Origin of the sequence: Agitococcus lubricus (assembly GCF_003051055.1) — a bacterium.
Classification (GTDB): Bacteria; Pseudomonadota; Gammaproteobacteria; order Pseudomonadales; family Moraxellaceae; genus Agitococcus; species Agitococcus lubricus.
Map to the genome: position 1 here is coordinate 461,372 of NZ_QAON01000001.1, position 115,343 is coordinate 576,714.

The 115,343-nt window shown below is 43.4% G+C and carries 85 protein-coding genes (2 of these 85 running past the window's edge); 54 read left to right on the forward strand and 31 right to left on the reverse strand.

Annotated features, from left to right (window positions below; genetic code table 11):
• From C8N29_RS01990 to C8N29_RS02100, 23 genes are all read left to right on the forward strand, one after another.
• Positions 1-100 carry the end of an Ig-like domain-containing protein gene (locus tag C8N29_RS01990; protein ID WP_107864341.1) on the forward strand. Its footprint begins 11,327 nt before the window's first position, so the window shows 100 of its 11,427 coding nt (coding positions 11,328-11,427); its start codon lies off the left edge, out of view; it ends in the stop codon at positions 98-100.
• A gap of 713 nt (positions 101-813) precedes the next feature.
• Entirely contained in the window at positions 814-1,278 is a 465-nt protein-coding gene (locus tag C8N29_RS01995) for a hypothetical protein (RefSeq protein ID WP_107864342.1), read from the forward strand.
• 62 nt (positions 1,279-1,340) lie between these two features.
• Positions 1,341-1,766, forward strand: a complete 426-nt coding sequence (locus C8N29_RS02000) for a hypothetical protein (protein WP_107864343.1) — start codon at positions 1,341-1,343, stop codon at positions 1,764-1,766.
• A gap of 176 nt (positions 1,767-1,942) precedes the next feature.
• A complete protein-coding gene (locus tag C8N29_RS02005) occupies positions 1,943-4,495 on the forward strand; it encodes a hypothetical protein (protein WP_107864344.1) in 2,553 nt (850 codons plus the stop codon).
• Positions 4,486-5,199 carry a fimbrial biogenesis chaperone gene (locus tag C8N29_RS02010; RefSeq protein WP_107864345.1) on the forward strand — a complete coding sequence of 238 codons (714 nt, stop codon included), beginning with the start codon at positions 4,486-4,488 and terminating at the stop codon, positions 5,197-5,199. The genes C8N29_RS02005 and C8N29_RS02010 overlap by 10 nt, the downstream gene beginning before the upstream one ends.
• Positions 5,200-6,166: 967 nt before the next feature.
• Positions 6,167-18,196 carry an Ig-like domain-containing protein gene (locus C8N29_RS02015; RefSeq protein WP_107864346.1) on the forward strand — a complete coding sequence of 4,010 codons (12,030 nt, stop codon included), beginning with the start codon at positions 6,167-6,169 and terminating at the stop codon, positions 18,194-18,196.
• Positions 18,197-18,442: 246 nt separating this feature from the next.
• Positions 18,443-20,479 (forward strand): VIT and vWA domain-containing protein, encoded by a 2,037-nt coding sequence (locus C8N29_RS02020; protein ID WP_107864347.1) that lies wholly within the window; start codon positions 18,443-18,445, stop codon positions 20,477-20,479.
• 326 nt (positions 20,480-20,805) lie between these two features.
• Positions 20,806-22,164 carry an exosortase Q gene (xrtQ, locus tag C8N29_RS02025; RefSeq protein WP_107864348.1) on the forward strand — a complete coding sequence of 453 codons (1,359 nt, stop codon included), beginning with the start codon at positions 20,806-20,808 and terminating at the stop codon, positions 22,162-22,164.
• A gap of 43 nt (positions 22,165-22,207) precedes the next feature.
• Complete coding sequence (locus C8N29_RS02030) at positions 22,208-23,197, forward strand: tRNA dihydrouridine synthase (RefSeq protein ID WP_107864349.1); 990 nt, start codon at positions 22,208-22,210, stop codon at positions 23,195-23,197.
• A 354-nt stretch (positions 23,198-23,551) separates the two neighbouring features.
• On the forward strand, positions 23,552-23,968 hold the full coding sequence (locus C8N29_RS02035) for an NADH-quinone oxidoreductase subunit A (RefSeq protein ID WP_107864350.1): 417 nt from the start codon (positions 23,552-23,554) through the stop codon (positions 23,966-23,968).
• Between the two features lie 10 nt (positions 23,969-23,978).
• Positions 23,979-24,650 (forward strand): NuoB/complex I 20 kDa subunit family protein, encoded by a 672-nt coding sequence (locus C8N29_RS02040; protein ID WP_107864351.1) that lies wholly within the window; start codon positions 23,979-23,981, stop codon positions 24,648-24,650.
• Between the two features lie 87 nt (positions 24,651-24,737).
• Entirely contained in the window at positions 24,738-26,501 is a 1,764-nt protein-coding gene (nuoC, locus tag C8N29_RS02045) for an NADH-quinone oxidoreductase subunit C/D (protein WP_107864352.1), read from the forward strand.
• A 97-nt stretch (positions 26,502-26,598) separates the two neighbouring features.
• Positions 26,599-27,108, forward strand: a complete 510-nt coding sequence (gene nuoE / locus C8N29_RS02050) for an NADH-quinone oxidoreductase subunit NuoE (RefSeq protein WP_107864353.1) — start codon at positions 26,599-26,601, stop codon at positions 27,106-27,108.
• The gene (gene nuoF / locus C8N29_RS02055; protein WP_107864354.1) at positions 27,105-28,400 is read left to right on the forward strand and encodes an NADH-quinone oxidoreductase subunit NuoF; all 1,296 of its coding nucleotides are present in this window, start codon (positions 27,105-27,107) and stop codon (positions 28,398-28,400) included. The genes nuoE and nuoF overlap by 4 nt, the downstream gene beginning before the upstream one ends.
• Positions 28,401-28,406: 6 nt before the next feature.
• Positions 28,407-31,130: an NADH-quinone oxidoreductase subunit NuoG gene (gene nuoG / locus C8N29_RS02060; RefSeq protein ID WP_107864355.1), complete on the forward strand. Its 2,724-nt coding sequence runs from the start codon at positions 28,407-28,409 to the stop codon at positions 31,128-31,130.
• Positions 31,130-32,122 (forward strand): NADH-quinone oxidoreductase subunit NuoH, encoded by a 993-nt coding sequence (gene nuoH, locus C8N29_RS02065; protein WP_107864356.1) that lies wholly within the window; start codon positions 31,130-31,132, stop codon positions 32,120-32,122. Before nuoG ends, nuoH begins: the two co-directional genes overlap by 1 nt.
• Before the next feature lie 5 nt (positions 32,123-32,127).
• Positions 32,128-32,676 carry an NADH-quinone oxidoreductase subunit NuoI gene (gene nuoI, locus C8N29_RS02070; RefSeq protein ID WP_107864357.1) on the forward strand — a complete coding sequence of 183 codons (549 nt, stop codon included), beginning with the start codon at positions 32,128-32,130 and terminating at the stop codon, positions 32,674-32,676.
• A 13-nt stretch (positions 32,677-32,689) separates the two neighbouring features.
• Positions 32,690-33,184 (forward strand): NADH-quinone oxidoreductase subunit J, encoded by a 495-nt coding sequence (gene nuoJ / locus C8N29_RS02075; protein WP_107864358.1) that lies wholly within the window; start codon positions 32,690-32,692, stop codon positions 33,182-33,184.
• Between the two features lie 194 nt (positions 33,185-33,378).
• Positions 33,379-33,687 (forward strand): NADH-quinone oxidoreductase subunit NuoK, encoded by a 309-nt coding sequence (gene nuoK / locus C8N29_RS02080; RefSeq protein WP_107864359.1) that lies wholly within the window; start codon positions 33,379-33,381, stop codon positions 33,685-33,687.
• Entirely contained in the window at positions 33,684-35,546 is a 1,863-nt protein-coding gene (nuoL, locus tag C8N29_RS02085) for an NADH-quinone oxidoreductase subunit L (protein ID WP_107864360.1), read from the forward strand. The genes nuoK and nuoL overlap by 4 nt, the downstream gene beginning before the upstream one ends.
• Positions 35,543-37,099 carry an NADH-quinone oxidoreductase subunit M gene (gene nuoM, locus C8N29_RS02090; protein ID WP_239986943.1) on the forward strand — a complete coding sequence of 519 codons (1,557 nt, stop codon included), beginning with the start codon at positions 35,543-35,545 and terminating at the stop codon, positions 37,097-37,099. Before nuoL ends, nuoM begins: the two co-directional genes overlap by 4 nt.
• Positions 37,100-37,106: 7 nt before the next feature.
• Entirely contained in the window at positions 37,107-38,615 is a 1,509-nt protein-coding gene (nuoN, locus tag C8N29_RS02095) for an NADH-quinone oxidoreductase subunit NuoN (RefSeq protein ID WP_107864362.1), read from the forward strand.
• A 335-nt stretch (positions 38,616-38,950) separates the two neighbouring features.
• Positions 38,951-39,562: an OmpW/AlkL family protein gene (locus tag C8N29_RS02100; protein WP_107864363.1), complete on the forward strand. Its 612-nt coding sequence runs from the start codon at positions 38,951-38,953 to the stop codon at positions 39,560-39,562.
• A gap of 181 nt (positions 39,563-39,743) precedes the next feature.
• Here C8N29_RS02100 and C8N29_RS02105 read toward each other — a convergent pair whose 3' ends face one another.
• The 4 genes from C8N29_RS02105 to C8N29_RS02120 all read right to left on the reverse strand — a co-directional run bounded on the left by C8N29_RS02105 (position 39,744) and on the right by C8N29_RS02120 (position 42,092).
• Positions 39,744-40,217 carry a nuclear transport factor 2 family protein gene (locus C8N29_RS02105; protein ID WP_107864364.1) on the reverse strand — a complete coding sequence of 158 codons (474 nt, stop codon included), beginning with the start codon at positions 40,215-40,217 and terminating at the stop codon, positions 39,744-39,746.
• Positions 40,218-40,339: 122 nt separating this feature from the next.
• On the reverse strand, positions 40,340-40,984 hold the full coding sequence (locus C8N29_RS02110) for a pyridoxamine 5'-phosphate oxidase family protein (RefSeq protein WP_107864365.1): 645 nt from the start codon (positions 40,982-40,984) through the stop codon (positions 40,340-40,342).
• 157 nt (positions 40,985-41,141) lie between these two features.
• Positions 41,142-41,420: a glutaredoxin 3 gene (gene grxC, locus C8N29_RS02115; RefSeq protein ID WP_107864366.1), complete on the reverse strand. Its 279-nt coding sequence runs from the start codon at positions 41,418-41,420 to the stop codon at positions 41,142-41,144.
• Positions 41,421-41,552: 132 nt separating this feature from the next.
• Positions 41,553-42,092 carry a carboxymuconolactone decarboxylase family protein gene (locus C8N29_RS02120; RefSeq protein WP_107864367.1) on the reverse strand — a complete coding sequence of 180 codons (540 nt, stop codon included), beginning with the start codon at positions 42,090-42,092 and terminating at the stop codon, positions 41,553-41,555.
• A gap of 136 nt (positions 42,093-42,228) precedes the next feature.
• On the opposite strand from C8N29_RS02120, the gene C8N29_RS02125 reads away from it, so the two are divergent.
• From C8N29_RS02125 to C8N29_RS02140, 4 genes are all read left to right on the forward strand, one after another.
• On the forward strand, positions 42,229-43,128 hold the full coding sequence (locus C8N29_RS02125; RefSeq protein WP_107864368.1) for a LysR family transcriptional regulator: 900 nt from the start codon (positions 42,229-42,231) through the stop codon (positions 43,126-43,128).
• A gap of 125 nt (positions 43,129-43,253) precedes the next feature.
• On the forward strand, positions 43,254-43,667 hold the full coding sequence (locus C8N29_RS02130) for a hypothetical protein (protein ID WP_107864369.1): 414 nt from the start codon (positions 43,254-43,256) through the stop codon (positions 43,665-43,667).
• 45 nt (positions 43,668-43,712) lie between these two features.
• The gene (locus tag C8N29_RS02135; protein WP_107864370.1) at positions 43,713-44,282 is read left to right on the forward strand and encodes a hypothetical protein; all 570 of its coding nucleotides are present in this window, start codon (positions 43,713-43,715) and stop codon (positions 44,280-44,282) included.
• A gap of 119 nt (positions 44,283-44,401) precedes the next feature.
• Complete coding sequence (locus C8N29_RS02140; RefSeq protein ID WP_107864371.1) at positions 44,402-47,884, forward strand: leucine-rich repeat domain-containing protein; 3,483 nt, start codon at positions 44,402-44,404, stop codon at positions 47,882-47,884.
• Here C8N29_RS02140 and C8N29_RS02145 read toward each other — a convergent pair.
• Positions 47,873-48,673: a cobalamin-binding protein gene (locus C8N29_RS02145; protein WP_204509254.1), complete on the reverse strand. Its 801-nt coding sequence runs from the start codon at positions 48,671-48,673 to the stop codon at positions 47,873-47,875. The two genes, C8N29_RS02140 and C8N29_RS02145, sit on opposite strands and share 12 nt — an antisense overlap.
• A gap of 594 nt (positions 48,674-49,267) precedes the next feature.
• Between C8N29_RS02145 and C8N29_RS02150 the strand changes: the two genes are divergently transcribed.
• From C8N29_RS02150 to C8N29_RS02170, 5 genes are all read left to right on the forward strand, one after another.
• Positions 49,268-53,971 carry a PAS domain S-box protein gene (locus C8N29_RS02150; RefSeq protein WP_107864373.1) on the forward strand — a complete coding sequence of 1,568 codons (4,704 nt, stop codon included), beginning with the start codon at positions 49,268-49,270 and terminating at the stop codon, positions 53,969-53,971.
• A 13-nt stretch (positions 53,972-53,984) separates the two neighbouring features.
• Entirely contained in the window at positions 53,985-55,496 is a 1,512-nt protein-coding gene (locus C8N29_RS02155; RefSeq protein ID WP_107864374.1) for a response regulator, read from the forward strand.
• Between the two features lie 86 nt (positions 55,497-55,582).
• Entirely contained in the window at positions 55,583-57,904 is a 2,322-nt protein-coding gene (locus C8N29_RS02160) for an ATP-binding protein (protein WP_107864375.1), read from the forward strand.
• Complete coding sequence (locus C8N29_RS02165) at positions 57,897-58,283, forward strand: response regulator (RefSeq protein ID WP_107864376.1); 387 nt, start codon at positions 57,897-57,899, stop codon at positions 58,281-58,283. Before C8N29_RS02160 ends, C8N29_RS02165 begins: the two co-directional genes overlap by 8 nt.
• Positions 58,280-60,694, forward strand: a complete 2,415-nt coding sequence (locus C8N29_RS02170; RefSeq protein WP_107864377.1) for a response regulator — start codon at positions 58,280-58,282, stop codon at positions 60,692-60,694. The genes C8N29_RS02165 and C8N29_RS02170 overlap by 4 nt, the downstream gene beginning before the upstream one ends.
• 42 nt (positions 60,695-60,736) lie before the next feature.
• Here the strand turns inward: C8N29_RS02170 and C8N29_RS02175 are convergent, their stop codons facing one another.
• The 4 genes from C8N29_RS02175 to C8N29_RS02190 all read right to left on the reverse strand — a co-directional run bounded on the left by C8N29_RS02175 (position 60,737) and on the right by C8N29_RS02190 (position 66,336).
• Positions 60,737-61,906 (reverse strand): hydroxymethylglutaryl-CoA reductase, encoded by a 1,170-nt coding sequence (locus C8N29_RS02175; protein WP_107864378.1) that lies wholly within the window; start codon positions 61,904-61,906, stop codon positions 60,737-60,739.
• A 477-nt stretch (positions 61,907-62,383) separates the two neighbouring features.
• Entirely contained in the window at positions 62,384-63,088 is a 705-nt protein-coding gene (locus C8N29_RS02180) for an START domain-containing protein (protein ID WP_107864379.1), read from the reverse strand.
• Between the two features lie 285 nt (positions 63,089-63,373).
• A complete protein-coding gene (locus tag C8N29_RS02185; RefSeq protein ID WP_107864380.1) occupies positions 63,374-65,704 on the reverse strand; it encodes a putative bifunctional diguanylate cyclase/phosphodiesterase in 2,331 nt (776 codons plus the stop codon).
• Between the two features lie 8 nt (positions 65,705-65,712).
• The gene (locus tag C8N29_RS02190; protein ID WP_107864381.1) at positions 65,713-66,336 is read right to left on the reverse strand and encodes a methylamine utilization protein; all 624 of its coding nucleotides are present in this window, start codon (positions 66,334-66,336) and stop codon (positions 65,713-65,715) included.
• Positions 66,337-66,913: 577 nt separating this feature from the next.
• Between C8N29_RS02190 and C8N29_RS02195 the strand changes: the two genes are divergently transcribed.
• Positions 66,914-67,606 carry an START domain-containing protein gene (locus tag C8N29_RS02195; protein WP_107864382.1) on the forward strand — a complete coding sequence of 231 codons (693 nt, stop codon included), beginning with the start codon at positions 66,914-66,916 and terminating at the stop codon, positions 67,604-67,606.
• A 40-nt stretch (positions 67,607-67,646) separates the two neighbouring features.
• Here C8N29_RS02195 and fadI read toward each other — a convergent pair whose 3' ends face one another.
• Complete coding sequence (fadI, locus tag C8N29_RS02200) at positions 67,647-68,945, reverse strand: acetyl-CoA C-acyltransferase FadI (protein WP_107864383.1); 1,299 nt, start codon at positions 68,943-68,945, stop codon at positions 67,647-67,649.
• Between the two features lie 537 nt (positions 68,946-69,482).
• On the opposite strand from fadI, the gene C8N29_RS02205 reads away from it, so the two are divergent.
• Complete coding sequence (locus C8N29_RS02205) at positions 69,483-70,223, forward strand: hypothetical protein (RefSeq protein ID WP_107864384.1); 741 nt, start codon at positions 69,483-69,485, stop codon at positions 70,221-70,223.
• 62 nt (positions 70,224-70,285) lie between these two features.
• On the opposite strand, the gene polA is transcribed toward C8N29_RS02205, so the two are convergent.
• From polA to C8N29_RS02225, 4 genes are all read right to left on the reverse strand, one after another.
• On the reverse strand, positions 70,286-72,988 hold the full coding sequence (gene polA, locus C8N29_RS02210) for a DNA polymerase I (protein WP_107864385.1): 2,703 nt from the start codon (positions 72,986-72,988) through the stop codon (positions 70,286-70,288).
• 209 nt (positions 72,989-73,197) lie between these two features.
• On the reverse strand, positions 73,198-74,745 hold the full coding sequence (gene ahpF, locus C8N29_RS02215; RefSeq protein ID WP_107864386.1) for an alkyl hydroperoxide reductase subunit F: 1,548 nt from the start codon (positions 74,743-74,745) through the stop codon (positions 73,198-73,200).
• Between the two features lie 200 nt (positions 74,746-74,945).
• Complete coding sequence (gene ahpC / locus C8N29_RS02220) at positions 74,946-75,512, reverse strand: alkyl hydroperoxide reductase subunit C (RefSeq protein WP_107864387.1); 567 nt, start codon at positions 75,510-75,512, stop codon at positions 74,946-74,948.
• A gap of 145 nt (positions 75,513-75,657) precedes the next feature.
• On the reverse strand, positions 75,658-76,203 hold the full coding sequence (locus C8N29_RS02225; RefSeq protein WP_107864388.1) for a YaeQ family protein: 546 nt from the start codon (positions 76,201-76,203) through the stop codon (positions 75,658-75,660).
• 90 nt (positions 76,204-76,293) lie between these two features.
• Here C8N29_RS02225 and C8N29_RS02230 point away from each other — a divergent pair, with 90 nt between their 5' ends.
• Both C8N29_RS02230 and C8N29_RS02235 read left to right on the forward strand, forming a co-directional pair.
• On the forward strand, positions 76,294-77,439 hold the full coding sequence (locus C8N29_RS02230; protein WP_107864389.1) for a DEAD/DEAH box helicase: 1,146 nt from the start codon (positions 76,294-76,296) through the stop codon (positions 77,437-77,439).
• Between the two features lie 108 nt (positions 77,440-77,547).
• Positions 77,548-78,168 (forward strand): Uma2 family endonuclease, encoded by a 621-nt coding sequence (locus C8N29_RS02235; RefSeq protein WP_107864390.1) that lies wholly within the window; start codon positions 77,548-77,550, stop codon positions 78,166-78,168.
• A gap of 26 nt (positions 78,169-78,194) precedes the next feature.
• Here C8N29_RS02235 and C8N29_RS02240 read toward each other — a convergent pair whose 3' ends face one another.
• Positions 78,195-78,377 carry a hypothetical protein gene (locus C8N29_RS02240; RefSeq protein WP_107864391.1) on the reverse strand — a complete coding sequence of 61 codons (183 nt, stop codon included), beginning with the start codon at positions 78,375-78,377 and terminating at the stop codon, positions 78,195-78,197.
• Between the two features lie 119 nt (positions 78,378-78,496).
• The gene (locus tag C8N29_RS02245; RefSeq protein ID WP_107864392.1) at positions 78,497-79,306 is read right to left on the reverse strand and encodes a hypothetical protein; all 810 of its coding nucleotides are present in this window, start codon (positions 79,304-79,306) and stop codon (positions 78,497-78,499) included.
• 228 nt (positions 79,307-79,534) lie between these two features.
• Here C8N29_RS02245 and C8N29_RS02250 point away from each other — a divergent pair, with 228 nt between their 5' ends.
• Positions 79,535-80,479, forward strand: coding sequence for a homoserine kinase (locus tag C8N29_RS02250; protein WP_107864393.1), 945 nt, complete (start codon positions 79,535-79,537; stop codon positions 80,477-80,479).
• Here the strand turns inward: C8N29_RS02250 and C8N29_RS02255 are convergent.
• Both C8N29_RS02255 and C8N29_RS02260 read right to left on the reverse strand, forming a co-directional pair.
• Entirely contained in the window at positions 80,476-81,588 is a 1,113-nt protein-coding gene (locus C8N29_RS02255) for a GGDEF domain-containing protein (protein WP_170106852.1), read from the reverse strand. The two genes, C8N29_RS02250 and C8N29_RS02255, sit on opposite strands and share 4 nt — an antisense overlap.
• Before the next feature lie 291 nt (positions 81,589-81,879).
• Positions 81,880-82,722, reverse strand: a complete 843-nt coding sequence (locus C8N29_RS02260) for a metal ABC transporter solute-binding protein, Zn/Mn family (protein WP_107864395.1) — start codon at positions 82,720-82,722, stop codon at positions 81,880-81,882.
• Between the two features lie 63 nt (positions 82,723-82,785).
• Here C8N29_RS02260 and C8N29_RS02265 point away from each other — a divergent pair, with 63 nt between their 5' ends.
• The 5 genes from C8N29_RS02265 (at position 82,786) to C8N29_RS02285 (ending at position 86,872) form a co-directional block, all read left to right on the forward strand.
• Positions 82,786-83,328 (forward strand): transcriptional repressor, encoded by a 543-nt coding sequence (locus tag C8N29_RS02265; RefSeq protein WP_275656192.1) that lies wholly within the window; start codon positions 82,786-82,788, stop codon positions 83,326-83,328.
• The gene (gene znuC / locus C8N29_RS02270) at positions 83,325-84,107 is read left to right on the forward strand and encodes a zinc ABC transporter ATP-binding protein ZnuC (RefSeq protein ID WP_107864396.1); all 783 of its coding nucleotides are present in this window, start codon (positions 83,325-83,327) and stop codon (positions 84,105-84,107) included. Before C8N29_RS02265 ends, znuC begins: the two co-directional genes overlap by 4 nt.
• A gap of 12 nt (positions 84,108-84,119) precedes the next feature.
• Entirely contained in the window at positions 84,120-84,911 is a 792-nt protein-coding gene (locus C8N29_RS02275; protein WP_107864397.1) for an iron chelate uptake ABC transporter family permease subunit, read from the forward strand.
• 16 nt (positions 84,912-84,927) lie between these two features.
• Positions 84,928-85,620 carry a YebC/PmpR family DNA-binding transcriptional regulator gene (locus C8N29_RS02280; protein ID WP_107864398.1) on the forward strand — a complete coding sequence of 231 codons (693 nt, stop codon included), beginning with the start codon at positions 84,928-84,930 and terminating at the stop codon, positions 85,618-85,620.
• A 310-nt stretch (positions 85,621-85,930) separates the two neighbouring features.
• Positions 85,931-86,872, forward strand: a complete 942-nt coding sequence (locus C8N29_RS02285) for a DMT family transporter (protein WP_107864399.1) — start codon at positions 85,931-85,933, stop codon at positions 86,870-86,872.
• A 301-nt stretch (positions 86,873-87,173) separates the two neighbouring features.
• Here the strand turns inward: C8N29_RS02285 and C8N29_RS02290 are convergent, their stop codons facing one another.
• From C8N29_RS02290 to C8N29_RS02305, 4 genes are all read right to left on the reverse strand, one after another.
• A complete protein-coding gene (locus C8N29_RS02290; protein ID WP_146164408.1) occupies positions 87,174-87,548 on the reverse strand; it encodes a hypothetical protein in 375 nt (124 codons plus the stop codon).
• A 123-nt stretch (positions 87,549-87,671) separates the two neighbouring features.
• Entirely contained in the window at positions 87,672-88,463 is a 792-nt protein-coding gene (locus tag C8N29_RS02295) for an intradiol ring-cleavage dioxygenase (RefSeq protein WP_107864401.1), read from the reverse strand.
• A 217-nt stretch (positions 88,464-88,680) separates the two neighbouring features.
• The gene (locus C8N29_RS02300; protein WP_239986937.1) at positions 88,681-89,367 is read right to left on the reverse strand and encodes a response regulator; all 687 of its coding nucleotides are present in this window, start codon (positions 89,365-89,367) and stop codon (positions 88,681-88,683) included.
• Positions 89,368-89,374: 7 nt separating this feature from the next.
• On the reverse strand, positions 89,375-90,793 hold the full coding sequence (locus C8N29_RS02305; RefSeq protein ID WP_107864403.1) for an ATP-binding protein: 1,419 nt from the start codon (positions 90,791-90,793) through the stop codon (positions 89,375-89,377).
• Positions 90,794-91,120: 327 nt separating this feature from the next.
• Between C8N29_RS02305 and C8N29_RS02310 the strand changes: the two genes are divergently transcribed.
• On the forward strand, positions 91,121-92,875 hold the full coding sequence (locus C8N29_RS02310; RefSeq protein WP_107864404.1) for a hypothetical protein: 1,755 nt from the start codon (positions 91,121-91,123) through the stop codon (positions 92,873-92,875).
• A 46-nt stretch (positions 92,876-92,921) separates the two neighbouring features.
• On the opposite strand, the gene C8N29_RS02315 is transcribed toward C8N29_RS02310, so the two are convergent.
• The 3 genes from C8N29_RS02315 to C8N29_RS02325 all read right to left on the reverse strand — a co-directional run bounded on the left by C8N29_RS02315 (position 92,922) and on the right by C8N29_RS02325 (position 96,473).
• Entirely contained in the window at positions 92,922-93,938 is a 1,017-nt protein-coding gene (locus C8N29_RS02315; RefSeq protein ID WP_170106854.1) for an AraC family transcriptional regulator, read from the reverse strand.
• A gap of 93 nt (positions 93,939-94,031) precedes the next feature.
• The gene (locus C8N29_RS02320) at positions 94,032-94,238 is read right to left on the reverse strand and encodes a YheV family putative zinc ribbon protein (protein WP_239986938.1); all 207 of its coding nucleotides are present in this window, start codon (positions 94,236-94,238) and stop codon (positions 94,032-94,034) included.
• Positions 94,239-94,448: 210 nt separating this feature from the next.
• Positions 94,449-96,473, reverse strand: a complete 2,025-nt coding sequence (locus C8N29_RS02325; protein ID WP_107864407.1) for a M3 family metallopeptidase — start codon at positions 96,471-96,473, stop codon at positions 94,449-94,451.
• A 573-nt stretch (positions 96,474-97,046) separates the two neighbouring features.
• Here C8N29_RS02325 and C8N29_RS02330 point away from each other — a divergent pair.
• The 3 genes from C8N29_RS02330 to C8N29_RS02340 all read left to right on the forward strand — a co-directional run bounded on the left by C8N29_RS02330 (position 97,047) and on the right by C8N29_RS02340 (position 100,124).
• Entirely contained in the window at positions 97,047-98,507 is a 1,461-nt protein-coding gene (locus C8N29_RS02330; RefSeq protein ID WP_107864408.1) for a circularly permuted type 2 ATP-grasp protein, read from the forward strand.
• 3 nt (positions 98,508-98,510) lie between these two features.
• Positions 98,511-99,254 (forward strand): alpha-E domain-containing protein, encoded by a 744-nt coding sequence (locus C8N29_RS02335; protein ID WP_107864409.1) that lies wholly within the window; start codon positions 98,511-98,513, stop codon positions 99,252-99,254.
• Between the two features lie 144 nt (positions 99,255-99,398).
• On the forward strand, positions 99,399-100,124 hold the full coding sequence (locus tag C8N29_RS02340; RefSeq protein WP_107864410.1) for a proteasome-type protease: 726 nt from the start codon (positions 99,399-99,401) through the stop codon (positions 100,122-100,124).
• A 113-nt stretch (positions 100,125-100,237) separates the two neighbouring features.
• On the opposite strand, the gene C8N29_RS02345 is transcribed toward C8N29_RS02340, so the two are convergent.
• Both C8N29_RS02345 and C8N29_RS02350 read right to left on the reverse strand, forming a co-directional pair.
• Positions 100,238-101,110 (reverse strand): Dyp-type peroxidase, encoded by an 873-nt coding sequence (locus C8N29_RS02345; protein WP_107864411.1) that lies wholly within the window; start codon positions 101,108-101,110, stop codon positions 100,238-100,240.
• A 10-nt stretch (positions 101,111-101,120) separates the two neighbouring features.
• A complete protein-coding gene (locus tag C8N29_RS02350) occupies positions 101,121-101,498 on the reverse strand; it encodes a MerR family transcriptional regulator (RefSeq protein ID WP_107864412.1) in 378 nt (125 codons plus the stop codon).
• A gap of 86 nt (positions 101,499-101,584) precedes the next feature.
• On the opposite strand from C8N29_RS02350, the gene C8N29_RS02355 reads away from it, so the two are divergent.
• Complete coding sequence (locus C8N29_RS02355; protein ID WP_107864413.1) at positions 101,585-102,667, forward strand: SDR family oxidoreductase; 1,083 nt, start codon at positions 101,585-101,587, stop codon at positions 102,665-102,667.
• 191 nt (positions 102,668-102,858) lie between these two features.
• Here the strand turns inward: C8N29_RS02355 and C8N29_RS02360 are convergent, their stop codons facing one another.
• A complete protein-coding gene (locus tag C8N29_RS02360; RefSeq protein ID WP_107864414.1) occupies positions 102,859-105,174 on the reverse strand; it encodes a Tex family protein in 2,316 nt (771 codons plus the stop codon).
• Positions 105,175-105,642: 468 nt separating this feature from the next.
• Between C8N29_RS02360 and C8N29_RS02365 the strand changes: the two genes are divergently transcribed.
• The 3 genes from C8N29_RS02365 to C8N29_RS02375 all read left to right on the forward strand — a co-directional run bounded on the left by C8N29_RS02365 (position 105,643) and on the right by C8N29_RS02375 (position 108,463).
• Positions 105,643-106,749: an S-(hydroxymethyl)glutathione dehydrogenase/class III alcohol dehydrogenase gene (locus tag C8N29_RS02365; protein WP_107864415.1), complete on the forward strand. Its 1,107-nt coding sequence runs from the start codon at positions 105,643-105,645 to the stop codon at positions 106,747-106,749.
• Positions 106,749-107,597 carry an S-formylglutathione hydrolase gene (fghA, locus tag C8N29_RS02370; protein ID WP_275656193.1) on the forward strand — a complete coding sequence of 283 codons (849 nt, stop codon included), beginning with the start codon at positions 106,749-106,751 and terminating at the stop codon, positions 107,595-107,597. Before C8N29_RS02365 ends, fghA begins: the two co-directional genes overlap by 1 nt.
• A gap of 227 nt (positions 107,598-107,824) precedes the next feature.
• A complete protein-coding gene (locus tag C8N29_RS02375; RefSeq protein WP_107864417.1) occupies positions 107,825-108,463 on the forward strand; it encodes a hypothetical protein in 639 nt (212 codons plus the stop codon).
• 224 nt (positions 108,464-108,687) lie between these two features.
• On the opposite strand, the gene C8N29_RS02380 is transcribed toward C8N29_RS02375, so the two are convergent.
• Together C8N29_RS02380 and C8N29_RS02385 are read right to left on the reverse strand one after the other, a co-directional pair.
• Positions 108,688-108,975, reverse strand: a complete 288-nt coding sequence (locus tag C8N29_RS02380) for a type II toxin-antitoxin system RelE family toxin (protein WP_107864418.1) — start codon at positions 108,973-108,975, stop codon at positions 108,688-108,690.
• Positions 108,965-109,213: a type II toxin-antitoxin system Phd/YefM family antitoxin gene (locus C8N29_RS02385; RefSeq protein WP_107864419.1), complete on the reverse strand. Its 249-nt coding sequence runs from the start codon at positions 109,211-109,213 to the stop codon at positions 108,965-108,967. The genes C8N29_RS02380 and C8N29_RS02385 overlap by 11 nt, the downstream gene beginning before the upstream one ends.
• A gap of 225 nt (positions 109,214-109,438) precedes the next feature.
• On the opposite strand from C8N29_RS02385, the gene chrA reads away from it, so the two are divergent.
• From chrA to C8N29_RS02400, 3 genes are all read left to right on the forward strand, one after another.
• The gene (gene chrA, locus C8N29_RS02390; RefSeq protein ID WP_107864420.1) at positions 109,439-110,749 is read left to right on the forward strand and encodes a chromate efflux transporter; all 1,311 of its coding nucleotides are present in this window, start codon (positions 109,439-109,441) and stop codon (positions 110,747-110,749) included.
• A 303-nt stretch (positions 110,750-111,052) separates the two neighbouring features.
• Complete coding sequence (gene ompR / locus C8N29_RS02395; RefSeq protein ID WP_107864421.1) at positions 111,053-111,796, forward strand: osmolarity response regulator transcription factor OmpR; 744 nt, start codon at positions 111,053-111,055, stop codon at positions 111,794-111,796.
• A complete protein-coding gene (locus C8N29_RS02400) occupies positions 111,796-113,157 on the forward strand; it encodes an ATP-binding protein (protein WP_107864422.1) in 1,362 nt (453 codons plus the stop codon). The genes ompR and C8N29_RS02400 overlap by 1 nt, the downstream gene beginning before the upstream one ends.
• Before the next feature lie 2 nt (positions 113,158-113,159).
• On the opposite strand, the gene hslO is transcribed toward C8N29_RS02400, so the two are convergent.
• A complete protein-coding gene (gene hslO, locus C8N29_RS02405) occupies positions 113,160-114,017 on the reverse strand; it encodes an Hsp33 family molecular chaperone HslO (RefSeq protein WP_107864423.1) in 858 nt (285 codons plus the stop codon).
• A 674-nt stretch (positions 114,018-114,691) separates the two neighbouring features.
• Here hslO and C8N29_RS02410 point away from each other — a divergent pair.
• A protein-coding gene (locus C8N29_RS02410) for an OmpA family protein (RefSeq protein WP_107864424.1) crosses the window boundary here: on the forward strand, positions 114,692-115,343 show its 5' portion. The gene runs 614 nt beyond the window's last position; only the first 652 of its 1,266 coding nucleotides appear in the window; its start codon is at positions 114,692-114,694; its stop codon lies off the right edge, out of view.

Sequence of the window (115,343 nt, forward strand, 5' to 3'; positions counted from 1 at the left end):
GGTACGCGATAGCAACGGCGAGTTATACAGTGTTTATAATGGTCAAGGTGCAGCCGCACAGTTGTTGATTGATAAAGATATGATTATCTCGATTATCTGATAAGCACAGAGGGATATTGCGCAAACAGGTCCTATGGTGACTGAGCAAAGTCGACGTATTATAGACTTTGACAGCGCTCACTCACCATGACCTGACTTTCTAAGTAAGGTCGAAGCGCGAACAGATGCAAAAAATACAGAGGAATTATCTAGGACTTACGCAGTTATCGTTTATTTGTTCGTATTTCATACGTTTTTAACGCTTTTATACTCACAAAACGCGCTAATTTGGATGAAGTGCGTCAGTCCTATGATGGTCTGACAGGTGTTACCCCCAGCGTTCATGTTAAGTCGCTGCCACGACTTAGCATGAGCGCTACCTTAAACGCGATGGATGCTTAACATACACGCGTCATCACTCAAAATACCCCCCGCTAAACTACATGACACAATAAAATGCCATCTTTAATTTGTGTGTTTTTTTTACATTAAAAAATTATAATGATTTTATCATTGGATTAACATTAAAAATATTACAAAAGCGTTGCTCCTCATAAATAGATATTTATATCGGTATAATGCTACATTTTGTCGTGATTTACCCTGTTTTTGTGTGATTTACGTTGCATTTATTTCGCTGACTGTTATATTTCCAGCCATTACGGTAAAAAGTAAAAAGCTGCCTTTTAACCAATATTATGTGTGAATTCATTTTTTAGTGTGATTTTTGCACATAAAAATACCTAAACGCCCGTCTCATGTATGGAGAGAATCATGAAAAACTTAATCCAATCTGTATTAGCCGCTACCGTTTTGATGGCCGGTGCTGCTCAAGCTGCTACCACCGACACCACCACTTTTTCGGTCACTGTACCGTTTGTGGCGGATATTTTAACGTCTAAAGATTTAACCGCAGGTCAAGCTAATACTGTTCCTGTCTGTTATACCGCCAATGCCCCTGCACAAATTACCATTGACCGACAAACCACGGCGGGTGCTGCGGATGTTTATCCTGTTGCATTAACGCCTACAGCTGCGATGGGTACAGTAGTCGATGCTAATACAGTGAATGTACCTGCCAATACTACGACGTTTGGCGTTATTTGTGATGGGACGGTGGCAAGCTCTGTCGCTTTTAACTTTATCTTTAATGCGCCTACAGGCGAAGACCTAGCGGCCTCTGGCACCTTAGCAGGCACGTATTCTACTGACGTGACCGTGTCTATTGCTGCTTTATAAGTGCAATATGCTCTCTGTCGTTGGGCAGAGGGCAGTTTTTAATTGTGATAAGTACGATTGCCATGAAAACACTGACGTGTACGCTATGGGTGCTTGCGGTGGTCGGTTCTAGCCAAGCTCAGGCTTTTGTAGCTGATGTTCTAATGGCCAAAGACTTAAGCGCAGGTGTATTTAATTCGATTCCTGTGTGTTATACCGCAGATGCGCCAGCCCAAATTAGCATTAACAAACAAATAGCGGCAGGGGCAGTGGCTGCCTATCCCGTAGTGTTTACACCCTTACCTGTTATGGGGAGTGTGTTAGATGCTTCTACGGTCAATGTGCCCGTCAATACCACGCCATTTGGTACAATATGTGATGGCAGTGTGCCGAATGCGGTGGCATTTCGTTTTGAGTTTAACGCACCTACGGGAGCCGACTTAGCAACGGCAGGTTATTTGGCAGGGGATTATGGTACGGACATTGTTATCTCAATCGCCGCTTTATAGATGCTCAAGTACGTCATCAATAATGAAGGCATAATAATGCAGCCTCTTTATGTCTATAAGTCAGCCCTATACCTATATTAACGACTGATGGGGTTTAACGTATCTCTCAACTCGCCATCACGTGGCTTGTATTGCTGACAACCTATATTTATTAATAATCACTGAGGAATGCAGAATTGTCTAAAACCGCGTATACACACATTATTCAAAAAATGTATATCGCCAGTATTGCTGTTTTAGTCAGTAGCGTATCGCTGAGTGCATTGGCGCAAAATACGAGTAATTTACAATTAGCGCGCCTAAATACCGCCAAAACGCCGCCTAATTTTGAACAATTAAACCAAACTTTTTATGCACAATTTCAAGCACCGCTCACCAACAGTATTTATTTGTATTATGAGGGAAAGTTTTTAGAAACGGCCAAAGTCACCCTCAACCAACAGCAGTTACAGTTAACAGTAAATGACTTAGCGATTAGCCAATTACCGCTGATGGCAACACTAAAAACGGAGATGATAGCGGCACTCAAACAGCCCTTAGCACTTGCTAGCCAAAACGAGAGTCAGGAGAAATATTATTGTATTTTATTGTGTGACCAAATAGAGAGCCAACAACTGGGTTTACGTTATCGGCCACATAAACTGGATGCTACCTTCGTATTACCGACTAACAGCGTCAAAGACTACTATCAGTATCAAAAACAACACGAAAAAACCGATTTCACGTTTAGCCCCCAATCGGCGGTACTAAATTTGGATGCAGGCAGTCGAGGGAGTATTCAAGAAGGTAATCATCAGCAAGAACAATACTTAAATTATTTATTTAACGGCTTATATCAGCAATATTCGTTGACTAACTCGCGTAACAGTGCGGGTAAAAAAGAAAGTTTTGCCAGTTATGCTTTGGCCAACGGTAACTTATTAAGTGCAGGCCGTATTAATGCTCAGTTAGCCATTCCGTTTGCACAAGAATTTTACGGTGTAGAGCTAAGCAGTGAAAACTTACGTTATCCTGTTCAAAGAACGCAAGAATACATTTATGAAGATTATTTTCCCACCAGTACCCAATTAGATGTGTATATCAATGACAAATTGGTGATGCAGCAAAATATTAGCCAAGGCTATCAACAAATTGGCGGGGGTAATTTACCTGCGGGTGATTACGATGCACGTTTAGTATTTACCGATATTTATGGTCAAAGACGCGAAGTGATGCATCGGATTCATCGGAGTGACTTTCCGAGCTTATTTAGACGTGCACCTCAATGGTTGGTGCAAGTGGGTAGCATGAATACGCCGCCTGAAGTTGCGCGCAAAGACTTTGCCTCATTAATGTATGGTCGTCAATTTACCGATAAATTTGCTGCCCGAGCGCAACTGAGTACGTATAACGGTGCAACCTTAGCTAAATTACAAACTGTCTATGAACATAATCGTTTATTAAGTGACTTAAGCGTATCCAGTGTTGATAGCCATTTTTACCGCGCTACCCTAACCGAAACCTTACGCAGAAATTGGGGAAACCTGAAGTATCAGTGGGACTATGCCAAAGCCAATCAACAGTCCACATTGGTTGATAACGATAATCAACGCAATTTAACCGACATCTTAGATGAAAATGTGGCCAATAATGCCCATTATCTCAGTGCTGACTATCGTCTCACAGAGAGTTGGTGGTTGGGGGCAGGGGTCTCTATTGCCGAGCAAGAAAACCAAGACCCAGACCTCGTGCAAGGTTATGTGCATAGCTCCAAATACCTTAAAACAGGCTTATTTAAACGTCCTGCACAATTATTTGTCGAGTTTAATCACCGTAAACCCACCTCCAACACCAACAAACAAGGACAAAATGTATTTCGTTTGAGTATTAGCCAATCGTTTGAGTTGGGGCGTCGTACACAATTATATGGCCGTGTTGCGTCTAAACAATTTGTTGAAGCAGGGCAAGACAGTGTAGACACTAACGTGACACTCACCAGTCAAGCTATTAATAAGTTAGAGCAAAGTTATAGCCTCAATAACCAATGGCAGCATGACCAACATAGTTTTAATACTAGCCAACGCTACAAACATGAGTTTGCCGAGTTGTCTGGCCAATATCAGGTTGACCAAAGCTGTGCTGATTGTGCAAGTACACAGCGTTACGGTGCAAGCCTACGTACCACACTCAGCTATAATCAACAGGATGTCACGGCATTCCGTAACGAACGTGGTAGTGCGGGGGTGATGGTAGACAACCAAACTGATGCCCCTGTCAAATTTGATGTGTCGGGTATCGCGATTACTGTCCCACCACATACCACACGCGGGTTGTCTATGCAGCCTTATGTGATGCAAGCTATTCGTTATCAGACTTTAAGTGATAGCAATCAATATAATTACCTCATGCAGCCTGCCAATACTGCGATTAAAATACGTCCCAATGAAGTGGCCAAATTTACCTTGACTCAGTATCAGCAATACTATGTGGCTGTAAGTTTGCGCGATAAACAAAACCAAGCCATTGCTGCCGAACGCGTTATCATCAAGCCCATCAATAGTGAGCTGATGACGGATGAGCAAGGGGGCATTATTATTCCGCTGAATTCGGCTCAAGCCCTGACTCAGTTAGAGATTGAAGTGAAGCAACAGCAGTTGACCGACAAGAGCAGTGCCGAGCGTTGTTTAGTGACTATCCCGATGCCATTAGACAAAACTTATCGTTATTTGGGAGACATTACATGCGAGTAAGCGGGGTAGCGGTATATGGTTTGTTGATAGCCAGTCTTAGCTCTGTGACTTTTGCGGCTAACGTCAGCAGCTTGTATGTAGACGATGTAACGGCACAAATGGATCGCTCGTTTGAAGTCAGTAACGATTCTGATACCACGGAATATATCAGTTTAGTGGTCGAAAAACGGGTAGATACGGCCGATGGCAAAGTGACAACCAACGCCATGACGGATTTGGCACAGCAAGAGGTATTGGTATCGCCAGCGTATTTTGTGTTGCCACCCAAATCTAAACAAGTGGTAAGAATTACCCCTTTAGTCGATAAAGGCGACGAAGAAAAATTGTACTATGTTGCGGTAAAGCCTAAATTGCCACCTGTCAAATCGGAAGAGATGAAATTGGCAGTTAGAATGATTTCGGCTTATAAAGTATTGTATTTATTACGTCCCAAAAATCCTGTTGTCGACTATCAATTAACTGCCCATAAACAAGAGGGTATTAAATTAGTCAATAAAGGCAATACCAGTATCTTGTTAAACTCTATTTATGCCTGCCCCGCTAAAGACACACCAACCAAAGACTGTACGCCACTACAAGGCCAACGTGTATCCCCCCAAAGTACGAGACTTATCAAGCATCAACAGCCAAGTACACAAGGTTTTTCTATTGAGTTACAGTTGGCAGGTAGTATAAAACGCTTGTGGCTGCCGTTAGAAAATTAACTACTGTGCTAGCGTCGGGTAAAGTCGTGTGCCTCACACAGCTTATCTGCGTTTCATATCGTTCAGGCCTTCGGTGGATACACCATATGTTGTAGCTAGAATGTCCTGCTTCACACAAGGTTCAAGCAATCACATTCTCATCATATCTTAGGGTCTGTTGACGTTTTGATTGTGGTTGCCAAAGACACTATTTTTTAGAGGATACGAGGCGTGAATCACGTGATTTGGTGATTCCAACTAAGCGATGAACAACAACGTAGCCTCAAAAAATCGTTCTTTCCCTGTGGGTTGCGTTAAAAATAGCCTCATACTGTGTGACAAAACTTGCCAATAGAACGACTATTAACTGCGTTTTGTATCTTGCCTGAGTCAATTTTTATCAGCAACGCGGCTCACACGCCAAACGTCAACAGACCCTATATAACTTTTAAGAATTTAACACTTTTTTATCCCGAACTCAGGTTAAGGTACTCACAGTGCAGTACCGCTGACTTAGCAACAGCTTGATTTTAGTTAGAAAATTCACTGTTTATCCCAAACTATTTATTGGAAAGTTAATAGTCTCTGCTTAGCCCAGTTTGACTAAACCATTGCATGTACTCATGCTAAAAATGTGCTTTTTTTATTTTTAGGATAAAAAGAAAATCTAAAAAAACCTAACATAGATGGTTATTGAAAAAATAATAGTTGAAAAGCATCACAAATTTTTAATTTGGTAGGTGTTTTATATGAATACAAAAAAAACAGCTATTTATGTATTTTTGTCGGTAAATTAGTACCGATCATCGTCAATGATTAACAGAAAAACTAGGCTTTGGTAACAATAATTGGACAAAATGTACTTTTTTGTGGCACATATAAAATATGTGCAATAATCACATTAAATGCGTTATTTGGATTGATTCTTTTTTTGTTTTGAGAAGAATTGACCAAGAAATTTTGCTGTTATGGAATCAAGGTGCCCGCCATGCCACAGTCATTACCCAGCTTACAAGTCAGTTTATTAAACGATACAGGTGTTTCGGCAACTGACCGTCTGACACAAGATTCACGTCTGAAGTTTACTGGCCTTGTAGAGGGCGGGACGGTGCAATACAGCACCAATGGACAAGTGTGGACAGCGACCGCGCCTGATGCAAAGCAAGGGCTGAACACAGTTTATGTACGTCAAATAGACGCGGTAGGCGACTACTCGGCACACAGCATCATACAGTACACCTTTGATAACATTGCCCCGACAGCCAGTTTAGTGATTAACCTACGTAATGACACGGGGGTTTCGGGCGACCTCGTGACCCGAGAAGGTGCTTTAGTTGTGACCAATGTTGGGTCTGGCAACCGCGTAGAATATAGCAACAACAACCTGACATGGACAACGAGCCAGCCTACGGTGGTCGAAGGCATGAACACCGTCTATATCCGCCAAGTAGATAATGCGGGTAATGGTTCGCCAGTACAAACGTATGACTTTGTGTTTGACAGTAAAGCGATACCACCAATCGTTGCCTTAATCCATGACACAGGCAGTTCAGCGAGCGACCGCGTGACGAATGATGCCCGTTTAAGCGTCACAGGCACAGAATCTGGCGCCACGATTCAATACAGCAAAGACGGCGTGACATGGGGCACAACCGCACCGACAGCAACCGAAGGCTTGAATGTTGTCTATGTGCGTCAGCTTGACGTGACAGGCAACACCTCCTCTGCCAACAAATTCAGTTTTTACTTTGACAGCAGCGCCCCGCAGGCGTTGAGCGTCAGCTTACTCAATGATGATGGTATTTCAAACACAGACAGCATCACCACCGACGCCCGTTTAAGACTCACAGGCACCGAGAGTGGGGCTAAAGTGCAATACAGCGCCAATGGCCAAGACTGGCAAGACAGCGCCCCTGTTGCAGTGGAAGGCGCAAACACCGTCTATGTACGTCAGACAGATGTCGCTGGGAATATCTCGCCCGTTGCCTCTATTAATTTTACCTTGGGTGCAGTGACCCCACCACCGCCACCTCCACCCGTGATTCCGCCAGCAGACTTAGTGATAGGTTTAGTACGAGACACTGGCGTTGCGGGTGACCTATTAACCCGTGATGGCAGTATCGCCGTCAGCAATGTTGGCCAAGGTAACCGACTAGAATACAGCAGCAACGGCACAGACTGGTCAGTCAATAAACCTGCGCTGGTTGAAGGCAGCAACACGGTGTATGTACGCCAAGTGAACAGTGCGGGCAATGCGTCGACAGGTCAAAGTATGAGCTTTGTCTTAGATAGAACAGTCTCTGCACCCATCGTCAGCTTATTAGAAGATACAGGCTCCTCAGCGAGCGATAGACGGACATCAAAAGGCCAGTTAGTCGTATCGGGTGTAGAAGCAGATGCGACGGTACAGTACAGTGTGAACGGTACGACATGGAGCACCACACAACCTGTGGCGGTTGAAGGATTGAATCGCGTATTAGTCCGTCAAGTAGACAAAGCGGGGAATACAAGCCAACACGTTGTGTTTCAGTTTACGTTAGATACCACGGCACCTGATGTGGCGTTGAACCTGAGTTTACGAAATGACACGGGGGTCGACGGCGACCTGATTAGTCGCAGTGGCGCTGTTTTGGTCAGAGGAGCGACAGCAGGGAATCGGATTGAATACAGTGCGGATGGTATGGATTGGAGCATCAAACAACCGACCGCGCAAGAGGGAGCGAATACGGTTTGGGTGAGATTGGTCGATGTGGCGGGCAATGCCTCGTCGGGTCAGAAGCTAGACTTTATCATTGACACCAAAGCGGCAGTGCCTGAAGCGAAGTTGCTCAATGACAGTGGTGTCTTGGCAACGGACTTATTGACCAATGATGACCGTTTGTTAGTGAGTGGTTTAGAGTTGGGAGCTAAGGCGCAATACAGTACGAACAATAAAGACTGGAGTGATACGCCTGCTGTCAGTAGAGAGGGGTTAAATATTGTCTATGTACGTCAGATGGACATTGCGGGCAATATCTCCTCGGTAAAGAAGCTCAGTTATGTGTATGACAGTCAAATTAGTGCTTTGCAATTAGCGCTTGTTGAAGACACAGGCTTGAGTAGCAGTGACCAAATTACCCGTCGCCCGATGGTGAGTGTGAGTGGCTTAGAGTCGGGAGCGAGTTGGCAGTATCAGGTCGATGGAGCAGGTAGTTGGATAACGGGCACAGGCAGCAGTTTTAACTTGGTCAGTGGTAGTCACCGCTATGTGGTACGTCACACCGACAAAGCGGGGAATGTAGTAGAAAGCAGTTTAACAGCGACCTTGGATACAACGGTTGATGCGGTACAGGTTGTTTTAACGGAAGACACGGGGATATCTGCGACGGATGGTATTAGCCAAGTAACGGAGTTAACGGTATCGAATATCGAAGACGGTGCGTTAGTAGAATACAGCACTGATGGCACGACATGGAGTCGCACTGCGCCAACGGCACAAGAGGGCAGTAATACCGTTTGGGTACGTCAGACGGACAAGGCGGGCAATGTGTCTGCGGCACAACAACTACAGTTTGTCAAAGATACGCAGATACAAACCCCGAGCTTGAGCTTTACCGATACAGGCGCGAGTGACAGTGATGGCATTACGCGAGAACCCACCGTGACGGTGAATGGTTTAGAAGCAGGGGCGAGTTGGCAGTATCAGGTTGACGGTGGTGTATGGCAAGATGGGGTTGGTAATAGCTTTAACTTAGTTGATGGTGTCCATAGTTATATCGTTCGTCAAACGGATAAAGCAGGCAATGTCGCTACCAGTGCAGTGCTCAATGTAGAGTTTGTCGAAAATCCCGACATTATTAGTAGCATGATTATTGATAGCACGGGTCAAGCGATTGACGGGGGTTTTACTTCGGATACCAACGCCGTCTTACGTTTAACGGGTGAAGCGACTGACCAATGGCAGTATCGTTATTACAATGACCCGAATAAAGAAATATATAGTTTTTCGGGCAGCAGTGATGTGGTGCTTGGCGAAGGTACGCACAATGTACAAATTCAACGTATCGACATTGCAGGCCATGTGGTCTCAACCTCAGCACGAGTGATTGTTGACAACAGTGCCGCCACACCCACCATGACGTTAATTGAAGATACAGAGACCTTAGCAGACGGTATTACCACCAATCCTTTAGTAAAAATTGGTGACGTAGAAAAAATGGCGGTATGGGAAGTCAAAGTAGACGATTCTCCCTACTGGAATACATGGCCAGTTAGCCCAGATACACCAAATCAATTCAAGTTATTAGTCGGTACACATACCTACTATATTCGTCAAACTGATAAGTCAGGTAATGTCTCAGAAATAGGTGAATATACCTTTACCTATCAATCGGCAGTGCCTGAACCAACATTTATCTTGGATGATACGGGCGCTAATGCCTATGATTTAGTGACTAATAATCAAGTTGTACAAATTGGTAACTTATTACCTGACGCTATTTGGCAATATCAAATTGATAATGGCGAATGGATAACGGGCACAGGCACAAGTTTTACTATGTTGGCCGATGGTCAAGGCCATGATTATGCCATTCGTCAGCAATCGGGTGGTAAGTGGAGCGAGCCACAAACCTTATTACAGGTACGCGTTGATAATTCAACACCAAATAATAGCTTTAGTATTGATTTAGCCAGTGACAGCGGTATCTCCAGCAGCGATGGCATTACCAATCAGTCAACAGTAGTCTTTAATAACTTAGAGACAGGTGCACGTTTAGAATATCGTATTGATGGTGGTAGTTGGCAAGGTGTTGAAATTAGCAATAGCTCGATGAGTCTATTCGTGTTGGATGTTGGTACGCATGATTATGACTTTAGACAAACCGATGCCGCAGGCAATAGCTCAGGTCTGATTAGTCGTAGTTATACCTACATCAATACCGATGTTGCTGCACCCAGTTTAAGTATTGCTAACGATACAGGGCAGACAAGTGCGGATGCACTGACTAAAGATAGCACCATCAATGTTGCACTGTCTGTCGTTGGTGAGGGCGTTTATTGGCAATATGAAATTGATGGTAATGGTACTTGGCTAGACGGTGTTGGCAGTAGTTTTAATGCACAGGCTGGTTTGCATAGCTATAAAGTTCGTCAGTTAGATGCAGCAGGCAATATCTCGCCTGCAAGTGAGCCGTTAACTGTGCAGTTAGATACCACTGCACCCACATTTAGCACAGGTTTAAGTGCGCGGGTAACGGATGCCGATAGTGAACGCTCGCAACTGATTAGTACCAATCAGGTGTTGTATACCGCCAGTGCCAGTGACGCAAATGGTGTTAGCTTAAGTATGGTAGAAAACGATATTTTTACCTTTAATGAGCAAACAGGCGCGCTAAGTTTTAAAAATGCCGTAGGTTATCAACTCAATGCCAGCAATGCCTACAGTGCTGTATTAGTCGCTACCGACAATGCAGGTAATCAGACACAACAAACCGTGACCATTCACGTTGACCGTACCAATACTGCCACACCAGAAATTAATCTCAATGAGATTAAAAAAGGTTCTGTGACACTCAATGGGACGTTTAAATTATCTAAAGTCTTAGCAGATGGCTCCATGCTGGCGATGACAGATAATGGTGTGGGGCTGTCTAAAGTGTTTAACCGTTATTTGGCAGACGGTAGTTTAGACCAGAGCTTTAATAGCATTCAAATAGCAGGAACAAATGCCAAAGGTAATGTCGATATTCAAGATTTTGAACTAGATAGCCAAGGTGGTATCTATATTTTTACCATTGGTGCGGCAACCAGTGCTTTTGAATATGTTGCGCGTAAATTTAATAGTAATGGTTTGGCAAATTCTACGTGGGGGACAAACGGTGCAATCACGACGACGATTGCTACAGGTGTAACCGATAGAAATGAGGGGACGATTTTAAGCGATGGTTCGGTTTTGGTGGCTAGAGCCTCAGTGAGTACAGGGTCAACACCCAATGCCACGATGTTTATCAAGTTTAATGCTAATGGTCAGGTAACAACCAACGAGTTAAGATTAACACCGCTAACAGCAAATACCACTCAAGACTCCAGTTGGAAAGTCATTGCAGGCTCAAATGCACAATCGGCTTATGTGGCAGTCACACGTAATAGTGGTGATAATCTGACCATTGCCAAATATAATGTCACAAACAACACTTTAGATACTAGCTTTGGCACGAGTGGTAAACTAACCTTAATTAATAGTGCTATCACACCCGATTATATGGAGTTAGATAGTCAAGGGCGTTTATTAGTAAGCTATTTTAATAGCTCAGACTCTAAATTATATATCCACCGTTTATTAAGTGATGGTACAGCAGATAGCACGTTTGGTACATCAGGCGTGTTTTCTGTGGCCTCAACCAATAGCTCTGTTGTCAATAGAGCGATTGATTTAGATACCGACAATTCGATGTATGTGTTAGCTGCAAACAAACTCATGCACGTTTTGGCTAATGGGACACTAGACCCTAATTTTGGTACGGCAGGTCAAGTCACGATTGCCGATATTCAAAATACAGGGGCATATGCCATCAATCGTGTAGGCAACAGTATTGAAATTGTCGCTCCCAGTTTAGATGCGCTTAATAATAATCAAGTCAGCCAAATTATTGGCAAATATAGCTTAACAGGGCAACCAGTCACTACGTTTGGAGATGTTGCCCTCACCTTGACCGAAGGTAACCGTCCCATTGGTTTACTCACTACGCAAGCAACGATTATTGATGCCGATGCAGCGAATAGTCACTATAACGGTGTTTCTATTAGTATTGAGCGTCAAGGGGGAGCAAATTCCACAGACGTGTTTAGTAGTCGGGGCAAACTCAGTTTTAGCTATGGCAAAATTGTATGGGATGGGCTGGAAGTTGGTAGCGTCACTAACGAAAATGGCCGTTTAGAACTCACTTTTAATAGTGCGGCTACTCACACGATTGTTGATGGCGTGGCGCGTGCCATTACGTATACCAATAGTAGTCAACAACCTACGGCTAAAGTCAAATTATTATGGACAATCAATGACCACGACGTGACTGGCGAACGTAGTGCAAGTGCTGTACAAACGATTAATATGTTAAATGATAATCGTGATGCAGGTGACCCCCAAATTATTCAGACCAATAATAGTACCACCTTAACTTTTAATAATTTTATTAATGTTAATGGTAAATATTATTATATGGCTGAAGTAGCTAATCATAATATTCTAGATAGCTTTTTTAACAATAATCAAGATACAACCATTAGCGCACGTAGTTATACACAAGCGAATGGCATGGTGTTTAAGTTACTAAGTGCTACAGAAATTACCGCGTTAATTACGAATCCAACGGTAACAGCCAATAGTACATGGTTAACGCAGCTATTTCAGAGTAGTGGTAGTAAGCGTGGGGTGTGGGCAGCAGACTTAGGCACGGCAGCAAACCAACACTTGGCGTTAACCACCGTAAATGGCACATTCCAAAATACAACTGACACCAGCCCTTTTAGCGGCCCACGTTTTGGCCTAATTGAAGTGAGTCCAGCAACGATTCAAGATGATATTAATTTACAGCCACAAGTCCAGCTTGCTAAAGATGACGGCTATAGTGCCACAGATTTTATTACCACAAATGGCTTGTTAAATATTATAGGTTTGGAAGGCTCAGTCGCTTTTCGCTATAGTACCAATGCAGGCCAAACATGGGTCAATCAAGCCGCAGGTTCGCCACTGACGATTAACTTGGCTCAAGGCACTTATTTACAAGGTAGTATTATCGTTGAGCAAACCGATTTAAGCGGTTTTGTCAGCCAAATTGTCAATAATAACGCTTATAAAATTGATGCAAGTCCTGAAGCCTTAAATTTATACAACGACCAAGGCTTGAGTAAAACAGACTTAATCTCTGCCGATGGACGAGTAGTCCTGAGTGAATTTGATACATCACGTCCCTATGAGTACAGTGTCAATGGCGGTGCAACATGGCAAACAGGTGGCATGCTTAATGGTACAGATTATGGCTTTAATTTGGCTACAGGTAGTTATGCCGTGGGGCAGGTATTAGCACGACAAACCGATGCGAATAACTTTACCGCCTACGCTAAAAATGTAGTTGCCTATACTATCAGTCCAACCGTTGCACAAGGTGTGATTAGTTTGACTGTAGATAACGGTGCCAGTTCCAGCGACCGTATTTCTTCGGAAGCTAATTTTACTGTGACAGGTTTGGACGCAAGTTTGGCATGGCAATACAGTGTGAATGGTGGAGCAACTTGGCAGACAGGCACCAGCAGTTTTGGCAAAAATAGTTTTGATGCCCCTGAAGGCTCTTACGCGGCAGGTCAAATCCGCGTGCGTCAAACTGACAGCAAAGGGTTTGAACTGAGTCTGCAAACGGATAACACCTATAGAATTGATAAAACGGTTAAAAGTCTGGCCTTATTTAATGACCAAGGTCTGAATTCTAAAGATTTTGTCACTGCCGATGGACGGGTAGTGGTGACGGGTTTTGATACCACAAGACCTTATGAGTACAGCATTAATGGCGGTAGCCAATGGCAAACAGGCGGAATGCTTAATGCCACCACCTATGGTTTTAACTTGGCCAATGGTAGCTATAGCACCAATCAAATCCAAGTGCGTCAAACCGATGCGAATAACTTTGTGACTACCGTTGCCAATGATGTGACTTACACGATTAGTCCAACCCAACAACAAGGTGTTATTGCCCTCGCGCTTGACGATGGTTACAGTGCGACTGACCGTGTGACCTCAAAAGGTACGTTTACCGTCACTGGTTTAGCGACAGGCGCATCATGGGAATTTAGTACCAATGGCGGTAGTACGTGGACAACCCGAACCGATGTTGAAGCACAAAACAGCTTTGAGGTTGCCGAAGGCTCGTATGCCGTAGGTCAAATTCGGGTACGTCAAACCGACAGCAAAGGCTTTAGTATCAATCTACAAAGTAGTCAAGGCTATCGTATTGATAAAACGCCTAAAAATATCGCCTTATTTAATGACCAAGGCTTAAGTAACACTGACTCGGTCACCGCAGATGGTCGAGTAGTAGTGACTGGCTTAGATACCAGTCGAACCTACGAATATACCCTAAATGGTGGTACAACATGGCAAACAGGCGGCACACTCAGTGCCAACACCTATGGTTTTAGCTTAGCCAACGGCACATATGGCAAAGACCAAGTGGGTATTCGTCAAACCGATGCCAATGGTTTTATCACCTACGCCTATAACACCGCTGATTACACGATTAGCTCTACACTCAAACAAGGTGCAATTAGCTTAAATGCCGATACAGGCACGAGTTTTAGTGATGGGTTAACCAACGATGCGAAGTTTAATGTTACAGGTTTAGACCCCACACAGCCTTGGCAATACAGTCTCAATAGTGGCTCAACGTGGTTAACAGGCACAACGGTGGGCGGGCGTGCCGCCTTTGATGTGCCTGAAGGTTCGTATGCCGCAGGCCAAATTCGTGTGCAGCAAACTGACAGTAAAGGCTTTGCTATTAATTTCCAAACTAGCGCAGCAACACAGGTTGATAAGACGATTGCAACGGCTAGTATCAGTTTGGTAAATGACAGTGGCTTCAGTAATACCGACTTGTTAACCGCCGATGGTCGGGTAATGATGAGTATTACAGGCAGCTTAAACACTGGCGATACATGGCAATACTCTTTAGACGCAGGCAAAACATGGACACAAGGCACAGGCACTAGCCAAACCATTACCTTAGCCAATGGTAGCTATAATGCCCAACAAATTCGTGTACAAGTCTTTGATCAAGCAGGTAACAGCTCCACGGCCAGCTTTGATAAACGTGTTGTTGTCGATAATACCGATACAACAGCGCCCGTCTTTACCAATCTGAGCAGTCGTGCATTTACCGACCAAGATGGCACAGCCAGTGGACAAAAGATTGCAGCAGGTACTGTAGCCATGACGCTACAAACCACAGATGCGAATACGGTTTACTATAGTTTAAGTGGTGCTGCCGCTAATTTGTTTAATCTTAATCAAGCAACAGGGCAAATTAGCTTCAAAAACGATATGAACTTAATCAGTTCATCAGGTGATAACTATGCCCTCACCGTCACTGCCAAAGACGCATTCAATAACACAAGCACTCAAAATATCACTATTAGAATCACAGATGGCTTTAAGCTAATTGATAAGTCGGTTAGCAATAAAGATGTGGTAATTGATGCTGCGCAAGACTTGATACTAACCTTTAACCAAAATGTTGCCTTAAATCCATCTGGCAGAGTCATTATGTATGAACCCTTTGCAGGGGGACGCATTTTGGATATCAATGACCCTGACCAAATAAAAGTGATTGGTAATCAAGTCATTATTCAAACCGATAGATTGTCTTTACAAGGCGCACACCGTGTTGTGGTGGCATTTGGTGGTATCACTTCTGCCGATACAGGCGAAAAATGGAGTAATACGTGGGCAGATGCCTTAGGCTTTACACTATCCAAAGAATTAAACTATGCAAATGGCGTTCTCAGCCCTAAAGATAGTTTTAAAGTCACCAGTATTGACGGCACCAATGGCGGTAATGGTACGGTGGCTGTATTAGGGGATGTGAATGGTGACGGTATTAGCGATTGGGCGGTATCTTATGCCGATGGCGACAGTCTTGGCCGTACCGATAACGGTAAAGTCTACGTCGTTTATGGCCGTACCGATGGTGTTGTGCCTAATTTAAGCAATATAGCCAATGGACAAGGCGGTTATTTAATTTCAGGACGTGCAAGTAATGACCTTGCTGGGACGAATGTTTCTGCGGCAGGCGATGTGAATGGCGATGGCTTACAAGATATTCTCATTCATGCCAAAGGTGCAAACAACAATTTAGGTAAGGGCTATGTGGTTTATGGTCGTAGCAGTGCCAGCAATTTAGACCTTGCGACACTGGAGTCCAACACCGTCTTAGGTCGAGTGTATAACAATAATGTGCTAACTTCGATTGATGCGATTGGTGACGTCAATGGTGATGGTTTTGATGATATTGCCCACAGCCGTCATGACTTTACCTATACCAAAACATGGCAAGAAGTGAAGAAAACAGTCAGTACCTATCAAGTTAAATCGAGCTTTACGATTATTGACCCTTCACAGCCTGCCGAAGATAAAAAAGGTAGTTTTTTTGATTTTGATGAAGATAGCATGTTTGATGCAGGCGAAAAAATTGGCGGGTTTATTTCTGACCCATGGGAAGCAGGTATCGAATTAGGTATTGAGTCTTTAGCAGATAACTTTCCTCCACCAGGTAGTGATACAGGCGGCGGCGGAGGTAGTGGTGGTGGTGTGAATACCAACAGCTTTCAATATCAAATGTCCAAACAAGTTGAGCATATTGTCAATCAAGTTAAGTCCTTGTCTGGACAGGAGTTAATTGGTTACAGTCATACCAGTGAAAAAGTGGGTGGTACAACGACCTATTACCTCACCTTTAATATTCAAAGAACGGATACTCAGACTATCGATAACACTTTAACGCATACCGCAGGTGGTGTAGTGGATATAGAACTGAGTAATAATGCGGGGACACGGACTATTATTGGTGACCCATACCAATTGTTAGGCATCCAGACCGCGGCTTTAGGCGATATTAATGGTGATGGTTATGCCGACTATGCCATGTTGGGTGATTCTAAAGCGGCAAACATTAAAACGCGTATTGATGTCATGTTAGGCACTAGTAAACTCAATGCCAAAACTGACCAAATATTGACGAAGGATATTGATGCAAGCCCCCAACAAGGCTTTAAAATTGTCGATAGTACACGTTCCTCCGAATACGTTGGTGTGGGTAATGTGACGGGTTTAGGTGACATTAACGGTGATGGTTTTAGTGACTTTGCCCTAACTTTTGACTCGGTATATGCCGCCACCTATGTGGTCTACGGCAAAAACCTGATGAACAGTGTTGATATAGCACAAATTGCCATAGGCAATGGTGGTTTTGTCTTACGTGGTGAATCACGCCGCTCTAACGCCCGTGTTGACGCTATTGGCGACTTTAACGGTGACGGTTTAGACGATTTTGCTTACTACGAGTCAAACAACAGTAATGGCTTTAGCGACCGCCTATCAATTGTTTATGGCTTTAGAGGCAGTTTTAATCCTGATGACCGAGGCTTATTGTTTGGCTCTAAAGGCTTTACCGTGGAAACTGTCTACGGCGGTAGCGAACAATTTGCGCAAGTGGATACCGTTTCCACAGGTGATGTCAATGGTGACGGCCTAAATGACATGTTAATTCGTGCTAAAAATGGCGATACCTTATTATTAATGGGGTCAGGTAAGAGTGGTAAATATTCCCAATCTTTTGTCGACCAAATTGGCACAACAGGCAATGATACGCTTACTTCTACAGGTAAAGAGTTAATTGTTGCAGGCTTAGGTAACGATACCATTACAGCAAACGGCGCAGATGTGATTTTGGCTGGTGCAGGTAATGACCGTGTGATTATCAACAGTACAACACTGACAGCCCTACAATCTACCATGGGTAATGGCGGTAATACCGACCAATTGGCTCGGGTTGATGGGGGGGCAGGTTTTGACGTATTGGAAGTGCGCGGTAATATCAGCTTAGATTTTAGTCGTATTAGTAATAAAGCCATCGACCAAAATGGCATTCGTGAGCGTATTGATGGTTTTGAGAAAATTGACTTGGCGACTGATAGCAGTGCAAACAATATCAAATTATTATTAGCCGATGTGTTAGATATAGCAGATAGTAATGTTATTAACACAACGAATGGTTGGAGTAATGTGACAGGCTCAAGCCTATCGAGTTTGGTGGCTAAACATCAATTGGTGATTGCAGGGACAAATGCCGATACTGCAACCATTACAGGCAGTGAGTGGACAAATACAGGCACAACCGTCCGTGATAGCAGTGGTGAAATATACAATGTCTATGATGCAAAAGATGCGGCTGCTCAGTTGTTGATTGATAAGGATATGATTGTCTCGGTGCTATAATCATCTTAATGAGCAATACCAACGCATGTGTTGGTATTGCTTAATATCTAAATGAATGCAGTATTTGCTAGCTTCTGTTGTCCATACGCAACATGTCAGTAGCCCCTAGATTGAACCCTTAGCCAAAAAACACAATACTTGCTTTAGTCTTCACTCAATCTTCACAATGTATTCACCACCTATCCACAACGTCTTCAAGTCATCTTTATAAACTCAGGCAAGCTAAGTCTTAACAGGGAGCTTGTCATGTTTGCGCGTCTCAATTATCGCTACACCATCATCCGTGATGTGATGGTGGTTTATGTTTTTTTAATGTTGGTTTTAATATCTTGTGCCGCTTGGGTTCATGCCGATGATTCCGAAGCCGTTCAAACAGAAAGCCCTTATTTTTTTATTAAGAGTAACGACCCTTCAACCGATAAATTACCCCTAAAATCAACCAACGTTGATGTGCATATTGTTGGCATGATTGCCGATGTCACCATTAAACAGGTGTATCGTAACGAAGGCAAACGCACCATTGAAGCCCGTTATGTGTTTCCCAGTTCAAGCCAATCAGCCGTTTATGCAATGGTGGTACGTTTGCAAGACAGGGTCATTCATGCGCGTATCCGTGAAAAACAACAAGCTAAACAAGCATATGAAACGGCTAAAGCCGAAGGAAAAACAGCGGCATTATTAGAACAACAGCGTCCAAATGTCTTTGAGATGAATGTCGCTAATATTTTGCCTAATGATGAAGTTGTCGTTGAGTTACGTTATACCGAATTGTTAAGCCCTCGTGATATGTTGTATAGCTTTGTTTTTCCAACCGTGGTTGGCCCGCGTTATAACAGTCCACAAAGCCCAGCGGCTGCCGAAAAATGGGTAAAAAATCCCACCTTGCCAAAAGGCATTGCCTCAGAAAGTCGCTTTAATATTAAAGTGACCATGGATAGTCCTATTCCTGTACAAATGGTGTCATCACCCTCGCATTCTTTACGCAGTGAGGGTCTGGGCAGCAAACACGTTGATGTGATGTTGGGTGATAATCAAATCGCTAATAATAGAGATTTTGTGTTGCGCTATCGTTTGGCAGGTGAAAAGATTCAGTCAGGATTGTTGTTATACCGTGGCAAGGATGAAAACTTTTTTTTAGGCATGGTAGAGCCGCCAAAACAAGTCGCTACTGCCCAAATTCAGCCCCGTGATTATATTTTTGTTGTTGATGTCTCGGGGTCAATGCAAGGTCATCCACTGGATATTACCAAACAATTATTACGCAACCTAATTGGCGGATTACGTTCAACAGATACCTTCAATGTGATGTTGTTTTCGGGCAATAGCTCAATGTTAGCGCCACAATCTTTACCTGCTACTGCAAGCAATATTCAACAAGCCATAGATACTATTGATCAACAGCAGGGTGGCGGTAGCACCGAAATTGTGCCTGCTTTGCGTAAAATCACCGAATTACCCAAATCGCCTGATGTGTCACGTAGTGTGATTGTGGTGACGGATGGTTATGTAACAGTTGAAGATGAAGTATTTAAATTAATTCGTCAGCAATTACATCAAGCCAATGTCTTTGCCTTTGGTATTGGTAGCAGTGTTAATCGGGTGTTGATTGAAGGTATGGCGCGTGCAGGTCAGGGTGAACCCTTTATTGTCACTAAACCTGAAGAAGCCGACGAACAAGCCGAACATTTACGCAAAATGATTCAAGCCCCTGTATTAACCCAAGTCACCGCTAAGCTCACAGGTGTTGAAGCTTATGATATTCAACCCACCGTGTTAGCTGATGTGTTATCTGGCCGTCCTGTCATTGTCATGGGAAAATGGCGTAGTCGTCGTGATAAAGAGGCTGAAGCAACCTTAGTGGTTACAGGTCGTAGTACTGAGGGTGAATATCAACAACAAGTGTCTGCAAAAAGTGACAATAGCGAAGATAACAGTGCCTTACGTTTATTATGGGCAAGACAAAAAATAGCCGAATTGTCCGATCAAGAAGCCTTAGAAGGTAATGGTTCTTATAAACAAGCGATTACTGATGTGGCGTTAAAGTATGGTTTGTTATCTGCCTACACCAGTTTTGTGGCTGTTGATGAAGTGGTACGCAATGTTAACCCAGAAGATAGCAGCACCGTCACCCAGCCTGTTCCACTACCAGAAGGCGTCAGTAATTTGGCGGTTGGTTCAGGCATTCCTTCAACACCTGAACCCAATATATGGTTGGCTTTAGCCTTAGTCTTCTTGATGTTAGTCATCATGAAAAAGACTTATCGTAGAAAAAATGCTGTTTAATCAAATATTAACAGAGTAACGATGAAGTTCCCCTCTTAGGAGTAATACTGGTCAGTTAAGAAAAATTGGCACTTAAAAACTGCCCTTCGACTCCGCTCAGGGCGCATTTTTGCGTTGACTGAGCAAAGTCGAAGTCAGCAAAAATGGTTTAACTGACAGGCATTACCTCTTAGGAGGGGCTAGGGGTGGGTTAAAACAGACAAGAAAGCACGGTTTTTAGCCTTAACACACCCCTAAATCCCCTCTCGAGAGGGGGGACGGACGCTCGTTCTTATAATCTTTTTGAATCGAAATGATTTACTCAGTCCCCAACAAAGAAGTTCATCATGTTTAATAATCGCCTATCCATAACCGCTTGTTTATGGCTGTGTTTGATTAGTCAATTGCTGGCTTTATGGCCGCAAGGCCAATGGATAGCGGCCAGAATGCAAGATGGTTCTGACCAACCGTTGGGAGTTATTGCCGTGCTGAGTTTGGCTGCGTTACTCATCACTCAGCAATCCGCATGGCAAGCACCAAAAACACGATTTTTGCTGATGGCGGTTGTTTTGCAATTGGCAGCTTGTGGCGCATGGTTAATGTTGCCACCACTGTTGTCTTCTTTATTAGCAGTTTTAGCAATTTCGATGCTAATAGCGGCTTTTTTGCCACAAAATAGCCCTTATTTACCGATTTTTGGCTTGGCAGTGTTAAGTCTACCCTTATTATCATCGTTACAGTTTTATGCAGGCTTTCCATTAAGAGTCATTACTGCTCAATGTAGCGCATGGATTTTACAATTATGGGGTAATCACGTTGAGAGAATAGGGACAAATCTACACATTAATGGCCAATTGGTGATGGTTGATGCCCCTTGTTCGGGCGTACAACTGGCATGGATGGTGTATTTTTTTGCCTGTGTCATCGCCCTATATCGACAAATAGCCGATAAGCATTTTTTGCGTTGTTGGCCGTTATTAGGGGTATTGGTGTTGTTGGGCAATATTATTCGCAATACGTGTTTGGTGGTTTTAGAAACACGGCCACAAGGATTAAGCGATTCGTTGCATCAAAGTATGGGTTTAGTCATTTTGGTCATGGTTTGTAGTGTGGTGGCATGGTTGTTAAGCAAACAGCCGACTCCCGAAAAACAAGAAAAATCAATGGTCTTGGCCAGTCCAGCATGGCTATTCCCTTTGGTCATGCTGTGTATGATGTTGTCGGGTGCGGTGTCTTGGTCAAAACAATCAGCAACAACACAAGCCAAGCCTAAATATATCGAATGGCCACAGCAATGGGATGGCAAGCCCTTACAACCCTTAGCCTTATCGGTGGTAGAAAATCGTTTTGCCGCCAATTTTGCAGGGCATATTGGTCGTTTTAGTGATGGTCAACGACAAATTGTGTTGCGTTATGTCGAGCAACCGACACGAATGCTGCATCCTGCCAGTGATTGTTATAAAGGCTTGGGTTATTACATTCAGCACGAACAATTAGAATATGATGATCAACAACGGGTATGGCGGTGTTTTTATGCGACTAAACAAGGCCAAATAGTCCGAGTCTGTGAACGAATTGTCGATAAACAAGGCAAGGTTTTTACTGATACCTCAAGTTGGTATTGGCAAGCAGAATTAGGCCATAGCCAAGGGGTATGGTGGGCAATAACGACTGCTGAAGGCGTTAATATGGTCGCCAAACAATAAATGCTGCTACACTGCGCGGGTTTTAATCCAGATTGGTCGCTACATGAAAATCATCCTTGCACCCATGGAGGGATTAACCGACGTTCACATGCGCCATATTTTAACGCAAATGGCAGGTCAAACAGGCTTTGATTGGTGTGTGACAGAGTTTATTCGCATTACGCAGCAACTGTTATTACCTAAAGCTTTTTACCATTATTGCCCCGAGTTATTAACAGGTGGCAAAACCGCCAGTGGTACACCTGTCCATATTCAACTATTAGGCAGTGACCCACAACTCTTAGCCGAAAATGCCCAACGCGTCGTGGAATTGGGTGCTCCTGCAATCGACTTAAATTTTGGTTGTCCTGCCAAGTCAGTGAATCAACATCGCGGCGGGGCGGTGTTATTAGAAGAGCCTGATTTAGTCCATCAGATTGTGTTGGCGGTACGCAAGGCTGTGCCTAAACAGATTCCTGTCAGTGCCAAAATGCGTTTGGGTGTCAATGACCGTTCAAAAATGGTGGATAACGCCTTAGCGATTGAGAGTGCAGGGGCTAGTTGGCTAACGATTCATGCCCGTACCAAAGCTGACGGCTATCGCCCTCCCGCCCATTGGCATGAATTAGCTACCATTCGCCAACACGTTAAACTGCCCATGATTGCTAATGGTGATATTGATTCGGTAACGAATGCTCAGCGATGCCAACAACAATCACAATGTACTGATATGATGATTGGCCGAGCCGCAGTAATCCAGCCTTATTTAATTCGCGCCTTGCGCGGTGAATCATCTCAGTTAACGTGGGCAGAGCTGGTCGATTGGCAAAGACAATTTTTACAACACATGCAGCACGCGATACTTAATCCCCTCGGGTTGGATAGTTTACACAAATGGACAGAAGTAGGTGCCGTAGGCCGTTATAAACAATGGTTGGGGATGTTATTGCAAGCATGGCCAGAAGCACAAACGCTCTTTCAGCAAGTTAAAAAAGAGCGGTCTTATAGTGCGTTGTATCGGCTCTTGCAGGCATCAGGCTGCCCAGCGACTTAAACAAAGTATATGGCTGTCATAGACAAAACAGTTAAACGTACCATCTAGTACAAAGAATCATAACTGTAGTAGAATATATGTAATTGTATGTAACAGAACCGAGAGACTAGACAAGTTAAATGGCTATAAGTCTAGGGTAGCTGGCTGAAAAAAGTATAGCCCGCGCCTGTCATTAAACAGTCATCAGACGTTTTGACAGATATAGCGCACTTTTTGGGTGTCGTAAAGGTGCAGTCTCCGTCCAAGTTGTTACAGACAGATTCAGGATATGCCGCCTGTGAGTCAAATGACATTAAACAGTCTGCATAGCCTATGAATATTGAATCCCCGCTTTGAGTGCTAGGAGTTCCCTGCATGTCCCCTGTTGATGCAATGGCGCATAACTGGTCTTTTGCCATTTTTATCTTTGGTATTGTCTTTATCTGTGCCTTTATGTTGGCGATTCCTGTGTGGTTGGGTGGACGTGCAAAAGGCCGTGCCACTAACGAACCATTTGAATCAGGTATTGTGCCAGCAGGCGGTGCGCGTCTGCGTTTCTCTGCCAAATTCTATTTAATCGCCATGTTTTTCGTCATTTTTGATATTGAAGCCCTGTTTTTGTATGCGTGGGCGGTATCGGTACGTGAAAGTGGTTGGGCTGGATTAATTGAAGTTTCTATCTTTATCTTTGTTTTGTTAGCTGGCTTGGTTTATATCTGGAAATTAGGTGCATTAGATTGGACTGCCGAAGCACGTCGCCGTAAAGCTAAACCCAGTAAACAACTCTCCTGAGGCTTAAGCGATGGATTATACCTTAACGCGTATTGACCCAAACAATCCGCAACAGCGTTACCCTGGCACCAAAGAAATTGTCCGTGACCCACTCGAAGAGCATGTGCATAAAAACATTTTTATGGGCAAACTCGAAGACATGCTACACGGTGCCGTCAACTGGGGTCGTAAAAACTCCTTATGGCCGTATAACTTCGGTTTGTCTTGTTGTTATGTCGAAATGGCAACTGCCTTCACCGCACCCCATGACTTAGCCCGTTTTGGTGCCGAAGTGATTCGTGCGTCACCGCGTCAAGCTGACTTAATGGTGGTTGCAGGTACGTGTTTTGTCAAAATGGCACCAGTTGTACAGCGTTTATATGAGCAAATGTTAGAGCCGAAATGGGTCATTTCGATGGGCGCTTGTGCTAACTCGGGTGGTATGTACGATATTTATTCGGTGGTACAAGGTGTCGACAAGTTTTTGCCCGTCGATTTGTATATTCCAGGTTGTCCACCACGTCCTGAAGCCTTTTTACAAGGCTTGATGTTATTGCAAGAGTCTATTGGCAAAGAACGTCGTCCCTTAACGTGGGTAGGCGGAGACCAAGGCGTATATCGTCCTGTCATGCCTGCTGAACGTGATGTCAAACAAGCGGAGCGTATCCAAGTCACCAACTTGCGTACGCCAGATCAAGTTTAATCTATACCTTCATGTCAACCCTCTCCCAAAGGGCGAGGGGGTGTTGGGCTGAAGGCAAAAAATTTAATTTTAGTGATGATTTGATAGATGGCCGAACATACTGCTGATACCCAGTTGCCTGAAGTGGTGCGTGAGTTATACGCCCAATTTGGTGCCGAAACTTTTGTGCTGCAAGCGACTAAAGATGATGTGCCAACCTTATGGGTGGGGCGTGATAAATTAGTCGAAGTCTTGCGTTTTTTACGTCACGTTTCTCGTCCATACAGTATGTTGTATGACTTGAGTGCGATGGACGAGCGTTTGCGTCAACATCGTTATGGTTTGCCTGCGGCTGACTTTAGCGTGTTTTATCATTTACTCTCTATTGAGCGTAATAGTGATGTGCGCATTAAAGTCGCATTATCTGCTGATAGCTTACATGTACCGTCCGTCATTAATATTTGGCCAAATGCCAATTGGTATGAGCGTGAAGTTTGGGACTTATTTGGTATTGAGTTTGATGGCCATCCGCTGTTAGTACGTATTATGTTGCCACGTACATGGACAGGTCATCCTTTACGCAAAGATTATCCAGCACGTGCGACCGAATTTGACCCGTTCATGCTTGATGCCGCCAAACAAGATGCTGAGCAAGAAGCCTTACGTTTTAACCCTGAAGAGTGGGGCATGAAACGTGGCACCAAAGATGAGGACTTTATGTTCCTCAACTTAGGTCCTAACCATCCTTCTGCGCATGGTGCGTTTCGTATCGTCTTGCAATTAGACGGTGAAGAAATCGTTGATTGTGTACCAGATATTGGTTATCACCATCGCGGTGCAGAAAAAATGGCCGAACGCCAGTCATGGCATAGTTTTATTCCTTATACCGACCGTATCGACTACCTCGGTGGGGTAATGAACAACTTGCCCTATGTCTTGGCCGTTGAAAAGTTGGCAGGGATTAAAGTGCCTGCACGCGTACAAACTATTCGCGTGATGATGGCGGAATTTTTCCGTATTACCAGTCATTTATTGTTCTTGGGTACATATATTCAAGACGTTGGTGGTATGACGCCCATCTTCTTTATGTTCACCGACCGTATGAAGGCTTACGATGTTATCGAAGCGATTACGGGTGGTCGTATGCACCCTGCATGGTTCCGTATTGGTGGTGTTGCCCACGATTTACCGCAAGGTTGGGACAGATTGGTGCGTGAATTTGTCGAGTGGTTGCCGAAGCGTTTGGATGAATACGTCAAAGCTGCGATTAAAAACGGTATTTTGCGTGCCCGTACCATTGGCACTGCCCAATACAACAGCGAACAAGCGATTGCATGGGGTGTGACAGGCGCAGGTTTACGTGCCACAGGGATTGATTACGATTTGCGTAAAGCACGTCCATACTCTGGTTATGAAAACTTTGACTTTGAAGTGCCGATTGCCCATAACGGTGATGCCTACGACCGTTGTTTGGTGCGTATCGAAGAAATGCGTCAAAGTATTCGTATTATCAAGCAGTGTTTAGAAAATATGCCTGCGGGTGATTATAAGGCTGACCATCCGTTAACCTGTCCACCACCCAAAGAAAAAACCTTACAACACATTGAAACCTTGATTACCCACTTCTTGAGTGTGTCATGGGGGCCAGTCATGCCCGCAGGTGAAGCCTGCCAATTGATTGAGGCCACTAAAGGTATCAATAGTTATTATTTGACCAGTGATAACGCCACCATGAGTTATCGTACGCGGATTCGTACACCCAGTTTTGCCCATTTACAGCAAATTCCATCGGTCATTAATGGCAGCATGATTCCAGACTTGATTGCTTATTTAGCCAGTATCGACTTTGTCATGGCTGACGTTGACCGTTAAGAGCTGAACTTGCGTATCGTACCCCCCTCAGTCCCTCCTTATTAAGGGGGGATGCCAAAGGCAGGGGGGTATGTAAGTTCTTAGAGAGGCTTGAAAAATGATTATTTGTACTAGTCGCCGTCCCAAATTTACTGACGGTTATGTGATGTCCGAACAAGAGCGTCACGATATTGAACACGCGCTAGAGCATTATGAAGATTCTCGTGCGGCGTCGATTGATGCGCTAAAAATTGTGCAAAAAAAGCATGGTTGGGTACCTGACAGTGCCATTTATGCCATTGCCGATATTATTAAAATCCCTGCTGCCGATGTCGATGGCGTTGCCACGTTTTATAACAAGATTTTCCGTAAACCAGTCGGCAGAAACGTGATTATGGTTTGCGACAGTATCGGTTGTTTTTTAACAGGTTATGAAGATTTAATTGCCGAAATTAAACAGCAATTAAACATCGACTATGGCCAAACCACGCCAGATAACCGTTTTACCTTATTACCGATTTGCTGTTTAGGTAACTGTGACAAAGGGCCAACGTTAATGATTAACGAAGACACCCACGGGCCAGTCAGCATTGAACAAGTTTCTTCTTTATTGGAGCAGTACCAATGACAGTGGTTTCTGCCGACACTCGGCCATTAACATGGCGACTCCAGCATGGCGAGGCCATTACCGATATTAAGACTTACGAGTCTTTAGAAGGTTATGCCGCAGTCCACAAAGCCATTAAACAGATGTCGCCACAAGACGTACAAAAACTGGTCAAAGATGCCAATTTACGCGGACGGGGCGGTGCAGGCTTCCCCACAGGCGTAAAGTGGAGCTTGATTCCGATGGGCGAAGACGCAGGGGTAAAATACCTCGTCTGTAACGCCGATGAAATGGAACCAGGTACCTTCAAAGACCGCTTATTGATGGAAAAGTTACCCCATCAATTAGTGGAAGCGATGATTGTGGCAGGTTATGCCATTCAAGCAACACGCGCTTATATCTTCTTGCGTGGCGAATATATTTTAGCGGCAGACCGCTTAAATGCTGCGATTGAACAAGCCAAAGCCGCAGGTTACTTAGGTAACAATATTTTAGGCTCGGGTTGGAGTATGGATTTATATGTTCATACAGGTGCAGGGCGTTATATTTGTGGTGAAGAAACCGCATTAATTAACTCTTTAGAAGGCCGTCGTGCTAATCCACGCGCCAAACCACCGTTCCCACAAATTGCGGGTGCATGGGGTAAACCCACGATTGTTAACAACGTTGAGACCTTATGTAACATCGCGCCCATCATTATGCGTGGTGCAGACTGGTTTAAAGGTTTGTCTGAAGGCAAAAGCCCCGATGCAGGCACTAAATTATATGGTGTCTCTGGTCGTGCTAAACGTACAGGCGTTTGGGAGTTACCCATTGGCACAACCGCACGTGAATTGTTAGAAGTGCATGCAGGCGGTATGAAAGACGGCCTTAACCTAAAGTGTTGGTTACCAGGTGGGGCATCAACTGACTTTTTAATGCCCGAACATCTCGATTTAGCCATGGATTACGACACCATTATGAAAGCAGGCAGCCGTATGGGGACTGGCTTAATTATGGTGGTTGATGACAAACAAAACATGATTTCGGTATTGCGTAATCTTGAAGAGTTTTTTGCACGAGAGTCTTGTGGTTGGTGTACGCCGTGTCGTGACGGTTTGCCGTGGGGTGTGAAAATCTTACGCGCTTTAGAACGTGGTGAAGGTCGTCCCGAAGATATTGAGCAGTTAAGCAAACTGACGCGTGATTTGTGGATTGGTAAAACCTTCTGCGCCCACGCACCGGGTGCGATGGAACCCTTGATGAGCGCGTTAAAATATTTCCGTTCCGAATTTGAACAAGGCATCGCCAAAGATGCTACGGTAAATGGGTAAACAAGCATGGCAACGATTCATGTAGATGGCAAACAGTATGAGGTTGACGGTGCGGATAACCTGCTTCAAGCCTGTTTGTCTTTAGGTTTAGACATTCCTTATTTTTGTTGGCATCCTGCTTTAGGCAGCGTCGGTGCTTGCCGTCAATGTGCGGTTAAACAATACGCCAATGCCGAAGATAAACGTGGTCGTTTGGTGATGTCGTGTATGACGCCATCAACAGACAACACCTTTATTTCGATTGATGATGCCGAAGCCAAAGAGTTTAGAGCCAGTGTGGTGGAATGGTTAATGACTAACCACCCACACGACTGTCCCGTCTGTGAAGAAGGTGGCCACTGTCATTTGCAAGATATGACCGTGATGACAGGTCACGACCGCCGCCGTTATCGCTTTACCAAACGTACCCATCAAAACCAAGATTTAGGGCCGTTTGTTAGCCACGAAATGAACCGCTGTATTGCCTGTTATCGTTGTGTGCGTTATTACAAAGACTACGCAGGTGGCGAAGACTTGGGCGTGTATGGCGCACATGATAACGTCTATTTTGGTCGTCCAGAAAGCGGTACTTTACAAAGTGAATTTTCGGGTAACTTAGTCGAAGTTTGCCCGACAGGGGTATTTACCGACAAAACCCATTCCGAGCGTTATAACCGTAAATGGGATATGCAATTTGCACCCAGCGTCTGTCAACAATGTTCAGTCGGTTGTAATACCAGTCCCGGTGAGCGTTATGGCGAATTACGCCGTATCGAAAACCGTTATAACGGTGCGGTAAACCATTATTTCTTATGTGACCGTGGTCGTTTTGGTTATGGTTATGTCAACCGCGAAGACCGTCCGCGTCAACCGATGATTCGTCAAGGTGCAGCGTTAGCCGTTACTAGCGTTGATAACGCCTTAGATACTGCTATTGCTCAATTAAAAGGCAAAAAAGTCTTAGGTATTGGCTCACCACGCGCCAGCCTAGAAACCAACTTTGCCTTACGCGAATTAGTCGGTACAGCCAACTTTAGTACAGGCATGACCGCGGCTGAACAAGCGCGTGTGGCTTTAGTCAGCAAAATTTTACAAACCGAAGGTGTTGATACGCCGTCTTTACGTGCGATTGAAGACAAAGATGCGGTGTTAGTATTGGGCGAAGATGTCACCCAAACCGCACCACGTATTGCTTTAGCCTTACGTCAAAGTATCAAAAACAAAGCTGAGCAATTAGCTGCCGAGCGTAAAACCAGTGATTGGCATCAATTTGCGGTCAAAAATATTGCTCAGCATGAATTGTCACCGCTGTATATCACCAGTTTAAGCGGCACACGTTTAGATGATGTCGCGCAAGAAACCTGTTTTGCCGCTATTCCCGACCAAGCCCGTTTGGGGTTTGCCGTGGCTCATGCCATTGATGACAATGCGCCTGCTGTGCCGAATATGAGTGTTGAAGCCTTAGCTTGGGCGAAAAAGATTGCCGCTGATTTATTAGCGGCTGAGCAACCTTTAGTGGTGGCAGGCACATCGGCAGCCAGCGAAGACTTATTATTAGCGGCAAGTAACATTGTTCAGGCGTTATTAGTCAAAGGCAAAAAAGCCGCCATTAGCTTAGTGGTTCCCGAAGTGAATAGCTTGGGTGTTAGTTTATTAGGTGGTCAAGATTTAGATACCGCGTTGGCGAGCTTAAAAGCAGCTCATTATGATGTAGTTGTAATTGCCGAAAACGATGTCTATCGTCGTCTGCCTGCGGGTGTGGTTGATGCCGCTTTACAAGCCACCAAACAAGTGATTGTGTTAGACCATCAACAAACTGCAACTACTGACAAAGCACATATCGTCTTGTCAGCGGCCAGTTTTGCCGAAGGTGATGGCACAGTGGTTAACAACGAAGGCCGCGCTCAGCGTTTCTTCCAAGTTTACGAAGCCTCTTATTACAAACCCGAACAGCAAATTAAAGAAGGTTGGCGTTGGTTACATGCCTTGCATACAGGCATTGAAGCCAAAGACATTAACTGGACACAACTAGACGAAGTGATTGATAGCTTAGTGGTGGGTATGCCCAGTTTAGCCGCGATTAAAGACGCTGCACCTGATGCTTCTTTCCGTATTAAAGGCTTAAAACTAGCGCGTGAACCACGTCGTTATAGTGGTCGTACGGCAATGCGTGCCAACATCAGCGTCCATGAACCGCGTCAGCCACAAGACCAAGACAGTGCTTTAGCCTTCTCAATGGAAGGTTATGTCGGTACACAAAACGCAGGTGCGTTAACCGCGTTTGCGTGGGCACCAGGTTGGAACTCACCACAAGCATGGAACAAATTCCAAGACGAAGTGGGTGGCCATTTACGCTCAGGTGATGCGGGTGTACGTTTGTTTGATAACGTGCCACGTCAAGCGGGCGGTTATGCCAAAAACATTCCTGCGGCGTTTACACCAGTTGCCGATAAATTCTTAGTGCAACCGATTCATCATATTTTTGGTAGTGATGAATTATCTGCACGCGCGCCTGTTATGGCCAGTCAATTACAACAGGCTTATGTGTCTTTAGCTGCCGCTGATGCTCAGCGTTTGCGTGTCACTGAGCAGCAAACGGTGATCGTTGGTTTAAACATGAAATTGCTTAAATTAACCGCGCGGATTGATGAAGCGCAGGCCGAAGGCACAATCGGCTTCCCGATTGGTTTAGCCAATATGCCTGTCATTCAAGGTAATGAATGGGTGACAGTAACAGGGGAGGGCGCATAATGTTTGATTGGCTTACGCCCGACGTTTTAGACATTCTGATTGCGGTTGCCAAAGCCGTCGTCATTTTATTAGTGACTGTCGTCAGTGCGGCGTTATTGAGTTTTGTTGAGCGTCGTTTATTAGCATGGTGGCAAGACCGTTGGGGGCCTAACCGTGTTGGCCCTTATGGCATGTTCCAAATTGCGGCTGATATGCTGAAAATGTTTTTTAAGGAAGACTGGACTCCGCCCTTTGCCGATAAATTAACCTTTAGATTAGCACCCGCAATCGCCATGGGTACCTTATTGCTCTCGATGGCGATAGTACCTATTACCCCAACATGGGGTGTGGCAGACTTAAACATTGGTTTGTTATTCTTTTTTGGTATGGCTGGTTTAGCGGTGTATTCGGTCATGTTTGCAGCGTGGTCATCCAATAACAAATACTCGTTATTAGGGGGCTTACGTGCTTCCGCACAAACACTGAGTTATGAAGTCTTTATGGGCTTAGCGTTGATGGGGGTCGTTGCGCAGGCTGGCTCATTTAATTTGCGTGACATTGTTGAAGCACAAAGTACCGTTTGGAACGTGATTCCACAGTTTTTCGGTTTTTGTACCTTCTTTATTGCAGCCATTGCCATCACCCACCGTCATCCCTTCGACCAACCCGAAGCCGAACAAGAACTCGCCGACGGTTACCACATCGAATATTCTGGCATGAAATGGGGCATGTTCTTTGTGGGTGAGTATATTGGCGTGATTGTAGTTTCAGCCTTGTTAACTACCTTATTTTTTGGTGGTTGGTTGCCCTTATTTTCGTTCTTAGATTTTATTCCACCCTTTTTCTGGTTTGCAGGTAAAACCGCCTTTTTCATCATGTTATTTGTCTTGGTACGGGGGTCTTTAATGCGTCCTCGTTATGACCAAGTGATGAAGTTTAGTTGGTTATTTTGTTTGCCAGTGACCCTGATTAACTTATTAGTCACGGGTGCAGTGATTATTGCGAGAGGCTAATAACCATGATTAAAGAGATTGTCTCTATTGTCAAAGGTGCAGGGACACAAGTCCGTAGTATGGTCATGGTGTTTAGTCATGGTTTTCGTAAGCGTGATACCATTGAATATCCTGAACAAAAAGTCTATTTGCCGCCGCGTTATCGTGGTCGTATTGTTTTAACTCGCGACCCAGACGGTGAAGAGCGTTGTGTCGCCTGTAACTTGTGTGCAGTGGCTTGTCCTGTCGGTTGTATTTCTTTGCAAAAAGCCGAAACCGAAGATGGTCGTTGGTATCCTGAGTTTTTCCGTATTAACTTCTCACGCTGTATTTTTTGTGGCATGTGTGAAGAGGCTTGCCCAACCACAGCCATTCAACTCACGCCCGACTTTGAAATGGCCGAGTTTAATCGTCAAGATTTAGTCTACGAAAAAGAGCATTTACTGATTTCGGGCGGCGGTAAAAATCCAGATTACAACTTCTATCGTGTCTCAGGGATGGCGATTGCGGGCAAAGCTAAAGGCGAAGCCCAAAACGAATCCACCCCTGTCGATGTGAAAAGTTTATTACCCTAAGCCGAGGTTAAGCATGGAAATTGTATTTTTCTATATTGCCGCGGCGATTGCGATTTTGTCGACAATACGCGTGGTCACGAATAGTAACCCCGTTCATGCCTTATTAAGTTTGATTGTGTCCCTGTTAGCGGTGGCCATGATTTTCTTTATGTTAGGCGCACCGTTTGCAGGCGCATTAGAAGTGATTGTCTATGCGGGCGCAATTATGGTGTTGTTTGTGTTTGTGGTGATGATGCTCAACTTAGGCCAGCATACCGTCAACCAAGAAAAGCAATGGATGAGCCCTAAAGCGTGGATTTTACCTAGCGTATTGACCGCAGGCTTATTGGCAGAAATGCTCTATTTATTAAGCCAAGGTGACTTGCATCAAGCGGGTTATCAGGTGGTAGATGCCAAAGCAGTTGGTATTGCCTTATTTGGCCCTTATTTGTTGGTGGTCGAATTAGCCTCTGTTTTGTTATTGGCTGCCTTAGTGGCCGCCTATCACTTAGGCAAACGTGAAGATTAAACCTTAGCTTTTCTTTCGAATAAAAGAGAGAAAAGTAGCCTGTATGCAGCGTAGCGTAATACAGGAAAGAGATACCTAAAACAGCTAATTATTGTCAATCCCGTATTAGCATACGGGCTACACCAATACAGTAAATAGCGAATAGATTTCAAATTAAATGGCGCGATGCGCCAAGGCAAAAAGGCGGTACAGGTATGATAGCAATACCCATGGAGCACGGTTTGGCACTAGCGGCCACGCTCTTTGTACTCGGATTAGTCGGCGTGATGGTACGTCGTAACATCCTTTTTATGTTGATGAGTTTAGAAGTCATGATGAATGCCGCCGCACTAGCATTTATTGTGGCGGGTAGCCGTTGGGCACAACCTGATGGTCAAATTATGTTTATTTTGATTCTGACCTTGGCAGCGGCAGAAGCCAGTATTGGTTTGGCGATATTATTACAGTTTTATCGCCGTCATCATTCGCTGGATATCGATGCGGCAAGTGAGATGCGCGGATGAACTTACTTTATTTAACCTTCGTTTTTCCGCTAATTGGCTTTTTGCTATTGGCGACCTTACGCACCCGTTTATCCGAAAACGTGGCAGCGGTGATTGGCGTGGGCTCGATGGGTTTATCGGCCTTAACAACCTTATATGTCGGTATCGACTTTTTACAAAATATCCCACAAGGCGGCTCGTATGTTCAAACTCTGTGGACATGGATGCAAGTAGGGGATTTTAACGCCAGCTTTGGTTTACATTTAGATGGTTTATCCTTAACCATGTTGGGAGTAGTGACGGGTGTAGGTTTCTTTATTCACCTGTTCGCCTCGTGGTACATGCGTGGTGAAAAAGGCTTTGAACGCTTTTTCTCGTATATGAACCTCTTTGTTGCCAGTATGTTGTTATTGGTATTAGGCGATAACTTGGCCTTATTGTACTTAGGTTGGGAAGGCGTCGGTTTATGTAGTTATTTGTTGATTGGTTTTTATTATTTCGATAAAGCCAATGGCGAAGCCGCCATTAAAGCCTTTACCGTTACCCGTGTCGGTGATGTGTTTATGGCCATTGGTTTGTTTATTTTATTCAAAGAATTAGGCACGTTGAATATTCAACAAATTGTTAGCCTTGCGCCACAGCATTGGCAAATGAATGACCCCATGTTGGTTTTTGCCACCCTAATGTTATTAGGCGGTGCGGTGGGTAAATCGGCACAATTACCGTTACAAACATGGTTGGCGGATGCGATGGCAGGCCCAACTCCTGTGTCGGCCTTGATTCATGCGGCGACAATGGTAACGGCTGGTGTGTACTTAATTGCGCGTACCCACGGTTTATTCTTAATGACCCCAGACGTTTTACACTTAGTGGGTGTGGTGGGAGCAGTCACTTTAGTCTTAGCGGGTTTCTCTGCTCTCGTACAAACCGATATTAAACGCGTATTAGCTTATTCCACCATGAGCCAAATTGGTTATATGTTTTTGGCTTTAGGGGTAGGCGCATGGCAGGCTTCGGTGTTCCATTTAATGACCCATGCCTTTTTCAAAGCCTTGTTATTCTTATCCGCAGGGGCAGTCATTATTGCCTGTCACCATGAGCAAAATATTTTCAAAATGGGCGGTTTGTACAAAAAGATTCCGTTTGTCTATGCCTGTTTCTTGATTGGTGGTGGTGCATTGGCAGCGTTCCCATTCATCACGGTAGGTTTCTACAGTAAAGATGCGATTTTGTTGCAAGCCTACGCCAGTGGTCATACCGATTTATTTTGGGCAGGATTATTAGGTGCGTTGTTTACCTCTATTTATACCTTCCGCTTAATTTATATTGTGTTCCACGGCAAAGAAAATGGTCATGCCCATGAAATTCATGGCGTTTCTTACTGGTTACCTTTAGGGGTGTTATTGGTGTTATCTACTGGCGTAGGTGCCTTTATTCATCAACCTTTAGAAGGTGTATTGCCAGCTTTTGCCAGTCCAATTAGTGAAGAAACCAAACATTTTGTTGAAATCTTAGCGATTGGTACAGGGTTAGTCGGTTTAGCGATTGGTGCTGCCTTATTTATGGGTGAGCGTCGTATTCCAACCGCGTTAGCGAATAGTTCTATTGGTAAGGCCATCTCCCGTTTGTGGATGGGCGGCTGGGGTTTTGACTGGTTATACGACCTGTTATTTGTCAAACCTTTCTTATTTATTGCTCATATTAATCGTCATGATGTCATCGACAAAATCATCGGCCTGATTCCTCGTACCGTTCGTGCAGGTAATGAGCTCATGGTTGTCTCTGAAAATGGTCGTTTACGTTGGTATGCAGCCAGTGTTGCCTTAGGTGCCGTTTTAATACTGGGTGTGGTTTTATTTTTGCAAATGAGTAGAGGATAAGCCAAACCATGATTTTATCGGCACTCATTCTGATTCCTTTTATTGGTGGCCTACTCTGTTGGTTAGGCGAGCGTTTAGGTGCAGGCATTCCACGTTGGATTGCCTTATTTAGTATGGCCGCTGTTTTTGGCTTAGGCGTCATGTTGTGGATGCAAGGTGACTATAGCTTAGCCAATCAAACGGTGGGCGCACATCCACAATGGCAACTTGAAGAGCGTTATACATGGATTCCCCATTTAGGTGTGAGCATCCATTTAGCCTTAGATGGTTTGTCGCTGTTAATGGTGCTGTTGACAGGTTTATTAGGCGTGATGGCGGTTGGCTGTTCTTGGACAGAAATTCAGCGTCATGTCGGCTTCTTCCATCTAAACTTATTATGGAGTTTAGGCGGTGTGATAGGGGTGTTCCTTGCGATTGATATGTTCTTATTCTTCTTCTTTTGGGAGATGATGTTAGTTCCTATCTACTTTTTGATTGCTTTATGGGGACACAAGGGCGCCGATGGCAAGAGCCGTATTCACGCTGCGACCAAGTTTTTTATTTTTACCCAAGCCAGCGGTTTAATTATGCTGGTGGGGGTGTTGGCCTTAGTGTTAGTCAATTACCAAGCTACAGGTAATTTATCCTTTGACTATCACGACCTACTCAATGCACACCAATACATGAGTTTAGACTTACAAAAAGTCTTGATGTTGACCTTCTTTATTGCCTTTGCGGTGAAGTTGCCGATTGTGCCTGTACATTCTTGGTTGCCTGATGCCCATGCACAAGCACCGACGGCAGGTAGTGTCGATTTAGCAGGTATTTTGCTAAAAACGGCTGCTTACGGTCTGTTGCGTTTTGCCTTACCTTTCTTTCCTGAAGCCTCACAATGGTTTGCACCGATTGCGATGTGGTTGGGTATTTTTGGGATTTTCTACGGGGCATTCCTTGCCTTTGCTCAAACCGATATCAAACGTCTCGTGGCGTATACCAGCATTTCGCACATGGGTTTTGTTTTAATCGGGATTTATTCGGGCAATTTGCTCACGCTGCAAGGTTTAGTGATTCAAATGTTGGCACACGGGATTTGTGCGGGTGGCCTATTTATTTTATGTGGCCAATTGTATGAGCGTTTACATACCCGTGACTTGCGCGAAATGGGCGGTTTATGGGGACGTTTTACCTATTTACCACCGCTGTTAATGTTTTTTGCCGCTGCACTATTGGGTATGCCAGGCACCGCGAACTTTGTTGGCGAGTTCCTGATTTTATTAGGGGCATTTAAGGTTGTGCCAGTCATTACCATCATTGCCACCTCGAGCCTGATTTTGGCAGGGGTATATTCCTTAATCATGATTCATCGTGCTTTATTTGGTAAAGGTAAATCCGAAGAACAATTACCTGATTTATCTGGTCGTGAACTTGGATTAGTCGTGAGTCTAGTCGCTATTTTATTGTTCTTAGGTTTATATCCACAGCCTGTGCTCAATGTTTCGCATGGGGCTATGTCTGGCATTCAGCAAGCATATTTGCCGTCGCTCATGCCTACAGCACCGACGATTGCTCCGTGAGGTCACCATGAACGTAACGCTTGACACGTTTTTACCGTTATTACCCATTTTAATTTTATGTACTACGACCGTCATTTTGATGTTGGCCATTTCCTTTGTCCGTCATCATTGGTGGAATGCAACCATCAGTGTTGTTGGCCTAAACTTGGCTTTAGTGAGTACCGTACTGTTAGGTTTAGCCAAACCAGCAGGTTTAGCCGCTATCGTTAGTCAGTTAGGTATTCCACAATTTGCACCTGCGCCTGTGATGTCCTTATTGGTGGTAGATGCCTATGCTTATTTTTATATGACCTTGATTTTGGTGGCTGCTTTAGCTTGTACCACCTTAACCCATGCATTTTTAGAGCGTTATCAAATTAACCGCGAAGAAATGTATCTGTTGTTGTTGATGGCAACTACAGGGGCGTTGGTATTGGTATGTAGTCGTCACATGACTTCATTCTTTATCGGTTTAGAGTTAATGTCAGTGCCTGTCTATGGCATGGTGGCTTATACCTATCACCGTAGTCGCTCCTTAGAAAGTGGGGTGAAGTACCTTGTTTTATCAGCGACTGCGTCGGCTTTTATGCTGTTTGGTATGGCGTTAATTTATGCACAAACAGGCACTTTAGCGTTTTCGGGCGTGAGTGAGCAGTTAGCAGGTGGCGCAAAAATGGGGACATTAGCCAGCTTTGGTGTGGGGATGATTATCATTGCCCTCTGCTTTAAGTTGTCCTTAGCTCCGTTCCATTTGTGGACACCTGACGTCTATCAAGGTTCACCTGCACCTGTTGGCGCATTTTTAGCGACCATTAGTAAAATTGCGGTCTTTGCCGTGATGATTCGTTTCTTAGTCGAAACACCGTTTGAGTACACCTTGCCCTTGCGTGAAGTATTTACCATTGTGGCGGTATTGTCGATTGTGGTCGGTAACTTATTGGCTTTACGTCAAAATAATCTCAAACGTCTATTGGGCTACTCCTCAATTGCACATTTTGGTTATTTATTAGTAGCCATTGCGTCGGGTGGAGCGACAGCCTTAGAAACCACGCATGTCTATTTATTGACCTATGTCTTAACCTCATTGGGCGCATTTGGTGTCGTCACCCTGATGTCTTCGGCAGAAAAGGACGAAGATGCAGACAGCTTACAACATTACCGTGGCCTATTTTGGCGTCGTCCCTATTTAACGGCGGTAATGACGGTGATGATGTTATCCTTAGCGGGCATCCCACTGACTGCGGGTTTTATGGGTAAGTTTTATGTGGTGTTGACGGGCGTGAACACGGGTAGTTGGGGTTTACTGACTGCGGTGGTGCTAGGCAGTGCCATAGGCTTGTACTATTACTTGCGGGTGATGGTCACGCTGTACATGGCAAGCTCAAACATGCCTAAACATGATGCGGATAGCCACTGGGGCGAACGTGCTGGTGGTCTGATGGTATTAGGTGTAGCAGGTTTAGTCTTGTTTATTGGTATTTACCCACAACCTGCCCTAGAGTTTGTGCGTATGGCTAAATTATTGATTATTCAATAAATGTTTTAGTGTATACAGCAAATGAAGAAAAGCCTCATCCATAGATGGGGCTTTTTTTATGGCTCATGGGTGGGATGGCTTGTAGAGACTAGACAGTATAAATGTGATGATAACCACAAATTTTATATGTGTATTATCTGTGCGATGGAGTGATGCGCTATACAAGTAAAATGATTATATATCCATAGTCATGGTTTATTTTGTATCAGCTAAAAAGTAATTAACAAAATTGATAAAAATCATAGATATGTCACTGAATCTAAGAGCGGAGCAGCTTTTAAGTTTCTTGCAAAAAACCTATCTATGACACATTTTTTGTCCCAAGGAGCATCGGTATGCGTACTTTAGTTGCATGTTTACTCAGTTCTTTTATGGTTTTTCCTGTTCTGGCACAAGCAGAATCACCGTGGTCAGTAAAAATTGGCGGCAGTTATGTAATTCCCAAAAGTAATAATGGCGCTTTAGCAGGTGGTGCAGTAGAGGCAGATGTCAGCTCGGAGTTAGGTTTGACACCCTCCATACAATATCAATTTAGCCCCAATATTGTGGGTGAAGTCCTATTAGCGATACCCTTTGAGCACGAAGTCAAAGACTCACTGACGGGCGATAAAGTAGCGACTTTTAAGCATTTACCACCAACTTTTTTTGCAAAATATTTACTAACACCTAATGAGGCGTTGTCCCCTTATGTCGGCTTAGGTCTAAATTACACCTTAGTCTATGATGAAGAGCTTGATGGCGGCGGTGGTAAATTAAAAGGGGATGATAGTTTTGGTTTGGCAGCGACCGCAGGTGTTGAGTACCGTCCTACCAATAGCTCATGGGGCGTTGCACTAGACATTCGTTATATTAAAATTAAAAGTGATTTAACCTTAGATGGTAAAGATATCGGTAGCTTGACCGTTGATCCTTTAGTCGTCGGTGTCAGTGCCGCTTACCATTACTGATGTTAGTTTGGTGCACTCACTGTTTTGTTCATCAACCTCTAGACGTAGGTAGGTCAGTGCAATAACTGCATTTTTTACCCCAACTCAATCCCCCCTGAATAAGGGGTATGCCGAAGACGGGGAGAAAATGTCAATAGAAAAGTTATAAATGCGGAAGTTATCCAAATGTCGGCTTTTTTATTTACAGATTTAAATCACTTAAACTAGGATGATCGTCAGGACGACGGCCTAATGGCCAAAAGAATAAACGCTCGGACGCTTTAATGGGCAAATCATTAATGCTAGCAAAACGACGCTGCATTAAGCCTTGTTCATTAAATTCCCAATTTTCATTGCCATAAGAGCGATACCACTGACCACTATCATCATGCCATTCATAGGCAAAACGTACCGCAATACGATTGCCATCAAATGCCCATAATTCTTTAATTAAGCGATATTCCAGTTCACGCGCCCATTTTCGGGTTAAAAACTCAATAATTTGTGGTCGACCACGCGGAAATTCAGCACGGTTACGCCATTGACTATCTTCGGTATACACCAAAGACACACGTTGAGGATCACGGCTATTCCAACCATCTTCAGCCATCCGTACTTTTTGAATAGCGGTTTCACGGGTAAAAGGAGGAACAGGTGGACGAATTTCGTGAGTCATTATCGTATTCCTTTTTAGGACTTACGCGGTTATCGCTTATTTGCTCGCATTTAAATCGTTTTTAACGATTTTATGCTCACAAAACGCGCTAATTTCGGGGAAATGCGTCAGTCCTATTTTGCTTAAGGTTTAAATAGTTCAGCACCACCAGAGTGTAATGCGCGCTGCTGGTTTTGGAGCTGTATTTTGAGTTGTGCAACCTGTTGATGTAAGTCTGCTAATTGTTCAGTGAGTTCATCTTCACTATAACGGGGCGTAATATGTTTTGGACAATTCCAGTCCCATGCCTCAACACGAATTAAAATACCACGTTCAACAGGCGCACGGTAATCAGGCATCTCTAATTGTGCTAATAACTCTGGATGATCATCAGCATGAATAATCTGTGTCGTTCCCCAAAGTTTTAAGCGACGTTTATTGGGGTAATCCATCAAAAATAAGGAAATTTTATGATTGGCAGTCAGGTTGCCAACACTCAGGTATTGCCGATTTCCAGAAAGATCGGCATAACCCAAGGTACGACTGTCTAAGGCTTTTAAAAATCCACGTGCACCACCACGATGTTGCACATACGGCCAACCTTCTTCGTTAACGGTTGCCTGATAAAAGCTATTACGTTCGGCAATAAAAGCAATTTCACGGGCAGTGAGTTCGTTACGAGGATCAGTCGCCAGTTCAAAGCCTCGGTTTGCCTCACGACTGCCGTAACGTGTTTGTGCCGATTTAACGGCTGGCGTAAAAGTTAATTCAGCAAAAGCACGGGGCATGATAGTTCTCCAAACCAAGGGGTGAACGCGCTTATACCAATCGTTAAAAATAAATGATCATGAGTAGCCTGTGTGAAGTGCAACGTAACACAGGATTTCCTACATTAACTCTTTGTTTTTCCTGTATTTCGCTACGCTACATACAGGCTACAAATATTTAACTTAGTTCTGACGAATGGTATGAGTTGTTAATCAGTTTTAGCAATTCGCCACTCTGTTCATAAGCAACTAAATCATTAAAGCCACCAATATGAACATCGCCAACAAAAATTTGCGGTACAGTACGACGGCCACTACGTGTAATCATAGACTCTAATTGAGTATCTGATTGATCAACACGGATTTTTTCAACCGTTGCACCCACCCGTTTTAATAAATTCTCGGCTTGCACACACCAAGGGCAAGTACCTGTACTATAGACGGTGACAGCAGTCATGATGGTTCTCCTCAGAGTTAAAGGTGGACTTACGCATTTCGCTGAAATTAGCGCGTTTTGCGAATATAAAACCGTTGAAAACGGTTGAAATGTGAGTAAATAAGCGATAACCGCGTAAGTCCTAAAAAATGCTTAGATAGTTAAAGCGACTTTTGGAAAGTCAATGTCAACACGGCTGGCTTTACCAATTAAGTTGGTTAAGAAATTCAGGCCAACGTGGGTAATTACTTCAACGATATCACTATCGCTATAGCCTGCTTGACACATCGCTTGAATTTCACCTGTCGTGACTTCACCTTTGTGTTCAATCAACGCACGGGCAAATTGCACAGCAACAGCAGCTTTTGCGTCTTGGCTGCCACCTGCGCGATTTGCGGCCATTTCTTCATTGTCTAAGCCAGTTTTGCGGCCAATGGCGGTGTGTGCAGAAACACAATATTCACAAGTGTTTTGTTGAGCAATCGCTAAGGCAATACGCTCACGAGTGGCGGCATCTAAACTGCCTTCATTAGCAATACTGTGGAAGCCTAAAAAAGCACGCAATGCAGCAGGAGAATTAGCAAAAATTTTTAAGAAGTTTGGCACCATGCCGAGTTTCTGTTGGATGGCATCAAACAATGCTAATTGTTCTTGGTTAGCAGTTGCCTTAGTGACAGTGTTAATACGGCTCATGATTTTTTCCTCGCTTAGGCTTGTTGGTGTGGGTATAGTGATATAGTTTATTTTTTTAAAGAATCCTTGTTTTAGGTAATTATTTATTGCCTAAAATGGAATAATGATGGTATTAAAGAGAAAAAAAGGGAAATATATGGATCGTTTAGACTTAATGACGATTTTTGTCGCTGTTGCTGAAGCCGAAAGTTTTTCGGGTGGAGCAAGACGTTTGGCGATGTCACCACCTGCCGTCACCAGAGCCATCTCAGCTTTAGAAAGTCGGTTGGCGGTTAAATTATTAGATAGAACAACACGTTATGTTCGAGTAACCGAGTTAGGTCAACGCTATTTGGATGATGCTCGGCGTATTATTGCCGAAGTTGATGAAGCCGAAGATGCCTTGGTTGGCATTAATGGCACGCCCAAAGGGCAATTAACCCTAACCGCACCCGTCTTATTTGGCAAAATGTTTGTCATGCCTGTGGTTGTTGAATATTTACAACGTTATCCCAGCATGGATGTCAGTGCCTTGTTTTTAGATCGTGTGGTTAACATGATGGAAGAAGGCGTAGATGTGGGCATTCGGGTTGGTGAATTACCAGATTCCAGTTTAAAGGCGGTGCGTATCGGGCAAATCCGTCGGGTGTTATGTGCCTCACCACAATATTTGGCGGAATATGGTGTGCCTAATCATCCTCATGATTTGCAACAGCATCGAATTGTTGCGGCAACGGGGGTAACACCCAGCGTGGAATGGAAATTTTGGCAAGAGCAACAAGCTTTGTCGGTACGTTTGCGACCACGTTTAACGGTGACCACCAATGATGGTGCGATTGAATCTGCCTTAGCAGGCTTTGGTGTGACACGTTTAATGTCGTATCAAATTGCGCACTTTGTCGAGAGTGGTCAATTACAGATTTTATTGCCCGATTTTGAGTCAGCACCCTTACCGATTCATGTCTTGCATCGTGAAGGTCGACATAAATCGGCGCGTGTGCGTAGTTTTGTCGATTTAGTCGTTGAACGTTTACGCCAAGAAAAAGCCTTGAGTTAATCGCATTAAAATTATTGCAAAAATAACAATTATGATTTGCTTTTTATAGGTATTCTCGTTAATTAAAGAAATAATCACAATAGCACTCATCAAATAGTATTTATCTTCATCAAAAGGGTAAAACCATGAGTGCTGTTGTTGCTTTATCGTCATGGCCAATTAATGCTGAAACGCCAATGGCCAATGCGCCAAGTATTGAATTGCCCAATGGTTATATTGGCATTCCTCAGCACTATTTACGTTATCAACAAACCCTAAGCTCTGTGCGTGCTTTACTCGCTGATATTCAGTTTGACGATAAAACCTTGTTGTTTGCAGGGCAAGACCCTAATGGTTTGTATATTCAAGTGGGTATCATTGGCCGTGAAAATTATGAGCGTGGTGATCAACAGCGCCCACACAAATTGGTTTATGGTCGTAAATGGCGTATTGACCGTGACACGCCAAGCTCCGAAGTCATTCAAACGGCATTTTTGGCGATTAGCAAAGCCTATGAGCATGAAGTACGAGAATTATTAACCGTAAAAGATGCTTGGTAAGCAAAGGTCAGTGCGCCATTTAGCTGTCATCAAGATTTGCCTTTATTGACAGAAAATGCTGATTTGGTTGCAGCAGAAGAGCAAGCTCGTTTGCAAACGTTGGCCGATATTGAGCAATTATTGGCAGGTGTAAAGTTTGCTCAGCATGACATTGACGTGGTGAGTTTTCATGCTCAACAGCCATTTAGTTATTTAGTGGTACGTTTGGGCAATACACCTCTGGCTCGTCAGCAAGAAGGGGATTTAGCCTATTTTAATCAACAGTTGGTGTCAGTGACCTTACAGGAGAATACCGCTTCTGAGGTGTTGTTTGCTTTATTAGATAGTTTTTTGCACATTAATCAACGTTGGGTTGAGGAGACTTTTGCTTATCAAGGTTTTGCGCGTTTTAGTCGTAGCCTTGATCCACGTCAAATTGCGGCGGTATCTGTTGCGACTCGTCCTTATCGTCGTGATGCAACGAATGAACATTTTAGCCGTGGTTTCCGTCAGGCCAATTATAATGTTGATCGTTCGCGTGTGCCAAGCTTGGGAACGGGCTTTTTAGCCAAGCGTAATCGTGAGGTTATTCAAGCTTATCAAGGCTTGTTGGGACATATGCCTGATGGGTTGTAAGTTTAAGGTGGGTGATTAAAGATGTATTTTAATTTGAGATATTTAGTGAAGGGTAGTTGATTTTTGGTAATAAATTTAGTCATATAGCATTATAACAATAAGATTTAGGGGCTAAAAATATGAGCATGGAAGAGGCATTGAGGCGTATTGCGGAGTGTAAAAAAAATCATACTTTAGAATTAAATTTATCTAGCTTGAATTTAGAAGAAATTCCTCAAGAATTGACTAGATTAGTATGGTTAAAATACTTAAATTTAAATGGCAATCAACTGAGCAAACTAGAAGGATTAAACTATCTTTACTTATTGAAAAGCCTTAATTTAAGTGAAAATCAACTAACTAAAATAGAGGGCTTAGAAAATCTTAAATCATTGGAAAGCCTTGGTTTAAGTGAAAATCAATTAACTAAAATAGAAGGCTTAGACAAACTTCAATCACTGACAGAGCTTAATTTAATTGGCAATCAACTAACTAAAATAGAGGGTTTAGAAAATCTTAAATCATTGACGCTCCTTTATTTAGATAACAATCAACTAACTAAAATAGAGGGTTTAGAAAATCTTAAATCATTGACAAGACTCGATTTAGATAATAATCAACTGACTAAGATAGAAGGTTTAGACAAACTTCAATCATTAACAGAGCTTTATTTACGTGGCAATCAACTGACTAAAATAGAAAATTTAGACAAACTTCAATCACTGACAGAGCTTAATTTAATTGGCAATCAACTAACTAAAATAGAGGGTTTAGAAAATCTTAAATCATTGACAAGACTCGATTTAGATAATAATCAACTGACTAAGATAGAAGGTTTAGACAAACTTCAATCATTAACAGAGCTTTATTTACGTGGCAATCAACTGACTAAAATAGAAAATTTAGACAAACTTCAATCACTGACAGAGCTTAATTTAATTGGCAATCAACTAACTAAAATAGAGGGTTTAGAAAATCTTAAATCATTGACAAGACTCGATTTAGATAATAATCAACTGACTAAGATAGAAGGTTTAGACAAACTTCAATCATTAACAGAGCTTTATTTAGATAACAATCAACTGACTGATATAGAAAATTTAGACGAACTTCAATCACTGACAAGTCTTGATTTAAGTGAAAATAAAATTAATTTAGATGTTTTAAAAATTGTTGTATTTCCAGAAAATTTAATTGAATTAAAAATTGCTAATAATCCATTTTGCCAAGAATGTGGTTTGGTGTTAGATGAATATTGGGATGCCAATCATTTAAAAATAATTAAAAGCTTTTTAGCGCAAGAGCATCGAGAACTATCTTTACCTTGTCGCATCATGTTATTAGGTAATCATGCCGCAGGAAAAAGCAGTTTATTGCATTATATTAAGTATCAAACCTTAGCTCAAAAAAGTCGTAGTACACATGGTTTACAAGTAGAGTCATTAACCTTCTCTCAAAGTGCTACCTTACCCGATGCAATATTTTTTGATTTTGGCGGCCAAGATTATTATCACGGAATTTATCGTTTATTTTTGCGTCAACAAAGTAGCCAAATTATTGTGGTTAATCCTAGCTATAACGTTAATCAACTACGTTTAGAAAATTCCGAAACGGTTGATAATCAACAATATACCCAAGATTTTAGCCTTGATTATTGGGCAGCACAGCTTAGTTATTTTCATCATGCAAATGATGAGCAAATAATGAATAAAGATACGTTTTTAGTGCAAAGTTATGCAAATAGTCATCAGCAACAATGGCATTATAGCCATTGCCTAGAGTCTCGTTTGCTACGTTTTGATTATTTAGAGTTAAAAAATAATCCTCAACTCTTAAACTTACAGCATTTTCGCGAAGCATTGTTGCTCCATATTAAAAGCAATAAAAAGACGGTTTTTCAAACAGAAAAAAGGAGTCAGCTAATTAAATATGTACTAGCAAATTGGCATGGGGAAAAAATATCTTCAAAGCCTATCAAAGTTGATACACTCAATCTTAAGTTAAATAAGAAAAAATATCCCTTAGACTGGTTTAAAATAGATTTAAGCCAATTAAGTGCTGCTGGTTTAATTTGGTATGACGAAAAAATCGCAAATGGTGACTTTGTTTGGCTTAATCCTAAAGCTCTAGTCGAAGATTTACATCAACGCGTTTTTAGTCCTGAATGTTTACGCCATGCTAGCCATCAGGGGCGATTAACAGCAAAAGAATTAGAAAAACTAAAATTACATCAGGCAACAATAGAGTTATTACAGTTTTATCGTGTCATTTTTAAGCATCAGCCTAATAAGTTTGATGATCAAAAGATTGAATATATTATCCCTAATTATTTACCCTTATCATCACAGGATAATGCGTTATATAGCTTAAGCACCTTTGGTTTAGAGCAAGCAACTTTTAGACTACGTTTTTTGCATTTTATGCCAATAGGCTTAATTAATCATGTAGTGTGCTTTTTTGGTCTTCAGCCTGATTACAAATTATTTTGGCGTGATTTAATCGTTTTTACCTTATCGGAGGAATTACAAGGGCGTTATCGAATAATGATTAAATTGGATTTTAATCAATTAGAAATACAAGTGTGTATTCAGCCTCAAAATAATAAAAATAAAGAAGAATATCAACAAGTTAAAAAATATTTATTTTATTGTTTAATGCGTTTTTATTGGGATTTATATGCTAATGATGGTGAGCCTGCTACATTTACTCATTTTAGAGCTATATTGATAAATAATGAGCCAGAGTTTGAACATGAAAAAGAGGGGAAACGTGCAGTATGGGGTAATCCTGAATATTGTTTCGGTCGTCCTATATGGTCACGCTTTTATGCGATTAGGCCAAATCGAACAGAGACTGAAAGTTTACGCTTTATTCCTAATGATTTATATGTGTCGATAGGAGCAGAGCATTGGGTGTATTATCATCAATTGGCTCAACATCCAAATAATGAACCCCATATTCAAAGTTATCGCTTAGAAGAAAGTACCCCCAAATTAGCAAAAGTTATCCCAGTCAAACCCTTTGAAATATTTTTAAATCGTGAGTTACGCGCCGTGAAAAAGATTTTTATTTCTTATAGTCGTAAAGATGTTGAATATAAAGATGAATTAAGCCTATTTCTAAAAACCACGTTAGGTAGTCATGGCCATGAAGTATGGGATTGTGGTTTGTTGGAGGAGGGCAAATGGGATGAGCAAATTCAAACAAAATTAGCCGAAGCGGATTTAGTGATTTTTATGTTATCTATTAATTTTTTTGCTTCTAACTATATTGTTAATCAAGAGTTATTAAATACATTAGCTAACATTAATCAGGCAAATGCCAAACAAAAAATTATGTGCATTGTGGTTAAAACTTTTCCTTGGGATAGTTTTGCAAGATTGGCCAAACAAAGTCACGTTGATGATGACAGAATTGGCGAATTAGCAGACATCTATCATCAAAAACCGCAAAAAGAAGACATTACACAATACCAATTTTTACCGTATCGCCGTTTGCCTCAGAGCAGTATTAATGACCAAAAACACGAGTTAATTATGCCGTTGGCGCGCATGTCTGCTGATGAACGTGATGAAGTATATTCTGATATTGTGGCACGAGTGATGAAGGCTTTAGGTATTTAACCTATACCAACCCTCAACAATCTCCACCAATTGTGCCAAACCATCGGTTAACGTCGCAGGGCCGGGTTGCAAAATATCTGCCGATTTAATTTCAAAAATTTGTTGGTTTTGTACCGCTGGCAAATGTTGCCAGCCTTCGCGTGCAGCCACTAGTTCGGGTCTAAATTTTCGCCCACACCAAGAGCCAATAATAATATCGGGTTGTTTAGCAATCACTTGTTGATGGTCAGCCACAATCCGATTTTTTGCTAAAGACTGCCGAGCGTGTTCAGGGAAAGCATATTGTCCACCTGCAATTTCAATTAACTCAGCTACCCATTGAATACTGGTAATAATGGGGTCGTACCATTCTTCAAAATACACAACGGGTTTAACGGTTTGTTGGCTATGTTGTTGTTTTAATTGTTCAATATATGCCTGACGCTCATTAACCCACGCCAACGCTGCTTGTTGTTGGCCAACCATTGCCCCTAATTGCACACACATTGCCAAAATTTCATTAACCGAGCGTTGATTAAAAATATAAACGTTGACCCCTTGTTTAATCAATTCAGCCGCAATATCAGCTTGCAAGTCCGAAAACCCCAATACCAAATCGGGCTTCAGTGCCAAAATTTTGTCAATTTTGGCCGAGGTAAATGCCGAAACTTTGGGCTTTTCTTTGCGTGCTTGTGGTGGACGGACGGTAAATCCCGAAATACCCACAATGCGATGTTGTTGACCTAATAAATACAAAAGCTCAGTGGTTTCTTCGGTTAAACAGACAATACGTTGGGGAAAGAAATCCATGATTATTCCTAAGATTCAAACGGTTTTAAGCCTTGCATCGTCAGCCAGATAAGGTGTAGTCAATGATTGGCGCGGGAGTCATCATACGTTTAGACGCCTTTGCTGCCAAGATATAAAGACATATACCCACCGAGACGCTATAGCCTACGACGGGTTCATTTCAACAGCCCCTAATAGAATCAGATAAAAATGCTCAACTCTCAGTGAATGCGGCAACTATATTTTATGAGTGACAGTATCCTAATAGCAGGTCTCTCTAAGAAAATCACAGTCTATACAAACAAACGTGCCTATAATCCGCTTATTGATTGAAAGCTCGTTGATTAGCTTGACATGGTGCTTCACGCGTTATAGATAAAAATCGTCCCGTGTGCCATCATCAAAACGGCAAAAGACCCTATGTTTAAGAGCATAATAGCTACTTGTCAAACCACTAAAAGTATGCCAAAACAGTAAAAAGAATGCTAAAAATGCGTTCTTTTTGTTGTTAATAGAACATAAAACGGGCTATACACAAAACCCCGCAACAGTACCTTGTTAATTTAATAAGCGATAATAAATGGCTTACGGAATTAACAGACTAAGGAGCAGTGAGTGCCTTTATTGCATAAGATATCTTTATTAAATCAAGAAAAACTATCTCATAAAGAACTATGTTGGCATATCCTTGTCAAATCAGTATTAGTTTATTTTTTGTCTTTATTAGTGCTTGTGTATTTGCCACTCACTGACAAATTAACTCAGCTATGGATAGTAAACGCATTTCTTTTAGGAATTGCACTTAATAATGGTTTGTCCAAATTATATATTCGCAGTATTTCTTTGTTTGTTGGAAATTTGGCTGCCAATTTGAGTGTTTTATATCCTCTGCATATTAGCCTCGCTTTTGCACTGGCTAATACAGTAGAGCTGAGTTTAGCCGCTTTTTTAATATATCGTTATATCCCCCATATATATTACAAAAAAGACCCTGCCGATATCGTTAAAGCCAGTATTATTAACTTGTTATTTGCAGTACCTTGTGGGGCTACTATCGCTACCTTGTCGGTATCATCACTTTGGGCGGGTACAGATTTTGAATTGTTTTATAAGTGGTGGTTTAGTCATGTAATAGGCACATTGTTGGTTTTTTTACCTGTACTATTAATTGCGGCAAGTATTCAGAAAAACACATTTAGTCTAAAAAATATCATATCTATGTTTATGGCTAGTATGTTTTTCTGTTGTTTAATTTTTTTTCTCATAAAAAAAGAGTTATTTTATTTTGTTTTTATTACAGCACCCTTGATTATTTTTGCCTTATATAATGGTGGCTGTAAAACAGCGTTTGTAGGGTTATTTAATGTTATTGTAATCGGTAGCTTATTATGGTTGGGTCTCATCCCAAATGACGAAATATTTACTAACCAAGAAGCCAATAGATTATGGTTGTCTACTGCACTGACAGTATTTTTCCCAACCTTCGTTGGTCTCATCACAGACCAAGTGCGCATACAAAATCAGCAGCTTATTGCCAGTGAGGCACGTTTCAAAAATGCAATGGAATTTGCGGCAACGGGTTTTGTTTTAGTCAGTGCAGAAGCAAAACTGATTGAAGCAAATAGCTTTTTTTGCCGTATGGTTGGGTATAGCCGTGCAGAATTAGAGGTCATGGATTATAGCATTTTGACCCATCCAGACGACTATCAACGCTCACAAGAACGTCTGCAAGGTTTATTAGATGGCCAATACAACAGTTATCGTCTAGAAAAAAGATATATTCATAAATATGGCCATATTGTTTGGGCAGATTTGAAAGTATCTAAATTAGAAGGCGATAGTGATGGCTTAATTATTGTTCAGATTGATGATGTCAGTGAACGTAAAAAACAACAAGAAGAAATATTAAAACTCAGTGACCGACTGAGATTAGCAACCGATGCCGTAAAAATGGGTATTTGGGATTGGCATATCATGTCAGATACCTTAATTTGGGATGAGCGTATGTATGATTTATATCATATTGAACGCTCACAAATCCCCAGTTATGACTTCTGGAGAAGTTTGGTTCATCCTGATGATATCATCACGGTTGACGCGGATTTACATGCAGCATTAGAAAAGGGTGATTACTTTAGTGCATCATTTAGAATTAATGTCAGTGGTGTGGTCAGATATATTAGAGCCGAGGGTATTATTTTACGTGATGGCGAGCAGCAGGCACTGAGGGTTGTCGGTGTTAATTTCGATATTACCCTACAAAAAGAAGCAGAATATGCCCGTGATTATGTCAATAAGCAACGGCAAATGTTAATTGATGCGATGCCAGCTATGATTAGTTACTGGGATACGCAGTTAGTCAATCATTTTGCCAATCATCAATCATGGAGTTTCTTTGCCCGTAGTGCAGAGCAAATACATCAGCAACACTTGTATGATTTATTACCAAACTATGCTTGGTTTGAGCCATATATTCAGCGTGTGTTGGCAAAAGAAAGTGTACAAGTTGAATATAGTCCACCCCATCAAGCGGATAAAACCATTCTCTTATCTTATGTGCCTGATATCGAAAATAATAGCGTCAAAGGCTTCTATTTATTTGCGACAGATATTACGCATCTAAAACAAGCACAGCAGGCCAAGGAGTCGGCACAAGCCTTACTGGTGAATGTGATTGATGCGGCCAGCGAGTTTTCGATTATTGCCACAGACATTGATGGCAAAATTACCTTATTTAGTAAAGGCTCTGAGCGTATGTTGGGCTATCGCGCCGATGAGGTCGTGAATCAGCATACCCCCGCCTTGATTCATAAGGCCGAAGAAATAGCGAGCCGTGCAGCGATATTAAGCGTAGAAACAGGGAAGCAAATTTCAGGGTTTGCTGTTTTTACCCACGATACGCGTGGTGGTGGTGCACATGCGCGGGAGTGGAGTTATGTACGTAAAGATGGCCAGACCCTTCCTGTGTATTTGGTGGTAACCGCTTTACGTGACTCGCATAATCGGGTCACAGGTTTTGTTGGTGTTGCTAAGGACATCAGCGCCGAAAAACGTTTTTCACAAGAGCTGATTAGCGCAAAAGAACAAGCCGAACAGGCCAGTCGTGCCAAAACCGAATTTGTCGCCAATATGAGCCACGAAATTCGTACGCCGATGAATGCGGTCTTGGGGATGAGTTATTTGTTAGCAAATACCGAGCTATCGGTAGACCAAAAAAAATATTTAGAAATGATACGCGTCTCTAGTCAGTCGTTATTAGATATTCTTAACGATATTTTGGATTTTTCCAAAATCGAAGCAGGCAAAATGAGTCTGCATCCTGTCGATTTTTATTTAGATGATACCTTAAATGCACTGGCATCGATTATGACGGTGAACGCGGGGCAAAAAGATTTAGAGTTAGCGATTGGTGTAGACCCTGATGTGCCGTCGATGTTGATAGGGGATGCGTTGCGCTTACAGCAGATATTAGTCAACTTAACAGGCAATGCCATTAAATTTACCGAACGGGGAGAGGTTGTTGTCGCGGTGAGTTTGGTGACACGGCAGTATGACAGAGTACGCTTGCGTTTTAGTGTCAAAGACACAGGCATTGGCATGACACCCGCACAACAAGAAAATTTATTTAATGCTTTCTCGCAAGTAGATGGCTCTATCACCCGACGTTTTGGCGGCACAGGTTTAGGGTTGACCATCTCACAACGGCTCGTTGAAATGATGGACAGTGATATTCAGGTCAAAAGTCAGTTGGGGCAAGGCAGTGAGTTTTCGTTTACGGTGGACTTACAAGTATCGCAACGAGAAGTGCCCGTACAACGTAAACCCAGTATGGGGTCGCTGCGTTTATTGATTATTGATGATAATAAAACCTCATTAACCTTTTTATCGCAAATGATAGCGCGTTGGGGCTGGCAAGCTACCTTAGTTGATACCGCAGAACAAGCCTTGCAGTGGATTGAACGTGAGCAACAAGCGGGGCGTTATTATGATGCTATTTTGACTGATTGGCAGATGCCAGCCATGGATGGTTTGGCCTTAGCCCTCACTGTCAAATCCTCAAAACAACGTGCACCTATTCCTGTGATGATTATGGTCAGTGCCTTTGCGCGCGATACCTTAATGCATCAAAAACAAATTGATTATATTGATGGTGTGCTCATTAAACCGATTACCAGTTCGGTATTATACGATACCTTACATGAAACGCTGAATCAGCGTCGAGGGCAGATTGATTTGCATCGCGTTGTCGCACGGACAACGGCCAATAAACAGTTAGATGGACTACGCTTATTATTGGTCGAAGATAACCATCTTAATCAGGTAGTGGCTAAAAATATTTTAGAGCAGGCAGGTGCGAAGGTTGATATAGCGCATGATGGACAACAAGCCATTCATGCCTTACAACAATATCCTCACTATCATGCCGTTTTAATGGATGTACAAATGCCTGTGATGGATGGTTTTACGGCGACACGCACGATTCGCCAACAACTTCGGTTATCGTTACCTATTATTGCCATGACCGCAGGTGTGATGGACAGTGAGCGTCATCAATGTGAAACGTCGGGTATGAATGGCTTTATTGCCAAGCCTTTAGATGTCAATGAGATGCTGAGTACTATTTTGCGTTTGGCGCATACGAGCGCATGGCGAGAGACGAATACCGTGACGACTACTCAGGGAGGAAAACAAACCATGACAACCGAGCCTAACGTGACTATCCCTCCGATTGAGCAATTTGACCCACAAGCCTTTTTAACGGTAGTGGGGGGTGACCATATCTTACAATACGAGTTAACAGAGCAATTCATCGAGAATTATCAAACGGTTGTCGACGAAGTGAATGCTTGTTTAGCACAACATGATATTGATGGGGCAGCGCGTTTATTGCATACCTTAAAAGGCTTAGCAGGGACATTTAAGGCGAATAGTTTGGCACGCAGCGCATTAGCCTTAGAGCACGAGTTGCTTAAGCATCAAGGTTATGCCAACCAAGACTCCGAGTTAGCAAACTTTCAATATCATGTCACTCAAACCTTAGAACGTATGCAGCAATGGTTGGTCACCCATCCCATACCAAACAACGTGGTGGTAGCCAGCCATGACAGCTTAAATGTGCAGCAATGGCAGGAATTATTGCTACTCTTAGAGCAGCATAATATGAAAGCCTTTGATGTATTTGAGCAGATGCGGTCGACCTTAGTTGGGTTATTACCCACAGAGTTATATACCGAGATTGATACAGCCATGAATAAACTTCAATTTAATCAAGTGAAAAGCAAATTGACGACATGGCATAACACCGTGACCCAGCATTAGAGCGATTGCAGGCATGACAACAACAATAAGGCCTCAGGGATTAATTTTAATTATTGATGATAGTGTGGCCAATATTTTGGTATTAACTAAATTATTGGCGCTACAAGCCGATATTATTTTTGCGACGGATGGCCAAGATGGTTTGCAGAAAGCCTATAGCCAACGGCCAGATTTAATTTTATTAGATGTGTCCATGCCCGACATGGATGGCTACCAAGTCTGTCAGCAGCTCAAAGCCAATCCGCGAACCAAAGATTGCCCTATTATTTTTATTACCAGCCATGAAGGCGACGAGCATGAAGTCAAGGCTTTAGCCGCAGGCGGAGTCGATTTTATTCGTAAGCCCTTTAACCCCCCGATTGTCAGTGCCCGCGTACAGACCCAGCTTGCCATGCGTAAAGCCTTATATGAGTTATCGTTAGCCAAAGAGCAAGCAGAGCAGGCCAGTCGCGCCAAAAGTGAATTTATTGCAACGGTCAGCCATGAGTTACGTACGCCTTTAACCTCGATTTCTGGCGGCTTATCTTTAGTATTAGGTAAACTCAGTGACACCTTAAGTCCTAAAGCAAAATTGTTATTAGAGACCGCCAGCCGTAATAGTGAACGTTTAACCTTATTAATTAACGATATTTTAGATATAGAGCGTATAGAGTTAGGCCAATTGACTTTTGATTTTCAAACGATAGATTTAGTGCAACTGGTACAGCAGGCGATAGTGGCTAATCAAGGCTATGCGCTGAAACACCACGTGCAACTGACGATTACTCACCTGCCTTCATCCCCTGCGTGGGTCATGGCAAATAGTCACCGTTTACTACAAGTATTTGCGAATTTATTGTCCAACGCCATTAAGTACTCCCCGCCACAGGGTCTAGTCGAGTTGAGTTTAGTCGAGGTAGAAAATGCTTGGCGTGTGACCGTCAAAGATTATGGTCGGGGGATTCCTAGCCATTTTAAGACGCAAATTTTTCAGCGTTTTGCGCAAGCAGACAGCTCAGATACCCGCGAGCAGGGAGGCACTGGCTTAGGTTTAAGTATTAGCAAAGCCATTATTGAACGTCATCAGGGGGTGATTGGTTACTGTTCTGAAGAGGGGCAAGGCTCAGCGTTTTATTTTGACCTGCCACTGTTAGCCATAGAAAATACACCCGTCGTACAGCCAACAGCAAATGCTCAGAGCCAATTGCCACACATTTTGCATGTGGAAGACGATATAGACCTGATTCACATCAGTCATGCACTATTAGAGGACATTGCGGATTACAGTTATGCCCACTCCTTGCAGCAGGCAAAAGACAAGTTGGCAAATCAGCATTATGACCTCGTCATATTAGATATAAACTTGCCTGACGGCTCTGGCCTGAGCTTATTGGCAGCATTAACGAACACACCGATAATGCTATTTACGGAACAAGATAATCACATGACGACCCATGAAAATGTATCAAGTGTTTTAATTAAATCAAAAACCAGTAACGAAGAGTTCGTGGCTATGGTAAAAAAATTACTGGCAATCACGCCTTAAGGGCAGCAAAAAAGATAGGACAGGCGCACTCAAATAAAAACAGCGTGTTATTGGTAATCCTTAGATTGAGTCATGATGAGTGAAGTATGCAAATTCCTAAATTGCCTGCCAACGAAGCAGAACGCTTAAAAGTCTTGTATGACTTACAAATTTTAGATACGCCGCGCGAGGAACGCTTTGACCGTTTGGTGCGTATCACCCAATCCCTATTTAATGTGCCCATCGCCCTCATTGGTTTAATTGACGAAGAGCGGCAATGGTATAAGTCCTGTGTGGGTCTACCGAATACCGAAGTCGACCGTAATGGCTCTTTTTGTGCGCACGCCATTTTAAGTCCTGATACGTTGTATATTCCTGATGCCCGTTTGGATAGCCGTTTTGCAGACCATCCTGCGGTTTTGGGCGCGCCTTATGTGCGTTTTTATGTGGGTGCGCCCCTGATTCTCAAAGAGCGTTATTGCTTAGGTACATTATGTTTGGTCGATTATGAGCCGCGCCATTTGAGTGATGAGCAGCTCAAACTGTTACGTGATTTGGCTGATTTAGTACAACAACAACTAGAAACACAATTAAGCCTAGACCTCGAAAAAATGTTGTCTGAGGAAAAAGCACGCCATCAACTCCTATTTGAAACCATGATTGATGGCATTGCGATTATTGACCAATATGGTCATATCGAAAACAGTAATCTGGCGCTACAAACGCTATTAGGTTTAAGTGCGAACACACTATACCACATGCCATTACAACAGCTATTTGCCAGTCACTGCCATCGAGACTATCAAGACTACCTCAACCAATGTGTACAACAATACCAAACAGGGCAAATCAACCATCGTTGTGAGTTACAGATACGACATCAAGAAGGGCATTTTATAGACGTGGAGCTGTTATTTAGCCCAATGCGTTTGCATGAGCGTTTATTGTTTACCGCCATTATTCGGGATATGACCGAACGTAAAGCCATTGAACGCATGAAAAATGAATTTATTTCTACCGTGAGTCATGAGCTACGTACCCCCTTAACCTCTATTCGTGGGGCGATTGGCTTAGTGTTATCTAAAGCCGCAGAAGGCTTATCACCCAAAGCTAAAATGCTACTCAATACCGCCAGTCGTAATAGCGAACGCTTATCTTTATTGATTAACGATATTCTGGATTTAGAAAAAATTGAATCAGGTAAATTAGATTTTGACCTCAAGCCGATAGACCTTGCACAATTAATCCAACAGGCAATCACAGGCAATGAAGGCTACGCGGTGAATCATCAGGTCGCCCTCGTCTTAGCAGAAACCCTCGTAACGGCGCCTGTGTATGCAGATGACCATCGTTTATTACAAGTCTTTTCTAATCTCATTTCCAATGCCATTAAATATTCCCCCCCTCAGGGCAGAGTAGAGCTCCGCTTACAAGACCAAGATGAACAATGGCGTATCGGTGTGCGTGACCACGGACGTGGCATTCCAGAGGCGTTTAGAGAGCGTATATTTCAACGTTTTGCCCAAGCCGATGCCTCAGATACCCGAGAAAAAAATGGGACAGGATTGGGATTAACCATCAGTAAAGCCATTATTGAACGACACGGTGGCAATATCGCGTATCATTCTGTCATTGGAGAAGGGACGGAGTTCTTTTTTACGTTGCCTAAGTTAGTCAGTACGGCGTCCGAAGCCTCGCAAGCACACATTCTCATTTGTGAAGATAATGCAGATGTCGCGTTGATTTTGAGCGAGTTATTGGCACAAGAGTCGATGAGCAGTGAGATTGCCTATACAGCGCACCAAGCAAAAGCCCGTTTGGCACAACAACACTATGACGCCATGTTACTCGACCTCAACTTACCCGACCAAGATGGTATGGAGCTGCTATTAGAGTTACGACAAAATCCTGACTATGCACAATTACCAATTGTTATCGTCAGTGGCCGCGCTGAGCAACATTCTAAACAACTGGTAGACGAAAGTGTGGCCGTGATTGAATGGTTACAAAAGCCCATCGACCGTCAGTTATTACGTCATGCCCTCAATCGGTGTTTAAGTTCCGAAATACAAAAGCCCTCAATTTTACATATTGAGGATGAGCCAGATGTCATTCAGGTAACGCAAATGTTGGTGGCAGAGGTTGCAGACTATTATTTTGCTGTCAGTGTCGAGCAAGCACGTAGCTTATTACAGCAACGCACATTTGATTTAGTCATTTTGGACTTAAATTTACCAGATGGCTCAGGTTTAGAATTACTATCGGCGATTAACGTCAATAGCCAAGTTTTAGTCTTTACTGGGACTGAAATGAGTAGCGTGTTATCGGAACAAATAGGACTGGCCTTAACCAAAGCCAGTACCAGTAATCAACAATTGTTAAATACCATTAAAAAACTAATTGCTAAAAATGAGAGCCAACATGACTGAAGCCGTACGTATTCTATATGTCGATGACGAACCCGATATCCGTATGATTGTTGAGTTCGCCTTAGAGGATGAAGAAGGCTTAGAACTGGTGCTGTGTGCATCAGGTGCAGAGGCCTTAGCAAGGGTTGCTGATTATCAGCCTCATTTGGTGCTGTTAGATGTCATGATGCCCACGATGGATGGGCCGACGACTTTGCAGCAGATGAAACAAATGCCCGAATTGGCTAATACCTTGTTTGCTTTTATGACCGCAAAAGTACAACCCCAAGAGGTTGCTCAGTTAAAAGCACTAGGCGCGGTATCGGTGATTGCCAAGCCTTTTGACCCTATGACGCTAGTAGATACCGTATGGCAAATCCTTAAGGGAGAGTCAAGATGAGCGAACGGCAAGCACGTCTAGAAGAACGTATTCGCAGTGTACAACGTAACTTTATTGCGGCCTTACCTAACTTAATGGCGGATATTAGTGACCGTTGGAATACATTACGCCATACAGGTTGGGAGCGTGCCATCGTCTTAGAATTACAGTCGATTGTGCATCGTTTAGCTGGCTCAGGAGGAACATTTGGTTTTCCTGATATCAGCCGTACCGCAGCGACCTTAGATGTTGCCTTAGGACAAACACTGGCCGATGCAGAGTATGTTGCACCCGAAACCAAGCTCAGTTTAGATACCCAAGTTGACGACTTACTCAGCGTACTGAAGGCGGCTTTAGTGAGCCAAGACGACGCAGGTAGTGAGCCACCGTTATTAACTTCGATGGTGGTAGGCGGTCAAAAGTTAGTCGTGATGATTGAAGATGACGACTTACTCCGTGAGCGACTATCCGCATTATTAGAAAGTGCAGGTTATCGGGTGGTCGGTTTTGCCGCCCCTGCCTTAGCAACAGGCTTTTTACAAGAAGAACAGCCTGCACTGGTTTTATTGGATTTAATGTTTCCTGGTCAGCGTTGGCCAGCTTTTGAAGTGATAAATGATATACGTGGTGAAACAGGCGAACGCACACCCGTCGCCGTGATGAGTGGCCATGTCGATTTTCGTTCACGTTTAGACGCAACCCGTGCAGGCGCAGACGCGTATATTGTCAAACCCATCAATGAGACCCAATTATTAGAGGTCGTTGCCCAGTTAGCCAATCGTCGTTTAGATGATAGTTGGCGCTGTTTGGTGATTGATGATGACACCTTATTATCTGACCATATTGTCGCATGGTTAACCGATGCAGGCATGATTGCTCAGTCGGTGACCTCCGCTCGGGATAGCTGGCTCAAGGTACGTGAGTTCAAGCCCGATGTCTTAGTGCTTGATATTAATATGCCCGAATGTAATGGCATTGAATTAGCCACTATGCTGCGTCAAGATGCTAACACCTCACAATTACCCATTGTATTTTTAACTTCAGATACTGGTGAGCGCACACGACGTCATGCAATGGCAGCAGGTGCAGATGATTATTTGTTAAAGCCCATTTCGCGCTCTGCCTTGGTGCAAGCTGTGGTTGCGCGCGCCCGTTTAGGCAAACGGATGCAAGGGCAAGTAGCACGTGTGACTCAGCAAGCGCCGCAAGGTTATGGTTTGTCACGACACTACTTCTTTACCGAGTTAGAGCGTGCTTTAGATGAAGCAGACGGCGGGTCTGTACAGGCTGCTTTAGTACTGATTGCGCTTACAGAAATGAGCAAAGTCTCAGAGCAACACGGTGCACTCGGATTGGCCGCCCTACAAGAGCAATTGTTTACCCGACTGACTAAATTAAACGTTGATACATGGTCGATGATTGGTGAAAATACCATCGCCTTTTTATTGCCGCGCGATACCATCGTGGCACATAAAAATTATATTAGCCATATCTTAGAAAAGCTCTCCGTTCAACCCTTTGAATTTGGTCAGCATACGATGCCTGCAACGGCTGCCGCTGCTAATTTGCAACTAAGGCAGCCACAAGCCATCTCCTCCGTGTTATTACAAGCCGAACAAATGTTAGGTTTAGCACTGGATGGTGGGGCAGGGACGATTATTGATGGTTTTGTCGGCACATCAAACAGTGTCGATGCAAACAGTGGCCGTTTGGCAGTCAGTCGCTTACGGGCGGTATATCAACCCATTATCACGATTGGAGATAATGAAAACCCGATTAATATGGTACTAGCGCGCTTGAGTGATACAGACGGTAATTTATTACCCGCAGGTCGTTTTTTGTCGGCGCTAGAAAAGCGGGGTTGGTTGCCAGACCTCGACACATGGGTATTTCAACACGCGCATAAATTATTGACCCAAGAAACAGCGATTGAAGATAGTCTAAATTTAGTGATTCACGTTAGTCCACAAAGTCTCAGTAATGCGATTTATATGACGACGGTATTGACACTGTTACATGACCATCCGATGCCCAGTGATAAACAACGTTTGATTATGGCGATTGCCGAAAGCACACTCATTACCCATCGTAATATGGTCAATCAGTTACAACAGGCCATGACGACGGCTGGTGCGAGTATGATGATTACGCAATACGGCGCATCAGGTCATTCGGTATCCTTGTTACAACAAATCAAACCTGCTTTTGTCCGCTTAGATGAGAATTTAAGCCGCCGACTGGAGCAAAGCGATTATTTAGCAGCCGACCGTGTCCTGATTGAAGCTGCAGAAGCAGAAAACGCCATTATTGTGGCTAGCGGTATAGAGACAGCCAGTAGTTTATCTGGCTTATGGAGCAAAGGTATTCGTTGGTTTCAAGGCTATTTTGTTCACGAGCCTGCACCGACTCCCACGACGATATCTACGCTCTAAGGCTGCCAGCAAGAGGGACACACAGTGTCCCTCGCATCACGCTTATTTACGATTACGACCTAAGCGGTCATGGCTAGATACCCATTGGTCAGAGACAATGGCTGACGCTAAAGACAACTCACCACATAATACTGTTGCAGCGACAATTTCGGCCAATTTATGGACCTTGCCTGTGCCATAACAACCTAAGACTTCGAGGCATTCCCGTTGTGTCGCTAAGGCCGTACCGCCGCCATAAGTCGCAACAATCAGCGCAGGGATGGTCACCGAAAAATAATAATCGCCATTTTCCTTGAGTTCACCATGTACGTACCCTGCGGAGGATTCAGCCACATTCGCCACGTCTTGTCCGCAAGCAATAAACATCGCCGTAATCCCATTGGCAAAGTGTGCCCCGTTATTCACCGAGCCTGCGAGCATCGCACCCATATTGGATAACTGCCGTTGTTTAAATAAGGCCGCTCCTGTGGTGTGCATCACGCTTTCAATTAAGGCCGCAGGCAGTGTGATTTCAGCAACTACGCGTTTGCCGCGCGTATGTAAGGCATTGACTTGCGAATGCTTTTTATCGGTATCAAAGTTAGCCGCTAACGAAAAATGTTCTAAGCCTGTGGGTTGCTGGTCTAATATCCACAAACACGCATGGCGAGTTGCTTTGGACACCATGTTCTGACCTGCGGCATCACCTGTCGTAAAACAAAAACGTAACCAACGCATTTTGCCCAGTGCATATTGCTCAATATGACTTAATTGGCCAGCGCGTGTGGTTTCTTCGGCAATGGCTTTAATTTGTGCAAAGTGTTCAGTCACCCACAAACCAAAGTCACGTGCGTAACGTGCATTTTCAAAGACAAAAATGGGCGCACGTTGCATGGAGTCATCAATCACGGTCGTGGTAATACCCCCCGCTTCACGCGTGAGGCGCATGCCTCGACTATAACTTGCCACCAATGTCCCTTCGGTGGTCGCCATAGGGACATAAAACTCACCTTGTGCATGTTCGCCATTGACCAATAAAGGGCCTGCAAAACCAATAGGAATTTGAGCCACACCCGTAAAGGCTTCTATATTGCCTGGCAGTGTTTGTGGGTCAAAAGAATATTGGCTGACATGGCTGAGGCTCACGCCTGTTTCTTCTAAGATGGTGTGTTGACGGGCGGTGGCACTCTCAACGCTATAGTCGTTTTGTGGGTCACGCGGGAGTTTTTTCATGGCGAATCCTTATTTTTTTCTTGATATCATAGGGGGTCTTGAATCGTGTGATGGCCAAAGGCAAAAAAAGACAGATATCACAACCTTGTGTCTATTGAACAAGGCACGACCCAGTCACAACAATACGAACTGACTGCTAATGTGCAACAGTCGTCAGCGATTGTCGATGGAATACATCGTATAGCAAATGACTTTCTTATTTTTATCTCGTGTCAATAAAGAGAATAGCGCAGGCATAAGGCCTAGCTTTTAGACTAGACCCAGAAAAGAGGAGGTATTAAAGCGGGATATGGCTCGTCAGAGCATGGTCGCTTTGACCCTGCTTAGCTAACAGAGTCAAATCACAGGGAAAGAACTATTTTTTGAGGCTACTTTGTTGTTCATCGCTTATTTGGAATCACCAAATCACGTGATTCACGCCGCGTATCCTCTAAAAAATAGTCTCTTTCGCAACCACAATCAAAACGTCAACAGACCCTAAGATTCGGTGAAAGAAAAGGGCGCAGGTGTTTGATATTTACCTGTCATTTGTCGTGTATTTAAGACACGCATAAAACCTAATACGCCTTCATAGGGCGCGCGTCGTTGCACGTAATTAATTGCCCAACTTGGGAATGCTGCACCAGGGTCGACGTAACCTTCAATAATGCCCCGAATTTTATTATTGCCTATGGGCATCAATTTAATATTGATGGTATAGCCTTTAATACGTACATAGGGAGGTTTAGCGGGTAAATAATCGGGTACGGAATTGATTTTGAACAGTGCATAACCCCGTTTGGCATTATAGGGTTCAATCACGGCATGTAATACCGCGTCTCGGTCGGCCAGTGTCGGTGGGGCATTATGGACAATATAATAATAAAATTCGGTCGAAGACACTTTTTTCAGTAGTTTGGAGTCAATGACTTCATAATACCAATCTTTGTAACTCTCAAAATCAAAATATACTTTAGCTAAGGTCTCAAAACTTTCTTCTACCTCATATTCCGCCTTAAACGAGCGTAAGGTTTTGCCTTCTTCGCGTTTGTCGTAGACCTTAATATTGCGCGTTTTATCGTTTTTGATTAAACGCCACTCAGCGGCAGGTAAACTCGGTGCACGTAAATCGTCTAAGTCTTCGTTGGCAGCATAACTGTACGAACTTAACAAAATGCATAAGGCGGCAAGAGCTTTTTTCATACTGTTCAATGACCATTAGCTAAAATTGTGAGACATATCACGCTGCATTCTACGGTTACATGAAATAACACTGTTACGAAAAGCAGATATAGCTGAGCAATTTCTAGATAAGCGGTGCTTTGTCAATGTGAATAAGGGTCATTAACACGTAAATGCTAATGATTGACTGAAAAAAACACGTTTTCTGTGTATTTTAACCTTATATGAGTGTATCTGTAGCTAAGCAGTGTGATGAGTGCGGTGAATGTTGATGGTTGTGTAGGCAAAATCCCTTGCCAACACCCCCTAAGACAGGTGGTATTGTTGCCACCATTGCTCAAATTTATCACTGGGCATGGGGCGTCCAATGCCATAACCTTGGGCAATATCGCATTGGTATTGGCCAAGTAAGGTCAAAATATCCTGATTCTCTACGCCTTCAGCGACCAATTTCAAACCCATGTTATGGCCTAATTCAATGGTAGAACGGACAATAATGGTGTCATCACGGTTATGAGATAAATCCATGACAAAGGATTTATCAATTTTAAGTTCGTCAACGGGCAACCGTTTAAGTTGTGCCATCGACGAATAGCCTGTTCCATAGTCGTCAATAGCTAAACGCACACCCATATCATGCAGTTGCGTCAACATGGCAATCGCTTTTTCGATGTCTAACATCACGGCACTTTCGGTGACTTCAAGTGCTAAACGTGCAGGGGCTAGTTGGTATTTTTCTAGGGTATGTTGTACATAATCGACAATACTGGCGTCCTGTAAGTCTACAGAGGAAATATTGACCGCAACATCTAATAATTTGCCTTCGTTTTGCCAACGTTGGCATTGTGCCAAGGCGGTGTCAATCGCCCATAGGGTCAGATAACGGATATTGCCTGTTTTCTCAGCCAGTGGAATAAAATCATCGGGATTTACCATGCCATGTACAGGATGTTGCCAGCGTACTAGGCATTCGACACTGATAATTTTACCCTGCTTGATAGCGAGTTTAGGCTGATAAAATAAGACTAATTCGCCACGCGCAATGGCACCACGTAACTCACTCATCAGTGACAGTCGTAACAGGCTATAGCGATTCTGTTGTTGCGTGTAAAGCGCACAGGGTAGGCGTTTTTCTTTGGCAACATACATGGCAATTTCTGCCCGTTGTAGTAGGGTGCTGGCTGCTTCGGCATGGTCTGGATAAATGGCAATACCAATCGCCGCGTTAATAGACATGGCAATATTTTCGACCATAAAGGCGTCGTCAAAAATTTGCTTATAGTACATGGCCTCTTTGAGTACATCGTTACGTTCGACATCGGTTAATAACACGACAAACGCATCACCCGAAAAACGGGCAATTTCGTCCTGTGGATGGCATTTTGCTAATAAACGATGCCCCACTTGCCGTAATAACATATCGCCTGTGGTGTGACCAAGTGTGTCATTGATATCTTTGAAATGATTGAGACCTAAGACTAAAATCGCGGTGGTTTGACCTTGATGACCATTAAAATAGGCTTGTAATAACTGCTGAAAACGTAAACGATTGGGTAAGTCGGTGAGTGGGTCGTGATAAGCGGCATAGGCAATTTGTCCTTCCCGTTCGGCAATCGCTTTACGCATATTATCAAATTCATTAAATAGGACTTGTACTTCCTGTTGTTTGGTTGAAGGGGTATGACTAAGGCCGTAATCACCACTGCCAATACGACGTACATACTGTGCTAGTGTGGATAAAGGTTTACTGGTTTGGTTGGCAATAACAAAAGCACCAAATAGGGTAAAGCCCAAGGTTAAGATGACAATAATCACCAATTGCCAAAATAATCGCTGATAGCCCACCATGGCTTCACTTAACGAGCGTTGTAATATGACATAGAGGCCATTATCTTGACGCTCATCTAGGTGATGTAGCAAAAATAATTGGTCTTGTGCTAATTGTAATTCTTGGCTGTCGATATGTGGTTGCCAATCAATCAGGTTTAACAACCCCCGTTGTTCGGAGGCTAAGCTACTGGCTAATATCGGTGTTTGTGTGCCGTCGTGTTGTACAAAAGAGACATGAAGGTCTGTTATGTGAGCCAAATTGAGTGCCGTTTGGTCATTAAGTGCATAAACTAAAATAAACCAGCCTAATAAATTGGGGGGTGGTGCATAAATGGGATTCACAAAAACATGATAAAGCTGGCCATTTTTCACCATTAAGCGGTCTGTACCCGTGCCATTATCCACCAACATGCTATCTAAAAAAGCAGGGTCGTTTGCAAAATTCGCATCGGTAGCGGTTAAAATATGTCCTTCATGGTTAGCGGCAATGGCGACATTGGCGGCACTGCGCTCTCTAAAATTGTTTAGTACGACTTGTAAGGATTCGACGTTTTCTTGACTCGAAAAAGCGGCAATTTCTGAGCGTAAGCCAAAATCTTGGGTCACTAATGAGGCCAGTTGCGCTTGGTTCAGACGTCGGGCATCGAGTTCATTTTTAAAGACTTTCCAGCCTGCCTCTAATTGTTGGCCGATTTGTGCTTTGGTATGTATGTACGTGCTACGATAGACCAGTCCAAAGTTGATACACATGGCCAGCATGAGTAAACCAACAAAAAAGAAAAAAATCGTACTTCTAAGACTACGCATAACAGGACTCAATCAAACCCATTCATGTTACGACGCAAATCGGGTTTGAGTGCTTTGGTGAGCTTAAAATTCAGGTTTTTGGCGTTGACTTTTTGCACAAGTTGCGTCGGGTCATCATTAATTTGTGGATGCCAAATCTGTACCTCTTTTGCACCGCCTTCAGGCTCGGCAATACGGGCAATGCCCATTTTGTCTGTTTGGGCAAAATAAGCACTCTCTAAAACGACAATATACCCGAGCATCCAGTCATGAATATTACAACCTAAGGTCACAATCCCTGCTTTATCAAACAGTACGGTATGGGTCGTATTTTTAGAGGGTGTTAATTTGAGTTCAAAACGTTTGGCAGGCGAAAATGAATAAACATGGTGATTAATAGAATCTGAATTGGGAAAGTCTACGGTTGTGCCTACTTGTACAGGTAAAATATACGGTACAAAGGTTTTACGAATTTGATCCATAACAGCCTGTTTTTTGGTGTTTTTATCTTGGTTGGCGGTTAGCCAAACAACAGCTTCGGAGAGCGGCTTATTATCGACGGTCAAGATTTGAACCTTAATCTCACCTGCATGGCAGATATTAAAGCCAATTAAACAGCTAATCAGGCTCAAAAAACGATATAAAAAAGACATAGCCTATTCTCAGTACAAAGCTAAAAACACCGTTTAGCTTAGGGGTATATGTAGAAGCCCAGATTTCGCATAGTCCACAGTCAAAGCCTAAGACCTTTGGCTCATGTGATTAGACCTAAACAACCTTAGCAATAAATGCGTGTTATAGATACCTGAAACTGTTACAACATAATAAAATAGTTCTTTCACGTTGGCTTGCGTTAAAAATCGCCTCATACGCTGTGACAAAACGACTCAATAGAATCACTATTCGCTGTGTTTTGTGCCTTGTCTGAGTCCATTTTTAGCAGCAACGCGGCTCACACCTAAAACATCAACAGCCCCTAGTATCAGCCATCCTCAATATTGTGCGATTGGGCAAATAAGAACAAAACGCTCAAGAGGATATTGGACAAAAATAGGACAATTTTTTAGTGTCTCTGTGCTTCTAGCAAGATATTAACCACTCATAACCCTTTTGGGTACGCTGGTCGGAATTGCCTTAATCGTGACTCATTGTTAGGCAGTTTCTCGAAATTTTATCATACGCATTGTTAGAGTGTGTCCTGCCTATATTGGTTGTTAGGGAGGCACGGTCATGAAATATTTATTCTGTTTATTGTTAATGAGTTTATCGATGTGGAGTTACGCCGATAAAGACGACCTAAATACCTTACAAAAACAACAAAATGAATGGTTTATCGTTAAACAAGATAACTCACGTCAAATTACGACGTATGCAAAAAATGAAGAGGGTAAGAAGATTCGCTCATTCAAAGTAGAGGCGGTTGTTGATGCTTCGTTGGCGACGTTGGCACGTATTCATTTTGATGTCGCAAACTTAAAAAAATGGTACTGGGAAGCCTTAGACTCTAAGTTGTTGAGTAAAGTGTCTGATACCGAATATGTCTATTATATGCGTTTTCAAGCCCCTTTAACCACAGACAGAGATGTAGTGATTCATGCCAAGGTAGAACCTTATCAAGATGTGGTGCATCCTTATATGCGTTTGAGCTTAAAATCGGCAGCTTCAACCTTACCTGTCCCTCAGAATATGACACGAATCGCGGCATTTGATGTCGATATTAAATTTACCCCATTGCGTGATGGAAAAACGCAAATGGAAGTAGAAGGTTTGGTTGACCCTGCAGGGGATTTACCCGCATGGACAGTGAATATGGTACAGCGTCAAGCACCCTATGCCACCATGTTGGGATTGTATCGTATGATACAAAAGCCCGAATACAAGCAGTTAAACGACCCGTTAGCCTTTAAGTACGCACAAAAATGATGGTAAGTTAGCCCGAATACATAATATTCGGGCTAAGGACTTAGTCGGTTTCTAAGACCATTGCCGCACCCACACCGCCCGCAGCACACGCGGTTGTTAAGGCTAAACCGCCACCACGACGTTGTAACTCATATAAGGCCTGCATAATCACCCGTGCGCCTGTTGCACCAAAGGGATGGCCATAGGCAATAGAGCCGCCATTGACATTTAATATACGACGGTCAACGTCGCCCAATGCACTGCTACGATTGAGATATTCTTTGAGGTAGGCGGCATCATTTAAGCCGCGTAAATTACAGGCTAATTGACCTGCAAAGGCTTCGTGCATATCGACTAAGGTTAAATCGCTTAAACTTAAACCTGCTCTATCCATCGCAATCGGTGCAGCTAAAACAGGCCCCATCAATAAATCATCGTGTGGTGTTTTTGCAGCAAAAGCATAAGAACGAATATAACCTAATGGCTGATAGCCCAAGGCTTTGGCTTTACTTTCGCGCATCAATAATAACGCAGCTGCCCCATCAGTTAAGGGGCTACTATTGCCTGCGGTCACGGAGCCACGACCCGACGTTGTGTCGTACACAGGTTTCAGTTTGTCGTAATCGGCACGATGGGACTGTGTGCGAATTAAATTGTCTTTACTGACGGTTGTACCATTAGCCAATTTGACCGCCATGACTTGTTTAGCCATACGCCCCTCAGCCCACGCATTAGCCGCATTGCTGTGCGAAGCATGGGCTAAATCATCTTGTTCGCTACGATTAACGCCCCATTTTTTGACCATTTTTTCGGTGCTTTCGCCCATTGTTTCACCGACTGAATATTCGGTAATCGATGGTCGTTGGGGGAGTAAATCTTTAGCTTTGAGTTGTGCCAATAAGCGTAATTTATCTTTGGTGGTTTTGGCAAAATTGACATCACGTAAGGTGGCACTTAATTTGGCCGATAAAGGAATACGCACACACGTGGTAGAGTCTGTGCCGCCTGCAATACCAATATCGGTATAACCTGCCAAAATATTGTCGGCTAAGCTGGCAGTCGTCTGAAAACTGGTGGCACACGCACGGGTAATCGAATAAGCATCCATGTTGCTATAACCACAGGCGAGGGCAATTTCGCGGGCAATAAATGGGGCTTCAGGAATCATCACCGTCATGCCAAATACCAATTGTTGTACATCGGCAGGACTAAGGTTATTACGACCAATAATTTCTTTGACCACCAACACGCCCAAATCAATGGCATTTAAGTCTTTATAGTGAGTGGCAATGCGAGCAAACGGGGTACGTACCCCATCAACAATCGCAACACGGTCTATTATTTTGCGAGCTTTGGGCATGATGATGTGTCCTGTGAGCGGGGATGTAATTGGACAATCGTAAGGTAAGTTTGGAGAATGTGTTATGGCTATGCTGACCAGAGTCGGTGTAGCTATAGTCAATTAAAGCATCCATTCTGCAAAAGAAACATCGTCCAGTATCATCTTGTTTGATTGTTAAGTTAACTTAAGCTCGGGATAAGCCTACGGCTTTTTAGTTGAAATATGACTGTTTATAACGTCAAAGGCACTCTTGGGAGGTTGTGGTGCAACTGTTTGAGCCAAGGGTGAAGCGGGGCTTTCAAGCAACACCCTTGCTTGCCCGCTGAACGCCTGAGCCATGCAGGGCGAAGGCTGGATTGCGGTTAAGTAACGAGTTTTGCACCACGAAATAGTTTTGCTGACGTTGGCCGAAACCAACGTCAGTCCCGCGGAAGGCGGCTGTCATAAGGGCTTGAAATAATTTCTATATAAAATTCAAGAAATTAACATTTTTTTATCCCGAACTTAGGTTAAGTTACACTGTCTATCTTAATTTCATGCACAGGAAGCCAATGAATGTTAAAAAAAATCCTTATCATGCTGGTGATGATGCTTGCACAAACCGTACATGCGGCATTTGACTCCATAGACCAAGCCAATCAATGGTTACAGCATTATTATCAACAGCCTGAGCCTGCCAATTTAGTCACTGCGCTCAAAGACCTCAACCAACATATGCCTGCGCAAGATTGGCAAAAAGCGACCCCTTTTTTATTTGGTTTTATTGCGGGCGCAGTACAACAACAGCCCCAGCTTGCCACTCAGTTACTAGAAGAATTAAAGGACACGAATGACAATTTATATAGCGCGATTTTAATAGGTGTTTGGTATGCCGACTTAGCACAACCCAATACCACCGCATTGGTACAAGCCGCCTTAATTAATAAGCCAGCACTTCAAGCGCGCTTAGGCTTTTTAATGAGCAATGCCGTGAATATCTTGGCATTAACGGTAGAGCGTGGCCCGTGGGTATTAGATGCATGGTGGGGGCATTTTTTTGCCACAGGACAAGGCCGTGCAGTCGAGCAGATTATCAGTGCAACACAATGGTTAGATGACAGTCATAAAGAAGCAATCATGGCCAAAGGTAAAGCAGGTTTGCTGTTATTGGCCATTGCAGGCGCGGCTAAATGGTCTTTGTTGAGTAATGCAAAGGTGCATCCTCGCGTATTAACGATTTGTCAAACACAGGTGCATAAGCAGCCACCTGCTGTTGCCAACCAACTGAATGAGATTTTGGCTAAAATAACGCAATAAATTCAAAACATTTGTCTTAAGGCAATGACTGCGCGTGAGGCAGTCATTGCGTATCAAGATTATTAATGTGCCTCATCCCAATTGTTACCAACACCCACTTCCACCAATAACGGTACAGCTAAATTAGCTACACCACTCATGGCAATCGGCAACATGGCTTTGACGCGCTCTACATGCTCGTTTTTGACTTCTAACACCAATTCGTCATGAACTTGTAATAACAAATAAGCGTCTAATTGTTGCAGTTTGAGTTGAGCATCAACGGCAATCATGGCTAATTTAATAATGTCTGCTGCTGAGCCTTGTAACGGTGCATTAATGGCAGCGCGTTCTGCCGCTTGGCGAATGCTCGGGTTTTTAGAATGAATATCACGCATCGGTAATTTGCGGCCAAACAAGGTTTCGACAAAACCTTTGTCACCCGCTTGATGACGAATATTGTCCATATAACGTTTAACGCCTGTATAACGATTAAAATATAAATCAATATAGGCTTGGGCTTCGCTACGCGAGGCATTGATTTGTTTAGCTAAACCAAAGGCTGACATACCATATAACAAACCAAAGTTAATGGCTTTAGCGTTACGGCGTTGCTCGTTGCTGACCTCATTGAGAGGGATACCAAAGACTTCGGCGGCGGTGGCTTTGTGAATGTCTTCGCCCATGCTAAACGCGTGTAATAAACGTTCATCTTGGCTTAAATGTGCCATTAAGCGTAATTCAATTTGCGAGTAGTCGGCAGCCACTAATTGATAACCGTCGGCGGCAATAAACGCTTGGCGAATTTGGCGACCCTCAGCACTACGAATAGGAATATTTTGCAAATTAGGGTCGGACGATGACAAACGACCTGTGGCAGTCACTGCCTGATGATACGAGGTATGAATACGTTTACTGACAGGATTAGCCATTTTGGGCAGAGTATCTGTATAAGTGCCTTTTAATTTACTTAAACTGCGATGCTCTAAAATCACTTTAGCTAAAGGATGTTCTAACTGCTCTAAGATATTTTCGCCGGTTGCATATTGGCCTGTTGCCGTTTTTTTGCCCCCTTCTAAACCTAATTTATCAAATAAAATTTCACCTAATTGTTTTGGGGAGGCTAAGTTAAACACTGTGCCTGCAATGTCGTGCGCTTGTTTTTCGAGTTCAGTTAAACGTTCACCCATTTGCTGACTGAGTTTTTGCAGTTGGGCAAAGTCTAATAAAGTGCCACGCGCTTCCATCTGTTGCAAAATCGGTGCAACAGGCATTTCGATATCGTGCAATAAATGATTGAGTGATGGCTCTGCCAATAATTTAGGCACAAATAACTCTTTGAGTCTTAAAGTAATATCGGCATCTTCACAGGCATAATTGCTCGCTGCGTCAATTTCTATTTGGTCAAACGTCAGTTGTTTTACGCCTTTGCCCGCTAATTCCTCAAAAGTCGTGGTTTGATAGTTAAGATAATGTTTGGCTAAATCATCCAAATTATGGCGAGTAGCGGTAGCATCTAACACATAAGAAGCGAGCATGGTATCAAAGACAATGCCTTGTAAACTAATGCCATGATTAGCTAACACATGTGTATCATATTTGAGATGTTGACCAATTTTGCCAATATGCGGATTTTCTAAAATGGGTTTGAGTTGTTTTAACACCGTATCACGGTCAAGTTGTTCGGGCGCGCCCAAATAACTGTGTGCAAGCGGTACATAGTAGGCTTCGCCGACCACTAAAGACACCGAAAAACCGACAATACGCGCTTCTTTATAATTTAGGCTAGTGGTTTCGGTATCAAAGGCAAATGCAGGGACTAAATTGAGTTTATCTAATAACGCTGACCATGCCGAAGTTGTCGTAACCGTATGATATTTAGTGCTAATCGGTGGAGCTTCGGGTTCACTTTGCTCATCCAGTGTCGGTAGGGCAGAAGCATCTACGCTGGCTAACAAACCATTAAATTCAAAACGTTGATATAAGTCTTTTAAGACGGTGTGATTGGGTGTGTGACGAATTAACGCATCAGGATGCACTTTTAAGGCTAATTGACAATCAATGGTGGCGAGCTGTTGACTCAACGCGACTTGGCTAAGGCTATTTCTAAAAGTTTCACCGACTTTACCTTTAATACTGGCGGCATTGGCAATTAAATTGGCAATTGAGCCGTATTCTTGCAGCCATTTTACCGCTGTTTTTGGCCCTACACCTTGCACACCTGCAATGCCATCCGAGGCATCACCGACTAAAGCCAAATAATCAATAATTTGACTCGGTTTTACGCCAAATTTGGCTTCTACACCAGTTGCGTCTAGCACCGTATCCATAAACGGATTGACAAGGGTAATACGCTCATTCACCAATTGCGCCATGTCTTTATCACCTGTAGAGATAATCACATCCCAACCATGACTCGCGGCTTCAACGGCTAATGTGCCTAAAATATCATCCCCCTCGACGCCTTGCTCTAATAACACAGGCAAACCCATCGCCCGTACAATGTCTTGTAAAGGGGCAAATTGTGCTTTTAAGTCGGCAGGAGTCGGTGGGCGGTGTGCTTTGTAATCGGCAGACAGTTCATGTCTAAAGGTTGCGCCACCTGCATCAAAAATTACAGCAACATGGCTCGGTTGATATTGTTTGAGTAGTTTATTAAGGGCGTTGAGTGCGCCCTTAATTGCGCCTGTGGGTTGGCCGTCTTTGGTAGACAGGGGAGGCAAGGCAAAAAAGGAACGATAGATATAAAATGAACCATCGACCAACACCAGTGGTTTACGCGACATGGCAGCTACTCAGACAAAGCGGAAATTGTCGTGGATTATAGCGTAGTTAAGTAGAGGGAGGAGAATGCTTGTCCGTGGTGCGTCAAATTGTGACGATAAATAAAAAGCCCTATAAGGCTTTTTTGCTGGCGTGGTTTCGACTTCGCTCAACCAACCAGACCCCACTCAGGCAACGCAAGAGGCATCCTGAGCGGAGTTGAAGGGCAGACCTAAGCCCCTTGTCTAATCAAATAATCAAAGGCAGCTAATGAGGCTTTTGCACCTTCACCCATAGCAATAATAATTTGCTTAAAGGGGGCAGTCGTCACATCACCCGCAGCAAACACACCCGCCATTGAGGTTTCGCCACGTGAATTGACTTCTATTTCACCCCGATTAGTTAAGTTGAGTGTGTCTTTTAACCAATCAGTATTGGGCAATAAACCAATTTGGACAAACACGCCAGCAACAGCCAAGTGATGACTTTCGTTAGTCAAACGGTTGGTATAACTTAAGCCCGTCATTTTTTGGCCATCACCATGCACTTCAGTGGTTAAGGCTGAGGTAATGACGGTGACATTGGGCAAACTATAGAGTTTCTTTTGCAACACGGCATCAGCACGTAGTTTGCTATCAAACTCTAATAACGTGACATGGCTAACTATGCCTGCTAAATCAATGGCTGCTTCTACGCCTGAGTTTCCACCGCCAATCACCGCAACGGCTTTGCCTTTGAATAATGGCCCATCACAGTGTGGGCAGTAGGCAACTCCACGACCACGGTATTGTTGTTCACCATTGACGTTCATTTCGCGCCAGCGTGCGCCAGTGGCAATTAAAATGGCTTTGCTGCGTAAGGTTGCACCACTGGCTAACTCAACATGAAATAAGTCATCTTGGCTTAAACGGCTGGCACGTTGATTGTTGATAATATCAACCTCATAGCTTTTCACGTGTTCTTCTAAAGAACGTGCTAATTTTGCGCCATCAGTTTCTTTCACCGAGATAAAGTTTTCAATGGCTAAGGTATCCATTACTTGGCCACCAAAACGCTCGGCAACGACACCCGTTCTAATGCCTTTACGGGCAGCATAAATCGCTGCGGCTGCCCCTGATGGGCCACCACCAACAATTAACAAGTCATAAGGGGCTTTGTCGTGTAACTGAGCGGCGGCTTTGGCTTCGGCCTCAATATCTACTTTGGCCAAAATCTCTTCTAAAGTCATTCGGCCTTGACCAAACTCTGCACCATTTAAACGTACAGATGGCACAGCCATAATGTTTTTATCGGTCACTTCTTGTTGAAACAACGCCCCATCAATCATGGTATGACTGATATTGGGGTTAAGTACCGCCATAATATTTAACGCTTGCACCACGTCTGGACAGTTGTGACAAGACAACGAGACATAGGTTTCAAAATTTAAGCGAGTAGACAAGCCTTTAATTTGCTCAGCAATCGCCGCCTCAATTTTGGGGGCATAACCGCTGACTTGTAATAAGGCTAATACTAAAGAGGTAAATTCGTGCCCTAAAGGGATGCCTGCAAAACGTACTCTAGGTGTTTCTCCCACACGCGCAATCGCAAATGAAGGTTGACGTTCACCAGAGACAGGTTCGGCAAGACGAATTTTGGCATTTAAACCAGCAATTTCTTGCAATAACTGATGCAATTCTTGCGCGGCTTGGCTGTCATCTAAACTGGCAATCAATTCAATGGGATTAACCAGTCGTTCTAAATAGGCTTGTAATTGAGCTTTTAAGTTGGCATCCAACATGATATGACTCCAGTAGAATTAAGTCCCCTCTTGAGAGCAATGCTGGTCAGTTAAGAGAAATTTGTGTTTAATAACAGCCCTTCGACTCCGCTCAGGGCGCGTTTTTGCGTTGACTGAGCAGAGTCGAAGTCAGTAAAAACACTTAACTGACTGACATCGCGCCAAAGAGAGGCGTTTAATCGTTAATGATGAGAATATGATTAAATCTTGCCAACCAAATCTAAAGAAGGCTTCAAGGTTTCTGCACCTTCTTGCCATTTTGCTGGGCAAACTTCACCAGGATGGTTAGCAACATATTGTGCGGCTTTGACTTTGCGCAGCAATTCACTGGCATCACGACCAATGCCGTTGTCATGGATTTCACAGAGTTTGATTTGACCTTCGGGATTAATCACAAACGTACCGCGTAAGGCTAAACCTTCTTCTTCAATCATCACTTCAAAGTTGCGGGCTAATGTGCCTGTTGGGTCGCCAACTAAAGGATATTGCACTTTGCGGATGGTGTCAGAGGTGTCGTGCCATGCTTTGTGAGTAAAATGGGTATCGGTAGACACACCATAAATTTCAACGCCTAATTTTTGAAACTCGGCATAGTTATCCGCTAAATCACCGAGTTCTGTTGGGCAAACAAAGGTGAAGTCAGCAGGATAAAAGACAACCACAGACCATTTGCCTAACAAGGTTTCGTTGCTAACAGGAACAAATTTGCCGTTGTGATAAGCCGTGGTTTTGAAAGGTTTTACGGTGGTATTGATTAAGTTTGCCATGATGATTTTCCTCAGAGAGTTTAAGTTTAGGACAGAGACATTTGAAGAAAATGTCTCTGTCGCTGTTCAATCTGAGGCCAATCGTAGCGAAAGTTTTTAGATAGTTGAAATTGATTTTTTATTAAATTTTAATAGTTTTTAGCTATTAAATGGGCTTTAACCAATACACAGGATTGACTTCAATGCTGTGTTCACCAATCGAAAACCACAACTGGCCTTGTTGAATAGTGCATTGAATCTGCATGGTACGTTCAACGGCTTTGCCAAGGGCTTCGACTTCGCTAGGAATCAAATTAATTACCGTTAAGTTGTCAAAACGGCCAAGTTTATCTTGTGTCTTTTTCCACCACACATCCGCCGTACCCCCACCATAACTGACAATCACTGCTTGTTGACCACGACTCGCTGCTTTACGTAGACGTTTTTCATCGGGTTGGCCTAAATCAATCCACAACTCGACTTCATCGCGTAGGTTTTTTTGCCACAAATCAGGTTCATCTTCAGCACTTAAACCTTTGGTAAATTGCAAAGACTCACTGGCATATAAGGCAAAAGCGACAAGTCGAATCATCATCCGTTCATCGGTTTCTGACGGATGCTGAGCAATGGTGAGTTGATGTGTTGCATAATAATCTCTATCCATATCGGTAATAGAGAGTTCTGCTTTAAAAATGGTAGATTTAAGCGCCATGTCGACTATCTATCTTGCAAAAATAAGCCGAGTAACATAACAGAATTACGTTAAAATAGCGGCTACTTTTCATCTTTGAAACGATTGTTAATGACTTCTACGCCTACTTTTAGCCATCTTGGTATTGATTCTTTATTAGTTAAAGCCGTCAATGCGCTTAATTACCAACAACCCACCCCCATCCAACAAACCGCTATTCCCGCAATTTTGCAGGGACGTGATGTGGTGGCAGGCGCAGAAACAGGCTCAGGCAAAACCGCTGCCTTTGCTTTACCGTTGTTGCAACGTTTATCTCAGCAAGCACAAACAAGTCAGGCGAAAGGCAATCAGATTCGCGCCTTAGTTCTTGCACCTACTCGTGAATTAGCCATACAAATAGGTCAGGCCATCAATAGTTATGGTCAATATTTGCAGCCACGTCTCAAGGTATGTACAGTGTTTGGTGGGGTTTCTATTAACCCACAAATGTTAGCGCTGCGTGGCGGTGCAGATATTGTTGTGGCGACAACAGGCCGTTTGCTCGATTTAATGGCACATAATGCGCTTAAGTGCGATGCGTTAGCGTATTTAGTGTTGGATGAAGCCGACAAGATGCTTGGATTAGGCTTTAGTGAAGAATTAACCCAAATTCTTAAAGTGTTGCCTAAAAAACGCCAAAATTTGTTATTTTCGGCGACGTTTCCACCCGAATTACAACAGTTGATTGAGCAATTATTACATCAACCTCTCGAAATTAACCTTGCGAAACAAGACGAAAATTTAATTGAGCAGCATGTATATGTCGTTGAGCAAGAACGTAAAAATGCTGCTCTAATTCATTTAATTCACAGTGAAAATTGGCAACAAGTATTAGTGTTTGCCAGTGCTAAAAACACCTGTAATCGTTTGGTATTAAAGTTGGCCAAAGCAGGTATTCAAGCGGCCGCGTTTCATGGCGATTTAAGTCAAGGTGCGCGTAACAAGGCCTTAGAGGATTTTAAAGCCAAAAAAATTCGCGTATTGATTGCCACCGATGTGGCTGCACGCGGTATTGATATTCAACAATTGCCTTATGTAGTGAATTTTGAATTGCCACGCTCAGCCAATGATTATATTCATCGCATTGGTCGTACAGGCCGTGCAGGTCAACAAGGTTATGCTGTGGCATTAATTACCGAAGAAGATGAAGAGCATTTTCGCTTGATTGAAAAACGCATGAAAAAACGTTTGCCACGTGAACAATTGTTGTTAACCTAATGTTTGTGTTTGATGAAAAATACAAAGAAATTTTGGCTTTTGGGTTTATTTTGGCATTGATTATGAGAAAAACAAAAATGAGCTATCAACCATTTTTTGAGGTGTATTATGGCTTCTGCTGTGCGTAATTTAGATGAGCCAATCTGTGAAGAGGCTTACCTTGAGTTAGAAAAACAAACCGACATTCGTCACGAATATATTGATGGTTATGTTTATGCGATGGTTGGCGGTAGTTTTAATCATGGTCGAATTACTCAAAATCTTGCTCGCAAAATTGGTAACTATCTTGAAGGCAAACCATGCGAAGTATTTGCAGAAAGCACCAAAGTAAAAATGCCAATGCCGTATGGTCGTTCTAATTATGTGTATCCCGATGTCGTGGTCGATTGTTCGGTAAACAAAGCAGAGGACAATACACTAACTACGCCTGTGATAGTGGTTGAAGTATTATCTAAGTCAACGCATTACCGTGATAAAGTCACAAAACGTCATCTTTATCAACAAATTGAAACTTTGCAAGAATATGTGTTGGTTGAACAAGATGTCGTTGAGGTGATTATTCGTCGTCGCCGTAGTAATTGGATTTCTGAGGAGTTTTTTTTAGGTGATAGTGTGACTTTTGAGTCCATTAATTTGACGCTAACGGTTGCTGACATTTATGACCGTGTGCAAAATGAAGAAATGGCCGATTGGCTAGCGCAAAAAACGCCTGATGCTAATAACGGATAAAAGTCGGGTTAAACCCCGACTTATGTTTAAACCAACGGTTTTACCTCATCACGAAGATATTGAACGAGTTTTGGCCATGCAATACTTGGTGCTATTTTTTGTGTTGCAGACCATTTTTTTTCGCCGAAACCAAATTTACCCAAACTAACGACTAGCTCATTAAAGTCGGGGTTATTGGCTAAACGCGCCACGGTTAAGGCATAGGGCATAAACCATTTTCGATGCAAACTTTCTTTGACTCTTTTGTCTATGTCACCATTGAACAGCGCATCAATTCCTTTAATATCTAATGCTGCATCTGACCATCTTAAAGCACTCTGTTTTAGCGTTAATAAAAACTCTTCAAAACTTTCCCAGTTATAAATCTTAAATCTGCTCTCTTGAGAGGAGAGAATATTGGCGATATTAAAATAAACCCCCCCCCCGCATTCATAGGAAATTTAAAATCGGATAATTGAACAATGTCAATCATCGTATTTTCAACGATTTGAAAAAAACTCATCAATGTAAATTGACCATCGCCCCCTCTACAGTCAAAGCTAATTTGATGATTTCCTGATGAAATTTGTCGCATATAGTTAATATAAAACTCTTCACCATATTCACTTAATTCATCTCTGTCTACCACAAAATTATGCTCAGCCAATAATGCGCCGATGCGTGTTTTAATAAGGGTGTAAAATTCAGCGACTGTTTCGGGAAAGGCATTTTTTTGTTTGGGGGCATTTAAAATCTGTAACCACGATTTACGGCTATTTTCTGGCAAAATTGTGCCATTAGGTAACAACACTAAAATAATTTGCTCATCAAATAAGGCTAAACCATGTTTAATGGCTTCTTGTAATAAAATTTTGACAATGTGTTGCCAGTTATATTCAGGCAGGTTAAAACAGTAAGCAGCCATACCTTCGGCTTTTATATCATCTTCAAAGCCCACAAAATATTGAGCAACGACAGGTGGTACATCATTGGATTGACTGTATTTTTCTACATCACGCGCAAACGCCAGTAATTTTTTACTGGGTTCGGCAGGTTGTTTTATCAAAGAATAGGCTTTTTGGTAAGTATATTCGCTAAAACCATTTGGTGCGCCATAAATATCGGCATCCCAAATAATCACATCATGACGATTCGCCATTATTAACCTCCTCTTAAACGCATAAAAATGGCTTGTGCTTCATCGTAGGTATCAGCAAAACCTCGGTCTACAACGCTCCATAAATATAATACTTTGCTGCTCATTTTAGGTCTCCTTAAACTTGTCTGTTATAATCTAACTATTCATATTTTAACTAAGCCAAGCTAGTTGCTTTGTGTTGGCCTGTCAATGCTCAAAGGCTAAGCTATGGCGTAAGAGCGTCATAAAATGTCTGTTTATACTCAGTTAACCTTAAGCGAAATCCAAGAATTTGTTAGCCAATACCAATTACAAGCGGTTGGCTATCAACCTATTCAAGCAGGAATAGAAAACAGTAATTATTTTGTTAGTACTGCCAATGGCCAAGAGTTTGTGCTAACCATTTTTGAAGAGTTAAATGGCCAAGAGGCAAATTTTTTAGCCCCTTTATTACAACATCTGCAACAAGCAGGCGTGGCTGTAGCCGCTCCTTTAATTGCCAATAATGGTCAAAGTTTATTGACCATTAAAGATAAAGCCGCGCAATTAGCACCGCGCATTCAAGGTCAACATCCCTTACAGGTTAACGTTGCCCAAGCACAAATTATGGGCGAGCAACTGGCAAAATTACATTTGGCTCTAAAAAAATACCCACTCAAACGTAGCAACGCACATGGGGCAGCTTGGTGGCAAAAAGAAGCCGCCAAAGCACGCAATGGCATGTCTCAAGTTGAACAGTTGATTTTAGATACTGTGCTCAATGATTTTGAAGAAACCACCGAAGATTTTGATGATTTGCCTAAAGGCTTAATTCATGGTGATTTATTTCGCGATAACACCTTATTTGCTGGTGATGAACTCAAAGCGATTTTAGATTTTTCCGAGGCGGGTAAAGATTATTGGTTGTTAGATATTGCTATTACCATCAATGATTTTTGTAGTGATTGGCCGAATGTGGCTCTTAATCAAGCGTTATATCACGCCTTTTTAAGCGGCTATCAAAAAGTACGCACACTCACCGAAGATGAGCAAGAAGTCTTACCCACGTTTTTGACGATGGCAGCAACACGTTTTTGGTTGTCACGGCTGAGTGTTGCCAAACGCAATGCCGCCGAAGGTCGCACAGGCGAGCATGTGTTACAAAAAGACCCGCAAGAAATGTTAGCGATGGTAAAAGCACGCTTAGCATCTTAACGGTTAACGGTACAATCTCGACCATTGGCTTTGGCTTGATACAAGGCTTCGTCTGCACGTTTAATGGTTTCATGGATGGTTTCATGTTGACGATAACTGCTAATCCCTGCTGAGAAGCTGACACGCAATGCAGGCTGATGTTGGCTAATGGGATACTCTTGTAGCAATTTCCGCAAACGGTCTAAGCCAATGCTCGGCTGGCCAGCGTTGGTTTCGGGCATGAGTAATAAAAACTCTTCACCGCCCCAACGGCTTAATAAGTCTGCTTTACGCAGTGTGTTTTTGGCAATTTCGGCAAAGCCGTGTAACACTTCATCGCCAACTAAGTGGCCATACTGGTCATTGATTTTCTTAAAATAGTCTAAATCAATCATGGCAATCGAAAACCCTGTGGGTTCACGCTCTTGATTCTGTACATATTCAGCCAAGACCTCACTCATGCGGCGACGATTGATAAGGCCTGTTAATTCATCGTGGGCGGCTATTTTTTTAATATGTTCCAGTGCTTGTTCTAGCTCGTATTTTTGGGCTTTTAGTTTGTCGCGCATTTCACTGATTTGTGCAGCCAAACTGCCAATAGTCGGCATAATGGTCAGCGCCAAAATAAAATTGACCAACTCTAAGGCAAAGGGATAGTTGTCTGGGTCGGTGTTGACCTTATAAAGCATGGCAATTGCCAAGGTTAGCACACCGTAAGCGGCAGAAATCACCGAGCTACGGGCACTCATGGTAAAAATACAAAATACCATCACTAACGCATATAAACTTAAGATGCTACTGTGCGCTTGTCCCGTGACGGTATATGACAACGAAATCCACGTCAGGGCGACTAATACTTGTGGTAAGGTCAGCGCAGGTTCTTTGAAACGTAGATTGATACCCGTACGTAAGGCAATATAAAAGCCCAAACATGAGCATAACATGCCAATATTCAGCCAATGCGCTTGCTGAGGATTCATACCCCCTACAGATGAAAAATAGAGTGTAATACCTACAGAGACAACAAAGACTAAGCCCGCCAATAAAGAACGGCGTATTCGCAAACGCTGCTTGCTATTCGTGCTTAATAAAAAGTCAAGGATACGGCTATAAAATGGGGGTGTAGCCATAGTACCACTAGCGTGTGTCATCATCTGATATGTCGGTTGTTGTTGTAAGTCATAAAACGCTTTAAGTGCGTCCGAGCATAGTCAGCGTGTAATCAGCCATGATAATCGTCTGTGGTATGGCTTGAGTCGTAAAAAGTGTTGTCATTATCACAAAACAACACAAGAGCAAGGGAGTATCCCTAGTATGACTATGCGAGTGTTTATTTATTGGCCTAATCATAGAGCAAAACGCTAACGCATACCAATATTATTTATGGCACTTTCGTACCGCTTAGCAGTAGTCAACAGACCCTACTGTAAGCACTTAAAAATCGTATCGGCAATTTGTTGTAGTCCCATACTATAGCTGCTGGCTTGGCTAAAGTTTTCATCAACCATCGCATATCGCATCTGCTTACCAAACACTTGTTCGGTAAATTTGCGGTCAAATTGTGGTTCGGTTAACAAGCATTGCCACGCTTGTGCTTGTGCCTGTTGTTTAATTTGTAAGACGTGTTTTAGCCCGGCTTTTTGTTCGGGACTGACTGTTAAACTGCCACGATAATGCAGACCTAAGCTCGCTTCTAAATATTGATAGGCATCGTGATAAGCTAAATAGTCACGTTGTTTGAGTGTGGCAAAACGCTGTTGGATTTGCACTAAAGTACCTTTGACCTGCTCGGCAAAATGATGAGCATTTTGTTGATATTTGGCTGCATATTCGGGACGCTGCTTGCCGCGTATTTCTGCAATTTTATAGGCCAACTTTATCGCATTGTCGGGGGCTAACCATAAATGACTATCTAAGGTTTTGGGTTGGCCTTGTAAGCTATTGAGGTCTCGCCACGTCAAGGCTTGACTACTGACACTCCGTAGACTTAAAACATGCGCATGATTGGCCATGAGTTTTGCCAAAAAACTTTCATGGTCTGCACCGACCCAAATCACTAATTCTGCACGTTGGATGGCCAAACGCTCAGACGGTTTTAGCGCGTAATGATGCGCTGAAGCACCGATGGGTAATAATTGTTGTGCTTGTTCGACGCCGTCAGTCACCGCATTACTAATTAAGGTTAACGGTTTGATGGTGGTGACAATGGACGCGTGAGAAAAGGCACTGAGAATGAGTAAACAAAAGCAAAGAAGTACTTTCATGCATGTGTCGCTAGGTAGGCTAAATCAGAAAAATCAGGAGCACGATTAAACGCGTTAAAGACCATGTTTACCGTGGTAGATGTGTTATATTATTACATTATTTCTGTGGTTCTACCAATCATGACGCCCGATGTTTTTCATCACCATCAGCATGAACAATGTATTCATAGTGCGCTAGAAGCAGCAGAGCGCTTATGTGCCGACCGTAATGTCCGTTTAACCGCTATTCGCAAACGGGTATTGGAGTTGGTATGGGCAAGTCATCAACCACTAGGGGCGTATGCTATTTTAGATAGACTGACCGAAGAAGGGCATAAGCCAGCACCGCCAACGGTATATCGTGCCTTAGATTTTTTATTAGAGCAGGGCTTGGTACACCGTATTGCCTCATTGAATGCGTATTTAGGTTGTACGCATCCACAACAACAGCATTTAGCGTGTTTTTTTCTGTGTCAGCAGTGTGGTAATGCCGAGGAAATGACCGATAGTCATACCTTACAACAAGAAATCAATCGCCATGCCGCGCATGTGGGCTTTAGTATTCGTCAGCCTGTATTAGAGCTAACGGGCGTTTGTCAGCATTGTTTACAGGCCACGACACCATGACCGAGACCCTATTAGCTTTTCAGAATGTCAGTTGGCAGCATGAACAACGCATCATTGTCCGAGACATCGACTTTACGGTACAACGTGGCGAAATTGTGACGCTGATTGGCCCGAATGGTTCGGGAAAGTCCTCATTGGTCAAAATGGCGGTTGGCCTGCTTACTCCGACAGCAGGGGTACGTCAACTGGCGAACAAGGTGCGTATTGGCTATATGCCGCAGGCTTTACGCTTAGACCGTTCATTACCCTTAACTGTGCGTCATTTTTTAGAGTTAGCCTCGCCCAAACCCGCCCCCATTCAGTTATTAATTGCCTTAAATGAAGTTGGTGCAGAGCATTTATTAAACAATTCGGTACACACGCTATCAGGTGGCGAATGGCAACGTATTTTATTGGCCAGAGCCTTACTGAGGCAGCCCGATTTATTGGTCTTAGATGAGCCAATGCAAGGCGTAGATTTGACAGGACAAGAAGAACTCTACCAACTGATTGCGCAATTACCAACGCAGCACCGTTGTGGGGTCTTGATGGTGTCCCATGATTTGCATTTGGTGATGGCTGCGACCGATAAAGTCATCTGTTTGAATGGGCATATTTGTTGTCAGGGACACCCAGAGTCTGTCAGTAACCATCCTGAATATTTACGGTTATTTGGCTTACAAGGCAGTCAGGGTCTAGCAGTTTATAGTCATCATCACGACCATCAACACGATGCGCATGGCTGTGTTACGCCTCACCTTGCACCACGTCTAGATTTGCGTCGGCAGACATTATCCTAAAAGGTACATTTCATGTGGGAGATTCTTTGGCCTGCTTGGTTGGGTGGCGTATTGGTCGCCATGACAGCTGCACCGTTAGGGTGTTTATTAGTGTGGCGGCGGCTGGCTTATTTTGGCGATAGTTTGTCGCACGCGACCCTATTAGGTGTTGCCTTGAGTTTATGGTGGCAAATCCCTGTTTGGGGCGGTATTTTGAGCGTGTGTTTATTATTAGCACTCGCTTTAGCCAGTTTATTGGCAGGCCGACATTTACCGTCAGACGCGATATTATCGTTATTATCTGCAACGACACTCAGTGCAGGCCTGATAGCCATTAGCCAACTGCCGACAGCTCGCGTCGATTTATTGGCCTATTTGTTTGGTGATTTATTGAGCCTCACCGAGGCAGATTTACCGTTATTAGCGGGCATATTGCTCGTTGTGATGGCGGTGATGGCCTATTTTTGGCGTGCTTTAGTGTTAGTGGCGGTAGATGAGGAATTAGCCGCGGTCGAAGGGGTAGCGGTGCTTCGTTTACGCTTGCTATTACTGGTATTATTAGTGCTGGTGATTACCGTCGCCATGAAAGTCGTTGGTAGCTTACTGATTACGGCGTTATTAGTCATTCCAACCTTAGTCGCGCGGCCTTTAACACAGCATCCTACACAGATGGCATTGGTAGCGGCGATGACGGGCAGTGTGGCGGTGAGTGTGGGCTTGGCAGGCAGTTTTTATGGGGATACACCCGTCGGGCCGAGTATTGTGGTTGTAGCGGCATTGCTGTTTGTTGGCGTGCAATTACAGCAAAAATTAAAACGAAATTAGTTTCTGGAGAGCGCACATGGGTGCACAGTGGAAAGCGAAACATAAAGAAGTCGCTGCCAACCTAAAGGGCAAGGTGTTTGGCAAATTGTCTAAAGAAATCATGGTAGCTGCACGTAATGGTGCAGACCCTGCCATGAATCCGCGTTTACGTTTGGCGATTGAACAAGCCAAAAAAGCTTCTATGCCGCGTGACACCTTAGAGCGTGCTATAAAAAAAGGCGCAGGGTTATTGGATGGTGGGGTGAACTTTGAAAAAGTGGTGTATGAAGGCTTTGCTCCACATCGTGTCCCCGTGATTGTTGAGTGTTTAACCGATAACGTCAACCGTACCATTTCGAGTATGCGGGTGTTATTTCGTAAAGGGCAATTAGGCGCGTCAGGTTCGGTGTCATGGGATTTTGACCACCTTGGTATTATTGAAGCCTCAGGCCAAGCCGATGCGGAGTTAGCAGCGATTGAAGCGGGTGCAGAAGATTTTGAAGTAGATGACGAAGGTGAAGTCACGTTTTATACCGCAATGACAGACTTAGACAGTGTGTGTCGTGAGTTGCCACAACACGGTTTTACCGTACAGTCGGCAAAGTTAGGCTATCGCGCCAAGAATCCCGTCAGTTTAGCAGACGCTGAACGGGATGAAGTGATTGCCTTTTTAGAAGCGATGGATGCTGATGACGATGTGCAGCATGTATATGTGGGCTTAGGGGCTTAGTGCGAAAAGTACTTGACCGATAGACATAAGTTAGCGATTATCAAAACAGCTATTTTTTATTGAATGATGACCATGACCTCCGTTTTATTGCGCCTTGTAAATCACAAACGCTGTAACGACAAGCTGCCAGTCGCGGCTGTGTCTGTGTCGTCATTTGCTGCCGCTCGTGCCAAGAAGGCCGCACTCCGCGTCGTGGTGTGGCATGTACTTCTGTTTTGGCGGCCGAAATAGCAGAAATTGCCATCTTCCCAAAAAAGGCCGCTTTTAGCGGCCTTTTTTATTTTCTGTCCCTTTGTTTTGGAGCGCAATCATGGACAACGACCCCCCGCAGATGCACTTAGTCAGTCGTTATGCCTTGCTGGTTTTTATTTGGTCAACTACCCCTTTAGCCGTCGTGTTAAGCATTCGCGAGTTACATCCAATTTGGGCCTTAGCCTTACGTTTTGCCTTAGCCACGCCCTTTGCAACCTTGTGTTTATGGTTGTGCAAAGCACCATTACCACTGACTAAAGCTGCCTTCGTCAGTTATAGCGTTGGCATGTTAAGCCTGTTTGGTGCGATGATTTTTACCTATTTGGGGGCAGTGTATTTGCCATCTAGCTTGATTTCGTTGCTATTTGGCTTAGCGCCTTTGTTTGTGGGGATGTTGGCGCATGGTGTCTTTAAGACGCAAAAACTAGGGGTAAACCAATGGGCGGGACTGATACTGGCATTGTTGGGGTTATGGATGATTTTTGCCCATGACGAGCAGCACGGCACACAGCACTATGCCTTAGGTATTGTTTTGACCTTGTTAGGGGTTTTTTGTTATGTGGCTTCGGTATTTTTATTAAAAAAACAAACCATAGTATTACATCCCTTAGCGCAAACAACAGGCTCTTTATTGTTGTCTAGTGTGGCGATGTTATGTGTTTTACCTTTTTATTGGTCATTTAGACCAACACAGATGCCGTCGGTTGTCACTATCACGGCCTTACTGTACAGTGTGGTGATGGCTTCTGTCGTGGCGATGTTTTGTTATTTTTATTTGGTCAAACAGCTTGCCCCTGCAACCATTTCGTTGACAACGTTACTCACACCAATGTTTGCGCTGTTATGGGGATATTGCTTTAATGACGAGCGATTTAATGGCGATACCGCATGGGGCATGTTGTCTATCATGCTCGGTTTATTGGCGTATTTTGCCAAAGACATAAAGTTATATTTTAACCCTGCAGAGGCTGTAAGTCCTGAATCCAAAAGTGCGCTATAAGCCTAACGGCTATTGACATTAGGCGCATCAGTACCTTGAACATCTAAACAGAATTGCGTACAACACCTTGCCAATAGCGATACGCGTGGCAAGGTGAGTTTGTATCAAATCGATATCAAGGGTCGTCCCCAAATATCTATTTGTAGCGAGAGACAGATGAGGGCAGATAACGTAATCAGGATTTAGGCATTTCACCGAAATTAGCGCGTTTTGTGAACATAAAACCATTACTTCGACTCCGCTCAGTAACCATAAAAACGGTTGAAATGTGAGCAAATAAGCGATAGCCGCGTAAGTCCTATTAATGTGTTTGTGTGGGCGCACGCATCTCAGCATCAGGCATGGGCGGATGAGGGGGATGACGACGTTTGAGCATCTTATCAAATTGTGCCATTTGTTTGTCGTTCAAAATCGTCGCCATTTCTGCGCGTTGGCTTGAACGTAGCTTTTCGACCTCAGCCCGCTCGTTGTCATGTGTTTGCTGATATTGGTCATGGATTTTATCCATCGCGGCGCGATGTTTAGCCATCAGTTTTTCCAGCTTTTCTGTTTGGCTGGCATTGAGTTGTAAATGGCGGCTCAAATCGGCTTGACGAGGACAATCCTGCACTGAGTTGGCTAAGACGGGGCTACTGAGTATTAGCCCTAACATAAAAGTAGGTAGGTATTTAGACATTATCATTTCTCCTATAACCGCATCGAAAAACCAAGTCTTTAGCGTAGATTTGGTGTTGATGAGCACATTATGCGCATTAAATGCGTAGCAAATAAGGACGTATCGTGGAAAGATAAAGCGAGTTTATGCGGCAATGCCTGCGGTTAAACTCGCAATATAACCTGTATTGACGTCACCCGTTACGGTGGTCATTTGATAGCTAACACCATCACTAAAGACATTGTCAGCACTAAAGCTACTAACCGAACTATTTTGGCCATGACTACTGTATAAACTGCTATTGTAAACGGCTTGGCTAATGGCTTGCGGAAAGGCCATTTGTGAGGTAGCAATGGCGGAGACATTTAAGTTATTTGCCAAATACACCTGAAAATGAATATGGGTAATTCGACCTGCATACCAACCAGGATAAATCGTGGTAAAGGTGACTTCGCCATTGTCATCACTGACTTGTACGCCACGTAAAAAACTTTCGTTGGCATGATTGCCGTTTTGGCCAGAGCTATAACCCGAATACGCCCCATCTTTATCACAATGCCAAATATAAACGGCGGTATTGGCTAAGGGACGACAACTGTCATTCACATTGACGATTTTTAATTTCACGGTCAATAACACGCCCGTTCTGTCATCGCGAATATCTTGGCGACGTACGGCCGAATTACTGAGAAACGCTAATAAAGGATAGGGGCCAATGGTTTCGGTGGGAATAATCACGCAATTGCCATTGAGCGTATCCGTTGTTGTCTCGCTGGTCGTGTTGTTAGTAGCGCTATTATTTTGGCTACTGGTATTGTTGCTACTATTGTCACCACCACTGTTGCAACCGATGACACTGAGCGCGGTTAAGGCGCTGAGTCCTCCCAATAGTTGGCGACGATTAAAGCCACGATGTTGAGAAATAGGCGTAGTCATTTTTTAATCCTTATAAAGAAACGGAGGTGAATACGATGTATCCATAACGCTTAGTGTGTATAAGGAATGTGCAAGAAATAAGATGAGAATACGGATAAAACAAGGTTTCGTCTGCAAGGACGATGCAAGTACTTGCTACAATAGGCGGGAGCGCATGTGTCTGATTTGGGTTTATGGTTAGCCGTCATGCGGCTCACACGCCAAGCGTGAATAATGCCTAAAGGCCAGTCCATTCGTATTTATAGCCAACACCATATAAAGAATGAATCAGTTCTTGGTTAGGCAGTATTTGACTGATTTTGCGCCGTATTTTTTTGATATGGCTGTCAATCGTTCTATCAGCAACCACACGATGGTCTTGATAGATAAGGTTCATTAATTGTTCACGATTAAAAATACGCGTTGGATGTTCGACGAGCGTGGCTAATAATAAAAATTCAACAGCCGTTAATTCAAGGTTATGGCCATGTAACCATGCTTGATAACTGGCTCTGTCTAATTTGAGCGGGGAGAGGTGGGTTGTGTTAAGGGCGGGCTGTTGGCAACGACGCAACACGGTTTTCACCCGAGCAACCACTTCGCGTGGGCTAAAGGGTTTGCAAATATAATCATCAGCGCCCAATTCCAAGCCTAATAAACGGTCAATTTCTTCAGTACGTGCGGTTACTAACATAATCGGAATGTTGGCGTTTTGTCGAATTCGTTTGCATAACTCCAGACCAGACACCGCAGGCAACATCACATCCAATAAAATTAAATCGGCATGTTGTTGTGCTAACCACGGTTCAACGGCATCTCCACGACTCAAATGTGTACTCGTCATGCCTTCGTGATGTAAATAGTCTTGTAATAATTGCGCGATTTTATGTTCATCTTCAACCACTAAAATATGACTACTCATCATACCACTCCTAAATCCGCTTAAATGCTAATGTCCAACATAACCCGCCTAAATGGCTATGGCTGGCTTCCAATGAGGCATGATGAGCATCAGCAATGGCTTTGACGATAGACAAGCCTAATCCCGAGCCGCCTGTTTGCTGTTGTCGAGAATGGTCTACCCGAAATAAACGCTCCGTGAGGCGGGGGAGGTCGGCATCACTGACACAAGGGCTAGAATCTTCCCAGATGACGATGAGCTTTTCGCCAACAACCTTGAGTGTGATATGCAGTTGCCCACCTGCATCGGTATAACGTAAGGTGTTTTGTGCCAAATTCTGCCACAGTTGCTTGAGCCGATTATCATCCGCCATGATGATGGCCGACGTGCCTGTCAGTGTGAGTGTTAAGGCTTTGTTGGCAAAGGCGTGACTCATTTGGTCTAAACAATCTTCGAGATGTTCATACACATCTATCGGCTGCCAATGATAAGACAAGGAGCCAGCATCGGCTTGCGATAAAAGATGCAAGTCAGATACCAGTCGTGTTAAACGCTGAATTTCTTGCCATAAGGACTGCAAATAATCAGGTGATGCAGGTCTAATGCCATCACATAAGGCTTCTAACTCGCCTTGTAATATCGTGAGTGGCGTCCGTAATTCATGGGAAATATCAACAATCCAACGCTGCCTATCCTGTTGATGCGCCTCTAGACTTTGCGCGAGACGATTAAAATCAGCCGCTAATTGACTTAATTCATCTTGACCTGTGATGGCTAAACGATGTTGGAATTGGCCTTTTATTAAGTGTTGTGTACCTTGGGTGAGCGGTCGCAAACGGTGGTTGAGCCACTGTGCAATCCCCCATGCCAATAAAATTGACCCACCTAACATCGCCAAGGCAATCAACGCAAAAGTCTGTTGTTGTTGTTGCCTAAACGCCGTATCTAAACTATTACTCAAATCGTGACGTGGTAAATAACTTAGATAGCCAATCAGTTTATCGTTAAGGTGTAAAGGACGACTGACGGCATCGGGCGGGAGTTGTTTGAATCCCATTAAGGGGATGCCTTTTGCATCTAGTACGATAAGACCAAAAAAATAACGCTCATGACGTGGAGGTGGTGGTGGACGCTCTTGCGAATGCCTATGTTCAGACGGTAGCGGTGGCAAACGTAAGCGTTTGAGTCGGTCTTGGCTATAAGTTAGCCCTAACTCTTGTAAGACTTCGGGTTTTTCTTGTAGCCATTGCCAACTACCAAAGCGTTGATAACGACTAATCAAACCTGCGGCTAATTCGTCTTGTTCGGCTAATAATTGTTGTGCCAAATAATTACTAAACCCCCGCTCAAAACTACGGTTATTTTGCCAATACATGACGGATGTCAGCACCATATTGACGGTAATCATGGCAAATAATAATTTGTTGCGTACGCTTAAACCTTGCCACATCACCTAAACCTTGGGCTACTCTATAAATTCTGGTCGATTTTAGCCTTAAATCGTGCAACAAATATGGACTCTATGGCTTTTGCTCAACATTTCAACCAAATAAACTGACCATTTGTAAGGTTACAGGCTTGGCTCTGTGTAGAATTGTGATAGATTTCTAATTATCAAGGGCAACGGTGCGCTATTTACCGACGACTGACGATTACCCCATTGGGTGAGCCGCTCAAATAAAGACTCATCAGCAGAGATAGGCAGACAGTTAGCCTTGATGTACAGTCAAAATAAGCATCACTAGCAAACGGATGAATTTTGGGTAACGCACATATCATGACAACGCTGAGCGATAGTATTCTTGGTTTATCCTTACCAACACGCGACCGTAAAACGCTGAGTTTGGTGCATCATCATAAAGACGCGATGCGGCAATGGGTTCAGTCGTTGCCGATTATGAATGCAGCAGAAAGTGGTAAGCAGTTATATCAAACCATTACCGAGCTCAGCACCCTCGATATTGATGAAGACCTACGTTTTGAGTTGTTAGAAATTATTCAACCCACGATTCATAGTCTGATTAATACCTTAGAAAAGCATTATCAAAATCAGAGTCTTGTATTACCTAAATATGGCCGACGGGTTTATGCCTTAACATGGGCACTACGCAAAACCTTAGCCTTAAATTACAAAGTAGTTGCTATTGAGTCCTTACACAAACTACAAAAGAAAACAGGTTTTTTGAGTTGGGGACGTAAGAATTTACTTAATTTAGCCGCTAGTGCGATTTACCGTGCCCTCACCGAGCTAAGACAACTCCTGTTAGACAGCTTCAGGCAATACGAAGATTTACCGACAGGGATTTGGGCAGATATTCATAAGTTAAGCCGTGTTGCCCAAGCACAAGATTTATGGGACTTAGAACTCAAAGTCTCGGCCACAGAAACCAGTACCATTCGTCAAAGTTATTTACGGGCAGTGTTATTAGCCGCCAGTCAACCCAATAAACTCAGGCCAGTCGAAATAACCCTCATCGAAAAGCATAGCCAGCAGTGGCAAAGTTTGGTCAGTTTATCTACCGATATACAGGGTAGCTTATTGGTCTGTAATTTAGACGATAACCCGCCTTTATATCATCATCGTGCGATTACCGCGTATGACAGTTGGTATATTCAGGTATCTGCGTTGGTGACGGATTTAGAAAAACAAGCACAAGCCGACAGCCCCGTCTTACCTCTCAGTCTGCTCTTACATTTAATCAGAGTGTGGCGGCAGCCTTTACAACGAGATTTTGAACGTACCGCGTGCCATAAACATATTTTGTTGTGTTTAGGCTTGTCATCGGCACACTATTATGCGGGTGGGCAAACCGAATTTAAGACCTTAGTGCGTGGCGAGGAAAAAAAAGACGAAATAGAGCAACCCAAATTTTTGTTTGGTTTAGATGATGGCGAAATATTAGAGGAACAGCCCGATGCATGGCAAATTTGTTATGGCGCTGTCAGTGCCATAGACGAAGAGCCAGAAGACACACCCATGCCCGAAGTACCAAAAATGACCTATATGCCCTATCGTGCAACGGCAATTAACCGTTGCCCCGCAGGTTATGGCTTGCTTTGGCCAGACCAAGTACCCGACTTGTTGCGTGTGGGTGAAATTATTGGCATGAGCGAACAACGTGGCCAAGGGTGGGGGATTGGTATTTTGCATTGGCTAAAGCAAACAGCACAACAGCAAGTGGAGTTAGGTGTGGAGTTATTGGCAGCTCAACCTAAACCCTGTGGGGTCTGTTTAATGAAAAACGGCCATGTGGCCAGCGAATACATGCGTGGATTTTTGATTCCTGAAATGCGCATATTAGAGCGGCCTGCATCGATTATTGTGCCTAATGCGGGCTTAGTTTCTGGCAGTACCATTGGCGTGAGTTTGAATGGCCAACAAGTACAAATGCAATTAACACACTTGCTATTAGCTACCCAAAGTATCTATCAATTTGAGTTTGCCATTATCAATACCGAATTACCACCTGTCGATGACGGTTTAGGTAATTTAGATGAGGTAGATGTAGACGATTTGTGGGCTAAGCTCTAACGAGGGTGTTGCTGTAGAGCTTGCACAAGCAATATGGGTCTAGTCGCTAAGTGCGTAACCTAAAATTACTGGGTGTTTCGCCCGTCCATTTTTTGAAGGCACGGGTAAAGTTTGCAGGGTCGGTATAACCCAAACGCTGTGCGATTTGTTCAATGGTGAGCGGTGTGGTTTGGATTAACTGAATCGCATCGCGCTTACGTGCCTCATCTAACAAGTGTTGAAAGCCTAAGCCATATTCTTGTAAGCGCCGTTTTAAGGTACGTGATGACACACACAGGCGTTCAGCGACTTGCTCTAAATTGGGGTAGTGGCCTTGTTGATGATTTAATAACGCACGGACTTGGCTAGGTATATCATGGCTCATATCCATTAAGGCTAATTCGCGTTCGCATTGTTCGGCAGCGAGTTTGGCTGCTACAGGGTCTGCCATGATTAAGGCTTGTTGTAAGTAGTGCTTAGGAAACCGAAGTTGATTGGCAGGTCGATTAAAATAAACAGGCGGCACACGGTCTTTAATGTGAGCATAATAATCGGGTTCGGGAAAATCAAAATAAATCTTCCCGTCATATAAACTGTTGCCAGTAATAAAGCTGCCTGCACGCGCTAAGCTGAGCAGTAAACTTTCAAACACAAACTGCCGTAATAAGCCCACAGGGTAGTTAGCGGTTGCCTCAACAACGGCTTCATCACCTTCAATAAAATAATGAAAACGCATGAGAACTGTACGTAAACGGACAAATCGTTGTGCGAGTTTGATAGCCTCTTCGAGGTTGGCACAACTCATCACCCCGTAGCCCAAAAAGCCGTGTGAGGTGACAGGCGTGCGTAGCCCCATTTCATAGCCTAAACTGGCGTCCTTACTCAAATAAAAACTATTAAGCACAATAAACAAAAATTGTGCAGGACTAATACGTTGTTCTGGTTGGTCAAACAGGCTCTCTTGTAAGTTTGAGCCAGCTAACACGACATGACGACTAAAACCGCGCTCCGCCATAATATCTAATAGCAAACGTGGGTAAGCGATGGGGACAACGGCTTTGTTAGGGTCTAAATCATGTTTCATGGGCAATGTCATTCACAACAGAAAATGAGGCCGACTGATAGTGCCACAAAAAAGACTGTTATGGCGCGAATCGTGAGGTATTCATGCCGTTCACTACGTAAATTTGACAATATTGACGATATTCTCCTGTGGTTGTGGATGCTCAGCCTGCATCACCGCGTCGGCACGATTTTCGTGATAGCCACAACTCACACATTCAATCCATTCTTGGTCATTAATGGCATCTTTACACCAACGAATCACATCTTGTTTCTGACACTGTTTACAGGTTGCGCCTGCAATAAAACGTTTTTTTATCATCAATAACACCTCATGATTTTCAGGATGCTCAGTTGCGATAACAGCCGTTGAACGCTAAGTAAGTCCTCAGCGCGTTAAGTCTAGTCCGATAATGAGGATGGCGTTATGGGAAGTCAGCCGAGTCAACGCTGTGCAAAACAGTGACACATTCGCAGAAGCTGTGCTTCAGCCCAGCTTCGTTTCTAACCACAATCAAACGCCCAACATAAACTAAGCCTGCTCTAAACCGCTGTGGCGTAGTAATGCATCGATATTGGGTTCGCGGCCTCTAAATGCAATAAATAAATCTAAAGCGGGTTGGCTACCACCTTTAGCTAAAATAGTTTCACGGAACGCTGCCCCTGTCTGTGCATTAAAAATCCCTTCTTGCTCAAAACGAGAAAAGGCATCGCTCGATAATACTTCTGCCCACTTATAGCTATAGTAACCTGCAGCGTAACCACCTGCAAAAATATGGCTAAAACTGTGTTGGAAACGATTAAAGGGAGGGGGAATTAGCACACTCACGTCAGCGCGTACGGCATCAAGTTCAGCCTGAATTTGTGCAGCAGTGAGTGGCGCTTGACTATGAATGCGTAAGTCGAAGAGAGCAAATTCTAATTGGCGTAGGGTTTGTAGACCCGACTGAAAGTTTTTGGCTGCCAATAAACTATTGAGTAAGGCTTTAGGCAGGGCTTCTTGGCTATCAATATGTCGAGTCATCAAGGCGAGTGCTTCTTCTTCCCAACACCAATGTTCCATAAACTGGCTTGGTAACTCGACGGCATCCCATGCGACGCCATGAATGCCGCCAACGGCACTGATATTGACTTCGGTCAGCATGTGGTGCAAACCATGACCAAACTCATGGAAGAGGGTAATGACTTCTTCATGTGTCAGTAGAGCAGGTTGTTGACCAACAGGCGGCGTAAAATTACAGGTTAAAAAAGCGATGGGCAATTGCTCACGGCCATCGGCTAATTGACGACGTGAACGGCAGTTACTCATCCATGCACCGCCCCGTTTGTTGGCGCGTGCATAAGGGTCTAGGTAGAAACTGGCAATAGTGCGCCCTTGTTCGCTAATTTCGTAATAGCTGACCCCCTCTGCCCAGACTTCTGTGTCTTTGGCGTAAATTTGAATGCCATAGAGCTTTTCGACAATGGCAAATAAGCCTGTTATTACCTGTGGAGCAGGAAAATAAGCGCGTAGGGTTGCCTGCGATAAATTCAGCTTTTGTTGTTTAATTTTTTCGGAAATATAGCCAATATCCCACGGCTTGACGGTGTCAATACCCAGTGTTTGGCCATAGGCTTGTACTTCGGCAAGGTCTTGTTGAGCAGCAGGTTTAGCACGCTGGGCAAGGGTTTGCAAAAACGCCATGACCACATCAACCGAAGCGGCCATTTTAGGGACTAAAGACAATTCGGCATAATGTGCATAACCTAAAAGTTGTGCTTGCTCATAACGTAAAGCCAGTATCTCACTCATTAATGCGGAGTTATCAAACTGACCCTCAGCACTCAATTCGGAGGCGCGGGTAACATAGGCACGATAAACGGTTTCACGCAGTGTACGGTCGTCGGCATAGGTCATGACCGCCAAATAAGCAGGTGCATCCAGCGTCACAATGTAGCCTTCAAGTCCACGTTGTTGCGCTAATTGTGCTAACAATGCACGTTGTGCCTCAGGAATACCTTGCATTTCTGCCGTGCTCAACGATTTATGCCATGCTTGTGTGGCATCTAATAAATTATCGGCAAATTTGGCAGAGAGTGCGGATAGCCGTTCTTCAATCGCGGCAAAGCGCTGTTTTTCTGTCGGGGCTAAGGCGACCCCACTTAAACGAAAGTCGCGCAAAGCATTACGTACGGCTTGTTGTTGGGCAATACTCAAGGTCTCAAAGTCAGGACTATCGGCAATACTTTGATAGGCCTGAAAAAGTGCCGTGTTTTGTCCTAGCTCGGTGTAATATGCCGAAATCAAGGCTAAACAGTGGTTATAAGCATCACGCCAAGCAGGACTATTGGTTACGGCGTTTAAGTGGCTAATAATTGACCATGCCCTGCTCAAATTGTCATCTAATTCCTCTAACTTAGCCGCTAAAGATGACCATGTGGGTGTATGTTGTGTCGCCAGTCTCGCAATGTGTGTACGATTATCGTCAATTAATTGCTGAATGGTGGGTTGAGCGAGTTCAGGTGTGATTTGGCTAAAAGCGGGTAAGTGCGTATTTATAAGTAAAGGATTAGACATAAGATTTACCGTCTACAATAAATGGGATAAAGCATCTCAGCATGCCGTATTTAGGACTTAGCTTAAACAGTTCAATCCCTAAGTAAAAGAGACGATTGTTGCTTTGTTGATACCAACAAAGTGCCGTATATCGACTCAAACAGAAGACATAGCTTTAGGCGGTCTATTTTTTATGCCAAACCCAATAAATGACTCTTTTGAATCGCTCGTGGGTGTTGCCAAAAAATCGCTAACACCACTCAAAATGCTTGCACTTTATTGGTGCGATTTTTGGCAAAAATAGGGCAAAAAAGTTGGCAAAACTTTTGCATCAATCCCTTTTAAGTGTGAAGAGTCAGCCAACGCTGTTGTCCTGCTATTCACTGTCTATGCTGTTATGGGCAGATTACGTGTTTATTGACACCATAACGTAGACATACTCAGTCCAAGATTTGCACTAAAACAGAGCGCGTTACGCCTTATGATGACTGGCTACTCACAATAATCATAGGACAGTATAAAGGGCGATGGTCTGACTGAGTAATGCACATTTTTGCCAATGATGATGACGACATAAAAGGGGAGTAACTCAAGATGGCCTGTCACAATATTGTTGTTTCTGAAAATAACTATGGCTATTTTCCAAACCCAACACACTATGACGAGATGATGAGTCAAGGTGAAAATCGTCCACATTATCAACAGATTGCCCAATGGTTAGCGCAAACGCCTTTGGAGCAAATGTTAAAAAACAGGCAACAAGCCGACACCTTGTTCCGCCAACAAGGTATTACCTTTACCGTCTATGGCGACACAGCAGGCACCGAGCGTTTGATTCCTTTTGACATGATTCCGCGTGTGATTCCACATCACGAATGGCAAATCATGGCCAAAGGCTGTGAGCAACGGGTGTTAGCCTTAAATGCGTTTTTGCATGATGTTTACCATGAACAACACATTATTAAAGCAGGCATTATTCCGCGTGAGCAAATATTAGGCAATGAACATTATCAAGCGGCCATGATTGGTCTGACCTTGCCGAATAAAATTTATGCGCATATTGCAGGTATTGATTTAGTGCGTCATAGCGATGGCCGTTATTATGTGTTGGAAGATAATTTACGCACGCCGTCAGGTGTGTCCTATATGCTCGAAAATCGAAAAATGACCGAGCGATTATTTCCTGACTTAATGGCCAAACATAAGGTCTTACCTGTTAATCAATATCCTGATTATCTGAAGCAAACGTTATTGGAGGCTGCGCCGCAAGGGACACCGACCATTGCCATTTTAACACCTGGTCGTTTTAATAGTGCCTTTTTTGAGCATGCCTTTTTAGCCCGTTCTATGGGCGTAAATTTGGTCAGTGGCAGCGATTTAGTGGTCAAAGATGACATTGTATACATGAAAACTATCAACGGTTTAGAGCGTGTTGATGTCATTTATCGCCGTTTAGATGATGCGTTTATTGACCCCTTAGCCTTTAATCCCAATTCGATGTTAGGTGTGGCTGGTTTAATGTCTGCTTATAAAGCAGGGAATGTAATTTTAGCCAATGCCGTTGGTACGGGTGTCGCAGATGACAAATCTATCTATCCCTATGTGCCTGATATGATTCGTTTTTATCTGAGTGAAGAACCTATACTAGAAAATGTACCGACATGGCAATGTCGTAAACCTGCCGATTTAAGCCATGTGTTGGCTAATTTACCTGAGTTGGTGGTCAAAGAAGCGCAAGGTTCGGGCGGATATGGCATGTTAATTGGCCCAGCAGCCACACAAGCCGAATTAGAGGAGTTTAGAGCGAAGCTCATAGCCACCCCAGAGGCCTATATTGCGCAACCCACCCTCGCGCTTTCTACCTGCCCAACCTTTGTCGCCGCAGGTATCGCACCCCGACACATTGATTTGCGTCCTTTTGTGTTATCGGGTAAAACGACACGCTTAGTGGCAGGTGGATTAACACGCGTCGCCCTAAAAGCAGGCTCCTTAGTGGTTAATTCATCGCAAGGGGGTGGAACTAAAGATACGTGGGTGTTAGCGGAGGCGGAATAAATTATGTTGCTACTTTCGACAGCGGCAGATTTGTATTGGTTAGGTCGTTATTTTAGTCGTAGCCAAGCATTAGTCGATTTACTATTAGATTGCTTAAAAAACCCAAGCATTGAGAGTTTGGGCATTCCGCTCAGTATTACAGGCACATGGCAGAATTTTTATCAGCAATACATGACACTTAGTCCAGAAGCATTGGCTGAATTTTTTATCACGGCCAATAATCCCACCAGCTTAAGTGCCTGTTTAGAAGCGACGCGTGCAGATGCACAAGCGACACGTGGACGGATTAGTGATGAATTATGGGTGGCGATTAATAGTCTATGGTTATCATGGCAGGAACGTTCGCGCATGATAGGGGTTTATAGCGACCATGTTGCCCTCTATAAAAGTTTGCAACAAGACTTAAGTGCGATAGACCACATGATTGCCCAAACACAAGACCAGCAAGCACAGCGTCTGATGTTAATTGGGTTATATGTTGAGCAGCTAGACCATGCCTTTAGAAAATTAGCCACCCCTGATGCTAAAGCCCCGTCTAAAACCGAGGTGCAAACAGCAGCAGCCAGTTTGGCGCAGCAGTTAATGGGCTTAGATGGCTTAATTTGGCATAATGCCCAGCAGGCGGGTCAGGATTTATTGTCAGTGACACAACTGTTACCCGAACAAAAAGAGCTGACGCGTGCCAAAGAAGCACAACTGTGTTTACAAGGCCTAACCCATTGTTTGACCGATGTATTTGCCACTTAACGCGTTATCGCAGACCCCTTTTGCCAACGGCAGAAGGGGAAATATCTATATAAAACCCTATAATGACCGTATCCAAACATCTTCGTAGCCACAATATAAAGGTGTCTTGGCTTCTTATGTCTCACTAATTGTTAGGAAACTACAATGACCTATTGTGTTGCCATGCGTTTGAACGAAGGCTTAGTTCTCGTCAGTGATTCACGTACCAATGCGGGCGTAGACCACATTGCCGTTTTTAGAAAATTACATATTTTTGGTATTGACCATGAGCGTGTATTAGTCATTCAAAGTGCAGGAAATTTAGCGACCTCGCAAGCCGTTATTACCTTGTTACGTCAGCGTATTAAACAAGACGAAGGACGGCACTTACATAATGTGGGTTCTTTGTTTGAGGCGGCGAGCTTGGTAGGCGATACCTTACGTGATGTGCTAAAAAAATATAAAGAGCAAGACATGGACTTTTCCTGTTCCTTATTGTTGGCGGGACAAATTAAGGGTGAAGAGCCGCAGTTATATAACATCTATCCGCAAGGGAATTTTATTGTATCTACCGAAGATACGCCGTATTTTCAAATTGGTGAAAGTAAATACGGTAAGCCCATTTTAGACCGTGCCTTAGACTATAAGACCTCTATCGAAAAAGCCTTACGTTGTGCGCTGATTTCTTTTGATTCAACTATTCGTAGTAATTTGTCGGTAGGTACACCCTTAGATTTATTGGTGTATAAAAAAGACAGTTTGTTAGTCCCTTCAGGGCGGCGTTTACACGATGATGACCCATATTGGCACATGATTCGTACCCATTGGTCAGAAGGCTTAAAAGCGACTTTAGCCAGTTTGCCGCCACCGCCAGATAATTATTGGGCGTAAACCCTGATTAGGCTATATACGAGATAGGCCATCAGTGACTCAGCCTTAGACGGTGATGACACTGACCAACCCCCTCAATTCACGGAGGGGGCTATATGAGCATATTTAACTATTCATAGCGTAGGCAAATAAATTTTGCCATCACGTAGGGGAGGACACCAATAATAAGCCCCCGTGGTCGGTTGAGTAAATTTGAACAGCGCATCACTGATGCCATCTTCAAGGCCTACCATGCGTCTAAGTTGTTGGCTAAAGGCTTGTAACGAGTGACCAAAGGCGACAAACATGAGACCGCCATTTACCCCTGTTGCCCATGTCATAGACCGTCTTAACAGAAAGGCTTCAGGACTAAAACTTTCTTGAGCTGTACGCTTCACATGCGCTGATTCGGGGGCATCGTCAAGCTCTTCATTATCGCGACGGCGACGACCCATCATATTATCTTGTTCATTCTCATCATAAGTGGCAAAAGTCGACATACTGTGCTGCCACTGTTGAACTGCGACAAAACTACTGCCTGTTAAGACACTGTCTGGTTCGTTGACAAAAGCGGCACGGACAGCCTCATCGCCTTGTGGGTTTTCTGTTCCATCTTCATAACCTGTTAAGTCGCGGCCACCTAAGTGGCAAAATCCTTCAACAATGTCTACACACACAAAAGCAGGGGCTAATAAGCGAGTCAGATGTTGGCTACTTAACAATAACTCCCCTCTATCATCACCGCGCAACCACAACCATAAGTCATGGGGAGTAGAAGGGATATGAATGCCCATATGGGTGTAGCTAGGAAAATTGGGCAGTTTGGGGCTGTTAATTGCTAAGCGTTGCAGTAACGATTTACCCAAACCTAAGACAATCTGTTCCCCGTCTACTAAAGCACACAGTTGTGCGAATACGGTGTGAATATCGGCGCTGGGTAAGGCGTTAAAACTTAAATAACGAGCCGCTTGCGGCAGGCTGGCTAAAATACCGCGTTGATAGGTCATGGTATGTTTCCTAATGAGTCGTAAGCGTTGAGCAGTCACGGCGTAAGGGACAAGATTCGCCAATAGGCAAGGTTAATAAGCGTTGTTTGAGTTGTTGTAAATTGGCAATACGTTGGTCAATCAGGGCAATTTTGTTGTCAATAAAGGTACTCACTAATTCGCTGGCTAATGTCCCTCCCATGAGCATGGGCGTAATATCGGCTATCTCGCGTAAAGAAAAGCCTAACTCTTGGGCTAATTTAATAAAATGAATGGTATCAACCGTTTGCTTACTGTAAGACTTGTAACCGTTCTCTTGTTTATGACTACGAATCAAGCCCTGTTTTTCGTAAAAGCGGATGGTATCACGGCTAACCATTGTCGCTTGCGCAAGTTGTCCAATTAACATCGTGTCTCTCCCTCAAAAAGTACTTGACCTTGGAGTTTAGTCCATCGTTTAGGCTTTGTCTTGTATCTATTGTTGATGAGGAAAACATGATGAATACGATTTTAGTCACGGGTGGGCATGGGTTTATTGGTCGCTTTTTAGTTGCTGCGTTATTGGCCAAAGGCGAAACGGTGATTGTGATGTTGCGGCAACCTGAAAGCCAATTACCCACCTTAAAAGCATGGTTAACCACTTACGGTGTCAATTCACAACGGTTAAGCGCGATTTATGCTGACCTTAGCCAAGCAAATGCAGGGGTGAGTGAGGAAGATTGGCAAAAACTGGCAGAGATTACCGTATTATATCACACCGCAGCGTTGTTTGCATGGCAGTTAAGTGCCATACAAGCGCGGCAAATTAATGTCACTGCAGTCGTGGATTTGTTGGCATTATTGAGTGCACGCACACCGTTAAGGCATGTCATACAATTGTCAGGTTATATGGTGAGTTTACCCAATAATTTAGCAGCATTGGGCATTAACGCAGGCGAGCATCATGATTGGTTGAGTTTGTATCGTCAATTAGGCGCGTATGAGGCCTCTAAAATTGAGGCACATTTTGCCATTAAAAAACAATGTCAACAAAAAGGTTTGTTATGTACGGTGATTCATCCCGCAACCGTGATAGGACATAGTCAAACGGGCGAGTTAGCAGCGCATCAGCCTTTTTATCACACTTTAGTAGACTTGAAAGCGGGTAAATTCATCGCGGTACCCGCAGGGCAGGGCTATAGATTACCCTTAGTCAGCGTTGATTATGTGGTAGATTTTTTAGCGCATGTGTTAGACGTACCGCATGCGGCAGGTCAAGAGTATGTCTTGGCTGACAATACAACGCCTGACCTGAGACAGGTATTAACATATTGTGCGCCAATGTTAGCTGTTTCTGCGCCCCGTTGGCAGCTACCAGTGCCTTTATTGCAGTTTATTGCCAAATACCGACGTTTGGCAGCTTGTCTCGGTTTAAGTGCCGAACAATTACATTTTTTACGCACAGAGTCTTTAGATACGGCGTCTGCCGATGCGGTAGCGCAACAGTTGGGCTTGTCACACCCTCCCTTAGCAGCGGTATTAGTCAAAACGGCGGCTTATGTGCAACATCAGTCTCATAATGAGGTGTTGATGACTTAATCCTTATGTTAGGAAAAAACTATCAGTCTCAAAACAAGGACGTTACAAATAATGGGGGCGGCTGGCATGTTGCCTATGAATCGCGTTAGGCATAAAACGATATTCACGTAGGGCACAAGCCTTGACAATTCAATGGGCAAGGCTTGTTATGTCATATAGGACTGTTTTTGGCGTAATCCATCGAGAAAGGACTACTTTTTCATTCCTGCTTTAGCAAACAAATCGGCCATTGTGCCTGACTTCGCAGGCGTTGAGCTTTTGCCTTTAGTGTTGCTAGGTGCAGGACTATTAAACGAACGTTGGTTAGTGACTTTAGGTTCAGCACGCGACGTTGTTTGTGCCGCAGCTTTGTCGTTTAAGCGGCGTGTTAACGCAATCCGTTTACGTGCCACATCCACTTCAATCACTTTCACTTTGACAATATCGCCTGCTTTGACCACCGCATGAGGGTCTTTGACAAAATTTTCTGACAACATCGAAATATGTACTAAGCCATCTTGATGTACGCCAATATCGACAAACGCACCAAAATTCGTGACATTAGTGACCACACCTTCTAACACCATACCTACCACCAAGTCTTTAATGTCGGTGACACCTTCCATAAACTGTGGTGCAACAAACGCAGGTCGTGGGTCACGCGCTGGTTTTTCTAATTCTTGTAAAATATCTTGAATCGTGGGTAAACCAAAACGCTCATCAATATAGTCTTGAGCTTTAATGGAGCGGACTTTTTCGCTATTGCCCATTAAATCGCTCATTGTTAAGCCTTTGTTACGCAAAATCTTTTCTACCACAGGATAGGCTTCAGGATGGACACTAGAGCTATCTAAGGGATTATCTCCCCCTAAAATTCGCAAAAATCCTGCCGCTTGTTCAAAGGTTTTTGCGCCTAAGCGTGGCACTTTTTTCAGATTCTCACGATTGGCAAATGCACCATGTTCATTTCTAAAATTCACCAAGTTTTGGGCAATGGTTTTATTTAAACCTGCAATACGGGTTAATAAGGCCACTGATGCCGTATTCACATCAACACCCACCGCATTAACACAGTCTTCCACCACCGCATCCAAACCACGCGCCAACTGAGGCTGATTAACATCATGCTGATATTGACCAACGCCAATCGCTTTAGGTTCAATTTTGACTAATTCGGCTAAAGGGTCTTGCAAACGACGGGCAATCGACACCGCGCCCCGATACGAGACATCTAAATCAGGAAACTCCTCGGCGGCCAATGCTGATGCAGAATACACTGATGCCCCTGCTTCACTGACGACAATTTTGGTTAATTTTAATTCGCTGTGTTTTTTAATCAGTTCGGCAGCTAATTGGTCAGTCTCTCGTGATGCAGTACCGTTACCAATAGCAATTAACTCCACTTGATGTTGGGCGCATAATTTGGCTAAAACCGCTAAAGACTCATGCCATTCGTTTTTGGGTTGATGGGGGAAAATAGCGGTATACGCGACTAATTTGCCTGTTTTATCAACAATGGCAACTTTTACACCTGTGCGTAAACCGGGGTCTAAACCCATAGTTGCCCGTTGACCCGCAGGGGCAGCCATTAACAAGTTTTTCAAATTTTGACCAAAGACATGAATCGCTTCGCCATCGGCTTGATTTTTTAATTCGGTGACAAAGCTACTTTCTAAATGTGGCTGTAATTTAATACGCCACGTCCATCTTACCACTTCTTGCAACCAATTATCAGCAGCACGTTGTTGTTGGCGAATATCAAATTGATTGGCAATTACGCCCTCGCAGGGATGCGGCATGGTGCTATCAAGATTAGGCAAATTCACGGTGACGGTTAAAAAGCCTTCATTACGACCACGAAACACTGCTAATGCACGATGCGAAGGAATAGTGCTGAGTGCTTCACTAAAATCAAAATAGTCTTTAAATTTAGCCGCTTCTTGTTCTTTGCCATCCACTAACTTGCTAATAACATGTGCTTGTTGATAAAAATAGGGGCGAATTTTGGCTAATAGCTCAGCATCTTCGGCAAAACGCTCCATTAAAATATATTTTGCACCTTCTAATACCGCTTTAGAGTCGGCATAGCCTTCACAAATAAAGCTTTCGGCAGTAGCTTGTGGATTTAGACTGGGATTTGCCAATAATTGCTCAGCCAAAGGCAACAATCCTGCGGCAATCGCCATTTGACCTTTGGTGGTCTTTTTGGGTTTATAGGGTAAATATAAATCTTCCAAAATGGCTTTGGTTTCCGCTGCCAACAATTTTGCATTGAGTTCGGGCGTTAATTTGCCTTGTTCGTTGACGCTATTAATAATGGTTTGGCGACGGTCTTCCAACTCACGCAAATACAGCAAACGCTCTTCTAAAAAACGTAATTGGGTGTCGTCTAAGCCTTGAGTGACTTCTTTACGATAACGCGCAATAAACGGTACGGTTGCGCCACCGTCTAATAATTGAATAGCAGCTTCAACTTGTTCGGCTTTAACAGCCAGCTCTTGGGCAATTTTTTGGCTAAAAAGATTCATTATTAACATATATCCATGAAGTAAACTGAGCGGCATTATAACGAGCAATGATGACGAAAACAGTGTCACTTGACTGTTTTCTTTAGGCGCAATCGCTATTTCAATTTCCCCTCACCCCACATCTTTTTAAAAGGCTAAAATTGAGACTATAACGATGAAATTCCGCTCCTCGGAGGGGCTAGGGGTGGGTTAAAACAGCTACTAAAAGCCTAGTTTTTAGCCCTAACACACCCCTAAATCCCCTCTCAAGAGGGGACTTACTCTCATTTTTATAGTCTTTTAATGCCCAAAATAATTGTGTAGATACCTATCCACAATATTTAAAGAGAGGCCGTTAAAATCAGGAAAAATGACACAAGCAGCTCAAATTTGACTCTAAAATGAATTTGTCACAAAAATGGCAATTGACTAAACCGCAAAAGACAGGCATTTATTCGCCATTCTTTTAATAATTGATAGGAAAAAACCATGAAAACAAGAGCCGCCGTGGCATGGCAAGCAGGTCAACCCTTAACCATTGAAGAGGTCGAATTACAAGGACCAAAAGCAGGTGAAGTCTTAGTTGAAATTAAAGCCACAGGCATTTGTCATACCGATTATTACACGTTATCAGGTGCAGATCCTGAAGGTTTATTTCCTGCCATTTTAGGCCATGAAGGTGCTGGAGTGGTGGTTGAAGTAGGTGCAGGCGTAAAATCCTTACAAGCTGGCGACCACGTTATTCCTTTATATACACCTGAATGTCGCCAATGTAAGTTTTGTTTATCGCAAAAAACCAATCTTTGCCAAGCGATTCGTAGCACACAAGGTCGAGGTTTAATGCCTGATGCCACCAGCCGCTTTTCGCTCAACGGTAAACCTATTTTGCATTATATGGGCACATCCACCTTCTCTAATTATATTGTTGTTCCCGAAATCGCCCTTGCCAAAATTCGCTCCGATGCGCCATTTGATAAAGTTTGTTATATCGGTTGTGGCGTCACCACAGGCTTAGGCGCAGTATTATTTACCGCCAAAGTCGAAGCAGGCGCAAATGTCGTAGTCTTTGGTTTGGGGGGTATTGGCCTGAATGTCATTCAGGGTGCAAAAATGGTGGGTGCAGGCAAAATTATTGGTGTCGATATTAACCCTGCGCGTCAAGAACTCGCTCGTCAGTTTGGTATGACCCATTTTATCAATCCCAATGACGTTGAAAATGTGGTGGATACCATTATTCAACTTACTGACGGTGGTGCAGATTATAGCTTTGAATGTATTGGCAATACCAAAGTGATGCGCCAAGCCCTAGAGTGCTGCCATAAAGGTTGGGGGCAAAGCATTATTATTGGTGTGGCAGAAGCAGGTGCAGAAATTAGCACTCGTCCTTTCCAATTAGTGACAGGTCGAGTGTGGAAAGGCTCAGCATTTGGCGGTGCGCGTGGTCGTACTGATGTGCCTAAAATTGTCGATTGGTATATGGAAGGCAAAATTAATATTGATTCTTTAATCACTCACACCTTAAAACTCGAAGACATTAACGAAGGCTTTAGATTGATGAAAGCAGGTGAATCGATTCGCTCGGTAGTGGTGTTTTAATGATGACGGCTTTTGAAACACGCAGCACACACGCCTGCTTTGGTGGTGTGCAAGGTTTTTATCAACATCAATCTAGCGTTATCGGTTTGCCAATGCGCTTTGCGGTGTATCAGCCACCACAAGCACAACAGGGCAAAGTGCCTGTGTTGTTTTATTTAGCAGGTTTAACCTGTAACGAAGAAACCTTTGCCATTAAAGCAGGCGCACAACGCTTGGCAGCCGACTATGGGCTGATGATTGTCACGATGGACACCAGTCCACGCGGTGCAGGCATTACAGGCGAAGCCGATGCGTGGGATTTTGGTGTGGGTGCTGGCTTTTATGTTGATGCGACACAAGAGCCATGGTCAAAAAATTACCGCATGGAAAGTTATGTCACGCAAGAATTGCGTGAGTTAATTCTTAGGCATTTTCCTGCGGATGACAGCAAAGTGGGTATTTTCGGTCACTCAATGGGTGGACATGGGGCATTGGTGTTGGCCTTACGCCATCCCGAATTATATCAGTCGGTATCAGCCTTTGCGCCAATTGCTGCACCGAGCCAATGCCCTTGGGGACAAAAAGCCTTTAGTCATTATTTGGGTGATAATCAACAAACATGGCGAGCTTATGATGCAACAGCGTTAATTGAAGATGGCAAAAAAGCGCCACCCATTTTGATTGACCAAGGTTTAAACGATCAATTTCTGGCTAATCAACTGTATCCTGAGTTATTGGAAGCTGCCTGTCAGCAACATGGTCAATCACTCAACTTACGCCGACATGAAAATTATGACCACGGTTATTATTTTATTAGTAGCTTTATGGCTGACCATTTAGCACATCATGTGCGGTGTTTGATGGTTTAGATTTTTTAGGATGGGTTGACGAAGGAAACCCATTATTTTAGGTTTGAAAAAGTCTGTTGGTTATTAGGAAGTAAAATCATAACCTATTGATTATTATTGTTTTGACTATACGCATCCTGCACTTGCTTGCTACAAATTTTTATCTGATATGTCGCGAGGTTGTTGAAGCCTTAATACCAAACGAAGGCATAATTTGTTTTAATATATAAGGCGAGAGGGAGTTAGGGGTGTTTAAAAAGTTATTAGTCGTTGTTATATCATTTCTGTTGTTTGGATGTATTGGTGCAGATATAACGATTGTGAGACCAATAAAAAAAGGCTATTTCTTGGATGGTACTCGTCTTTATTATCAGGATGTTGATGATACAAACAATCTAGTTGCAGAGTCTTGTATTAGTTCAATGTTCAATTTTGAGCAAAATAAAGCGAAAGACCCAAATCAACCCGCAATTGTACTGAAAAAACACTTTAGCACGAATAGTGTACTCGATAATTCTCGTGTTGTTAAAACATATAGAAAACTTTCAAATCGGTTGTTTGTTTGGCAAGGTGTATTTATTGACGCTACTATTCTACCATTTAGAGTTCCTTTTGCTGTGCCATATGGAATAAGAAAAATAGAATTGGGTTTGACCAACGATCAGTTAACGAGTGTGAAAGAGTTAACGGATATTGATGGGAAGTCTATTGGTTTTTTTTATGGTTATTTGAATGAAGCAGGAAACTCATATTACGGATCTTGGTTTATGAAAAAGCATCCCGCTCAAAAATATCCTAGAGATAGATTTGGTGTAGGAATAGATGGTCATTCTATTAATGATATTGCAAAATTATATTTTGATTGTGATTGGAAGATTAAAAAATAAATCAGACTCGAGTTATGGGCTTCGTCCCTTAACCCACAACTACAAGATTAGAGTCGAAATTGATTAGGACTTACGCATTTCACTGAAATTAGCGCGTTTTGTGAGCCAAAAATCGCTAAAAGCGATTATTTAGTGAGCAAATAAGCGATAACCGCGTAAGTCCTATTGATAAGATCATAGAATTGGCTTCAACACACTCCAATTTAGCTGATCTATTGGCTTAGTTAAGAATGCTTCAGATCGGCTGCCTGATATACCGCATCATTTTCACGCTTACCAACAGCAATCACTAAGACCACCACTTGATCATCAATCACTTCATATACCAAACGATAACCAATACTTCGCAATTTGATTTTATAACGATTCGGATGTCCCGAAAGCTTATTTTTTGGCACTTTCGGGTTATCCAACACTTTCTCTAATTTCTTTTTTAGCGGTTGTTTAACGCTCAAATTTAGCTTATTCCACTCAGCTAAGGCTTCTTCTAAAAACTCTAATTTATAAGTCATCTATATTTACTCGAATGCGCTTTTGATTCGCACGAGCATCTGCAATTTTATTGAGTTCTAAGTCTTCTAATTGCTCAAGCATTTTTTCGTACAACTCAGCAGGAATACAATAAAAAGCAGGCGTATTACGATTAAGAATCGCAACAGCTTCTCCCTTTCCTGCTAATACTGTATCCATAGGACTTTTTTTAAGCTCTGTAATACTTGCAGTCATTCGTGCATGAATTAGTTGAGTCATTATTAAGCCTCTAAATAGTTAATAGATTGTAGGTTTTATTGATGTTTACTCAATATAGCACACCACAAAGCACTTTTAAAAGTGCTTTTAAAGACGCTTTTACTCTATATCAAACTTAAAATCTTATTCTCGAATAATAGAAAAAATCTATTTTGCCAACTAATTCGCTACTAACAAAAAAACTCGTTTACAATGTCATCCATATTTTCATTCTAAAAAACTCACATGAACACCTCCCCACCAACCCATCCCACCTTTAACCAAGCCCTCAAACTTTGGCTTAAAATTGGCTGTATTAGTTTTGGTGGTCCTGCTGGGCAAATTGCCTTAATGCACAAAGAGCTAGTTGAAGACAAACGCTGGATTTCAGAAGGTCGTTTTTTACACGCGCTTAATTATTGTATGTTGTTACCTGGCCCTGAAGCCCAACAACTCGCCACTTATATTGGTTGGTTGTTACATGGTCGTTGGGGAGGGCTGATTGCGGGTGGCTTATTTGTGTTGCCATCTTTGTTATTGTTTTGGTTATTAGGTTGGCTATATATGAGCTTTGGCCAACTGCCTAGCGCACAAGCCATTTTATGGGGTATTAAACCTGTCGTTGTCGCCTTAGTGTTAGCAGCGGCATGGCGTTTAGCCAGTAAAACCCTAAAAAACAATTATCTACGCGCCATTAGTTTGGCGGCCTTATTAGCCATTGTGGCGGGGTTAGGGTTCGTGTGGATTGTATTGGCCGCTGCCTTAATAGGTTTAGCCTTGTACCGTTGGCAACCGTCTTTATTTAAAACCGCAGGACATGGCAGTAGTGGCAAAAGTTATGGCGCAAGTGTGATTGATGACCATTCCCCCTTAGCAACTCATGCCCAATATCAAGCTCACACATGGCGCAGAGCCTTATTGGTCAGTCTGATTTTATGGTTTGGCAGTTTAAGTGCGGTGTTTTTTATCTTTGGCCAAACTCATTTATATAACCATATTGCTCAATTTTTTAGTAAAGCCGCGTTATTAACCTTTGGTGGCGCGTATGCCGTTTTACCTTATGTTAATCATGCGGTTGTCGTGGATTATCAATGGTTAAGCCAAGCGCAAATGATGGATGGTTTAGCCCTTGGTGAAAGTACACCAGGCCCATTGATTATGATTGTTGCTTTTGTGGGTTTTGTTGCAGGTTGGCAACAGGCTTTAGGCAATGATCCTTTAATTAATGCCATGATTGCCTCAAGTCTGGCCACATTTTTTACCTTTTTGCCGTCATTTATTTTTATCTTTTTGGGTGCGCCTGTGGTTGAAGCCACTCGACACTTACCTAAACTTCACGCGCCGTTAACGGCAATCAGTGCCGCTATTGTCGGCGTGATTGTTAATTTAGCCTTATTTATGGCCTATCATGTGTTTTGGCCACAAGGGTGGGGCAATACGATAGATTATCCTGCACTGTTGTTAGCAATAGTGGCATGTGTTGCCTTGCTTCGTTTTAATGTCGGGGTCATCTCTTTATTAGCTGTCTGTGCGGGGATTGGCCTTGTCCTCAAATAAAAAGCCATCATAAAACAGGTAGAATACAGCATTTAGATGCAGAACAGGATTGCATTAGACTGCACTTTTGGTTAGCGTCTCATACAAATAGGCGTTATGTATTTTATCGAAGGCGAGCATCAATCCGAGTCGGAGTTATCATGTTGAGCAAGTAGAGCAGTATGAATGCTGCCGAGAATATGCATCAATCAATGACCCTCGTTTAAGCCTAAATGATGATGAAACAGAGATACCACAGACTTTAGACGCTAAACACTACAACAATACATCCCCCATGTGACCTAAGTCGACAGAGAGAAATTCATGGAAAATCAACATCAAACACAAGAAACGCATAAAATATTGGTGGTCGATGATGATGTACGCTTACGTACGCTATTACAGCGTTTTTTAGAAGAGCAGGGCTATACCGTAAAAGCCGTACCAGATGCGTTACAAATGGATCGTATGTTAGCCCGTGAGCTGTTTTCATTGATGGTATTAGACTTTATGTTGCCAGGTGAAGATGGTTTGGCGATTTGTCGTCGCTTGCGTGCGGCTAACAATCAAATGCCTATTATTATGCTGACAGCGCGTGGTGCAGATGCCGACCGTATTAGCGGTTTAGATGCAGGCGCAGATGACTATTTGCCCAAGCCATTTAATCCTCAAGAGTTACTAGCACGCATCAAAGCCGTGCTTCGTCGGCAGGTACGAGAGTTGCCTGGTGCGCCCTCACAAGTGGCTGAAGTGGTCAAATTTGGCCCGTGGGAGCTGGATTTATCAACCCGTGAATTTCGTAAAGATAACGAAGTTGTACCACTGACTACAGGCGAGTTTGCGGTACTCAAAGCCCTTGTGCAACATCCACGCGAGCCATTAACCCGCGATAAATTGATGAATTTAGCCCGTGGTCGTGAGTGGGGAGCGATGGAGCGTTCTATTGATGTGCAAGTCTCGCGTTTGCGACGTTTAATTGAAGAAAACCCTGCCAAAGCACGTTATATTCAAACTGTATGGGGCGTGGGTTATGTGTTTGTACCCGATGGTAAAGAGTCGGTAATATAATGACGACGGCCACCCCAGAGCCCATCTACCGTGGCTGGTTTGACCGTATATGGTCAAAAATCAAGCCCAAAAGTGCTGTTTGGCGGACGACCTTAGTGATTAGTATTGTCTTGGTCGTTAGCCAATATTTATCATTGGCATTTTTTTGGTGGAATCTCTATTTGCCAGAAATGCGTCAACATGCGCATTATGTGGCGGTCAACCTGTCGTTATTACGTAATGCTGAGCAGCAGGTGCTCGAAAACCCACAAGCCTTAGAAATGCATGAATGGATTAAACGCTCCACAGGCATCGAGGTGATTCGTAATCCCGACGAGTTTCCTTCGCTTAAAGACAAGCCGTTCGCCGAGTTTTTTACCCAAGAATTAGAAGAACAATTACGGCGAGAATTACATGAGCCGATAGATGTCTATTTTGAATTTAAACCTACACCACGCTTGTGGATGTATATTCCGTCCATGAAAGATGTATGGATTCGTGAACCCCTCGTATTTTTCGCCCAATATAATCCGTTTATTATCATTGCATGGGTGATTGGTGTGCCTATTTTGGCCATCATTGCTATCGTCACTTTAGTTCGGCAACTTAATCGCCCCTTAAAGCGTTTGGAGTTGGCGGCTCGTCGTGTGGCTAAAGGACAACACGCGACCATGCTTGAAACACAGCGTGGCCCTTCCGAAATTCGTGCTGTTAATACCGCTTTTAATCAAATGACACACGATATCCAACAAGCGGCCAAAGACCGTACAGTGATGTTGGCGGGTATTTCGCACGATTTGCGTACGCCCTTAACACGCTTACGATTGACGGCTGAAATGATGTCTGACAAAGACCTTGCTGAAGGCATGATTTTAGACATTCAAGATATGGATGCCATTTTAGACCAATTTATTTCCTTTATGCGTGACGGTTCAGACGAGCCTTTAGAGCTGACAGATATTAATGCGGTACTGGCAGAAGTCGCGGCACAGTTTTCCCAACAAACAACGGTGAGTTTTCAGCCAGAGCCTTTGCCTGATATCATCATTCGTCGTATGGCAATTAAACGGATGATTGGTAACTTGGTAAATAATGCCTTGCGTTATGGCCAAGCCCCCATTGACTTATCTGCCTTAGAGGGACGACAAGAGTTAGTTATTAAAGTACGAGACCACGGACTGGGTATTGATGAGGCCAAATTACCCGAACTGATGCAGCCCTTTGTCCGTGGCGAGGCTGCACGGACAACACAGGGGTCGGGTTTGGGTTTAGCCATTGTTGCGCGTATTGTCCGTATGCACAAAGGCAGCTTAGTTATTTGTAACCACCCTGAGGGTGGTTTAGAAGTCTCCGTCAGCTTGCCACTACCGAAAATCGTATAATATTAATGAAGTTGATGCGGGAATAAGCGACGAATATCCCCTGCACTAAACACATATTCCGTATGACAAAATTGGCAATGCAAACGAATGCTGCCTTGCTCGGCAATGATATCTTCACACTCCGCTTCGCCAATACTAATTAAGGCATTGGCGGTATTATCGCGTGAGCAAGTACAGGCAAATGTCACGGCTTCGCTGGCAGGTAAGACCACAGACTCCTCATGGTACAACCGATACAGTACCTCATTCGTCGATAAGTCTAATAATTCGGCAGGTTGTAGGGTTTCGGTGATTTTTAACAGACGAGGCCAACGGTCTGCATCTTGGTCGGCTTCGCTTTGTGGTAATGCTTGTAATAACAGCCCCGCACCTACCGTGCCATTCGTTGCTAACCATAGGCGCGTCGGTAACTGCTCTGATTGGGCGAAATAATTCTCTAAGCAGGCGGCAATCGTTTCACCTTCTAATGCAACAATGCCTTGATAACGTTGACCCTGATTAGGCTCTAAGGTAATCACCAATAAACCGTCAGTACCTAATAGCTCGGCAAGACTGGCTTGATTTGGGCAAGGGAGGGTGTCACTTAATTGGGCGATGGCACGTACTTCATGATGGTGATTACATTCCGCCATCATCATTTTTAGTGCGCCTGTACCGCGCGCTTGTAAACTCAAACGGCCTTCTAGTTTTAAGGTTGCCGTCAGCAACACACTGGCGGTGACCAGTTCTGCCAAGCGTTGTTGTATAACAGAAGGATAACTATGGCGCTCAAAAATATCGGCCAAACTTTGTTTTAACTGCACAATCTCACCACGAACAGGGCTATCAGCAAAATAAAAGCGTTGGCGTATATCTGACATAACGTGACCTATAAAATCATCAACAGAGAGTGTGAAAGCACAGATAGGGGGATAAGCAATCCTTTACATAAAGCACAACCGCTAGGCGCTATCTGTAACATTGCTTAAGTTTGTCGATTTTAGCAATAAAAATGCAGTATAGCGTGTTTATTAACGGCTAAAGGCAAAGTTTATTTGTATGCTCACCTAAGTGTCATAACGCTATGCTGGCGTTGCTTAGTGCAAAACGATTGATGTTGGCAACCCAAAGGGAAAGAACGATTTTTTGAGACGACTTTGTTGTTAATCGCTTATTTGGAATTACCAAACTACGCGACTCATGCCGCGTATCCTGTAAAAAATAGCTTCTTTCGCAACCACAATCCAAACATCAACAGACCCTAAGCGTATTTCAACAGCGTTGAATATTGTCTGAGCAACTTGTGTATTCTCTGCACAGTCACAGAAATGCCCTAATTTTTCTTAGCAACTGGCGTATAATCACTAAAAATCAACCGATTGTTAGACACGGAGGCTTGACCTGTGTCATGCTAATGGGTAGCTTTAGAAGGTTTTTAAAGACATCGGAACGCTAAGACTGGCAAAAGGGTTGTTTTTTTCGCTTGGCGCAGGCCTCAACAGTCTCTAAAATAGCCATATCTGGCAAACGACATTCCTAAACCAGGAGGAACTCAATGAAACTCAATCGGATTGCACTTGCTGTCGTGTTGGCAGCTCCTATGGCCATGTCGGCACATGCTGCTTTATTCTCAGTGACGCCATTATTAGGCTATCACGCACCAGATGAAGGTGACAGCGGTGCTTATGTGGGTTTAGCAGCTGGTGTTAAGCTTGTTTCGTCTGTCTCTGTTGAAGCAGAATATGGCAAAGCGTCAGACGCAAAATTATTCAACGGTAATGTGCTCATTTCGCCAGCATCGTGGACAGCAGGCAGCTTGTCTCCTTATGTCTTAACAGGTATTGGTCAACAAGATTTAGACTACACAAAGTCTGGTGTCACAATGTCTACCACAGACACCGTCATGAATTTAGGTGGTGGTGCATTTTATAGCTTCAGTGATGCCTTAGCATTACGCGGCGAATTACGTGCTATTCATAACTCTGACCAAAGTAAAACCGACTTTTTAGTGTTAACTGGTTTACAGTATGGTTTTGGTGGTGAAACTAAACCGATTCAATATGTCCCTGTTCCCGAGCCAAAAACCTACGTGCCAGTAGATACGGACGGTGACGGCGTGGTAGATACTAACGACCGTTGTCCAAATACGCCAGCAGGTTGGGAAGTGGGCGTTGATGGCTGTCCATTAGACAGTGACAAAGACCGCG

What these genes read in the sequence shown, in the direction of transcription:
- C8N29_RS02035 (WP_107864350.1), top strand. Translation starts at nt 23,552, where the DNA reads ATGTCCCCTGTTGATGCAATGGCGCATAACTGGTCTTTTGCCATTTTT.
- nuoE (WP_107864353.1), top strand. Translation starts at nt 26,599, where the DNA reads ATGATTATTTGTACTAGTCGCCGTCCCAAATTTACTGACGGTTATGTG.
- C8N29_RS02345 (WP_107864411.1), bottom strand. Translation starts at nt 101,110, where the DNA reads ATGACCTATCAACGCGGTATTTTAGCCAGCCTGCCGCAAGCGGCTCGT.
- C8N29_RS02400 (WP_107864422.1), top strand. Translation starts at nt 111,796, where the DNA reads ATGACGACGGCCACCCCAGAGCCCATCTACCGTGGCTGGTTTGACCGT.
- C8N29_RS02165 (WP_107864376.1), top strand. Translation starts at nt 57,897, where the DNA reads ATGACTGAAGCCGTACGTATTCTATATGTCGATGACGAACCCGATATC.
- C8N29_RS02265 (WP_275656192.1), top strand. Translation starts at nt 82,786, where the DNA reads ATGTTTACCGTGGTAGATGTGTTATATTATTACATTATTTCTGTGGTT.
- C8N29_RS02170 (WP_107864377.1), top strand. Translation starts at nt 58,280, where the DNA reads ATGAGCGAACGGCAAGCACGTCTAGAAGAACGTATTCGCAGTGTACAA.
- znuC (WP_107864396.1), top strand. Translation starts at nt 83,325, where the DNA reads ATGACCGAGACCCTATTAGCTTTTCAGAATGTCAGTTGGCAGCATGAA.
- nuoC (WP_107864352.1), top strand. Translation starts at nt 24,738, where the DNA reads ATGGCCGAACATACTGCTGATACCCAGTTGCCTGAAGTGGTGCGTGAG.
- ompR (WP_107864421.1), top strand. Translation starts at nt 111,053, where the DNA reads ATGGAAAATCAACATCAAACACAAGAAACGCATAAAATATTGGTGGTC.
- C8N29_RS02275 (WP_107864397.1), top strand. Translation starts at nt 84,120, where the DNA reads ATGTGGGAGATTCTTTGGCCTGCTTGGTTGGGTGGCGTATTGGTCGCC.
- nuoF (WP_107864354.1), top strand. Translation starts at nt 27,105, where the DNA reads ATGACAGTGGTTTCTGCCGACACTCGGCCATTAACATGGCGACTCCAG.
- polA (WP_107864385.1), bottom strand. Translation starts at nt 72,988, where the DNA reads ATGTCGCGTAAACCACTGGTGTTGGTCGATGGTTCATTTTATATCTAT.
- C8N29_RS02195 (WP_107864382.1), top strand. Translation starts at nt 66,914, where the DNA reads ATGAAATATTTATTCTGTTTATTGTTAATGAGTTTATCGATGTGGAGT.
- C8N29_RS02330 (WP_107864408.1), top strand. Translation starts at nt 97,047, where the DNA reads ATGGCCTGTCACAATATTGTTGTTTCTGAAAATAACTATGGCTATTTT.
- C8N29_RS02225 (WP_107864388.1), bottom strand. Translation starts at nt 76,203, where the DNA reads ATGGCGCTTAAATCTACCATTTTTAAAGCAGAACTCTCTATTACCGAT.
- C8N29_RS02255 (WP_170106852.1), bottom strand. Translation starts at nt 81,588, where the DNA reads ATGGCTACACCCCCATTTTATAGCCGTATCCTTGACTTTTTATTAAGC.
- nuoK (WP_107864359.1), top strand. Translation starts at nt 33,379, where the DNA reads ATGATAGCAATACCCATGGAGCACGGTTTGGCACTAGCGGCCACGCTC.
- fghA (WP_275656193.1), top strand. Translation starts at nt 106,749, where the DNA reads ATGATGACGGCTTTTGAAACACGCAGCACACACGCCTGCTTTGGTGGT.
- C8N29_RS02305 (WP_107864403.1), bottom strand. Translation starts at nt 90,793, where the DNA reads ATGTGGCAAGGTTTAAGCGTACGCAACAAATTATTATTTGCCATGATT.
- C8N29_RS02120 (WP_107864367.1), bottom strand. Translation starts at nt 42,092, where the DNA reads ATGAGCCGTATTAACACTGTCACTAAGGCAACTGCTAACCAAGAACAA.
- C8N29_RS02325 (WP_107864407.1), bottom strand. Translation starts at nt 96,473, where the DNA reads ATGTCTAATCCTTTACTTATAAATACGCACTTACCCGCTTTTAGCCAA.
- C8N29_RS02240 (WP_107864391.1), bottom strand. Translation starts at nt 78,377, where the DNA reads ATGCCCTATGCCTTAACCGTGGCGCGTTTAGCCAATAACCCCGACTTT.
- C8N29_RS02350 (WP_107864412.1), bottom strand. Translation starts at nt 101,498, where the DNA reads ATGTTAATTGGACAACTTGCGCAAGCGACAATGGTTAGCCGTGATACC.
- nuoN (WP_107864362.1), top strand. Translation starts at nt 37,107, where the DNA reads ATGAACGTAACGCTTGACACGTTTTTACCGTTATTACCCATTTTAATT.
- C8N29_RS02360 (WP_107864414.1), bottom strand. Translation starts at nt 105,174, where the DNA reads ATGAATCTTTTTAGCCAAAAAATTGCCCAAGAGCTGGCTGTTAAAGCC.
- nuoJ (WP_107864358.1), top strand. Translation starts at nt 32,690, where the DNA reads ATGGAAATTGTATTTTTCTATATTGCCGCGGCGATTGCGATTTTGTCG.
- C8N29_RS02160 (WP_107864375.1), top strand. Translation starts at nt 55,583, where the DNA reads ATGCAAATTCCTAAATTGCCTGCCAACGAAGCAGAACGCTTAAAAGTC.
- C8N29_RS02300 (WP_239986937.1), bottom strand. Translation starts at nt 89,367, where the DNA reads ATGATGAGTAGTCATATTTTAGTGGTTGAAGATGAACATAAAATCGCG.
- C8N29_RS02310 (WP_107864404.1), top strand. Translation starts at nt 91,121, where the DNA reads ATGACAACGCTGAGCGATAGTATTCTTGGTTTATCCTTACCAACACGC.
- C8N29_RS02190 (WP_107864381.1), bottom strand. Translation starts at nt 66,336, where the DNA reads ATGTCTTTTTTATATCGTTTTTTGAGCCTGATTAGCTGTTTAATTGGC.
- hslO (WP_107864423.1), bottom strand. Translation starts at nt 114,017, where the DNA reads ATGTCAGATATACGCCAACGCTTTTATTTTGCTGATAGCCCTGTTCGT.
- nuoI (WP_107864357.1), top strand. Translation starts at nt 32,128, where the DNA reads ATGATTAAAGAGATTGTCTCTATTGTCAAAGGTGCAGGGACACAAGTC.
- C8N29_RS02235 (WP_107864390.1), top strand. Translation starts at nt 77,548, where the DNA reads ATGGCTTCTGCTGTGCGTAATTTAGATGAGCCAATCTGTGAAGAGGCT.
- chrA (WP_107864420.1), top strand. Translation starts at nt 109,439, where the DNA reads ATGAACACCTCCCCACCAACCCATCCCACCTTTAACCAAGCCCTCAAA.
- C8N29_RS02280 (WP_107864398.1), top strand. Translation starts at nt 84,928, where the DNA reads ATGGGTGCACAGTGGAAAGCGAAACATAAAGAAGTCGCTGCCAACCTA.
- C8N29_RS02155 (WP_107864374.1), top strand. Translation starts at nt 53,985, where the DNA reads ATGACAACAACAATAAGGCCTCAGGGATTAATTTTAATTATTGATGAT.
- grxC (WP_107864366.1), bottom strand. Translation starts at nt 41,420, where the DNA reads ATGACTGCTGTCACCGTCTATAGTACAGGTACTTGCCCTTGGTGTGTG.
- C8N29_RS02355 (WP_107864413.1), top strand. Translation starts at nt 101,585, where the DNA reads ATGATGAATACGATTTTAGTCACGGGTGGGCATGGGTTTATTGGTCGC.
- fadI (WP_107864383.1), bottom strand. Translation starts at nt 68,945, where the DNA reads ATGCCCAAAGCTCGCAAAATAATAGACCGTGTTGCGATTGTTGATGGG.
- C8N29_RS02320 (WP_239986938.1), bottom strand. Translation starts at nt 94,238, where the DNA reads ATGATAAAAAAACGTTTTATTGCAGGCGCAACCTGTAAACAGTGTCAG.
- C8N29_RS02180 (WP_107864379.1), bottom strand. Translation starts at nt 63,088, where the DNA reads ATGAAAAAAGCTCTTGCCGCCTTATGCATTTTGTTAAGTTCGTACAGT.
- C8N29_RS02015 (WP_107864346.1), top strand. Translation starts at nt 6,167, where the DNA reads ATGCCACAGTCATTACCCAGCTTACAAGTCAGTTTATTAAACGATACA.
- C8N29_RS02295 (WP_107864401.1), bottom strand. Translation starts at nt 88,463, where the DNA reads ATGACTACGCCTATTTCTCAACATCGTGGCTTTAATCGTCGCCAACTA.
- C8N29_RS02010 (WP_107864345.1), top strand. Translation starts at nt 4,486, where the DNA reads ATGCGAGTAAGCGGGGTAGCGGTATATGGTTTGTTGATAGCCAGTCTT.
- C8N29_RS02020 (WP_107864347.1), top strand. Translation starts at nt 18,443, where the DNA reads ATGTTTGCGCGTCTCAATTATCGCTACACCATCATCCGTGATGTGATG.
- C8N29_RS02205 (WP_107864384.1), top strand. Translation starts at nt 69,483, where the DNA reads ATGTTAAAAAAAATCCTTATCATGCTGGTGATGATGCTTGCACAAACC.
- C8N29_RS02365 (WP_107864415.1), top strand. Translation starts at nt 105,643, where the DNA reads ATGAAAACAAGAGCCGCCGTGGCATGGCAAGCAGGTCAACCCTTAACC.
- C8N29_RS02290 (WP_146164408.1), bottom strand. Translation starts at nt 87,548, where the DNA reads ATGTCTAAATACCTACCTACTTTTATGTTAGGGCTAATACTCAGTAGC.
- C8N29_RS02335 (WP_107864409.1), top strand. Translation starts at nt 98,511, where the DNA reads ATGTTGCTACTTTCGACAGCGGCAGATTTGTATTGGTTAGGTCGTTAT.
- C8N29_RS02040 (WP_107864351.1), top strand. Translation starts at nt 23,979, where the DNA reads ATGGATTATACCTTAACGCGTATTGACCCAAACAATCCGCAACAGCGT.
- nuoG (WP_107864355.1), top strand. Translation starts at nt 28,407, where the DNA reads ATGGCAACGATTCATGTAGATGGCAAACAGTATGAGGTTGACGGTGCG.
- C8N29_RS02340 (WP_107864410.1), top strand. Translation starts at nt 99,399, where the DNA reads ATGACCTATTGTGTTGCCATGCGTTTGAACGAAGGCTTAGTTCTCGTC.
- C8N29_RS02175 (WP_107864378.1), bottom strand. Translation starts at nt 61,906, where the DNA reads ATGAAAAAACTCCCGCGTGACCCACAAAACGACTATAGCGTTGAGAGT.
- C8N29_RS02380 (WP_107864418.1), bottom strand. Translation starts at nt 108,975, where the DNA reads ATGACTTATAAATTAGAGTTTTTAGAAGAAGCCTTAGCTGAGTGGAAT.
- C8N29_RS02000 (WP_107864343.1), top strand. Translation starts at nt 1,341, where the DNA reads ATGAAAACACTGACGTGTACGCTATGGGTGCTTGCGGTGGTCGGTTCT.
- nuoH (WP_107864356.1), top strand. Translation starts at nt 31,130, where the DNA reads ATGTTTGATTGGCTTACGCCCGACGTTTTAGACATTCTGATTGCGGTT.
- C8N29_RS02245 (WP_107864392.1), bottom strand. Translation starts at nt 79,306, where the DNA reads ATGGCGAATCGTCATGATGTGATTATTTGGGATGCCGATATTTATGGC.
- C8N29_RS02030 (WP_107864349.1), top strand. Translation starts at nt 22,208, where the DNA reads ATGAAAATCATCCTTGCACCCATGGAGGGATTAACCGACGTTCACATG.
- C8N29_RS02130 (WP_107864369.1), top strand. Translation starts at nt 43,254, where the DNA reads ATGAGTGCTGTTGTTGCTTTATCGTCATGGCCAATTAATGCTGAAACG.
- C8N29_RS02285 (WP_107864399.1), top strand. Translation starts at nt 85,931, where the DNA reads ATGGACAACGACCCCCCGCAGATGCACTTAGTCAGTCGTTATGCCTTG.
- C8N29_RS02140 (WP_107864371.1), top strand. Translation starts at nt 44,402, where the DNA reads ATGAGCATGGAAGAGGCATTGAGGCGTATTGCGGAGTGTAAAAAAAAT.
- C8N29_RS02250 (WP_107864393.1), top strand. Translation starts at nt 79,535, where the DNA reads ATGTCTGTTTATACTCAGTTAACCTTAAGCGAAATCCAAGAATTTGTT.
- ahpF (WP_107864386.1), bottom strand. Translation starts at nt 74,745, where the DNA reads ATGTTGGATGCCAACTTAAAAGCTCAATTACAAGCCTATTTAGAACGA.
- C8N29_RS01995 (WP_107864342.1), top strand. Translation starts at nt 814, where the DNA reads ATGAAAAACTTAATCCAATCTGTATTAGCCGCTACCGTTTTGATGGCC.
- C8N29_RS02230 (WP_107864389.1), top strand. Translation starts at nt 76,294, where the DNA reads ATGACTTCTACGCCTACTTTTAGCCATCTTGGTATTGATTCTTTATTA.
- nuoL (WP_107864360.1), top strand. Translation starts at nt 33,684, where the DNA reads ATGAACTTACTTTATTTAACCTTCGTTTTTCCGCTAATTGGCTTTTTG.
- C8N29_RS02385 (WP_107864419.1), bottom strand. Translation starts at nt 109,213, where the DNA reads ATGACTCAACTAATTCATGCACGAATGACTGCAAGTATTACAGAGCTT.
- C8N29_RS02100 (WP_107864363.1), top strand. Translation starts at nt 38,951, where the DNA reads ATGCGTACTTTAGTTGCATGTTTACTCAGTTCTTTTATGGTTTTTCCT.
- ahpC (WP_107864387.1), bottom strand. Translation starts at nt 75,512, where the DNA reads ATGGCAAACTTAATCAATACCACCGTAAAACCTTTCAAAACCACGGCT.
- C8N29_RS02110 (WP_107864365.1), bottom strand. Translation starts at nt 40,984, where the DNA reads ATGCCCCGTGCTTTTGCTGAATTAACTTTTACGCCAGCCGTTAAATCG.
- C8N29_RS02185 (WP_107864380.1), bottom strand. Translation starts at nt 65,704, where the DNA reads ATGCGTAGTCTTAGAAGTACGATTTTTTTCTTTTTTGTTGGTTTACTC.
- C8N29_RS02145 (WP_204509254.1), bottom strand. Translation starts at nt 48,673, where the DNA reads ATGGATTTCTTTCCCCAACGTATTGTCTGTTTAACCGAAGAAACCACT.
- C8N29_RS02260 (WP_107864395.1), bottom strand. Translation starts at nt 82,722, where the DNA reads ATGAAAGTACTTCTTTGCTTTTGTTTACTCATTCTCAGTGCCTTTTCT.
- C8N29_RS02125 (WP_107864368.1), top strand. Translation starts at nt 42,229, where the DNA reads ATGGATCGTTTAGACTTAATGACGATTTTTGTCGCTGTTGCTGAAGCC.
- C8N29_RS02105 (WP_107864364.1), bottom strand. Translation starts at nt 40,217, where the DNA reads ATGACTCACGAAATTCGTCCACCTGTTCCTCCTTTTACCCGTGAAACC.
- xrtQ (WP_107864348.1), top strand. Translation starts at nt 20,806, where the DNA reads ATGTTTAATAATCGCCTATCCATAACCGCTTGTTTATGGCTGTGTTTG.
- C8N29_RS02315 (WP_170106854.1), bottom strand. Translation starts at nt 93,938, where the DNA reads ATGAAACATGATTTAGACCCTAACAAAGCCGTTGTCCCCATCGCTTAC.